This is a genomic window from Anaerocolumna sp. AGMB13025 (assembly GCF_029689925.1).
Lineage (GTDB): Bacteria > Bacillota > Clostridia > Lachnospirales > Lachnospiraceae > Anaerocolumna.
The window spans coordinates 3,253,187-3,368,529 of the sequence record NZ_CP121445.1 but is presented as its reverse complement, the minus strand read 5'-3'; the positions used below and the strand labels follow the sequence as shown (position 1 = coordinate 3,368,529).

The window sequence follows — 115,343 nt, the reverse complement described above, 5'->3', positions numbered from 1 at the left end:
AAAATATCTGCCATTTATTCACATCCTTTTCCTTCTTACATTATAACGTATTTTTTTATAATTGCACCTAAATTTTAATAAGGTTATTAATATGCCGGGTAAATAACATGGTCAGACATAAGCCCTGCCTCACAGGTAATACAATCCCTAACTGCCGGCTGTCTGTTCGGAAGAACTTCATACGGAAACATTAATCTGGTTGTAATTTTGTAAGGAATCAGCCATAAAATTGATAACTGTGATTTCTTTAGCATCTGGGTTCTTCCGGCAGCGTTCTGAACTCTAATCCCTATAAGAAATAATACAGGATAGTTATAAGGAATTTATAAGGAATTAAAAAACCTTCTTCGTATATCCTAAGGAATCCGCTTCCATGTGTTGCCATAATCAATCCAAAGTATTATAATAATCACTAAATTGGCGATTCTAATAAGCTGCCAGGTAACTAGAAAGGATGTATCATTAATGAGTGAATCAACCATACAATTATATAATCAGGACAGTCATTTAAAAACTTTTAAGGGAGTTGTTTTAACCTGCATAGAGCAGACAGACGAAACCCTTGCTTCTGGCAGAAGCTATATTGTAACCTTAGATGCTACTGCCTTCTTCCCGGAAGGGGGTGGACAACCTTCTGATAAGGGAACCCTTGAGGATGCGATGGTTTTAGATGTGAAAGAGGATGATGGAATCATCTACCACACTGTTACAGCTCCTCTTACCGTTGGCAGCACAGTGACTGGTCATATAGACTGGGATAGACGATTTGATTTAATGCAGCATCATACGGCCGAACATATTATTTCCGGTATCATTCATAATTCTTATGGCTGGGACAACGTTGGGTTTCATATGGGAAGTGATGCAATAACCGTTGATTTTAATGGCAGTTTATCAGAAGAAGAGATCCGTATCGTTGAACGTAAGGCAAATCAAGCAGTATATGAAAATATTCCTATAATGGCAACTGTTCCGGATCCCGAAGAATTAAAAACCTTAAATTACAGAAGTAAGAAAGAACTGACCGGAGATATCCGTATTGTAACAATTCCAGGCTATGACAGCTGTGCCTGCTGTGCACCACACGTAGCACTGACTGGTGAAATAGGAGGGATTAAGATAATATCCAGCCAGAAATATAAAGGCGGGGTCAGAATCAGTATGCTTTGCGGAACCAGAGCCTTACTAGATTACAACAAAAAAGAAAAAAGCGTTACAGAAATATCTGTATTATTGTCTGCAAAACCCGACGAAGTGAAGGATGCCGTTAAGACCTTGAAAGCTGAAAATCTTTCTTTAAAAGGTCAATTAGTAAACTTACAGAATCAAATTTTAACCTATAAGGCTGCTTTCATAACAGAGGGTTCCAGGGATATTTGCATATTTGATAATGAAATCGGACCAAATTCTTTAAGGACTTATGGGAATCTGCTGATTGAACGCATTACCGGTATCTGTTCCATATTTACATCAACAGATGGCAAAGAGTATAAATATCTCCTTGCTTCTAAAGTTTTAGATGTGCGGCCTCTTGGCAAGAGCCTGAATGAGACTTTTAATGGAAAAGGCGGCGGTTCCAAAGAAATGGTACAGGGAACAGTGACTGGGGATGCGGATATCATTAAAAAATTCATTACTGATTTTCAAATCTGATTATGATATTCGTTTTAAGATTCTTATTTCATACCTATTGAGATTAGTATGAAATTTAAGTTTATCAATGAGTTTATTAATTGAAACTTACTTACGATTTTATATAAATAATTTAGTCTGTTTGTAATAAAAACGTTATGAATTAGTCAAGTATCCAAGAACTGTTCTGGTATTATTTCTATCGTTGTTAAGAAGTAATTAATATACTAAATTAAGGATGGGTAAGTGAATTTGTAATTATATTTGTAGTAGAATTAGTGAATTTCAAAAGAAGGAGGACATCCCTAAATAAAAGCTGATAGGGATATCCTCCTTATTAATATCATAATTTTAATAGGTATTATTTTGAATTAAGATTATTATTAACAAAATAAGACTTCACCCATAAAGTTATTAAAGGCTTCAAACTATAGGTCAGTTCTTAGGTTATAGCGGTTGCAGCTTATGTTTAATCATCAATTTCCTTCATAGCCTTAACAAGCTCAACAAATTCACTTTTATATTCATCCCCTGCTATATTAAGGGTATCTAATTGGTTTAATATCCTGTTATAAGAGGACGTCCCCTTCCATTTACTGTCCCGAAGGAGCATGCCAAAAGAAGCGACAGCACTTGCAAAGGTAAGATTATCAGACATTTGCTTCTTATAGGTACGATCATTTACCGTTGCCGTCATACGTTCACTCTTATCTTGATCCGGTTCTTTATACCTGATATTAATGGTCAGCCAATCCTTGCTGTTTGAAAGGGTTTCATTGGACTGATAAATCAGATTTGTCTCCGGTACTTCCTGGGCAGAATCTACAGGAATCAGTTCATAAAGAGCAGTTACCCGGTGACCAGCACCGATTTCACCTGCATCTTTGGTATCATCATCGAAATCCTCCGTATTTAATCTTCGGTTTTCATATCCAATCAGACGATAGCCTTTTATTTTAGACGGATTAAATTCCAACTGAAGCTTCACATCTTTTGCCACGGTAAACAAAGTGCCTCCCATTTCATCTACCAGGACTTTCTTAGCCTCCAAAGTTGAATCAATATAAGAATAATTGCCATTGCCGTTATCTGCAAGAGCTTCCATTTTGTTATCTTTAATATTCTCAGTACCAAAACCTAAGACCGATAAAAAAACGCCTTTTTCTCTCTTTTTCTCAATTAATCTGGTAAGAGCACCTTCGCTTGTAATACCAACATTTAAATCTCCGTCGGTTGCCAGTATAACACGGTTATTACCACCTTTAATAAAATAATCCTCTGCCAGCTCATAAGCGGTTTCAATTCCTGCTGCGCCTGCTGTGCTTCCGCCGGCGGTCAGGTTTTCAATTGCAGAAGAAATTTTTCTGGTTTCATCCCCTCTGGCGCCTTCTAAAACAATGGAGTCCTCACCTGCATAAGTTACAATAGAGATTCTGTCATTCTCATTGAGGTTTTCTGTCAGCATCAGGAATGCTTTCTGCACCAGGGGCAGTTTATCAGGCTCATCCATGGAGCCGGATACATCTAACAAAAAGACAATGTTTGAACTTGGGCGTTCTCTTAAATCTATATCCTTTGCCTGAAGACCTACTAATAAGAGCTTGGCATCTTTATTCCAAGGGCAGTCGGATAATTCAGTATTGATAGAAAAAGGTTCCCCAAAAACAGGCTTGGTATAATCATAATTAAAATAATTAATCATTTCTTCAAGTCTGACCGCATCCGGTTCCACTCTTCTGTTTTCTTTAATCATTCTTCTTATATTACTGTAAGAAGCCGTATCCACATCAATAGAGAAAGTCGATAACGGGTTGTTTTTAACGGCTACGAAATTATTCTCCACGATGGCATTATATTCTTCCATATTAAACTCATTGGATTCCTGCTCCTGAAGGAGTTTTTTATTCTCGATGCCGTATGCTTCATCGGACAATTCTGGTAATCCTTCCATAGCCTTTGATGTTCCTGTTGAACTATCTGCCGCTGCCTCGGTACCATCGTTAAGGGGAGCCGTATTATCTGGCAGTTCCGCTCCGACGACTGGTTCTGAATTGGTGTAATTTGACTTAGCATTAGAGCCGCTGGTATCGGTGGTAGTGGTATTAAAATCTGTCTTAGAACTTTTGGAACACCCTGAAAAGCTGGTTATTATAAAAACTATAACCAGGAATAACGATAAATTTCTGTGAATCATCTTTCTCATAAATTCTCCTCTCTTTACTGCTAATTTGATTTACATCTATTAGACGAATAAATCTGATTAACAGTTCCATATTGTGGAAGAAAAGATATTTATAATTATTATTTCATACTTCGCAGTTATTTTTGTCTTGGTATACTTGATAAAATCAGCAAGGAAGGTGATTAAGAAAGCATGATTATGCTATGTTTCATAAGCTTAGGATTCTGAGCCTGGAATTCACTAATGACTTTTTCATGTGGTAAAGCAAGACTTAAAAAGCACAAACTCCTCGCTATGCTCGTCAAACAGTGTGCATTTTGAGTCTGAACCACCTGAAAAAGTCATAAGTAAATGATCAGACTCAGAATAAAGCGATTATGAAACATAGCATAATCATGCTTTCAATTCAGCTTTAGGGCTGATTTTATCTAGTGTTTTTAAGTTTATTAACTGCAATAAACTATATATCCGTTAAATCAAAAACCTTAGCATCCACGTATTGAAGCAAGGCTTCTGGAGAAATGACGATCTGACATCCTCTGACACCGGCACTTACTGCTATTTCATCAAATAATTCAGCAGTTTCATCGATAAAAGTCGGATATTTCTTTTTCATACCAACAGGAGAACAGCCGCCACGTATATAACCAGTAAGCCCAAGTAAATCTTTAACATGGATCATTTCGACCTTTTTATCACCAACTGCAGCGGCAGCTTTTTTTAAGTTCAATTCCTGATTCACTGGAATGCAAAATACAAGGATTCCTTTCTTGTCACCTTTTGCCACCAAGGTCTTAAAAACCTGCTCGGCTGGGATCCCCACCTGCTCCGCCACATGAACTCCGGAAAGATCCGATTCATCCACCTCATATTCTTTGGTTGAAAATGTGATGTTAGCTTGTTCCAACAACCGCATTACATTTGTTTTTATCATACTGTATCACCGGTCCTATCTCTATCTTGTAATTAAACCTGTTCGTACAATGGTTTTCTTACTTTCTTTCTGGTTACTTCTACAAGATTTAAGGCAGTCATATCCACCAGGGTAGTTTTTATGGGATCTTTTCTAAAGAGTTCTTCTAATCCTTTCATCAGACCTTCCTTATATTCTTGTTGCTCCATATCAATAAAATCAATGATAATAATACCCGAAAGATTCCGCAGCCGAATTTGTTTTGCTATTTCTGCAGCTGCTTCCATATTAATCTTATAGAAAGTGTCCTGTACTTTTTTCTTGCCGTTTATTGCTTTGCCAGTGTTAACATCAATAACCGTTAAGGCTTCCGTTGGCTGAATAATAATAGTACCTCCGGACTTTAACCAGACTTTATCCCTCATGGCAGTCTCTAATTTGGTTCGGATGCTGTAAAGATTACTAAGAGTAATCAGTTTATCTTCGTAAAACTTTAGTTTGCTTAAATCTTCTTTTTGATAATTTATTAAGTACTCCTGTATTTTATCAAAGATTTCACGGTCATCCGTTAAAATCTCATCTATTTTATCCGCAAAACCATCCCTGATATCACAGATAAAACCAGGTGGTGTCTGATATATCAGGGAAAAAGTTGATTTATGAATCCCATATTCCCGTAGTTCATTATATTGCTTTGTAAGAGACTGTACTTCCTCTTCCAACCGTTCCCGGTCAATGTTTACAGCATTGGTTCTGACAATAAAACCATACGAATCCTGTTTAAAGGCTTTCATAACTTCTTTTAAGCGTTTTCGCTCCCCATCTTCTGAAATTTTTGCGGAAACACCAAGGGATGATTTACCGTGAATCAAGACCGTATATTTTCCTGTGAAATTCAGATTTGTTGTAACTACAGGAGCCTTGGTTTTCACATCTTCTTTGGCAATCTGCACCAATAATTCATCGCCAACTAAAATCCGGTCTTGTTTTTTGGCATTGACATAAATCGGATTCGGGTTTTCCTCCAGCGCCAGATAGCACATCCGACCGCCGGCAATCTCTACAAATGCAGCGCTGATATTCTTTACAATGTTTTTTACTTTACCAACATAGATATTCCCAAGGATACTCTGTTCAGAAGTTTTGTCCAGATTGACCTGGAGCATTTCATTGCCTTCATATATGGCTGAAACAATCCGGTTATCCAGTTTGGTTATGATTAATTTATGATTCATGGCTCTTCCCACCGTAATTCATTTAATTTTTGTATCTGTAACTATAACATTTGATTAGGATTAGTCAACACTGCCTAATGGTACCAACACCCGGTTTTCCTCATTGCTAACATCGGCATAAACTTCAAGTCTGTGAACCTGATAAGCAAATTCCCGGTATTCGATTCCTGCAAATTGGCAGAAGGCTTCCATAACCAGTTCCGGTTTTAGATTATTAACACTTCCGGTTGCAAGCTGCATATATACTGTAATTCCATTGATATAGGAATCGGCTACACTGTCTTTGATACCAGAAACAGAAGTCTCTTTATTAAATTCAGAACTCTCTTTATAAAATTCAGAACTCTCCTCCCTAAGTTCTGAATTCCTGATGGTCTCCTGAAATTCCTTCTCACCAAAAGCGATATGATAAATCAGGGGTTTAATATCCACTTCATTTTCACTCTTTTTGGATTTCTTGGTTACAACAAGGGTTTTCTGATTATAAAAGTCCTGAAACTTCTCCTCAAAAACCATCTTATCCATATAGTCATAGCCATCTTTTACAGAAACTAAGTAATCGGCTCCGGCAACACTGGACATGGCATTTTTGCTGTTATCGGATAATTGCTTAAAATCCACGACCTGGATGAAATCATTCATAGCTTCGTTAATCTTATCGATCATGACTTTAGGTGCCTCACAGCTAAGGAGTGAGACATCTAAATATTCCCCATCACTAGTCAGCCCCACCCCTAAAGGTGCAGCAAAGGACATTAACTGATGAGGGCTGAAACCTTTGGAATACTCCACATCAATATCTGCACGGCGGAAGGCTTTTTGAAAATACCTCATAACATCCAGATGTCCTATGAATTTTAAAGGACCTGATTTTGTAAATTTCATACGTACTTTCATCTTAAATTACCTCCTGTCCTCTCTCTTCATAGCAAACACCGCCGTGAAAAACCTTGGCTCCGCAATCTGCACAGGCTTTTCTGCAATTTGGGGTAACCTTTTCACTAATTCCACGATTGTATTCTCTCCAAAGGAATTCTTTTGTAACACCTACATCAATAAAATCCCAGGGAAAGATTTCCTCCCGCGCTCTTTCCCGACTGGTATAAAATTCGATATCCAGGTTATTTTCTTGAAAAACCTTTAACCAGGTTTCATATTTGAAGTATTCGGACCAGGAATCATACAGACACCCCGCTTTATAGGCATCGTAAATAACCTTCGAAAGCTTTCTGTCCCCTCTTGCAAATACTCCCTCTAAAATACTCACTTCCGCTTCATGCCAGTTATACTTAATACTTTTTTTGTTTAACTGTTCATTGATTTTTCCGCGGAGGTAACGCTGTTTCGTCAGATATTCCTCAGGCTTGTCCATTCTTGCCCACTGAAACGGAGTAAAGGGCTTTGGTACAAAATAGGAAGTACTGGCGACAATGCTCACTTTACCATTTCTCTGATCCTTTGGAATTGTATAATATTCCCTGGCAATTTTATCGGAAAGAATTGCAATACCTTCAATATCTTCCTCCGTTTCTGTAGGAAGTCCTAGCATAAAATATAATTTAACCCGGTTCCAGCCGCTGTTAAAGGCAGACATCGCACCAGTCAATATATTTTCTTCCGAGAGACCTTTATTAATGACATCCCGAAGTCTTTGGGAACCGGCCTCCGGCGCAAAGGTCAGACTGCTTTTTCTCACATCCTGCACCTTGCTCATAACATCCAGAGCAAAAGCATCAATCCGAAGGGAAGGTAGAGAGATATTGACCCCTTTAGAGCTGAATTCTTCAATCAGATAATAAACCAATTCCTGTAGGGCTGAGTAATCACTGGAGCTTAAAGAACTTAAGGATATCTCTTCATGACCGGTGGCTTTTAACATCTGATATGCATAATCCTTTAAGAATTCAGCATCTCTTTCCCTGATTGGGCGGTAAATCATACCTGCCTGACAGAAACGGCAGCCTCTGATACAACCTCTTTGGATTTCCAATACAACTCTGTCCTGGGTTACCTTTATATAAGGAACCAGGGGTTTTTTCGGATAAAAGGTATCGCTTAAGTTCATTTCTACCTGTTTTTTTATTTTATCCTTGGCATGTTCATTATTTTTTGTAAATGATTTCAGGGTATTGTCTTCGTTATATTCTGCTTCATAAAAGGACGGTACGTAGATACCTTCAATTTCAGCTATTTTTTCCAGGAATTCTCTTCTGGTTCCACCCTTACTTTTATTATCCTTATAGGCGTCTAAAATCTGGTCATACACCGTCTCTCCTTCACCAATGTAAAAGAAATCAAAGAAATCTGCAATAGGTTCTGGATTATAAGAACAGGGTCCGCCTCCAAGGATGATAGGATCCTCTTCTGTCCTGTCTTTTGCATAAATTGGTATCTGGGATAACTCAAGAATTTGCAGGATGTTCGTATAACACATCTCATATTGAAGGGTAATACCCAAAAAGTCAAAATCCTTAATTGGATCCTGGGATTCCAATGCGAATAAAGGAATCTGTTTTTCTCTTAACACCTTATCAAGATCCACCCAGGGCGAATATACTCTTTCGCAATACGTATCTTCCCTGCGGTTAAACATATCATATAATATCTGAATTCCCAGATGGGACATACCAATCTCGTACACGTCAGGAAAACACATACAAAAGCGTATATCAATCTTGTCCAGCTCCTTCATAACCATATTGATTTCGTTACCAATGTATCTGGCCGGTTTATCAATGGTCATAAGGATTTCATCGGAAAGTGCCAATCTTTTCATTTTTTACACCCATTGCATATCGCAAGTTTACTTGCGATACTGCCACAAATATAACTGGTTGAAAGAATCATAATGTGGCATCCTTTCTATTCTTTTAATTTCTTTCAACCTTTACACCCATTGCATATCGCAAGTTTACTTGCGATACTGCCACAAATAAAATAGGATAAAGAATCTTATTGTGGCGTCCTTTCTTTTCTTCTTTTCTTTTTTACACGGATATAAAATCTCTAAAAAACACATTGGTTAACATAATATTATTATGTGAATCAATGTGTTTATTTCAAAAATAATATCATACCCGGTTAAAGTTCCAATTAAATCGCCATTTATTATTATAACTTATAATAAAGGAAATTACAATTTATTATTTACTATCCGTTTTTACAATCTTTTCGTATAAGGAAACAAAAAAATGCTCCGCTTCATCAATGGTTTGATTAGAGGAAACCAGCTCTTTAATATAGTTACTGTCAAATGTTTTTATTTTAACATCAAATTTGTCAATAATAAAAATAGTTAAAAACAATAACATTGCACAGATAACACGGATTAACAGAGACTTTATAGTAACAGGGGCCATTTTAATACCAGTATCCGCAAAATCAGACTTATGGTAATCTTCCGCCTTATCCCAGGTCTTCATTTTATCTGTATTTATATATCCTTTATTTTTATTACCTCCATGATTTCTATTGCTGCCATTGGGGCTTAAGTTTCTTGTACAGCTTTCCCTGGCAAGCCTGATATACTCGTCTCTGGATACAGCCTGTAAATGCTCTTGATTGTCCATATTTACCCCCTTTTGCTTTTCGCGAATGCTTTTCACAAATTTCTACCGCAATTCGTCTCATAAATATACTTGCGATACTGCCACATAATAAATTTTGAAAGAATCGTGTTGTGGCATACTATCAGTTATATTTTCTTTCAACCTGCCCGACATGTTACTTTTTTAAAGCGGTCCTGGCAATATGTAGATATCCTCTAAAAATGTTGCTTTTCTATATAGCTTAAGCTTTCACTTCCAAACGGATAAATCTTCCGCTATTTAGAACCGCCATTTATTTTTACTTCTGATATTAAAATATATTCCATACTTGTTCAATTTTATACCAATTTCCTTTTACTTCTTGCTATATTATTCTGCTTCTGCTATAGTAAGAAAGTCAAAAAATACTGATAGCAGAGTAGGATTTTGTGCGTTAAGTGTCACCGGAACGGGGAGTTGTCCGGTGAACGAAAAGTTATCTTGCGGTACAAAATTCGCATCCCGCTGCTACATGATAGGCATTTACCTTCTCGTAGTGGCAATATTTTGCGACATTAAAAACGAAAAAGGAGGTAGATTATGCAAATTTTGTTCTATTCATTTACAGAATCAGCAAAGGAATTAAAAAAGGTACTTACCTTGGCTGTCACTGCCATACTAACAGCTATGAATACGGTTTTAGGACTGTTTACCATTATGATAGGTGAATTTATTAAGATCGGCTTCTCTTTTTTAGCAATTGGAACAGCCGGAATGGTGTATGGACCCGTTGTTGGCGGGCTTTTAGGCGGTATGGGTGATATTTTAAATTATCTGATTAAACCAACCGGACCTTTTTTCCCGGGTTTTACCTTGAATGCCATACTGACTGGCATCATTTATGGGCTTTATCTTTACAAAAAGCCATTAAGTTTAAGAAGAGTCTTTTGGGCAAAACTAACTGTTGTTATCCTGGTAGATTTAATTCTGACGACCCAGTGGCTGTCTGTTTTATACGGAAAAGGTTTTTTAGTTTTATTGCCTATGCGTACATTAAAAGCTATTATTATGCTCCCCATAGAAACCGGAATTCTTTATCTTGTATTAAACCGGGTAGCAGCGGTCTTTTCAATGAAACTTACTACTGCATCTGCGAAACAGTAACCTGGCAGTATAAATGAAATTCTTTGATTCCTGACGTTTAGGATCATAAGTATCCAGCCTCTTTGGGTAAAACTCCTTTTAATAGAAGTGAACCAAAAGAGACTGGATATAATTTTATAACCTGCATATAGTACCAGCACCGGTTCTTTGTCACTATTCTCCTTCCCGGGTTTGCCCTGAGCTGTGGGGATTTGCTATTAAAAAGTTGAAAAATAGGAAAATATCATTTATAATAAAAAATAACTTATTGAAGGAGGAAATATACAATGTCAACCAATGTATATGATATTTTATTGGAACGTGGATTTATCGAACAAACAACCCACGAACAAGAAATCAGAGAATTATTAGGGAAGGAAAAAGTTACCTTTTATATAGGTTTTGATGCTACGGCCGACAGTTTGACAGCAGGTCATTTCTTGACCGTAATGGCAATGATGCATATGCAGAAAGCAGGGCACAGACCCATTGCCCTCCTTGGCGGCGGGACAACCATGATAGGTGATCCTACCGGTAAATCCGATATGAGAACCATTATGACCAAAGAGACCATCCAGCACAATGCGGATTGCTTCCATAAGCAGCTCGCCAAATTTATTGACTTTGATAATGATAATGCTATTATTGCCAATAATGCGGACTGGCTGTTAAATCTAAATTATGTGGAATTCTTAAGGGAAGTCGGAGTACATTTCTCCGTTAACAAGATGCTTACCGCAGAATGTTATAAACAAAGAATGGAAAAAGGGTTAACTTTCTTCGAATTCAACTATATGATTATGCAATCTTATGATTTCTTAAAATTAAACCAGCTCTACGGCTGTTCTTTACAACTTGGCGGTAATGACCAGTGGTCCAACATTTTAGGCGGCGTTGATTTAATCCGCAGAAAGGAACAAAAACCAGCATTTGGTTTAACTTTTAAACTCCTTACCACCAGTGAAGGTATTAAGATGGGCAAATCCATGAAGGGTGCTGTTTGGCTGGATCCAAATAAAACCTCTCCTTATGAATTCTATCAGTACTGGAGAAATATTGAAGACGTTAAAGTGGAGGAATGCTTAGGTCTTCTAACCTTCCTGCCTATGGATGAAGTACGCAGATTAGGTGCTTTAAAAGATGCTGAAATCAACCATGCCAAAGATGTATTAGCTTTTGAAATCACCAAAATTGTACATGGGGAAGAAGAAGCAACGAAAGCGTTAGAGGCTTCCAAGGCATTATTTGGCGGTGGTATGAAATCAGAAGATATTCCCACTACTACTTATACACAGGAACAATTTACAGCAGGTATTGACCTAATCACCTTATTAGTTGATAGTAAAATGGCAGTGTCCCGCTCCGATGCCAGAAGAACCATCGTTCAGGGCGGTGTAACCGTAAATGATGTTAAGATTACGGAGTTTGATAAAGTATTTACAGACAATGATTTTGATTCGGACGGAGCATTACTGGTAAGAAAAGGTAAAAAAGCATATCATTGTTTTAAAGTAAATAAATAAACCTTGAATAGGAGTGATTAAAATGCCTTGGTGTCCTAATTGTAAAGAGGAATACGTAGATGGTATAACAGTCTGTGCAGACTGTGGAACGGAATTGGTTGAAAGTTTACCGGAGGCACCGGAGTTTAAGACTTTCATGGAAACAGAGAAAGAATTATTCGCCAAAAAATTTGTAGAGTTTTTGCATTACTCTGATATTAAAACCGCCAGTTATGAATTTGATGAAGAAAAACAGCAATGGGTGGTCATTATTGAAGAAAAATTGGAAAAACAGGTAACAAAACTTTATAAAGCTTTCTATTCCGTTGAATCGGAACATGCACTCTCCTCTTTTCAGGGGAAAACCTCAAACAAGAAAAATGATGAAGCTGTGGAATCTGAAAATGATGAAACAGAAGCTGAGGATTACTTTAATGAAGAAGAGGCTGAGGAATATTTTAACGATGATTCCTTCGGAGATGAGAAGGAGGATGCTTCATTGTCTGAGAAGGAAACGATTGATAGTGATCGTTTTGATATCGACAATTCTGATATGGATAGTACCGATATTGATTACAAAACCATGTTCAGTGAAGAAGAACTTCAGGATATTGTTAAAAGCAAACAACCAAAACCGGTTATTCCTACTGCTTATGTAAAAAAAGAGGAACAGTACAAGGATTTAAAATCCTCCGCTTCTACGTTTATCATGGTATCCCTGTTAGGACTTGCAATCGTGGTATTGAATCTGGTTGGTATTATTCATATATTTAACGGACCAATGCCCTATATCGTTATGACTCTCCTGCTTTTGGCCTTTTTATATATAGGAATCACCTCCTATACAAAATCTAAAAAGGTACAAAAGGAAATTGAAGGTGAAAATAACGTAACAGAAACCATCAATAACTGGCTGGCTCAAAACGTAACCGCAGAACAATTAGACGATTTAACAGACCCTAATGAAACAGCCGAAATCCGTTTCTTCCATAAGCTCGAAAAGATGAAAGAAATGATAACTGAAAAGTTTGGTGAACTGGATGATTCTTATTTGGATCTATTGGTTGAGGAATATTATAACGAGAATTTTGAGAAATAATTTAGTGTGATAGTTTCACTGTAATTCTTGTGTGGCTTTCAAGTTTTTGATGGGTTGGTATTTGCTTAGAAATTAAGATATCAGTACTTATACTATTATGTATAAGAAAAAAATGAATTCTGTGTATAATAAACATTACATGGGATTCATTTTTTTAGTTCTAAAACCCTTATAATTCGCAGCAAATGTCACTGTCGATAATGTGTTTGAAATTAAACCGATTACTGAGCTTTAATAGTAATAGTTGAAGAGTCTATATTCTATAACAATTCGGATGACAAGATTCCACTAAGTATTAGTATAGGCGTAACAGTTTATAAACGTTTTAAAGAACCTTATATTTAAAACTGAATATATTACTAATATGGAGAATGTCGAAATAAAGTAAATCACGTCGATGTATCCATATTAATTCAGAGGATTATTCGAATTATCCAAATTATACTGAGGGAATAGTCCTTTGTGAAAGGATGGTTATAATGTCCATTGCCAATTTAATTGTGAACGGTAGTTTTGAGACAGCAACATTTCCTCCTTGGATCGCTTACGCAGCAACTATTACCTCACAGTTTACCCATAGTGGTATTTTCGCCGCAGAACTGACAGGCGGACCATCGAATTCAAACATTACACAATTAATACCTGTAGTTCCTGGGCAGCAATATGAGTTCCTGGTTTCACTTTCAAAAGTAAATTCCAATCCTAGTCCGGGTATATCTATAAGTATTGCATTTTTTAACGGAAGCTTTTCATACCTTGGGCAAGGACTCACTATGATTATTCCGGTAAATTCACTACCGGACATCAGTGGAAAAGATTGGACAGAAATATATGCAACAACAGAACCCGCTCCTCCTGGTACGGTACAGGCCATTATATTTATTGGTACAATTCCTCAGATAGGTACCTCCAATGTGATTGTTGATGATGCCGCTCTGTTAGTAGCAGAAGGAGGTCAAATCGGACCTACTGGACCTACGGGACCTACTGGACCTACGGGACCTACTGGACCTACGGGACCTACGGGACCTACTGGTCCAATTGGGAACACCGGACCGACAGGACCTGCTGGCTCAATTGGAGATACCGGACCTACGGGACCTATTGGCTTAAATGGCGACACTGGACCTACGGGACCTATTGGCTTAAATGGCGACACTGGACCTACCGGACCGACTGGCTCAATTGGAGATACTGGACCGACGGGACCGACTGGCTCAATTGGAGATACTGGACCTACCGGACCTACTGGCTCAATTGGAGATACCGGACCGACGGGACCTGCTGGCTCAATTGGAGATACCGGACCGACGGGACCGACTGGTTCAATTGGAGATACCGGACCTACCGGACCGACTGGTTCAATTGGAGATACCGGACCTACCGGACCTACTGGCTTAAATGGCGACACTGGACCTACGGGACCGACTGGTTCAATTGGAGATACCGGACCTACCGGACCTATTGGCTTAAATGGCGACACTGGACCGACCGGACCGACGGGCTTAATTGGAGATACCGGACCGACGGGACCTGCTGGCTCAATTGGAGATACCGGACCTACCGGACCTACTGGTTCAATTGGCGACACTGGACCGACCGGACCTACTGGCTCAATTGGAGATACCGGGCCTACTGGACCTATTGGCTTAATTGGAGATACCGGACCGACCGGACCTACTGGTTCAATTGGCGACACTGGACCTACCGGACCTACTGGCTCAATTGGAGATACCGGACCGACAGGACCTATTGGCTTAAATGGCGACATTGGACCTACCGGACCGACCGGCTCAATTGGAAATACCGGACCGACGGGACCTGCTGGCTTAATTGGAGATACTGGACCGACCGGACCTACTGGCTCAATTGGAGATACCGGACCGACGGGACCTATTGGCTTAATTGGAGATACTGGACCTACCGGACCTACTGGCTCAATTGGAGATACCGGACCTACTGGACCTATTGGCTTAAATGGCGACACTGGACCGACCGGCTCAATTGGAAATACCGGACCGACGGGACCTGCTGGCTTAATTGGAGATACTGGACCGACCGGACCTACTGGCTCAATTGGAGATACCGGACCGACGGGACCTATTGGCTTAATTGGTGATACCGGACCTACCGGACCTACTGGTTCAATTGGAGATACCGGACCGACAGGACCTATTGGCTTAAATGGCGACACTGGACCGACGGGACCGACCGGCTCAATTGGAGATACCGGACCGACGGGACCTGCTGGCTCAATTGGAGATACTGGACCGACTGGACCTACTGGATCAATTGGAGATACCGGACCTACTGGTCCTGGTGTTTTTGAATGGGGAGAATATATATTTTGGGCAGATTCTAACGCACCAGGTCCTGGTGAGGGAACACCTTCTGATCCTTACAATTCGTTGCAAGCTGCTATAACAGCAGCAACCAACAGTCCACAAGCAGTAACTTATGGCATGCGGGCACGCTTAATTATACTAATTGCTGCTAACTCCTCCTTTAATGAGGATATTGTCATCCCACCGGCCAGACATGTACAACTGATGGGACTTGGTCCCTGGGAACTGGGGGATGCCTCCCTTGCCAATTTTGCTTCATCCGTACCACGCAATGTCACTATCCAGACCAATGGAGCGGCTGAAGATGTATACCTCGTTCAAGGTCCGGCATTTGTTGCAAGACCTGTAACGGTAATCGGTACTTTGAATAACGGAATGTCTGGAAGTACCCATACTAACTATACCGATGGTGCTATAATCAGCGGTAATGTCAATTTCCTAAATACCGATCCGGTTGATCCATTTACCACCATTGAATTTCAGTTGTTAAATGCAAGGGTAGTAGGTAATATACAGCAGGACCCTGTCGATCCCCATATGGGCATCCTCAACATGTATCACTATCACAGTCGCAGCAATGTAATTAACCACAATGGTCTGCGGATACAGAGAATGTTTGACAGCCGGTCAGATGGAACAGTGAACGCTGCCGCATATTCCAATATTATGAACTCTCTTATTAGCGGCAACATGAATATTCCACAGGCATCGTCTGATGTACCGCCCACTGGGATTTTCAATAGCCAGTTCGGTACTATTACTTGGACCGGTCCATTAACGTTAGACGCTGCCTCTAATTATTATTTCGTTAACAGTGGATCTTCCTTAACCGGTACTAAAACTATTTTAAACAGTCTTATGTAATAAAGGAGCCCCTCAAAATAGGGCTCCTTTCATATACAACCTCAAAAAGCTTTGTCATTATTAGCAAAACACTGGTACAATAGGTTCTGGTAGAATTCTTTTTCTCATTATAGTCAATAAGAAATCTTATTCTGTATGAAGGTTCCATTATCTAAATCATCAAATGCCTTGTCTAATTCTTCTTTCGTGTTCATAACAATAGGTCCGCCCCAGGCAATCGGTTCATTAAGCCTTGTAGAACTTATAAATAAAACTTGGGCGTTTTTATCCGTAGCTTTTATCTCTACAGAGTCTCCTGTGGTAAGTTTAACCGCTGTCTTTTCCTCTATCAGCTCTCCACCGATATATGCCTCTCCTAAGAGGGTAAAAGCCATAACAGAGCGTTCATTCTCTGTATTTAAGATAATTGATGCATTCTGGTCAAGGTGCAAATCATAATAATCCAAAGGCAGATACTTGCTCTGATATCCTTTTCTGCCCTCATACTCTCCGGCCAGCAGTCTTAGCTTGACGTTTTCAAGACTGATTTCCTCAATATCTGATTTCTTGATACTATGATATGCCGGAGAAGTCATCTTATCTTTAGCGGGAAGATTAAGCCAAAGCTGTACACCAAGTAATCTGTCGGAGGGGGGGAGTTTTTCTTCGTGTAAAATTCCAGAACCCGCGGTCATCCATTGAACCTCTCCATCAGTAATGGTTTCCTGGTTTCCCAGACTGTCCTTATGGGTCATAGATCCCCGGAATACATAACTGACTGTCTCTATACCTCTGTGCGGATGCATTGGAAATCCAGCAGTGTAATCATCAGGATTTATACTATCAAAAGAATCAAGCATTAAAATTGGATCGTATTCCTGTACCGTCCCAATGCCTAAAACTCTGACTAAATTTACCCCGGCTCCATCCTGTGTTTTAAAACCGCGGACTTTTTGTTTTATTTTTCTTTCCATATGCCAGTCTCCTCGTCAATGTATTGCTTTTCAATGTATTACTTATCAATGTATTACTTATCAATGTAATTACTAGTATATGATAACTCCATAATTATAAACATGCAACAGTACTTTTTAAGGATAAGTAAACTTCTTAGTACAAAGTGTCAGTTAACAGATATGTTATCACCAGACCTTAGTGCTGACGCACCTAACATCAGTGACACGTTCCTCTTAAATCTAATTGCTCCCGTCCTTGTAAAAAGAAATAAGGATGGGAGCAATATAAATACAGTTATATGTAAATTCTCAGAATTAATTTAGCCATATTGCGGTGATTTTTGCTGCGTCAGATAATTATCTCAACACGCAATACTATTTATCTATTAGCATCATTATCTGTAGTATCATTATCTGTTAGTATCGTTATCTACTAGTATCGTTATTAGCATCCTTACTTATTAGCGTCATCAATTAATGCCTGCCAGGAGTCTGAAACTTGTTCTATCTTCTCTGCGGGGGTACTGCCTAATGCATAGGTATCCCAAATAATTGTACCCAGATCCAGTCCAAAAACGAAATCAGAGTAATCTGTATTCACAATTGCTGAATCAAACATCATTGTAAGTGTTTCATCAACGGCTCTTTCATCACGGAATTTGGTATAATATCCGTCTTTCCAGGAATCCTTATCATCTTCGTAGCCAGGTGTTGGATTGGTCCAAAGATTATAAGCAAAAGCAATTTTTTCTGCGGTTTCTTTATCATAGCAGGAAGGTATAACAGCAATGTTATCTCCAAAATAAACTTCATACCCCTGGGCCTTAGGACCTTTCGGGCATAGCACAAATCCCCAGTCATCTTCCATATCTGCCCAGGTACCGGTTCGGTATACTTCCCCAAACTGCATGGCTACCTTGGCATCATGAAAAGCGGAAATAAACCAGTCCCAGTTAGAATCGGCAGGTGTAGGCATCTCATAATTCTTTTGTATTAAACTAACTGCCCATTGTAAACCTTCGAGGAATTTCGGATCCTTCGTTCCGTTAATAAACTTGCCGCTGCTGTCCTTGTCAATATAACGTGCATCATTACTGGTAACTGCTCCTCTAAAAAAGTCGGATGAAAAGTTGGCCATGGCGTAACTATCCATTTTACCATCATTATTACTGTCAATGGTAAGAGCTTTACATAATTCCTCGAACTTACTCCAGGTCCATTCACCACTTGCCTGTAAATCATAAGGAAGCTCTGGATTCAGTCCGGCCTCTTCAAATAATCTCTTATTCCAAAATACACCCAGCTTTGGTTCCGGTTTACCGGCTGCCATCCCATATACACTATTGCCATAGGTTAAGGCGTCTAATACGGAAGTATTCCATTTGCTCTCTGTAAAGTCAAAGTTATCAAGAGAAGCCAAATCATAAATTAATCCATTTGCCAAGGGTTGGGCCACCCAGCCTCTTGCCAGGATAAACACCTGGGCAGCAGGGTCTTCTGCCATGGTAGAGGTAGTGAAGGTCTCCTGCATGGTTCCCCACTCGGCTACTGCCACTTGTTTCATCTTAAAATTGTACTTTTTCTGAATTTCTTCCCGATAAGCCTGGGTTGCTTCTTCCTGTGCAGTGGTAGGTGCAGACGGCTCAGCGGATGACCACCAGTCTCCAATCGTTATTTCCATTCCACCTAAATCCATAGCCGGTTCTTCTTTGGTAACCTCCTCGGCAGAGGTTTCAGTGTCAACCTTCTCTGTAACAGTATTAGCATTGCTGCTGCCGGTTTCACTTGTCCCCTTTTGCTTACATGCGGTGAACATTGACATGCATAAAGTAATAACTAACATTACTGCTGCCCATTTAACTTTCTTTTTCATCATACTATAATCCTCCTTAAATACATTATATAGTAAAGTGATTTTCACTTTCCTAACTCATATTGGGTTGATTCTCATTACTTTTATTGGTTGATTCTCATTACTTTTTTTGCTAAAAAATCAACTGCTGTTATCTTTCTCACTTTTTGTTACTTTAACTGCAAAGCTGTTTCTTTTTCACAGTTCCAGTCAATTACATCTTTAAACCAGTCTGGCTTAGGCTTTCAACGAAGCCTCGTTGAGCTACAATATAAATGATCAATAAGGGAATAATAGCCATTATCATACCGGTTGAAATCATCATCTGTCCGTAAGCGATGGAGGGTTTACTGCCTACACCGTTTATAACGGTTAAATACTCTGCCAGCAAACTTGTAATTGCTGGTAGTTTATTAGCTAATAGTGCGGTTTTACCAAGAAACATTTTAGAATAGAAGGAATCCGTCCACTGCCACACAAAAGCAAAAAGGAAACAGGAAGTCAGAATTGGTCTTGCATCCGGTAGCATGATACGAAGGAAGGTTGAAAAATTACCACAGCCATCCACATATGCCGCCTCTTCTAACTCCTTTGGAACACCCCTGAAATATTGTCTGATTAAGAAAATATATAATCCGCTTTTTAACCCCATACAAGTCAGGCATAGTAACATATAAGGAATTATGGAATTCTGCAGATTAATAGTACTTCCTGTCACTAATTTGAACAATCCGAATACATCAAAAAAACGAAAATTCAGATAAAGGGATGACATAATAGTCTGCGGCGGTATTATAATTACTAATAAGACACAGGCAAACCAAACGTTTTTAAATGGGAATTTAAATCTGGCAAATCCGTAGCCCACAATGGTACATGAGATGACCTGTAATATACTGGATAAGGTTGATATTCCAATGGAATTAAACAAGGCCTTCCAAAAACTGATCAGGCTGTTAACCAGTTTATAATTGCCCAGGGTGAAATTTCTGGGTAATACGATAATCGTAGGATCATATAAATCTTTCTCCTGCATAAAACTTAGTGATATCTTATTAAATAACGGTTGTAATATTAAAAAGCACAAACCGAATAAAAGTACGGCTCTAAGAATCTGGTATATCTTACGGGATATAATTTTTTTCAGAAGATAGCCGCCTGATTTTCTGTTTCTGATAATTATTTCCTTCCATTTATCTTTCATATTCATCCTATTCATAATAGTACACCCACCTTGAGCTTATTGCGCTAAATACCACTATTATCAGGACAACTGCCGCAAAGTAAATCCAAGCCATGGCGGAACTGAAACCATAATCCATTTTCTGTATCATGTTTTCACTTATTTTGGTCATTACCTCACTGTCCGTTTTCATAAAGAAATCGACGATGGTATAAATTACATTAACAAGAATAACCGAACTTACCATAGGTAAGGTAATCTTCCAGAAACTCTCCCAGGCAGTACAGCCTTCAATGGTAGCCGCTTCGTACATACTTTTTGATATAGTCTGTAAACCGGACAGGAATATAATAATCTGGATACCGGAGGCTATTACTACATCATAGACATTATTAACAATGTCAAATACCACAGTTAAGAACCGTTTTCCAAATCCGCTGTTAGATAAGATTTCTTCCAGAACGGTAGTGATATTAGCAGTCTGCGTATTATTGCTTATATATTCCTGCATTCCGGATAACAGGCTGTTGTTATATTCCAAACCTACCAGCACACCGGAAGAAAGAATAACGGGAAGAAAAAATATGGCACGGACCAAGCCTCTTCCTTTAAAGGATTGATTTAATAATAAAGCCATAAAAAAGCTAACGATTAAGGTAGTTGGCACCTGAACTGCCATTTTAGTCAGTTCCGTTGTTAGCAGCCTTGTAAATTCAGGGTCTACTAAAAAGGCCTTTTTCAAATTACTAAGTCCTGTGTATTCCAGTAAAAAACCACCGTTACCGATGCCCACCACAACATTGCTAAAGACCATCTGGAGAGATTCAAAAAGAGGTATAACCATAAAAGCAATAAAGCCAATGATAAATGGCAATATGAACAGATATCCGGAAAAGGCTTTTCGGGTTTGTAAATCTTTGTGTTTTTTCTTAACCATACAGTTTACCTCCTTTCAACCAAGTAATCTCGGGCAGGTACCTTAATTGTACCATCTGTATACTCGGTATTATTGTAATTGACATATACACGGGTTCCATCTTCATATGTAGTAATATACACGCCCTCTGCAAGAGGTTGGTGTTTGGTTATATACTGATTAAAACAGAATCCCAGTTCCTTTTCGTACCGTTGGTATATGGACATGGCATTTTCTTTCCACCTGTCATAATCTGCCCCAAAAAGATAGGTATAATTTGAATTCTGTAACTTGGTAGCGGCCTCCTTCATAAAAGTAAAAGATAACCCTGCACCATATTCAGCACTTTTTAAAAGTAACTGTTGATAATCACCGGACAGATTAAGTGAGGAACCTGTATAATCGATAAGACCATGAAGGGCTATTGCATAAAAAGGAACCATATAATCAATAATCTGATATTGTTCACCTGTTAAATCCATATCACTTATAAAGCTGGCATATGGTAAAGTATAAGCGTTTCCACCGTTTACCATAATCTTTGTGCCTTTTGCTGCTATATTTGCTAAAGCATCGATTTGGAGCTTCATGGATTTTTCCCGGGTAGTCAGATTCTTTGGGTTATAATCGGCATTCAGCCGGAACCCTATATCGGAAAATGCTACATTTATCTTATAATTTGCTGCATAATCCCCTATCGTCCGCATGTATCTGGCAGTTAACTGGGGTTTTAATAAATAATAAGGATCTTTCTCGTCTTCAAGGCCAAAATAGACAGGAGAAAAATCGTATAATTTAGCCACCTCACGGCTTGCGAATTTGGCACCCTGTCTATTAGGACTAAAGTTGTCAAATAAACCGTTATCATAGGCATAGCTGGCCATTCCCTCCAGATATACCGGAACGTTTAATTCCGTGGCAGCCTTTAAAAAGGACTGAAAATCCCCTTTGCTCCCCAATACCTTGAGAGCTTTTACTGGTTCAGGTATAGTCTGCTTGATTCCTCCGTTCATCCATCCATTGTACCGTAGGGAAAGGTTCTTCATACCGGAGGTTTTTAATTGCTGTAATATCTGAGTGGCTTCTTTATAATCAGTAAGCGCTACAGGAACTGATACCGGATAACCCAGGCGTTGTTTTATCTGGTCAACTGCTCCGATTAACGTAATATTGACAGGTATCCCTATCTCTTCTTTTTTGGTCAGTTCAGGATGCTTCTTAATAAGATAATCTCTGTAAGCAGCAGCCATATCGGAATAACTATCTGTAGTAAGGAATCGGTATCTTTGACGGATATCACCCTCTGGTTTTTGGGCTTCATATACGATTACAGACTTATCTGTTTTGGCGGATACATTTAAGGAAGCATAGTGTATAGTTGTATAAGAAACATCTGCGTAATTATAATTATGGTTTCTTCCGCTGACATCTGCCTCAATCGAAGCAAGAGTCTGATAATCCTCCAGCATACACAGCATAGAACTTCCATTCCTAGCGATACCAAATACCGGCAGGGAAGTTCTGTTCTCCGATATCAGGGAATCTCTAGGGACGGCACTGTCAATTCCATAGATTTCAGTAAAATAACTGTTTTGTGTTTTCTTACCATTGTTAAAATTTATAATACCGCCGTTCCCCTCCGGAACCAGAATAAATCCCTCATCCTCCGTGCTTCCAGCACCAAGATATGGCAAAACCTTAACCTTCGTCAAAGGATAATTCTTTTTCCACTCCATACTTTCAAAAGGGAGGCTTACCACTAAATCACCATCTTCTAAACGATATTCAACAGAAATATTAAAATATGGTTTTTCTGTAGTATTAGTACCAGAATATCTTGCCGCATCCACTTCGTAATCTTCTCTGGTATAGCCGGCTTTTTCAAAGAGTTTTTCAATATTCTTTTTTAGATATTCCTGTGTTCCTTCTCTTAATACAAAGACGTTTTCCTTCTCAAGGTCTGGATAGGCAGCTAGCAATTTTCCAGGATCATCCGTTGCCCGAAGGTTATTAATGTCAATTTTTCGGTAATAAGTATTAATTTTTTTCTGGGAGGAACTATCCATCTTATCTGTGAATTCCTTCATTCGGGATTCCGGTGCTGCTTCCGGTAACAGATATGCTTTTTGGACATCACCGACGGTATAGTTAACGCGTATGTAATCGTCTCCATGTTCAATTGTATAGAATTTCTTTTGGATACTATAAGAGAAATTATCCAAAATTGTAGTAATGCCTGTTTCGTTGGTATACTCTATAATAAAAGTAGATTGCAGGTATTTTATATTTTGTGCATTTGCAGTGGTATCCTTAGCACCATCGAAAGGATTTGAGTCCCATACAGAATTGTTCACTTTATTAAGCAACTGAAAGTATGTATTGTTCCCATCCAGAGTAAGTTTTAATTTATCATCCTCCAGAGTGTATGACTTATTTTCTTCTGCATAGGAATGGGTATCCATGGCTTTGTCTTCTGGTGCTGTTGCGGAGCAGGCCAAAAGGGTGAAAGCCGAAAATAAAGCTAAGCCTATTATTGTTAAGCGTTTCATATTCAGCCCCCTAATCAGTAAAATCGGAATAGTATTTCTTTATATAAAGAAATAAAGTACGCCGCTGCATCGGTTACCAAACTGAAGAACAATAAAAAGATAAATATCATCAAAATCATACCCAGTACGGTAACTGCTATTGTAATTAGTGCTTTTCCCAGGGAGTAATCATGTATCATCATTACAGCGCTGATAATTAATATACCGCACCAGATTTCAGAAAAAGTATTGATATAATAATAAAAAGCCCCTTCTTCCATGGTCATAAGATTACTGATAAATATCATGGGAAACTGAATCAGAACATAGGGGGTTAAGGCATATCCTATGCCCATATGGATTTGTTTCATCGTACCTTTTCCATCAAACAAAGTGGTTAAAGCCCAATTTGCCACACAGGATAAAACAATGGGAATTAAAAACCCAAGTATAATACGCGCAATATTAACATACTCCCAAATAACCTTCATAAATAAAAAGCTGGTATACTGTAAACGCATTACATTCGTAAACAACGCCAGTATTATAATAATATTCGCAGCGGCTATAGAACCTCGTTTTTCATGCGTCAGATCCCAAAAGCCATCTAAAGGATGAGTCGATACATAAAGGGAATAACGCAAGGTTTTTCCTATATGTGAATAGTCAATTCTTTTTAAGGTTCCGGCTATATTCATTCTTCCTCCACCTCTCTTTTCACTTTTTTAATAAACCCGATGAAAGAAGGAAGTATAATGATTATGAAGAATCCCCCCACAATCCATCTGATATTACGTTCAATCCATTCCTTCCGATAATATTGAAACGCTTTTGAATAATTTTCTTCATCATACTTTAATTTAAAATACTCCATTGCTTTCTTATATTCTCCCTGTCTTAACAAAGAGCGACCGATACCTATATAAGCAAGGTCATAATTACCGTTCTGGGTTAATACCTCTTCCCAATAGTCAGCGGATTTATCATAATTACCTAATTTGTACTCACTTAAGGCATCACTGATTAATTGACCGTATTGGGTAAGACCCATAACGGTAATACTTACACTGGCAGAATCCAATATGAGCAAATCACTTTCCTGGTGTTCAAGGGCGGTTGGATAAAGAAAGCAGCCCTTTTTGTTACCCAGACTTCCAAAGGCATATAAAAGGTTACCCTGATAATCATAGCCAAATATACGTCCTCTCGTTCGGTCAATAGCAAAATAAGTATCATTATCAAGTGCTGTCACATCGATAAATTTGGAGGCGCCGGATACACCTGCGGCATTACCCCAGCTAAGGTCACCGATTGGAGGAAATTCACCGTTTTTAACTAAAATATCCGTACCCATGGAATTCAGTTTTCGGATTGGCTTCGCTTTATCCTCCCTTAATTCATTTTCTTTAAATGCAGAAGTGGTACAATAGATAAATTCATCCGGATCCAGCGACAGGTTATTATATTCCGTAGGCACGAACTGCTCCATCTGTTCTCTTTGTTTTTTCGTAGCAAGCAGTTTCCAGAAATAATCAATAATATTGAACTTTACTTCATTGGCACCAATAAAACCGGAAAATTCACCGTTATTTTTGTATTCTACAAAACCTTTATTGTAATTCTTTACAAGTACAATCGCTCTGCCGGATCGGTCAACCACTACTTTAACCGGCTGGAAACTAGAGGTCTGATCCACCGTTTCGTCTACTGGACGTATCAGCTCTTTTACCAGTTTATAATCCGGGGTTAAATGTACTACCCGTTGATTTCCTGTATCACAGATATAAAAATCACCTTTTTCCGTTACAAAGATATCCTGAGGACCGGAGAATGTGTTAACTGAGGATTCACTGGTAAATTCAGTCAGGATATCCACTACCTGATAAATACCCTCTTTTTTTTCTATCATGACGATCCGGTTATTTCCCGTGTCACAGACATAAATGAAATTATTTCTAACAAATAATCCCTGAGGATCGGAAAAATCGCTAATCCCAAGAGCTGCGCCTGTAATCATCTCCTTCGTCTCATAAGCATCCGGAGATTCCCTTTCAAGCCCCCACCAATCATAGGTATAGGTATATTTTGTAGTTTCCGCTGATACTGTTATTGGTGGGAACAACAGTAGTACCATAAAGCAGAATAGAACTGCTGCAGCACTATTTCTCTTCATAGTCTCCTCCTTAATCCTTAATACCAGAACTTGCCATTGTTTCAATTACATTGCTTTCCACAACAATAAAAGTGGTTATGGGCACAATCATCATGACCAAGGTTACCGCTGCCCCAACACCTGCCCTTGCGATACCGCCGCTTACAATCTGCTGCAAGGCATATGGAAGGGTTTTTAAATCCTCGGAATATATAAAATTAGAGGCTCTCACATTCCACAAGGCCTGTATAGAAAGAATCATAAGTGTCAGCCAGGCAGGGCGTACCATAGGCATTACGATGGTTGAGAATATACTCCATTCTTTTGCCCCGTCAATTTTAGCAGCTTCAAGTAAAGCATCCGGAATGCCTTCCATATACTGCTTCATCAAAAACAACCCCATAGGTGATGCAAAGGCCGGTATAATTACCGCCCAGGGTGTATCCACCAGGCCAATTTTAGACATCACCAGATAGTTAGGGATTGCAGTAACATATCCGTTAAACATGAGTGCGGTTACAACGATTCCAAAGAAAGTCTTACTCCCCGGGAACCGGTATTTGGCAAGTACATAAGCTCCCATGGCGGCTATAATAATATGTCCCGCCGTACCTAATATGGTAATAAATACCGTATTAAACAGATATCTGGAAAATGGCACCCAGGATTTACTCATAATAACAAAGAGATCCTGAAAATTATCAAAGGTAGGATTTTGTACAAACAGCCTGGGTGGATATACAAAAATTTCATTAAGAGGTTTAAAGGCACTGTTAATGGCATAAACCAAAGGGAAGGCCATAAACAGCCCGAAGAAGATCAGCATTAAATAAATGCCGAAATCCCCGCCTCTGGAGCGATTGGGTTTTCTTCGTTTTATATGTTTTTTAGATTTCATAGCTCTCTTCTCCATTTATCTGATTTAAGTTCCTACTCTCCTGAGCATAGCCTGAATTATTTTATTACAAAGAATCATTACCATAAATAATAAGGTTGCAATGGCGGATGCATACCCCATTTCAAACCGGATGGAACCATAATCGATAAGGTGGGTAACTACAGTCTGGGTTGCATAATCGGTACTTGGAAAACCGGTAAGGGCTACCGGTACATCCGCAATACCAAAGGATTGGGTAATTGTCATAACCGCACCAAACATAAGCATGGGTTTCATACTGGGAAGTGTAATATACCATAGTTCCTGCCAGCGGTTTTTCACTCCGTCAATATAACCCGCTTCATACTGAGCTTTATCAACTCCTTGTAAACCGGCTACAAATGCCAGGAAGCCGGTTCCAAGACTCATCCAGAGACTTACGATTATTACAACCATCAGCATATACTTAGGATTGGTCAGCCAAAGTATCGGTGCACCAATAAATCCAAACTTCATTAAAAAGGCATTAATATAGCCATAGGCATCACCGGAAAACATAATAGCCCAGATTAAAAATACCTGTCCGGATATGGTAGGGGCATAAAAAATTACAATGGCGAAGGCCCTTAAATATCTTGGCAGCTCGTTAATGAACCAGGCAAACAAAAAAGCTGCCATATAGCCCACGGGACCGGTAATTGCTGCTAAAAGAAAGGTGTTTTTGACAGCGGTTAAGAATACATCATCAGCCAGCAGCAGGTTTATATAATTCTGGAGTCCGATAAATCTTGGTGGTTCCAATATGTTGTAATATGTAAAGCTTAAAATCAGAGAAGTGACAACGGGTACAACATAAAACAACACAAATAGTATGGCGTAAGGTGCTAAGAACAAATAATATGTCTTAGCTTTTTTAGCCTGTTTCCATGTGATAACCATATCTTTTCTTTTCTTCCTGATATACTTCTTTATAAAGGTTCTCATTCTTATACCCATTGCATACCGCAAGATTAGCGATACTGCCACAAATAAAAGTGGCATCCTTTCATTCCAAAAATTTTAGAACTTCTGTAAATCTGAATATATCAATCTTGTTTTTCATCCAAACCGAATTCCACACGCTTTTTTTCTATCTCTAAATCAATGGTTGCAGCATAATCAAGAAGAGTTTCTCTGGGATCTTCATTCCTGTTTAATACTTTCCTTATGGCATTGGTTATATGTCTTTGCGTATAATAACCTCCTGCAACCTCTCTTAATCCAACAGTCCAGTCCCATTGTTCTTTTAACACTTTAAGCTGCTCTTTACTCCAGGAAAGCTGTTCAAAAGCATTCATATTTGCCGTGGCATAACGGGCAGACGCACCCATGACACTTTCCATCTCCTGTCCAAAGCGTACCTGGGTCTGGGTACTAACCCACCATTTCATGAAATCCCAGGAATTATTTCTGGTAGTATCATCCTTAGCTTTTAACATCAGGGTACAAAGACCAGAAGTGTGACAGGAACGGTCTATCGTTCCATCTTTTTTTCGGGTACCAGGTATAACGGTAAAATCCCACAATCCACGAATCTCAGGGGCAAAAACTACTAAGGTATTAAAAGTACTGTAATCAGCAATGCCAAGGGGCATCTGACCCGAGCGGAAGAGATTGGGAAAATCATAAATTGTCGGTAATTTATACTGTGTAAACAACTTAGTCATGGACTCAAAGGCCTTGGAACCATATTCCGAATCGATGACGGTCCGTTTTCCAGCCTCATCATAAACCGTACCTCCATTTTGATAGAGCATGGCGAACAAACTGGATAAATCCGGATTTGATACATTGTTCAGGGTACGTTCCGTTGAGGGAATGGCAACCGACATGTTATTCTGTTGGATTATAGGCAGTATGGCTATAAGATCCTCCCAGGTATCTGGCACCTCAATTTTAAGTTCCTCTAAAATATCCTTTCTATAAAACATAACATTAAAGTTCTGGGTCTCCGGCAGTGCGTAAATTCCTCCCTCAAACTGATAAGGTGTATAAGCACTTGCTTTAAAATTCTTTAACACCTCCTTACAATCTGGAAATTGAGTAAGATCTTCCACTGCATTACGGAGGGCATAATTTACCGGCTCTCCCTGCCCTGCTGAGATAACAACATCCGGACCTTTTCCGGCAATAATCGCGTTAAGCAGGGTGCCAGCTTCGACAAGCTTTACATTGACCTTTATACCTGTGGAAGGTGTATAGGTATCATCAATCATGGATTTTAAAATGGTACTCTGATCACGTCCCGATAAAATCCATACCTGAATAGCTTCATCCCTGTCGTAAACATCGCCCACAGCATTATAGTCCGTAGTAAAGGAGGCTGCAAAAGACTTAATTTCATGCAAGGCACTCTTTATTAAGGTATCCTTAACAATATCCGGGTCTTCGTTCACACCTGTGACAGTCAGGTAATCGATATCCAGAGGAGCTTCGGAAAGATTTAGGATACTGGTTCCTATGGCACTGATATTATCCTTGAAATTTGTAAATCTACCGGGTATCTTGGAAGGGTTTTTAACAAAGGTTTCTAACTGGCCGGCCAGGGTTTGTATGGCGGCAATCTGATTTGTCTTCTCACCGGAATAAGCTACGATTTCATCAATTATTTTATAAAGACGTTTCCTTTCCAAATCCATCGATTCGATAATCTCCGGATACACCTTTTCTATCTTATAGTCTCTGTACTTATCCGGTGTGGTACCGGTAAGTACCAGGATTTTTCTATAAATACTGTTAAGCCGGTAAACACTGTCTTGCATCTCATTTAAAATATTGCCCATATCCCCAAGTGTAACCTCCATTCTCAAGGTGTGTTCCCCTCGTGTCAGATAGAATTTATATGGTATATCTTCTTCATTGGAAAACCTGTTTGAGATCCATTCATTGCTGTAGCGGAATGGAATCTGTTCCATTTCCTTAAAAGGGACTACTCCATCAATATAAATGGTACGGTTGGATACAAAGCCCCGGTTATAATTCTGTCTGGCTTTTACACTCAGATTGTAATAACCGTCCTCCGGTATACTAAAGTTCCATTCAATCCATTGTCCGGATATTCTCCAGGCATTTCCTCCAATCATATTTAACCGGATTTTCGATACACTGTAAGGCACTGTTGTGGGTGAAGAACGGTCATATAAGGGATAAAGGGAGGGTGAAGAACGCAGGGTCGATTCTTCTCCTTGTATCACCTGTTTATAATGTAAGGCTGTATCGGATAGTGTAGCCTGCGGTATATCTTTTAAGTATTCTTCATAGGACTTATCCTGGGTTACAGCCCGAAGGGTTATGGATTTTATAACCATTGGTTCATTAACAGATTCTAGCCCAATAGTATTGGGTCCTTTTTCAAAATAAAAAGTATAAGGTTTTGTAAAATACCCCAGATTATCTTTAAAATATTCGCCCGTCCAGGCTGGTTCATCAATCTGGCTGGGTTTGATATCATTCCCCTGGTTATCGGTTTTAATAACCTCTGAATTTTTCCACAACCGGGTAAAACTTATGGTGTCGGCACCCAGAAATGGTATTTTGCCATTAATATAAAATTTTCTTTCGATATCTACTCCTCTTGATTTCACAGGGAAATACCGTATGTAAACCTGATACATACCGGCAGCCGGGACATTAACCTGCCACTGAGCAAAGGAGTCTTCATAGGTATAGAGGACCTCTTCTTCTCCTTCATATTCTTCTAAAAGCTTTATATCATTGCTTCCAGTGTATTTTGCTATATCCACCTCGATATTTTCGGTAGGAAATAAGGAGTCCTTATGGGCTTCTAAATATTTGGTATAGGTATTCTCCCGTCCGATTCCCCCAACTTCTTTGTCCAAATCTGCAGTCCCGGCATATTTTTCATTAAAACTATCTGTCTGATTTCTGGGAATACTACATAGGATTACAGTAAAAATACAAATCAATAGTATTCCTGATACCATTTTAAATTTCCTGCTCATAATTACCTCTCCTGTTTTTGAATAAGGGAAGACCAAAGGTTTCTTAAGAAACCAGGTTCTTGTATAAATGACATTGTGCCTATTCAACATTATATCTATTAAACTTTGTAACTTTTGAATATTGTATTTCTATTGAAATGTTGTAACTAATAAGCTTTGTATCTATTGAAAAATGAATAATAGGATTTTAGAAGCTTTCTACTAATTTATAACATACCTTAAAACGACAATCTTCTTTCTGATTGCTCAAAACCATGCCAATTAATGCTATCTCTACTTCCCCACCGCATTTTTTACTGTAATTTGTTGAATGCAGCTGGAATTATACATGTTTCGATACTCGGTAGGAGTACATTTCTTTATCTCTCTGAAATTCCGGTTAAAAGCAGACAGACTGTTAAAACCGCTTCTCATAGCAATCTGAACGATAGAGAGATTCGGGTCAGTCAGTAACCTTTCCGCATACATAATACGTCTTTTCACAAGATACTCATAATATGTGACTCCGGAAAATTTGCAAAAGAGACGAAAAAAATGATATTTGCTGAAGCCTGCCATGGTAGCTACCTCATCAATCGTCAGGTTCTCTGTACAATGTTCGTTTATGTACTGGCATATGTGCAAAAATTTGTCTATGTATTGATGTTGTTTATTTTTAACAACACTCTTATCTAATTTGTCCAAATTCAAACAATTTCTGCCGGCAATAACAAAGAAGTTCTTCAAGAGAGCTTCAATGGATATCATGTAAAAAGGAGGACGGTTTATATATTCATCTGCTACTTGCTTTAACATACTTACTAAGTGCTGGTGATACTCAGCCTTGTCAGTCTGACGGCTAAGTATACAAGGATAAAATCCTCCGCTAATAGAATCAATTCCCACCAATCCGTTTAGTAAAGAATTATCGCATTGTACGATAAGCCGTTTACCCGATGGAGGAGCAAATAATTCATGCATTTCTCCGGATGGAATCATTATAATATCGCCGGGATTAAGAATATATTGCTCCTTGTCTACTACGACTGTGTACATACCTTCTAAGGGCATAATAAGTTCTACATCCATGTGCCAATGTATGGGATAGTCCTCATATTCCCTGTTGATGTAAAGCCGAACTGGCATATTGTCCGGATGATATACAGTTTCCCTGGTACCTGTTAATTTTTCTATCATAAATGCCTCCTCATATAACTATAGATGAATAGATTAAGAAGTACCTGATAAAAAGGGATGGTTATTATGCTTAAAACTATAGCTTATATCGCAACTTTTTGGACGATACCTTCCCAATTAATTCAATAGTATCTTCTTTTTTGCTCCTCAATCTTGTGAATTTTCCCCATTGATTACCATATGTTTACCATTATTTTTCTGCAATTATTTAATTACTAAATGTTTCGATAAAATGCCGTATCCTCCTTAATATATTATATTTTTGTACAATTTCAATAATAAAAAGCTGTTTTTTACAGCTCTTTCTATTTATTTATAACACATAAACCTATAATTAAGCTCCCTGTTGATTGCTAAAAAGCATGCCATTTATTGCTATTTTAAACTTAATAAATTTTATTCAGCAGGATAGTTTAATACGGGAACAAAGATGTTGTGATGATTTGCAGAAGCAGCATAAAGTTAATATGGATTCTCTCCATATTACAAGAAATTAGATTTTGAAATGCAAAATATTAAGCTATGAGACAGCCTGTTTATAAATATAAACCCCGGATAAAATTTAATCTTTGAATTATATATCTTTGAATAGATGTCAGTTTTTAATAAGATAAGACTTATATTTTAATGAATAAGGTAATGAGAATTAAGGTATGAAGAATAATATATTTTTAAAAAAGTATGAAGAATAAATAAATAATAAGGTACTAAAATAAGGATTAATATTAAAAATAAGGTATTAAAAATAAGATACTAAAATTAAGGTACTAAAATTAAGGTACTAAAATTAAGGTATTAAAAGTAAGGTATTAAAAGTAAGGTATTAAAATTAAGATATTAAGAAATATGGAATATAGAAATAAGAAGGTATCAAGAGATAAGGTATTAAAAATTAAGGTTTAAGAAATAAGATAAGACATAAGATAGTAAGACATAAAACAGTAAGACATAGGTCTTTGCAAATTTTAAACCGTTACAAACATTATCTTAATGAATTCATTTACAGGAAATATTGGAGTTTACAATCAGTACAATCCTGCGGTCTCAGGCAGTGTCTGGACCTACAGAATTGTTCTGATAAAGATTATACTGGTATAACCGCTGGTTATTATTGATATTTAATATGTGAATTTTACTACAAATGTCCGTACATTAAACTATAGAACTTTATACTATCCAAATATATCCTCTAATTCCTCTTTTGTCAAGGTATTAATAAAAACTTCCTGGGATTGTATGACTGAGTCGGAAAGATTTCTTTTCTTTTGCTGTAGTTTATATATTTTTTCTTCAATCGTTCCTTTTGTAATTAACTTAATGACATGTACGGAGTTAATCTGTCCAATACGATATGCCCGGTCGGTAGCCTGCTCTTCTACTGCCGGATTCCACCAGGGATCATAATGGATGACCGTATCAGCTCCTACCAGATTAAGACCGGTACCGCCCGCTTTTAAGGATATAAGAAATACCTCCCCTTCCCCTTGATTAAAGCGTTTGACATAATCGTTTCTGTCATGGACCTTTGTTGAACCTTCCAAATAAAAACTGGAAACATTCTGGTCCTTTAACTCTTTTTCTATAATAGCAAGCATGGAAGTAAACTGTGAAAATACTAAAATCCTGTGACCATTCGCGATGGCATCCGATATTATCTCTAACAGGAGTTCCAGTTTTCCACTGCCTCCGGTATAATTATCGATGAAAGTACCCGGGTGACAGCAGATTTGGCGAAGTCTGGTCAAAACAGCAAGAATTTTAAGTTTGCTCTTTTCTAATCCGTTTTCTTTTATTTCGTTATCAAGTTCATTCTTGGCATTTTCCACATAGGATAGATAAACCTTCTTCTGTTCTTCTTCCATATCCGTAAGCATTTTAGTTTCAACTTTATCCGGTAATTCCTGCAGTACATCTTTTTTCATACGCCTTAAAATAAAGGGTAAAATACGCCTGTTTAAATCCTCTAAAACGCCCTCCTCCAATCTCATAATTGGTTTTTCATACTGGTTTACGAACTTACTGTGGCTGAATAGGTAATCCGGCATAATAAAATCAAAGATAGACCATAATTCGGATAAAGAGTTTTCAATCGGTGTACCCGTCAGTGCAAAACGATGTTCTGCCTCTAATAGTTTCACGGATTTTGCATTAAGGGAATCAGCATTCTTTATATACTGGGCTTCATCGATAAAAACCGTGTGAAACTGTAATTTTTGATAAAGATTAATGTCCCTGCGCATTAAGGGATATGAAGTTATCAGGATATCCACCTGATTATCAGCTTCTATTAATTCCTGACGCTCCTTGGGATTGCCGGTTACTACTGAGGAGGTTAAAAAGGGAGCAAAATTTTCAAGCTCATCCTGCCAGTTGTAAATCAAGGAAGAGGGACAGACAATTAAAAACCTGGCAGCTGCCAGCATTTCCTTTATTGCGGCAATATAAACGATTGTCTGCAAGGTTTTACCAAGACCCATGTCATCCGCTAAAATACCGCCAAGGTTATTATCTGATAAAGTTCGAAGCCATTTATAGCCGGACACCTGATATCCCCGCAGTTCTGCCTGAATCCCCTCCGGCAGATTATACTCCGTTTCGCCAGGATTTAAAATCTTTTCAACAAGTTCTTTAAAATCCTCGTTCTTTTCTACTTCGAGGTGTTTTTCATTAAAAACATTATTCAAATACAAGGCGGTATTTTTGGATAATCCAATGGTATCCGCATTTAATTCTTTGCCGGATATGCCAAGATAGCTTAAGATATCCCATACTTCTTTGATATTATCAGCTTCAAGATCGATAAAACTGCCGTTTTTCAAACGGTAATATTTCTTCTTCATTCGATAGGATTTAAATAAATCTTTTAATTCCTCTCTTGGTACATCTTCATAGTTTAAATCCATTTCCAGCAAATTAACACCGTTACTTACCCGCAAACCGGCCTTGAAACTGCCAGGTGACTTGATATTTATTTTTTTAAAAGCTTCGGAATAATATAATTCACAGGTTTGTGATAACTCGTGGATTCCACCTGTCAGGAATTCATATATATCATCTTCATTACGCATGACAAAGCTATGCTGTTTAGGACTGAACCCATGTTTTTCCAGATAATCAATATAATAATCTTCTTTCTGGGGCTGTCTGACAATTATAAAATTATCGGAGGACGGGTTTTCAAATGCATTAAATTCGTGTTCTCCATATCGGTAACGGAGTTCGGCATGTATATAGCTTTTCACTTTGTCCAGATAGACTAAAGCCTTTAATTCCGATGTTATAAAACGGTCCTGAAGCTCTTTTGGTACTGTCAGTTCCATGGTTTCACTAATTTTAGGCAATACAACTTCTAAAAACTTACTTTTATTGATACCCTTAAAGATCAAGGGTTCTTTCCGACCGCCTAAATTATTATAAAAAGGCAGGTAATTTCCTAAAAATCGTTTGGTAGGCTTATAGATACAGCCGTTCAGATAGAGTAATTCTCCGGAATCAGTAATAGGAATCACACTGTATTTACCATGATAATCCATAACGATGCCATCATCAATTAAGGATAAATCATATTCAATTTTAGGATTATCTGCTTTATAAATTACATCCTCATATTCTTTACCATATAATTCCAGATCAAAAGTACCCTCTTCTAGAATATCCAATAGCCGTAATAACATATTTTTGGTCAGAACAATATTGGCTTTGGAAAACAGCTTGGAATAAAACAATTTATCAATGGCTTCCTGAATCTCATAGATCTGAAGAATATAATCCAGGATTTTCTTAGATTGCCTGTCAAATTTACTTTCCCCATGGATATATTTAAATTCTTTGCCTAGTAATATGTTTTCTTTATTATAAAAGTCTGTTAAAAACTTTTTGATTGATTGGATTTTATAGTAATGATGATTTCCCACTCTCAGAGCAATTACCGCAGAACCGGTCTCTGCTCGTAAGATTGCCGGTATCGATATACTTACTTTTATATGATATGTTTCGCCCTGGGTTAAGGTATCTTCCTGATTGCCAAAGTATCCCAGGATCTGGTATACGGTTTTTTCTGCCGGATTATCTGGTTCCTCCATAAGAGATCGTTCAACATAATTCAATACAAAGAAAAGTGCAGTAATAACATGCTTACAAGCACCTTCTTCTTTTAAATGTTCAGAGCAATTACATTTATGATCAAAAGAACCATCTTCAAAGACCTGAATTGTAACCATATATTCAAAATTATCCTTAACTGTAATACGATATTGCTGTTTTGCATTGGACCAGGTTGCATTAACCACATGATTCTGTTTATAATCCTGCAGTCCTCTTGAATATACTGTATCACTTGCAGCCAAATTTCTTATTCCCATTCTGGATAATCGTATCATTTCGCAGACTCCTTTTACTTGTCCATTCTTTGCATCCTAATATTATACCACATTTTCAGAATAATTGTTATGCTTATTCTGAATTTTTACAAAGAAATTCAAAGTATAAAGGTATTTTCCTATTTAGACAGCAGCATTTAAGGTCGTTTCTTTTCGGAACATAACCCGAAGACCAGAAACCAAGCAGGTAATTATCCCCAATAACGGTATAATAATTTCAATATAAGTTCCTTTTCCAGTCAATATGATATAGATACCCCAGATAAAAAAGGGTAATGCCAGGCAGGCAAAAAGAGTACCACCGATAAGTTTTCGAAATTTACTTTTTCTGATGGATTTTAATATTCCTTTCATAAAATATCCCCCTAAATTGTTTCCTATATATAAGACGATTGAAACTTAAAAAAAGTTTCATAATTGGTAAGATTTTTTTAAGAAATTTTATAAAAATTTAAAAAAGGTATTAATTGATAGAACATATGTCCGGCATTTAACTGAATTCGATATCGTTTCGCTTCCATTTGATAATTCAAAAGTACGTTTAACAGGTATTTTATATTGTACATCTTAATATATTTTCTTAAGTTTTTTATAAAGTTTTTTCTAAAGTTTTTTTCTAAAGCATAATAAAAACATTTCATTAAATTATTTTATAAAATAAGGAATCAAAAGAGAAGTTTTTGACTTTAGAGGTTGAGAGAAACTTTGATATCGGAAGTCTCATACGAAATGCCGATACAGATCTTTTGTTTAAGTCTGTACCGGCATTATTAAAATTCTTCAAAAAAATTATCTTTAATCCAGAAGTACCTCCAACTCATCCATCGGCATGGGTTTATAAAAGAAATATCCCTGAACCATATCGCAATGATTTTCTTTCAAAAACCTGGCCTGATCCATAGTTTCAACACCTTCTGAAATTACTTTAAGTCCCAAGCCCTTTGCCAGATTTATTATATTGGTAATTACAATTTTATCCTTATCATCCATAATGTTATACATAAAAAATTCTTTATCCAGCTTTAGGATATCGATTGGCAGGGTCTTTAAAAGATTCAAGGAGGAAAAACCGGAGCCAAAATCGTCAATGGAAATTAAAAAACCCTTTTCACGAAGACTGTTAATGAAACGCTTTAACCGATCCAGTCCCTTTAGAAAGATACTTTCGGTAATTTCTATTTCAATTAGTTCGGTAGGAAGCTGATATTTATCGATTAGAAACTCAAGTTTTTGGATAAATAGTTCATCATCAATATGAAGCCTGGATACGTTAACAGAAACAACAATTTTATGCTTCCCCATATCAAGCCACCGTCTTAGCATTTTAAAAGCCTCTTCATATACATAAAAATCAAGTTCCACAATAAATCCGTTTTTCTCAAAAACAGGAATGAACTCGGCAGGATTCATAAGCTCTCCGCTTTCGGTCTTCCATCTGACTAATGCTTCTGCACCAATAATTCTTAAGGTACGCAGTTCAATCTTTGGCTGCATATACACAATGAATTCATGATTCCTAAGTGCTTCATGCATATGGTTTTCAATCATCTTTTCTTTGGTAACGGCTTTATGTAAATTATCATCATAGACGGAATAGGTACTCTTATGAAAACCCTTTAACCTTTTTCGGGCTGTATTAGCCTTATCTATTGCCACACTAAGTATGTTATCTTCGCAGGTCATAAAATAGATACCACTGATGATAATCGGATTAACTTTGGGATAATGTAACTTATATTCCTGATGGATGGAATGATAAATTACTTTAATCCGCTCCATTATCTCGGTTTTACTCTTATATATAAGCAGAATAACGAAAATATCTCCGCTAATCCGGCAGAATAATTCATCCTGTGATAAGTAGTTTGATAAACTGTCTGCATAGAATTTCAGGATCTCATTACCGGTGGAATAACCCCATTCATCATTAATATATTTAAATTTGTCAAAGTCGGAATATATAATTGCATATTGCAGATCTTTTGAACTTGCTATTAATTTCATAGCTTCTGCTTCAAACTTTGGGAGGGTTAATAAGCCAGTGAGATTATCTTTTGACTTAACCCGTTCTATGAATCCGGTTACGTCAGAAGAGCAAATCAGATTCATCTTTTGCCCGCCTGGTAAATCAACAGTGGAAGCAGTAGTACTTAACCAGGCTCCTAATTTTTGATTATATGCCTCGACAGAATACCGGGTATCTGAATTATTCAGACCGTTTAACGGACAGGTATCACAAGGTGTATCTCGTCCAAAAATCGCATGGTAGCATAATTCTCCAAGTTTGACTTGAGGAAACATTTTCTCTGTATATTCACTGACATAAAGCAACTCATAAGTACCCGCCTTAATAGCATAATTACTAAGTTTTTGGTTATTTAACATAGCCTGGGTGAAAAATATTTCCTTATTCAGTTCTTCCTTGCTTCTTAGTTGTAATATATAATTACTGATTATCCTGGTAACAAACATTAAGGTATCTAATACCGATTTTTCCCAGGCGCGGCTCTTACTACAATCCTCATAATTAACGGTTCCGATAAACTGTCCTGCATCATAGATTGCACATTGCACCAAAGCCTTAATGCCTGCCTGATTGTAAAAATGAAGCAACCCCGGTTTAGCATCTAATTTTGATATATCTTCAAAGTAGAAAATTTTACTATCTGTAAAAAGTTGATTATATTGCTCTCTTAAGTCGACAGAAGGTATAATTTCTATCACCGGAGAAGTTCCGGTATTAAGCCACTCAAAACTGATTCTGGGTTTTTGGTTGGAGGTTTCATCTTCAAAAATTGTGATCCTTGACAAATCATAAAACTTCCCAATCTCTGTAAATATCTTATGAATGGAAATTTCAACCTCGTTATCTTCACTTAGGATATCAAAAGTATAATTTAACAGTCGCTTTTCTGCCCCAAAAATATCTTCATAGTTGATATATTTCTTCTTTTTTTTATTACCCTTTTGCTCTATTTCACCTTTATAAACTGCTGTATTCAGTTCAGAATCGTATATAATAAATTTATCCTTACCGCTGTTTTTGGCTTCATAGAGTGCAATATCTGCTTTTTGAAATAATTCTTCATAAGTAAATCCGTCTTTTGGAAATACAGAGATCCCTATACTGACAGTTAACTTGCCATTATCTTTTAATCCGGGCATATTTCCCCTGACCATATCACATATAGATTCAGCCGTATGAATGACCTGCTCCTGACGGATTCCACTCTTTTGAATAACCACAAATCCGTCACCGTCAATTCTTCCGACAATAGCTTTTGCATCAAACAGTTCGGATAAATGACCCGCAAATGTTTCAAGTACTATATCACCATAAATATGTCCGTGAACCTCATTGATTTTTTTTAGATTGTCAATATCAATTAAAAAAAAGGAGTAATTATCAATAAGCTCTGATTCTAAGCTCAATTTAAGGCAATTATCTAACTTTTCAATTACTGTTGCTTTGTTGTATAATTGGGTTTGACTATCCTTTTCCCTATTAATTACCGGATTTCGTATCCCGGAGTCACTATTTCTTTCTTTTAACTCATTCAGAAGCTTACCGTTGTCTTTTTCTTTATACGTCATAACCAAGTAATAGTCTCCTTTTATTTGCTTATTGTTATTGATATAGACATATTATTTTTATTTAAAGATAGAAAGATAAATTTTCCCAAATATTAGAGTTAATTCTATGTAATTTTTGTACAAATTACTATTTTCTCTATTATATTACAATTATTATAATATATCAATCATCAAAAGCGGAAATGCCCATTTTTACACTATCTTCTACATAACAGATACTGCCCTTATGCTGTTTTCCCTTTTTCTTAAGTCTGGCCAGTTCTTCCGTTAATTCATTTGAGGAATAGTACGCTCTATTTTTATTAGAAACTACGGATATGGTCAGAGAAGCCAGCGGATATTCTTCAACTATTCCGTGACGATTGGTGGATATAATATAACCTCTCTTTCGGTCTTCCTCCGTATACATCAACAGTGCTTCTTTCTCAAAATCTTTAATGATATAAGAAGGCAATACTTCCCAGTTATAATTATCGGATATCATAATGAAATCATCACCGCCCACGTGACCTACAAAAATACTGTCATCTTTATAGTTCAATATAATATTTGACAGGATTTTTATTACTTTATCTCCGTTTTCAATTCCGTAAACATCGTTGTATGCTTTGAAATTATCAATATCTATGTAAAAAATACTGTATTCACTCTTAAACGTGATACATTGGGTAATTTCCTGTTCGATAATTAAATTACCGGGAAGTCCGCTTAAAGGATTTAGATTCTTAGCATTGGCAACATCAATTTCCGTGGTTTTTTGCAGCAAATCTTTAACTGTTACAGTTCCGTAATATCTGCCTTCTTTTGTAACAACAATCATATCATAGATTTTGCTGTTTTCCCTCTCCATAGCAAGGTAAGATACCGTATTGATTGGTGTATGATAATCGACTTCTAAGTATTCCTTATCCATTATATCGGCTATTTCTTTTCTTTGGTAAAGACTAAACCCATATCTTCCGCTTACTTTTAATATCAGATTTTCTCTTGTTATGATTCCCAGTACCCGGTCATTTTTTATAATACACATCCCATATACATCGGCATTAGACTTAAAATCGTCAAATACATGTTCTACCTTTGTAGAAGGGGCAATAGTTTTAGTATTTTTTGTAATATTTTCGATATATAAACTGGATAGTTTTACACCCAGATTATTATTCTTCTTTTGGTTCATATCAACTATGTAACGGATAAGTTCCGTATCGATATCCCTCATAACTTCATCCGGCTTTTGGATATAATAGCCTTGACCATACTGTACACCCAGATTGATCAAGGCTTTGAGTTCATCTTTAGTCTCAATTCCTTCTGCAATTAGATTAATATTGGTAACTTTTGAAAATTCAATCAGAGATTTTACAAGTACATATTTAAAGCTGTCCTTATCAATACCCCGAATCAGCTTCATATCCAATTTCAGGTAGTGGGGATGAATATCACTGATGAGATTTAATCCAGAATAACCTGCACCTGCATCATCAATGGCAATTTTAAAATGCTGCTTTTTATAATGATCCACCACCCCCTGAAAACTATCCATATCATGGATGGCCTCCCGTTCGGTTATTTCAAATATAATGTTCTCTGGTATAATATTGTATTTATTTATATAATCTATCGTAAATCCGTCCCGGAATTTTTTGTCATGCATTACTCTGGGGTTTACATTAACAAATAATTTTTTATCATAGGGCGGTTTCATCTGAATAAATGCTGCTTCCAGGGATTTTACCCGGCAAAGCAATTCAAGATCCCATAAACGGTTGCATTCCCCCGCCAGGTGAAAAAGTTCCTCTGTATTGCTGATAATTGATTTGCAGGTAATTCTGCTTAAAGCCTCATGACCCAAAATCTGTCCGTCCCTTAAGGATATAATAGGTTGAAAAACGGATTTAATCTGATTTTTCTCAATAATGTAATCTAATTCATTCTTAATAATATCTGATCTAGAATCTGACATTATAATTCCTCCATCTTATGTTAAGCAGTTATCTTCCTAAAACATAAAGAGTAAGTCGTTTAAGGCTTTTATCTTTTTTATCATTATATAAAATTTGTGTAAATTACAGAATATACTACTGTTAAAAGCACGTAAATTGTTAAGAAGCCTTAAAGTATAAGGACTTTGTGGAACAGTAGTTTTTCTAAAAATACCAAATATTAGAGGAAGAAATTACTTTCCATTTATTATTTTAAGAACAATCAAATTACATATCATTTTAATTATCTTCTGGATATGTTACTACTTTTATTTTAGATAATACAAAAGACTGCATCCGATTCAAGCCGGCAGCAGTCTTTTGAATCTATATAGATGGTCTTATATAGCTCCATATGTACAAAACATTGGTTGAAGCTAATTTATCGAAACATTTTTAATACCTTTGCGTTATATCTTTACATTGAATTTACTTAAAGTGGAGCCAGGTATTAATAATTTTTTCAATACAGAATTTAAAATCAATCTTTTCTACAGCCATTTTTGTTTTTATAGGAATTTCTTTGATGAAATCTTTACCGACGTAATACTTGGCGCTGCCTACAACAGAATCAGCTTTTACCGGAGCGGCTATTGCCTTTGGAACCTTATATACTATATTTACTTTCTCATTTTTACCCATTAATATCGGAATATCCCCTTCATAATAAAGGTCCACTAAAGGGCTCTTGCCATCCTCCACATAAACAGGTGCGAACACTTTATCCTTATCAAAAATCTGTCGTAATTCAAAATTATCCTTGCCATAATTCATAAGTTCCAACGTGTCGGACCATTTATACGTTTTATGGGGGGGCCAGCCACAGGCTAATACCGCAGATACAAAAGTACGGTTATCCTTTTTCGCGGCTCCTACAAAACAATAACCGGCTTTCCCGGTAAAACCGGTTTTTACGCCAATGGCACCGTCATACATATACAAAAATCGATCTTTATTACTGACTGCAAAAGCTCTGCCGGTTTTTAATTCCTTAAACTGCCAGAGGGCAGTATTGGTTATATCAATAAAGTCTTTATTTTTAATTGCATAACTTGCTATTTTAGCTAATTCTACAGCTGTAGTATAATGATCCGGGGCATCCAATCCGTTGGGAGTCACAAAGTTAGTATGCTCACATCCCAGCTCTTTTGCCTTTTTATTCATCATTTCGGCAAACCCTTTTACAGATCCCCCTACATGTTCTGCAATGGCCACCGCCACATCATTATGGGATTCCAACATTAAGGAATACAACAGATCTTTTAATATGTATTGCTCCCCTTCCCGGATGTTAAGCTGTACATCAGGCATAGTAGAAGCGTATTTGGAGACGGTCACCACCTCGTCCGGTTTTGCATTTTCCAGGGCTACGATACAGGTCATGATTTTTGTAGTACTTGCCATGGGCATTTCCTTGTAGCCGTCTTTTTCATATAAAACACGACCGCTGTCGGCATCAATAAGGGCCGCCGATTGGGCGAACAGTTTTAAGTTTTTGCCGGTTTCTGATTCAGGGGAGTCTTGAATCGATTGCTCTTGTTTTTTTAATTCCTGATCCGCTTTGGCGCCAGAAGTATTGTCCGCCTTTGATTGATACACGTCTCCAGGGTTTAATTTATCTGCAATTCCATTAAAATAAAAGGTTGACGTGAAATAAAGAATAAGGAAAGAAACAGCAATACCTAGAATTTTCTTTTTCAACTCTTATCATCCTACATTTTTACTTACTATAAAGTTTATTGAAATTCAAAAATAATATGCTTATATTTATTCAATGTTTGAACAAAACTACAGCGATTATTTATTTTCTTTATCCGGTACTTTAGATAGCGATATGGTTAGAAACTAATAGATTATCATGCTTGATTTTCAGATAAAAAATCCGTGCCCTGACGGATCTCAAGCTCCCAGGGCACCTGCTTTTAGATTTCATGAGGCAATTCTCATTTTATTTTATAATAGTATTGAGTTCTCCGCAGAAGTTTGTCTGAAGAATTTTAAGAATATCCCCATAGGAATCGGTGATGCTAAGAATCCAGATAAGTTTCGTATAAACGGCTTCCGTTGTCATATCATAGGCGGATAGCATTCCAATCTTATTCGCTTTTATGCCAACTTCATAGGTATCTAAATTAACTCCGTCATAGACGCACTGGGTTGCCATTATAATAGGTATCCCCTGCTTAATCAACGCTTCTAGTTTTTCCATCAGTTTAGAATCTGCTACCGGCATACCGCCAAGACCGTAACCTTCTATTATTACTCCTTGATATCGTTCTGCCTGGATAAAATCTATAATTCCCGCATCGATGCCAGGTACCATTTTAAGTACAAAGATTTTTGGGATATTTCCTGCCCTTCTCTGTGTGTCTGGGAGATATTCACTCATGGATTCATTCTCTTTTATTTTTTTATAATCTGAAGTCATAAATACTTTCTTATCCTTTATGACTCCCACATAGGGATAATTACAGCTGATATAAGCATCTATATTAAGAGAACTTCGTTTATAGGCTCTGGTTCCATTGATTATTTTATCATGGAATACAACAAAAACACCGGACAACCTGTCATCACCGGCAGTTATTACCGCATCGATTAAATTACTCACACCGTCACTGCCCTCATACACAATCGGCAGCTGGGAACCGGTTAATACAATGGATTTATCGATTCCGTGGAATAGATAAGATAACATGGCAGCACTGTAAGACATGGTATCCGTACCATGTAATATGACTATGCCGTCATACTTATTGATATGTCTGCGGATGGAATCTTCAACGATATACCAGTCACTGGGGATGATATTACTGCTGTCCTTATTAAAAATAGGTTCAATCGTAACCTCATAGTCACCTGCAAGGCTTAATATATTTTCGTATAAAATAGTAATAATACTATCATTATCAGGTTTTAAACCATCTAAAGTCTGCAGGCTGACAATCGTCCCTCCTGTTGTAAGAACTAATATGCGTTTCAAAATGCTTCCTCCACTTTTATGTATTCATAGAAAATAATACGTTTTCCCTATTATATGACATGGCACATGAATTTGCAACGTAAAATGACGCTTGCATGCATATTAAAAACAGGATAAATATTCGTCTCTAAGTTCTCCCAAAACACTGATCCATATTTATCCTGTTACAATTTATATTAATATTTGATTAAAGGAAGGTTTTTCTGTGTCTAAATAATCTGACATATATTACGGCTGACAGAGCTGCCAGTACCATAATCACTCCTGCAGTTATCACTTTTGCAGAGGGAACCCGGTGCTGTATGCTGTTACCGGCTTTCACTATTCTTACAGATTTTCCGTGAATATCGGCTTCTCCATTATGTTCCTTACAGGTTCTATAAAAGGTGCCGGTAATTTCAACGGTATCCCCCTTCCACTTATAACTTCCGTAATATTTTATTTTATCTGCTTCACTTTTATTTAACCACACTCCGATAGCATTGGTGCCATCATTGACATTAACCCATGTATAATCCCCTCTGTCCATTCTGTCTCCAATAGCTTCTCCCCGGATAGTTACTTGACTTTCGTTAAGCTCTTTTGCTTTTTCTATAAGCTCATTTATACTTATATTATCCTCCGCATAAACTTTTATGGAACACAGGAACGCAAGAACTATGACAATAATTAACGATTTACAGTAGTTAAGCATATTTTTTTAATACCTCCTATTGCATATCCTATTAAAGCAAATACCGAAAGGAATTCAAGCCGTCCTAAATACATCGCTACGATATAATATAGCTTCAGAATCAAAGGCATGGAGGGTGTGGTAACACCTATGGACAGACCTACATTTCCCGAGACAGAGGCTGATTCAAATGCAGCACTAGACAGTGGATACCCCAGATAAGCACCTAATAATGTTCCAACTGTAAACATTACCATATAACAGCAGATAATAATTGCAGAGGAACGAACTACACCATCTTCCAGTATGTAATCTTTAATGTGATGATATTTAAACACTTTTAAACTTCTTTCAGAGGATAATAGTTTTCTCACATCCATAATTAATCCCTTGAACACAATGCCTACCCTTAACCCTTTAAAACCACCTGCTGTAGAACAGGCAGAACCGCCGATCATCATAACAATTACCATTATGAGTACGCCAAAGTCACCCCATTCCAAAGCAAACTGTCTGGCATAAACAGAACCAAATCCAGTAGTCGTATGGGCTGACAATACGTTAAATACAACTCTTCTGTAACCGGACATAATATCCGGATAAACATGTAATTTAGCCAAACCCGCAAGAGCAAAGATACAGGCTAAAAATGAAGTAACAAAAAAGCTTTGGGTTTCTATATTCTTTACGATTTCTTTTCGTTTCCCCTGCCACAACGCATAATGCAGACCGAAATTAAAGGAACCCAGAATAAAAATTACCATGGCAACGGTTTCATAAGCACCGCTATGATAATACATGATATTTTGTGTCATTGGCGCAAAACCCCCAGTACTCCAGGAAGATTCAAAAATATACAAAGCATGTAAAAATGCAGAAACCGGTTTTAAGCCAATTATAAGACCAACGATCCATAAGGCAAGTGTTCCGATGGCAAGATATACCATGCTGATTTTCCAAATTTGTCTTGCTGTACCTTTCACATTAGGAACAAGTTCAATGTCCTTTCCTTCTCCTACATACATTTTATAAGCTCCTCCGGTTTCCTTAACCAGAAATGTAAGTGTAAGAACAACCATTCCCTGCCCCCCGAGGAAGGTTAAAATATGCCGCCACATATTTAAGGCATTGGATAAATGGTCCAAATCCTGGGTAAGCACCAATCCAGTGGTAGTAAATCCACTCATAACGTCAAAGCAGGCATCCGTAAAGGATAGAATATGTCCGCTTAAGTAATAAGGAACCGCACATAATATGGTAAGAAGAATCCAGGAAAGAGCTGCCACTGTAAAACCATGTTTCCATTGTACATTGGATTTATTTTCTTTTGACTGCATACCGATCATTATTAAAATCAAGCCCACGAGGATTGCCAATGCCATACTGATTGCAAAATCAAAAAACGGGTCCCATTCCTGGAATAGCAAAGCGGTTATAAGCGGAATAATCATGACAGCAGAGATACAAAGTACGATGTAACCTGTATAATAACAGATTATTTCAAGGCTATAAACCTTATTTTTCAACCGGTTCATCTGGTTACCTCATAATTACAGCGGCAACAGCGAGCGTTAAAAGTACATATCCCGTTACTGCAATCACTTCAGTAATTATTCCTTTTATCTCATTTTTCTTGATTTCCATAGTCTCATTCCCCCGCCGTATAATTCATTTATTAAAACTGACAATACTGATTTATTAGTAATTATCAAAACTTTATCGCTGTCAAACAACTCAGTATCTCCTCTTGGATAAATAACCTTATCTCCTCTTAAAACAGATACAAATACACATTCTTCCGGCAGTACCAGATCCTTGATCATTTTATCACGCCATAAACAATTATCTCTGATTATAATTTCGGTAAGTACCATAGAGCCCCGTTCAAAGGTATTTAAAATCCTGTAATCTTCTTTATCCAGTTCATATTCAATCAGATTAGCAATAACTTCCGTACTGCATACCGTATTGTCGATTCCAAGTGTTTTAAACATACTTATATTCTTTGGATTATTAACCCGGGCAATGGTTTTTTTTGTTTGGAAACTTATTTTTGCTATCTGGCAAATGACCAGATTTTCTTCATCAAGCCCTGTTACCGCTGCTACAATTTCTGCTTCTTCGATTCCGGCATCCTTTAATACCTCTATATCAGTTCCATCCCCCCAGATAACTCCGGAACTAATGTCTTCCGCAATTTTTAAGCAGGTCTCTTTGTCCCGCTCAATTAAGATAACATCATGACTCCTCTCTATTAATGTTTTAAATAGATTATAGCCTATTTTTCCACCTCCGACGATTATTGACCTCATAGTATAATCTCCCTGCTGAATGAATTAATCAGCTTTTCTTTATCTTTTTTGTGTATAGCACATATCATACGATCCCCGCTGTGAATTACCTCATCCTTCTTAGGAATACCGCTGATACCGAACTTGGTAAGTACCGAAATTACACAGAAATATCTTATTTCAATTTCCTCAACCGTCATTCCCTTTTCTTTATTTATTAAAACATCAATGATTTCATAGTTACTGTCTATGGTTGAAACTACATTCAGATTCTCTATAAAAAGTTTGCTTTTTAATACTTCTATTTCGGAACGTATCGGATTAATTGTCTTTATATTTAATTTGTCATATATATAGTTTTTACCTGGATTATTTATTCGTGCGATAATCTTTTTCACACTGTAAATTTTATCAGCTATTAAAGAGACAGTAATATTAATATTATCGTCATTTGTTACGGCTAACAGGGTATCTGTCTGCTCAATTCCTGCTTCCAACAGCTTATCCTTGTCATATTCGATTCCTTTAATCCGCTGTCCGTTAAACCCGCTCCCAAGCTCACTTAATCTATCACTGTTCCTGTCAATAATACTGACATCATGTCCTTCATCAGCCAATTCCCTTGCAAGATTGCTGCCCAGTCTTCCGCAGCCGATAATAATTATATACATATTTGTTTTACCCTTTCATTCATATGCTTAAACCTATGCTAACAGAAAGACTATAAATATGGTATTAATATAAATCCATAGGTATAAATATTGTATAAATATTGCAGGATTCAGCCGTAAAGTATTTACCAGAAACCCTTAACGTGGTATAAATGGTAGTAGAAGAAATAACCTTAATCCCCAAACCTTGAAAGGATATAACATGTACCGATCCCGTTCTGATAAAGCGAATAATAAATCCGTAATAAAGCAAATAGTAATCACAATTATACTTAATCTGTCTACTACTCTTTTATCTTTGTTAATCCGGCATATTGGTTTTACAGAGGTTAATATCGTAGTTATTTATATACTATCCGTTCTAATCACTTCTCAGTATACGAATGGCTATGCATATGGAGTAGCTGCATCTGTTGCATCCATGCTGTTCTTTAATTTCTTTTTTACTGAGCCGCTTTATAGTTTTAAGGTCTATGATAACGCTTATTTATTTACATTTATGATAATGCTTTTATCAGCCATCTTTACCAGTACTCTAACCAGTAAACTGATTAAGTCAAAGGAATTGTCCAGAGAGCAGGAAACTCAGGCCAAAATCTTGTACCGTATCACCAGTTCACTTGCCAAAACAAGTGATGTAACGGAAGTCGCTGCTGTTTCAGCCCAGTGTCTGTCTAATATGTATGAATGTGATGTGAATTGCATTTTTATCAATATTAAAGAAAATGAAGCCAAACTATTAATTGTTGAAAAAGATGTTCGCGGATACGATACAAAAGAAATCCTGTTTAAAGATATAAAAGATTTTTTATTAAAGTATTATTCTCTTCCAATTAAAGTCCGCAATAAAGTTATATGTTTTATATGTCTGCCAAAAGACCTGGAACAAACCGATAATAAAAGCCGTTTCCTTTTGGATTCTATTCTTATGCAGATTACAATAGCTATGGAACGGGAATTTATAAAACGGGAAGAAGAAACTGCTAAGTCGGAAACGGAACGGGAACGCTTTAAGAGTAATCTTCTTCGTGCCATATCCCATGATTTAAGAACTCCCCTGACCAGAATAACAGGTTCCTCGGAAATGCTGCTCCATAATTTAGTGGAGGATGATAACAAAAAGTTTGTGTTGGATATTTATGAAGATTCCATCTGGCTTACCCGTTTAGTTGAAAATATTTTAAGTCTGACAAAAATTCAGGAAGGAAGGCTTTCTGTTAACCTGCAATTTGAAGCTGCAGAAGAAATCGTTGCAGAAGCCATCGAACGCGCTGCCAAATATTCACCGGAGCATAAAATTTCAACAGCCCTGCCCGAAGAGGTAATCTTTATTCCTATGGACGGAAAATTAATTGTACAAGTGCTGATTAACTTAATCAGCAATGCAATCGAGCATACCACTCCTTCCAATGAGATTATTGTAACCGTAAAGCCTGAACATAAAAAAATCTGGTTCGAAGTATCCGATAACGGAACCGGAATCAAAGAAGAAGATCTAAATAAAATATTTGATATGTATTTTGTTTCAAACAATACAAGAACCGACGGGAAACAGGGAATGGGATTAGGACTTGCCATCTGTAAGGCCATTATTAATTTTCACGGCGGTGAAATATATGCTCTTAATAATACGTTAGGCGGTGCAACATTCCGCTTTTATTTAAATCAGCAGGGGGGATTGAAATGAGTCAATTATTTTTAATTGTCGAAGATGATAAACAGATACGGAATTTTATAAACTTTTCTCTGAAATCCCAGGATTATAGTTGCCTCGAAGCATCGACCGGAAAATCTGCCATGAATATAATTGCTACGGAAAAACTGTCAGCCATCATACTGGACTTAGGATTACCGGATATGGACGGCATTGATATTATTAAGCAGGTACGTGGTTTTTCCGAAATTCCGATTATAGTTGTATCAGCCCGTGACCAGGACAATGAAAAAGTCGAAGCCCTGGACGCAGGGGCAGACGATTACCTTACTAAACCCTTCAGCATTAAGGAACTGCTTGCCAGGATAAGGGTAATCTTCCGTCATAATGCTGTTAAAACAGCTGAAAAGCCTATGATTTTTAAAGTTTCTGATTTAGAAATTGATTTAGAAAAGCACAAAGTGACCCTAGAAGGCAGGGATATTCATTTTACCCCAATGGAATACAATGTCCTGACCCTTTTAGTCAAAAATGCAGGCAAGGTACTGACCCATAAATATATCTTAAAGGAAATCTGGGGTACCTATCTGGACAGCGATATGCAGACGTTAAGGGTATTTATGGCTAATATCCGGAGAAAACTCGAGAAAAATCCGGCAAAACCCCGTTATATTTTTACTGAAGTGGGTATTGGCTACCGTTTTGCTGATGAATAAATGAGTATTTCTTTATACAACGTTTATATCAATGTAATGATATTAATACTGTCTTTATGCAGCTCCAACTATAATAATTATAAGGAACTATTATAACTCAGATTATGATAGATAGGAGCTTATTATGAGTATATTCAAAAAACCGAACAAAGAACGTATAATTATTGTAGGGTGCAGCAGTTTTGGTTCTGCACTGTTAGAGATGTTTTCAGAACAAAATAAAAGTATTATTATTATTGATAAAAAGGAATCAGCCTTTTTAAAACTCTCTCCAAACTATAAAGGCTTTTGTATGGAAGGTGATGCAACGGACATTGACATGCTCGACCTTGCCGGTGCTAATGAAGCGGATATGCTGGTTGCCGCAACGAATGATGATAATTCAAATATAATGATCGCCCAGATTGCCAAACAGATATTTAAAATAAAGAAAGTAATTGCCAGGATTAATGACACTAACAAGCAGTCCTCCTATAGCAATATGGATATTATAACCATAAGTCCAATCATTTTATCTTTAAATGAATTTAAAAAAATTGCATTAGACAAGGAGTAAAGTAAAAAATGAAACTGTTATTAGTAAACGGTAAACAAATATTGAATCCTTTAATAAAGTCCTTGCATTTAAAAGGACATGATATTACGATTATTAATGAAGATGCCCAGATTTGCAGAACGCTGGCAAATACATTTGAAGTGATCAGTGTCCAGGGAGATGGAACCAACTCATCCATTTTAAAAGATGCCAAAGCTAAAAATATGGATATGGTCATTGCACTTAGTGATAATGATGCTACAAATCTTATTGTCTGTGAAATTGTAAAAAATTCCTTCTCCGTAAAAAAAACCTATGCGTTGGTGAATGATTTCAGAAACATAGTACTATTCAATGAATTAGGTGTTGATAAGTGCGTAAGTACCGCACAAATTATAGAAACTATAATAGAACAGGAATCCTTGGTTGAACATATAGACAGTTATATCCCTTTTGAGAATAACAAGGTTTCGGTCTATGAACTGCTATTGGAGGATTCCTCACCGGTATTAAACAAAAAGCTTTGGGAAATCAATTTTCCAAGTGGTAGTATTATCGGATGCATCATCCGAACGGAACAAATCATAGTTCCTCAAGGAAATACAGAATTAAAATCCGGAGATAAACTTATCGTAATTTCATCAGCAGATGCAATAAAGCGAACAAAGCTTATATTATCCGGAAATGAAATGCTGCAAAATCAGTAAACAGTTTGCTTTTATTGAAAAGTGGATTATGGATTATAATTCTTGTTTAATATTAAAGAATTATAATCCAAATTTTTTCCTGGCTACATAATATTTTGGTGTATAAAAACCTATGAATTTTTCATATGCTCTTCAATTCCCATAATAGTTTCCTCGCACCACCGGATGGTAGCTTGCGCTGAACTTATTCCATGTCTTAAGGGAGCCAGAAAATATGGATAATATGGCTGCTCTCTTGCTTTTTCGTTATTTTTATAAGAATCTTCAATCGCCTTATACTCCTTAAGTTCATCCTGCTTTCTTTCCTTAACCTCCGTAAGCAGTTTAATTATTTTATCTGTCTCAATAAAGTTACCATAAAATAATTTTAACAGTAATTCCGATCTGACCGGCTGGTATTCAACGGGCTGAATCATCCAGTTATAAAATTCCTTCCTGCCTTGTTCCGTAATGCCGTATACTTTTCTCCTGTCATCGGCTTCTTTGTTCTCCTGTTCAATCAAGCCTTCTTTCTCTAATTGTGCAAGTACCGGATAGATGTGTCCGAAATTCTCATTCCAGAAATGGGATATACTTTGATCACAGAACTTTTTAATATCGTAACCAGAGCCAGGCATAACACTTAAAACTCCGAGAATCGCATACCTTGTCTTATTTTTTATCATGAAAAACCTCCTATATATCACAGTGATATAATATATTATATTCCTCACTTCTCTTCTGTCAAGCTTGTCTTTGATAATATACGTTGATAATATATTTATTAGTTTTCCGCATATAGTTAGTTTCCTTTGTAATGAGATAGTTTACTTTGTAATAAGCTTAGTTACTTTGAAATAAACTAGTTTCCTTTGTAATAAGTTAGTTTCCTTTGTAATAAACTAGTTTCCTCAGAGATAAGTTAGTTACCTCTGTAATAAGTTAGTTTCAGAAATTAATCTGATTTCTCTTATTATATAAAGTTTTAAATCCAAACTGAAGTGAACAGAATACAGTTAGACAAACGGCAGTACAGATTGCAATCATAATTGCTATTTGGTACATAATCGCTGTTGTGGGTACCGTGCCTGAAAGAATCTGTCCCGTCATCATTCCTGGAAGTGAAACGATCCCCATTCCCAGCATATTGTTTAGAGTAGGTAGCAAAGCAGTTTCAAGGGAATTATTTACAAAAGGCAGTAATACTTTTTTTGGGGTCACCCCAAGGTTTAATAAGGCATCGATTCTATTTCTTTCTTTTTTGATGTTCTCTGTAAATGTTTTTAATCCTAAAGTAATTCCAGTCATGGAATTGCCGATAATCATACCGGCAAGGGGTATGGTATATTGGGGATTAAAAATATTCTCTCCCACTACGGCAATTACGAAAAAGCACAGTACCGATACGCCGGATAAAGTCATGGAAACTGCAACTGCTATCTTAAAAGTTTTGTTAATATCTTTACTTTTTGATAAAACCCTCCGTATAGAATAACCGACCATGATTACAATATAAAGTACTACAAATGCCGGATGAGGGTTACCAAAAATATAGGTCAGTATAAGTCCTGCCAATACCAACTGAACCGTCATCCGTAAACTTGCTAACAGTAAAAGTCTGGTCTGGTTAATTTTTGACTTTTTCATAATAAATAGAACAATCAGCAACAGCAGATAAATCATACTGAACTGTATAATGTTTAGTTGTACGGCTCCTTTCATTGATTCTCCCTCTTTTCTAGTGTAATTACTTTTTCAGCAAAGGAATTCGTTAATTCCTGATCATGACTTACTATTATAGTCGTTATCCTGTTTTCTTTGCAAAATCCAAGCACATTATGTATCACATTGTGACCATTCTGCTGATCTAAAGCAGAAGTCGGTTCATCTAGCATAAGTACTTCAGGCAAAAATGATAAAAAGATTGCAGTATATACTCGTTGCCGCTCCCCTCCTGACATGGTTAAACAATCCTTCTCCAAAGGCAGGTCCAGACAGCAGATTTCTAAAAATTCCTTTATCTTTTGATCCGTAGGAACAGGCATATCCCTGTACTTATAAAACTCAGTAAAATTTCCTTTTATACTGTCATCGAACAGGTATACCAACTGACTTATCAGCAAAATCTCTTTTCTTAATTTTATGGTATCCAAGGTCATTACATCCTGGTCTTTATACCATATACTTCCTTCACTGGGTGGTAAGGTACTATTAAATAGTCTTAATAAGGTGGATTTACCCGTGCCGCTTTTACCAACTATAAAATTAGTATGATTTTCATATATTTTAATATCCTGATACTTAATCAGGTTATGATAGCTTAATGATTTAGTTTCTAAAATTATCTTATCCATATATTCTCCTTCGATTTATTATTAAATAGTATCGATTTCATATTTAATTATAAACAACGCTGCATGATGTTTCAAATACTTTCAATTAAATTCTATTATTGAACAAAATAATTTTAATCTTTTAATACTCTGAAAAACCAGAAACGCCCATATTAAGGAATTCCAAAGAATTACATAACCATTTCATAAGTAATTCTTAAGACTTAATAAGAGTAACTTAAAATACATTACTACTTTATTTGGTATAATCAATGAGGAACTACAAAATAATAAGATTGTTTAAAATTATACGTTGAAAAGAAAAACTTTTTCAACATCCTGATTAAAGGTGCGCTATTAAGCGCACAGATGGGAGTACGTTGAAAAGAAAAACTTTTTCAACATCCTGATTAAAGGTGCGCTATTAAGCGCACAGATGGGAGTTTATTATTATGAAAAAAATTATAGCGGTTTTATTTGGTGGGTGCTCTACGGAGTATGAGGTTTCACTGCAATCTGCTTATGCGGTAATCACTCATATGAATACAGAGCTGTATGACATTATTATGATCGGTATTACAAAGGAGGGCAGCTGGTTTCGTTTTCAAGGGGATACCCAAAAGATATTAGATAATACCTGGTTCTTAGATGAATCCTGTGTTCCTGCCATGATTTCACCTAACCGGACCGATCATGGAATTATTGAATTTCAAGGGACGAAAACCTGTCTAACCCGAATCCATGGGGCATTCCCGGTACTTCACGGCAAAAATGGTGAAGACGGTACTGTCCAGGGTCTTATAGAACTGGCAGGAATCCCGTTAATTGGCTGCGATACCATAAGTTCTGCCTTATGCATGGACAAGGATTATGCCCATAAAATAGTATCTCTTGCGGGTATTAAAACCCCTCTCTCCGTTGTTCTATATAAGGGGACAAAAACACCGGAACTCTTCGAACTGACTAAGACTTTGACCTATCCGGTATTTGTAAAACCTGTAAAATCCGGTTCCTCCTTTGGCATTACAAAAGTTGCGGATCAGGAACATTTAGCAGAAGCGGTATCTACGGCTTTTCTCCATGATAATAAAGTAGTTATAGAAGAAACCATTGAGGGGTTCGAAGTGGGTTGCGCGGTTTTAGGCAATGAGGAGCCTATTATTGGTGAAGTGGATGAAATTGAATTAACCCAGGGTTTTTTTGATTTCACAGAGAAATATACCTTAACGACTTCCCGTATCCATATGCCTGCAAGAATCAGGAAAGAAACGGAAGACCAAATAAAGGCTTCTGCCCTTATCATTTACAAAGCGCTAGGCTGCCGGGGTTTTGCGCGGGTTGATATGTTTTTAACTCCTAAGGAGGAAATCGTATTTAATGAAGTAAATACCATACCAGGGTTTACCGCTCACAGCAGATACCCCAATATGTTAAAAGGCATCGGTCTATCCTTTGAAGATATTCTGGACAGGCTGATTAAACTTTCACTTGGGGAATAAACATTGCTAATCTGGGAAATTAGGATTTATGGCTGTATGAATAGGTGTAAGGAGTGAATGAAAAAAAATGTAAGAAAGGAATGCCGGTATTATCAACGGCAACCACAGTTAATGTGATAAGGACGTTTTATATGAGAACATTAGATTTAAATACAGCCAGTATATACAGCGGTAATTTGATACTTGTTAACAGAGAGAATCCCATTTCCAAAAGAGATAATAATTATGGAGCTGCCTTAGTTTCTGTGAATTATAACTATCCGGATATTCTGCTGGATTATGTAGCTGCGAAGGAACTATCTCAAATATTAAATAGTTTGGATTGTAATAATGGGATTTTACCCGTCAGTGGTTTTCGTACCAGAGAAGAACAAAAACAGATTTACTCTTCTTCCCTTATTGATAACGGGAAGGAATTTACAGAGAAATATGTAGCACTTCCGGACCGCAGTGAACACCAAACCGGATTAGCCATTGACCTGGCAGAGAATAATGGGGAGTATGATTTTATCCGTCCTCATTTTCCATATACCGGAATCTGTATGGAGTTTCGCAAAAAAGCAATCCACTATGGTTTTATTGAGCGCTACCCAAAAGGTAAAGAAGCAATAACCGGTATTGCCCAGGAACCCTGGCATTTTAGATATGTCGGTTATCCTCATTCGGAAATCATGAATTTAAAGAACCTGTCGTTAGAGGAGTATATCCAGTATTTAAAAAACTTTCCTTATAACGGCAAGCATTTAAAATTCTTTAATAACGAATATACTTATGAGATTTTTTATATAAGCCTATTACAGCTTGAGAACCTGTCAATTGAATTGCCTCAGGATATTCCCTATCAGATATCGGGAAATAATATAGATGGATTTATAATTACGTTAAGAAAGATCAAATAAATTTCATTCTAATAAATATGCATATAATACTTTGATTAAAAAAATAAAAAAATTTGTATAGAAAGGAAGACATTGCAAATGTTCAAGGATGTCCATAATTGATTCTTTCAAAGGTTGAAAGAATATTTACTTTTTTGAAAGATGATATAATTGATTCTTTCAAAGGTTGAAAGAAAATTTACTTTTTTGAAAGATTGAAAATAATTGATTCTTTCAACCGGTTATTTTAGGGCAGTATTGCGTATGAACTAGCGATATACAATGGGTGGAAACATGAATAAAAACGACAATGCCCTTACCGGGCAGAAAATTATTGGCAGTAAAAATTATGACGGGCTGGATTTTTTTCGGATAATTGCAGCTTTTCTGATTGTGGCGATACATACCTCTCCCTTAATGACCTTTAATCCCACCGCAGATTTTATAGTAACAAGGATAATTGCAAGAATTGCAGTACCGTTCTTTTTTATGGTAACAGGTTTCTTTCTTTTGTCTGGTTTTATGAAAAAAGGGGATATGGCTCCCATAAAAAAATTTCTTATCAAAACCGCTAATTTGTACGGTATTGCAATTTTAATCTACCTCCCTATTAACCTATATGCCGGATACTTTAATCAAAAAGGTGTCGCCACAGTTATTAAGGATCTTCTGGTGAATGGTACTTTTTATCATCTGTGGTATCTTCCGGCGGTAATTCTAGGTGTGATTGTAACCGTAACGCTAACGAAGTACTTCAAAGAACAAACTGTTATTATCCTTTCCATCGTTCTTTACATTTTGGGATTATTAGGAGATAGTTATTATGGTCTAACGGCAGAGGTGCCTTGGTTAAAAACCATTTACGATACTCTCTTCAAACTCTTTGATTACACCAGAAACGGCATATTCTATGCTCCTGTCTTTCTGATAATGGGAGCTTTCCTTGGAAGTAAACGGCAGGAGTTAACCTTGACACAAAGTATAAAGGGCTTATTGTTTTTTAGTATACTTCTATTAGCAGAAGGCTTGACTTTGCATCATTATGGTTATCAGCGGCATGACAGCATGTATATATTTTTGATTCCATGTATGTACTATTTGTTCCAGAGTCTTTTATCCTTTCGAGGCAGCCGCTATCAATATCTTCGCACTTTATCCATGGTTGTATATATCATACATCCACTCGCAATTATTATAGTTAGAGGGGCAGCCAAAGTGTTTGGGATAGAGAGCTTCTTCATTTATAACAGTCTGCTTCACTACCTTGCAGTTTGTATCCTCTCTCTCTTGTTTGGTCTTAGTTACGTTTTCGTCATCCGCTATTTTAAGAAAATGAGATTGGGAATAAAGGAGACTCCGGATACCAAAGGCCGTGCCTGGATTGAAATTAACTTGGAAAATCTGCGGGGGAATACAGAAGCGTTGCAAGCAGTATTGCCAAAGGACTGTACTCTTATGGCTGTGGTTAAGGCCAATGCTTACGGTCATGGAGATATTCATATTGCGAAAGAATTAAACCGCATTGGCATTCATTCCTTTGCCGTTGCTACTCTTACAGAAGGTGTCAACTTGCGAAGAAACGGTGTAAAAGGAGAAATCCTGATTTTTGGATATACCCATCCTCAGGACTTTAAATATCTGGTCAAATATGATTTAATCCAGACAGTGGTTGACTATGATTATGCACAGACCTTAAACCGCTTTGGCCAGACTATTAAGGTTCATATTAAAATTGATACCGGTATGCATCGTCTGGGGGAAAATTATACGAATCTTACTAATCTGGAAGGTATCTTTCAGCTTGCTAACCTAATGATTGAAGGCACTTATACCCACTTAAGCGTATCCGATGGGAGGACTTTAGAGGATATAGAATTTACCAAAGGACAGATCAATCATTTTTATAAAACCGTCCGCAGACTAAATGACTTAGGATATGATCCTGGAAAACTCCATATTCAAAGCAGCTATGGTGTATTGAATTATCCAGAGCTTCACTGTGACTACGCCAGAGTTGGTATTGCACTTTATGGTGTATTAAGCTCTGATCAGGATACTACCAGAGTACTGGTTAATCTAAAACCAGTTCTGTCCGTGAAAGCACGAATTGTAATGACCAAAATCCTTGATAAGGGAGAAGCCGTCAGCTATGGACGGACCTTTACCGCCAGGGAGGACCGGAATATTGCTGTGGTAACCATAGGATATGCCGATGGAATTCCAAGAAATATGGAAGAAGGGCAGGTTTTAGTAAAAGGCTTTAAAGCCCCCATTATCGGCCGGATCTGTATGGATCAGCTTATGATTGATATAACTGATATTCCGCAAATTGAACCAGATGATATTGTAACGGTTATCGGCAGGGAAGGCAGTGCTTTCATCGGTGCGGAGGAAGTGGCAGAAAAATCCGGTACAATAACAAATGAACTGCTTACAAGGCTGGGCAACCGTTTAAATAGAATTTATATAGAATAATTATCCTGAACCCTTATTACGTAAACTTGATAAGGATTTAGGAACTGGATTCAGGGGACTTCTTCCGTTATAGAATTTAGGAACTCAGACCGCCGTTTTAGAATACAAGAATTTAAACCACTGTTTTAATGATTACTTGGTAAACTCAGTTACTGGCAGAAGACAGATTGAGTTTATCAAGTTTTTTTTTATTATACAGACGAGGAAAGATTTCTGAATTTTACTCGTCTGTATAATAAAAAAGACTCCGTGCAGGAGACGCATTCGCTTTAAGAGGAAGTTGTCACTAGTTTGACAGCGCGTCAGCGCTAGAGTCTGGCGAGCCAGACTCTTTGTTCTGAATTGCAGTTCGTACGCTGTCCCCTACCAGAGCTGCTAAGAGATTTTTTCTACTAAGCTTCATACATTTTTCATGGCAACGGAAAGCATTAATTTAATACGGTTTAGCTGATTTACATGAGATATACCAGGATCGTAATCGATAGGCATAATATTCGCCATGGGATACTTTTCTTTCAGCGGCTTAAACATTCCTCTGCCGGTGATGTGGTTTGGCAGACAGGCTAGAGGCTGGACACAAAGTATATTATTAATGCCGCTTTCGATGCATTCAATCATTTCAGCCGTTATAAGCCAGCCCTCACCGGTCTGGTTGCCTAGTGATAGTACGGAAGATGCCATAGCCGCCAGTTTATTAATTGGGGTTGGGGGTGAAAACCGCTTACTTTTTGCCAGTTCCTCCTTCATAACCTTTCGGTAATGGTCCAGATACACCATACTGAAATCACATACATTTTTCTTCATACGTTTGCCGCCCAGATATTTATACTTAAAATCAGAGTTATACAGGCAATAGAGCAGGAAATCCAGAAGATCCGGCAGTACCACTTCAGCCCCTCCTTCTTCCAGGGAGGATATGATTCCGTTATTGGCCATAGGATGGTATTTAGCAAGTATTTCACCTACGATAGCGACTTTTGGTTTCTTTATATCCTTAACCTCCAGCTGGTCAAATTCTTTGATAATGGTTCTAATATTCCGGTCAAACTCTTTTTTACTGCCATTCCTTACATTGATCTTAGCTGTTTCATTCCATTTCTGGTAAAGATTTTGTGCGGTACCAGGTACTACTTCATAGGGTCTTGTACCATATAGGACACGCATAAATAAATCTCCGTAAATAAGTGCCATAATGGATTTATTAAGAAATCCCAAAGTAACCTTAAAGCCTGGTTGTTCCCCAAGACCTACTGCATTTAAAGAAATTAAAGGTACCTGCTCAAAGCCTGCCTGCTTAAGACCCAGTTTTAAAAAGGCCATATAATTCGTTGCCCTGCATCCGCCGCCGGTTTGGGATATCAGGACAGAGGTATTGTCGGTATCGTATTTACCGGATTTTAATGCATGAACAATCTGTCCGATAATAAGGATTGCCGGATAACAGGCATCATTATTGACATATTTTAAGCCTTCATCTACGGCTGCCTGGTCAATGCCCGGTAAAATCTCCAGCTGGTAATCACTGGCTATGGCTGCCTCTTTGATTAATTCAAAATGCATCGGCGAAAGCTGAGGAACTAAAATCGTATGAGTCTTCCGCTTCTCCTTCGTAAAAACAGGTGTTGAATAGTTAATTTCTTCTTTTACCGGTTCATATTTCCTTCTCTCCCGTTCCTCCATGGCAGCTTTTAAGGAACGGATCCGGATTTTTGCAGCACCCAGGTTATTTCCTTCATCTATTTTTAACATCGTATAGATTTTCCCGTTAGCCCCAAGTATTTCAGCTATCTGATCTGAAGTAACGGAATCCAGACCACAGCCAAAGGAATTGAGCTGGATTAATTCAAGGTTTGGTTCCTCAGCGGTCTTTTGCGCCGCACGATATAATCTGGAGTTGTAGGTCCACTGATCCACTACTCTTAGTTTATTCTTAAGAGGTGCCAGGTGGTCGATACTATCCTCAGTCAGAACTGCCATGTCAAAGGAATTAATTAGACCTGGTATACCATGATTGACTTCCGGATCAATATGATACGGTTTTCCGCATAGAACAATTCCTTTTTTATTGTGTTTCTTAAGGAATTCTATTGCCTCTTCCCCTTTTTGCTTTAAGTCCTGTTTATAGTCCTCTAGCTCAGCTCTGGCTGCACTCACTGCCCTTTTTGCTTCTTCTGAGGTAACCTGGTACTCTGAAAATACCTCTGTAATTCGTTTCACCAGTTTCTTATCATCATTCATGGATAAAAAAGGGGCGATGAATTTAACTGGTCTTAACTGGTCAATATTATTTTTTATTACCTCTGTATAGGAGATAACAATTGGGCAGTTAAAATGATTATCTACATCCTCATATTCTTTCTTTTCGTATACAATAGAAGGATAAAAGATAGCCGGTATACCTCTCTCAATCAAGTTGATTATGTGTCCATGGCAAAGTTTTGCCGGATAGCACACCGATTCGGAAGGAATGGTACCCAGTCCTTTTTCATACATTTTTTTACCGGAAGGAGCTGATAACTCAACCCGAAAACCAAGTTCTGTCAAAAGAGTAAACCAAAAAGGATAATTATCAAACATGTTAAGAGCCCTTGGGATACCGATTACTCCTCTCCTGGCTTTTGAAAGACTTATGGGAGTATAGGCAAAGGTTTTATTATATTTATAGTCATATAGATTCGGCAGTTTATAGGAAGGTTCCGTCTTATCCTCCGTCAGTCCCAGTCCACGTTCACACCGGTTACCAGATATAAAAGCTTCTTTGTCAGAAAATCTATTTATCGTCAGGAGGCAATGATTCCCGCACTTATCACAGCGTTTTAAAGAGGTTTTAACTTGAAATCTTTGTAATTCGCTGTCCGATAGTATTTTTGATACCTGGCCTTCTAAAAGCTTATAACTTCCCGCTTCTTTTGCAATAAGCGCCGCACCGAAGGCCCCCATCAGCCCTGCTATATCCGGACGTACCACTTCTCTTCCGGAAATCAGCTCAAAACACCGCAAGAGAGCATCATTATGAAAGGTCCCCCCTTGGACAATCATTTTTTTGCCCATATCTTTTTCATCCCGGATTTTTATAACTTTAAATAGAGCATTCTTTATGACGGAATAAGACAGTCCGGCAGACAAATCCGCAATATCAGCCCCTTCCTTTTGTGCCTGTTTTACTTTTGAATTCATAAATACAGTACACTTTGTCCCAAGATCCACTGGACTTTTGGCAAACAACGCTTCGTATGCAAATTTGTCAACCGGAAGATTCAAAGATTTTGCAAATCCTTCGATAAAGGAACCGCAGCCGGAGGAACAGGCTTCATTTAGAAGAATACTGTCAATGGTACCGTTTTTAATACGAAGGCACTTCATATCCTGACCACCGATATCCAGAATGAAATCAACTCCCGGCAGAAAATATTCAGCGGCTTTATAATGGGCGATGGTTTCAATTTCACCCAAATCCATATGAAGAGCAGCTTTCATTAAACTTTCGCCATAGCCTGTTACCGTACTTTTAACGATTTTGACTCCAACTGGAAGTTTACTATACAAATCCTTTAGTATGAAAACGGCCTTTTTGACCGGGTCCCCTTCATTACTCCCATAGTAACTATAAAGCAGTTCCCCATCCTCGCCGATTAATACTGCTTTTGTTGTAGTGGAACCGGCGTCAATACCAAGATACGTATTACCGCTATAAGCAGCCAGTTCTGCTCTTTTCATGACAGCCTTATTATGCCGCTCTGTAAATTCTTTATATTCCTTCTGAGTATGAAAAAGGGGCTGCAACTTTCTGACATCTTCATCCTTAATATCGGTGATACCCTCTACCCTTTCAATCATGATTTTCAGGTTATACCGGGCAGACTCATTCAGATGTCCCTTCATGGTATTAATTTCTAACTTGCAATTATCTGTGATACGACTAACAGTCTTGGTATTGTGACCCGTTAAAAGAGCCGCACCGATAGCAGGATAAAGAATCCCATTCTCTGGTATAATTATTTCGTCCGCCTTTAGATTTAGGCTTATAATAAATCTTTCTCTCAGTTCTGATAAAAAATACAGAGGTCCACCTAAGAAGGCTACCTTACCCTGTATCGGTTTCCCACAGGCAAGACCACCTATGGTCTGATTGACTACTGCCTGTAAAATAGAGGCGGCAATATCTTCCTTACCGGCCCCGTCATTTAAAAGAGGCTGAATGTCAGTTTTGGCAAATACTCCACATCTGGAGGCAATGGGATAAATAACTTTATGTTTTTTCGCATATTCGTTTAAGCCGGCCGCATCGGTATTCAGCAGAACCGCCATCTGGTCAATGAAAGCACCGGTTCCTCCGGCACAACTGTTATTCATACGTTGTTCCGGTATCTCTTTTAAATAAGTAATTTTAGCATCTTCCCCGCCAAGTTCAATCACTACTTCCGTCTCTGGTGCCATGGTTTTTACTGCTTTGGTGCAGGCAATTACTTCCTGTTCAAAATTAAGGTTCAGCCAGTTGGCTACGGATAAACCACCTGAACCGGTAATGTTAATATCACAGGGGATATCCCCAAGTTTTTGGTAACAGGTGCTCATTGTATCAATGATCGTACTTTTTATATCTGATAAGTGTCTTTTGTAGTCACTGTAAATTAAACGGTTATCTGTATCCAGAACTGCTATTTTTACTGTTGTGGAACCAATATCCAAACCTATTTTGTAATTCATTCGATTCTGTTTCTCCTATACTTAATCCATTTATGAGTGATGCAAAACGGTGAATAAAACTTATGTCTATCCGCATATATGCTGTATCTCATACTTATTAATTATGTACAGGAAAAACCGAATCATTCAGTATAGGTAAAAGAATGTGCGTTGCATAATCAATGAAAAATTCGCAGCACTAAGAGCTGCGAACTTATAATTAATTATTTAATGACTGTACCTGATTGCTTTTTAGGCTTCTGATATAATAAAACATATATTGTTGTACTATCCCTGCAAAACCAGTATAGGGTTCCAGACTGAATTCATTCCGGTAGATATCTTTTAATATTCTGGCTATCCATACATCAATGGGAAATGCTTCAATATGATGCAGCCCATATAAGCTGACACAGTTGGCAACCTTAATACCCACACCGGATAAATTCATTAACTGAACCATTGCATCGTCGTAACTTAATTGTTTCAGACCCTCTAAATCAATCTCCCCATTTGTAACAGCCTGGGAGGTTTTTCGTATATACTCATCCCGATAGCCTAAACCCGCTTCTCTTAAATCCGGTCTATATGCAGCCGCCAGCTTTTTTGGTGTAGGGAAGGTATAATATTCTTTACCGCCGCATTCATAACTTATTCTGCGTTCCCCGTATTTATAGCAAAGCTGTTCAATACACTGTTTTATTGCCGGTATATTCTTACGTTGGGATATTATAAAACTAATCAGGGTTTCAAATATATCCTGTTTTAATATTCTAAGTCCATTGCCGTAACGGACCGCATTCTTTAAGAAATCATCACTGCCTTCTGAAAGGTTTGATACTATTTTGTTATAATTGTAATCCATATCGAAATATTCCTGCCAGATTTCCTGGAATTCCTCTTCACTACAGGTTAATCCAATGCGTTTTTCATCGATTTGGACAAGTTCTAAATATTTTCCAAAAGCAATTAAACTGTACCGGTTATCTCTTATCTCGTTCATCCGAAAGCATTGACCGGATTCTGCGATATGCTTTAAATTAAAATTATTGGATTGTAGAATCAATGTAGTATATCCTTTCTAATGCCTGTTTAAATAATGGCTTTATGACATCTTTTTTAATATGATGATTACGGGTAACCTATATTATGTTTATTTTGTATTGCATAAAACTCTATCAGTCTAACACCTAATTAACCTATGATATTAGATGATTGCAATTTAAAGATAACAGCCACCAAGCAATATCAGACTTTAAACTTTTTAACCATGCCTTCCAGCTCTTTGGATATTTCTTTTTCCGTGTCAATTAACTGTGTCATGTTATTTACCAGTCCATATACCATTTCTACCTTGGATAGGATACTGCTGCTGTTTAGGGCGGTGCTCTGTGAAGATACGGCAATATCTTGTATTGCCTCTGAAACCTCATGAATAATTTTATCTATATTGTTTGTCATACCGGATATTACACTTACCGTGGACTGGATGTCATACGCATCCTGACCGTATTGACCGGCAACCTGAACAAAGGTTTTATAATCTGGTGTAACCCGGTCTTTAATAAAGCTCAGGAGTTGGTTGGAATTATTAATCATGGTTTCAAATGCTTCCATAACCTTTGTATTGGTATGTTTAATCTCTTCAATTGCTCTGGTTGTCTGGGCCGCCAGACTTCCGATTTCTTTTGCGACTACTCCAAAACCTTTTCCGTGTTCCCCGGCTCTTGCGGCTTCTATGGAAGCATTCAGTGAAAGTAAATTGACCTGTTCTGCTATCTGGGAGATTACCTCTGCCATGTTTCCGACAGATTCTACTATTTTAGCATCCTCCATGCCTTTTCTTAATAAAACCTCATTGGAGGCTGCCAGTTTTGTGGCTTCTTCATAGGATACCTGGCTAAGTTTCTCCACCTCGTCAGCCCTTGATTTAATGGCAAGTGCCATTTCATTGCTTTTATAAGCTTCCTGACTTAAGATACTGATGGAAGAGTTGACTTCTTCCACCGAAGCGTTTATTTCTTCCGTAGTTGCACTGGAACTCATCATGGATTCATTAATATCATGAATGGATCCCTTAATCCTTTCAAAATTTGAGGAAAGTTCTCCCGAGGTCTGGGTCAGTTCTTCACTCGTCTGATTGATTTTTACGGAATCTTCCGAAATAGCGGTTATAACACTCCTGTTTTCCAAAAGCATTTTATTCAAGGCCAGACCAAGCTGTCCGATTTCATCTTTTGATTTAAAATGAATTTCTTCGGTGGTAAAGTCCCCATTTGATAGGCTTAAGGCAAATTGATTTGCCCGGTTAATTCCTTTTGTAATATTATTGACCAGCAGGATAATTACGGCGGCAGCGATTAAAATGGCAATCCCTGAAATGATAACCAATTTAATGAATAAAATATTAACCGGCTGATTTACTTCCCTTTCCGGTATCTGAATCATAACCTTCCAACCTAGTTTATCCACACTGCTATAGTATACCTCATACCTCCCATTTTCGGTTTTAAAACTACCCTTACCCTTATCAGTGGCCAACACCTTATTACCAAGTGCTGCTATGGATTTATTCTCGTTATCGGTAATTTTTTCATTTAGTACTTTTTCCGGATTTTCATTTGTAATGTATAAACCGTCCCCGGTAAGCAATACCGCACTTCCACCATCACCCACTTTAATAGCATGAATCAGCTCCTGAATAGAGGTGATATCAATATCCACGGTAATCACACCAATAAATTTATCGGAGTCATCAAACATAGGAACGGTACAAGAGGTCATGGTTGCCTTCAAGGTATCATCATAATAAAGGGTTGAAAACACTGGTTCTTTTGAGCCTGTCATAGCATTCTTATACCAGTCATAGGAAAAGTAATCATATTCTGCATTGCTGTAATCATAAGTAGTAACTGCTTTGTCTCCTTCTTTATATACATAGGGACCAATATATTTTTCGTTTTTATCATAGGTATATGGTTCGAACCAGATACCGCTCCCAAGAATTAAATCACTGTCAAATATCATATTATCAAGCATAGCTTCATACCCGGCAAGTTTTGTGGTACTATATGTAGTTTCAACGCTTCTTGCTATCTGGGAAGCCATGGTTTCGATTTTCTGGAGTTTCAGTTGGATACTGTTCACTTGTGCTTTTAATTCGGCATCCATATTCTGATTAATCTGGTTTTGTATAATATCCTTACTGCTTAAATAACCTACCAGGGTTAAAGTAACCATGGAACATAAGATTACGATTAATAAGATTACTAGCATTTTCGTACTGATTTTTTTGAATACCATACTGCATTCCTCCCTTTATACTTTTGGCAGAGTTATTTTGTCTTTTTATGTTTGTTTTTGTCTGCCTGAGTTAAAGAAATTATACTACGTATCTTTCTATTTGTCACTTAGACTTATGTAAACTTTTTGCTAAGAAACCTGCTTTTTATCAAATTCTGGTAAACTTAGTGAAGAAAACTAAGATATCCGTCTTCCCAATAATAATAAAACAAACCGGAAACGAAGTTAACCGCCACTTCGCTTCCGGTCCATAGATTTTTTGCTTAGACACCCTCTAAAATCCTTACAATATTTGTTAATGATTCTTGAAATTCTTGCTCTGAGGAATTTTTAAATATCAATAAATCATCTGACACCTTCGGGTCATCCAGTGCAGTTGGTATATTAAAATTACAACCCGCGATATATTCCTCCCAATGTGTCAGCTTCCAGGTGTCTCTGTCAGAATTTCTTGCAATCATTCTCTGTCTGCATACCTCCACCAAAGTTTCGACCCAGATTACTGCAAGAGTAGCATCTTTTTCTTTCAACTTACTTTTTAGTGAGTCGATATAGGCTTTATCCCTGATTTCCCTGGTAAATGGAGCATTGATCAGTACTATATCATCATAGTCCAGTGCCTCTAATGCCAATGCAACAATTGCCTCATATTCATAATTTCTTATATTCTCTTCAAAAAATTGAGAACTTCTGTTATATTCCTGTCCCGCAACCATAAAAATCTGTTTGGATAAACAGATTAAGGTATCCTTATCAAGATATACCACATGTTTTAACGCTTTGGCCAGCTGTTTGGATACATAGGTTTTGCCACAGGCAGGCGGAGAGGTTACCAGAATTAGCTTTTTCATCTACAATACCTCCAGATTTAACTTCATGACCCTATTCTACTAAAAGTGTGCAGATTAATCAAGAGACAATATACTATTTCACAATTAGGTCTTCTTCCAGATCTTGTTCACAGCCAATCAAAGCAGCAGTAAAGGAAACAACCTGCCTTGCTATGGACACATTCTAAAAGATAGCGATCTCTTAAAAAATAGCAATACTGGTTATTAAAATAATGATAAATATTATGATACAAAGGAAGAATAAAACTTTAGCAATGGTTTTTGACGTTCTGGCAACACCGGTAAAACCAAATATACCTGCAACCACAGAAATGATTAAAAATATTATTGCCCATTTTAACATAACTTTCATCTCCTTAATCTGAAATTCTTTCATCTGTTTAAGAGTATTCTTGACAGTTTATCAGAGATTTATTTATGAAAAAATCAAAAGGCACCTATCCTGTACAAACCTACTTAGTTCCCGAAGCACTGCCCACATAAAGAACGCCCAGCGTTTTTGGACCACAATGGCTGGATATTACCCCGCCGGCTCTGGTTATATGTATTTCATGAAAGATATTAAGCTTCTTAATATAATCATAAATCAGAGTAATAATACCCTCATCACAACCGGAATGGGTAATAAAAACCCGTTCTTTATCGGCTTTTTTCAGTTCTTCCAGCATATCAGCTACATAGTTTAATAATACTTTTCTCGTATTGCCCCGGTACTTTTTCCCTACCCCCATCTTTCCGTTTTTAACAACTATCATTGGCTTTAGTAAAAAGGTATTGCCAATTAATGCTGTCACAGAAGAACATCTTCCGCCCCGGTACAAATAGGTTAAGGTATCAACGACAAAACTGGCTTTTACCAGTTCCTGCATGGTACCTGTAATATAGGATACAATATAATTGGCTGTCTTGCCCTCCATAGCCATGGAAGCCGCCTTTAAAACCTGCAAACCGATGCCGGTAGATAAATTTTTTGAATTGATAATATGTATGGCATCATAATCCAGTATTTCCGAGGCCAGTCGGACTACATTACAGGTTGAGGACATTTCTTCCGATATTCCGATATATATGATTTCCTGATGCTGTTCTATCAAAGGTTTTAAAATATCTATAACCTCATTAAGCAGTGGTGCTGCTGTTTTAGGCGTACTGTTTTCTTTTTCCGACCATTCATATATTTCTTTCGGGGATATATTAATCCCATCCTGATAAGTATCCTCACCCATGATAACGCATAAAGGTATCATCGTGATCTGATATCTTTCCAAAAGCTCCTCATTCAAATCACAGGTACTGTCTGCAATAATTTTTATCGATTCCATAATACCCCTCCTGGCTTCTATTCCTACAATTTTAACATGTTATCCTAGCGTATGATTAAATGATAACACTTTTATTAGCCCTGTCAAGTATAGAAAAGAACAGTCAGTAATCCTATCTATTTGCGGGACAGTCACAAAAAGCGCAGGCGTACCTGGGATACGTCAGGGCTTATTCGTGACTGTCCATAAACTTTTACTGCATTTTAAAATCAACTTCTACGTTATAATTAAGGTCCTTAAGGAACTGATCTTCCTTGTTGGCATAGGAAAGCCATAATTTTCTGTTATCATAACTGGTCATACGATACAGATTCATAAAATCAATTCCAGCACCTTTGGTAATCTTATCAAGATTGGCAGTAATTCTTGCTTTTATGATCTGATTACAACGCTGCTTTATCGCTTCTACTACAGCAGCCTTTGCCTGATTTGAGACAAGACCTTTTTCCATTAATCCTTTCTCAATGATTCCGATACCCTCTAATTTTACGGCAAGTATTGGCTTATTATTCACACTTGTAAACTGAAGGGTTCTTGTTACATTATTTATTTTCACAACATATTCCGAAGCTGCTTCGCTTTTTCCTTCCTTTAAATCCTCCGACGGATTTTCAGTAAGAAAAATCTTGACATTCTTACCATGAGCATTGGCAATGTCGATATAATCTGATTCCTCTTTGTTAACTTCATAGGCAAGCTGATTATGATAAAACATCCCAAGCCCAACGGTTTCTAGGGTCTGTTTCCTGGGTTTTAAAACCGGCATACTGACTACCGGATTTTCTTCATTCATAGCAAAGACCAGGTCTCCGACAGTAACCACCTTTTTGCCGCTGCTTTTTAGATTAATGCGGTAAAGCCGGTCTAAATAATCACCAATGCCACCTTCAAGTTCTTTGTTTAAGGAGATAACCTCCTTCGCAGTTGTATCAGAGGTAAATATTAAGGTACTTCTGCCTATTTCGTACTTATCTTCTACATACGTTAAAAATTGAGCCAGCTGCTTCGGGTTTTTGGCCAGTTCCCTGCCTATGATAATGGCCTTTAAATGGCTGAAATCCAGCCTTTTATTATATTGCAGATCATATAAGTCTTCAATCTGCCAGCAATCAAACCCTTTTAATTCCAGTATCAATTTTTCGGGATTCTCACTGCCCTGTTGGGTTAATGCCTTTAAGTCCGGTAAAACATAATATACCGTCAGCTCATCCCCCTTTATATCGATGCCCATGGCCTGTATAAAATTTCGATCCTCAATTTCTGTCATATCGCTGCAGGCAGTAAGGGTAATAACAGAAGTCAGGGTAGTTAATAATAAGAGAGTCTTTATTACCGGTTTTATCGGTTTTACCGATTTTATTTTTCTCACCTTACCAATCAATACGATAATCACCGGTATTAAAATGGATTGAGGCATTCCAATATATTTCATGTAGAACTCAAAGTAGTAGAAAAACTGTTCCGTCTCTATAGGAATAACAGAAGCGCCAAACAAGATCAGAATAAATGGTACCAGCAGATAATTTTGATAAGTTATACGGAATATAAATCTGCCGATGTAACTCATATAATAAAAGAAGGCACTGATAATCGAAAAAATACTCAGCATCCAGATGCCAAGTACAATCGCATCCTGTCTCTGAATAAATCCTCCCGGCAGTTTTATAACTTGAATCATATTTACCATGGACCAGAGTTTTTGCTTGGTTTCTACTTTTCCCAGAATTCCTAAGGTCACGATAAATAAAAGAATGTCGAGAATTCCCACTATAATTACTGCCCTGGATACATAGTGCAGTACCCGTTTGCCTTTTTTTATATCCTCTTTTTTTATTTTAATAAGGGGTACACAAAACAAAAGTACCTCTAGAACACTAAAGGTTAAAAATACATTATAACCACTTAAGAATATATGACCCGGCTTTTCTGTAAATAATGGCATAAGGTTAGAAAATTGTATTTTATTAAGACCTAATATTAAAAAGATAAAAATAGGAACGATTACTGCAAAATATAAGACTTCTGCAATTCTTGCCCTTACTTCAAATCCTTTCGATGCGGCATAAGCAGATACGACCAGCAGTGTTAAGACGATAATCCTGGGGTCAGTATCCTCCAATAGGGTTTCATTTATTACTTCCCCGAACAAACGGGCAGCAAATACACAACAGACCGCTAATTTGGCCATATACAATAAACCGATTACAAGGGTTAAGATACTGCCAAGACTGCTCTTACAATAATCCAGATAATTTCCGCCGGCAGCCTTTGACAGGGATAATAAAATCCAGGCATAGATTAAGGCATATAAAACAGCAAGAATTATGGCAATTAATCCATCCTTCCCGGCTGTTGCAGTCGCAATCCTTGGTATAATCAAACCAGATATGCTAAATAAATCAAAGACCAATAGCCTTGTTAATTGTCTTAGGGAGATTTTTTCGTTTTCTGAAAACATATATTAGTATGCCTTTCTATAAAAATTAAATCTAATACTTAATTCGAGTGCTAAATTGAATCGTAGTAACGACCTTAAAGACACAGAATGGGACTATAAACCATTTCATTCAAAATACAAAATTGACCTTTTGACACTCGCACTATACTTATTCTCTAATCTTTAATAATCTGGTAATGCCTTCTTAAGCTGTATCCTTATGCATTATACCTTCTAACCCTTACCAATCAATTTCAATAAATCTTTCTATTTTAATTTTGTACCCATATTCTTGTTTCATACAGATATTATTTTATTCATCCTTATTTTTCACAAGTCTGACACGCTCATCTTTTTTAGCAAAAATCGGACGCCGTTTCAAGGTTCTTAAAGGTGCTCTGATAATGGCATCTTTCGTATCGGTGCCTTCATTAATTCCGGAGGCTGCAAAGGGTACCATATAAGGCATTCCAAAACTTTTTAATCCACCCAGATGGATCATTAGCAGCATAATTCCTAAGATAAAACCGTACAGTCCTAAAAATGCGGATAAAATAATGATTACATATCTGACAATCCGAAATGCCGAAGAAAATGGTTCACTTGGAACCATAAAAGCGGCTATGGCAGTCAGGGCTATAACAATAACTACGATGGGACTGACTAAATTGGCATTTACCGCGGCATCCCCGATAATTAAACCTCCCACAATGCTAAGGGTTCCCCCCATAGGACCTGGAAGCCTGACTCCGGCTTCTAAAAGGATTTCAAAAGCAATCTCCATCATAATAACTTCAAAAAGTACGGAAAAAGGTACTCCATTCCTCGCTGCAGCAAAGGAAAGAGCCATAGCCGAAGTCAGGACTTCTGCATTGTAATTAATAACGGCAATGTATAAACCGGGAAAGGCCATGGCTATAAAAGCGCCTATATACCTCAATATCCTGGTAAAGGTAGCCACTTCCCATCTGCTGTAGGAATCATCCGATGCCTGAAAAAAGGAATTTAAAGTAGTTGGAACGATTAATGCTATAGGGGAATTATCAACAACGATAACTACCCTGCCTTCTAAGATCGCAGAAGCTGCCTTATCCGGCCGTTCTGTTGATTGAAATTCCGGAAAGGGGGAGTATACATTCCGTTCCGAAAGCTGTTCTAACATGCCGCTGTCAAAAATACCGTCTACTACAAATTCTTTCAGCCTTTTTTCAACCTCTCCTACGATTTCCGGTTTTGCCACATCTTCCAGATAACAGATTGCTACATCCGTATGGGATCTGATACCGACCTTAAGCTGCTTAATTTTAAAATTGGTATCTTTGATCCTGCGCCGCAGCAGTACTCTGTTAATATAAAAGGCTTCACTAAAGCTTTCTTTGGAGCCTCGGATTGCTACTTCATTTTCACTAGTGGGGACCCCTCGGTTTGGCATACCTCTAACCGATACTTTTAAAGCCTTATCCGAACCGTCTATCAGTACAACCGTATCCCCAGAGAGAACATCCTCTACCAATTCATTCATGGTAATGACTTCGGACAAATCAAGGGTTTTAAGTCCCTTGTCCTTAATGTATTCAAACTGATCCTCCTCCGGCATGTCTACGATGCTTGAGAGAAGCTCATGTATGGTAACCTGCTCTAACAGCTCCTTATTGATCATATTGTCAATATATAAGAAAAAGATATCTACCTTATTCACTTCCCCAACGGTTAATTTCCGCTTTATGACATCTGCACAGTCTGTAAATAAAGCACTAATGGCATCTATGTTTTCACTCAGTTTTTTCGAGAGTTCTGCTGTTATTCTATTTTGTTCATCATGTAAAAGACTCATGGAGACCTCCTCGTGTGTATAAAATTAAAAATCTCTTTCATATTATATCCAGTTTGTCCTATTTTATTTGAAAATAAAAAATACTTATCTTTTATATCCGTAAGATATAAAAAATAAGTATTTTCTTCATATGGTTAAGTTTTGCAAATCCTTAAATATCCAGCTTTAATTGTATTTCTTCTTCTGCCTCCAGTTTAAAATCTTCGATTTTCTCAGGATTAACTACCGGTAAATCCTCTAATGACTGAATTCCGAAGCTCCGAAGGAAGTCTTCTGTTGTACCAAATAGAATTGGCCTTCCCGGGGCATCCATCCTTCCGACTTCACACACAAGATTATACTCGATTAATTTATTAACGGCATGATCCGATTTAACACCGCGGATCGCTTCAATTTCTATTTTTGTGATGGGCTGTTTATATGCAATAATAGACAGAGTTTCTAGTAAAACCTCCGTTAGGACATGCTTTTTGGGAACATGGGCTATTTTTATAATAGCTTCGTACAATTCTGCTTTGGTACACAACTGGAAGGCTCCGTCAAGTTCAATGATATTAATTCCCCTGTTCTCTTCCTCATATTGATCCATCATATTATGTATTATTTTTCTGGTGGTATCCATATCATGTTCGACGGCGGCAGCGATCCGTTCTAATTCCACCGCCTCCCCCATGGTAAATAATATGGCTTCAATCGCCGCTTCCAGTTTCTTTATCTCCATAATTCCTCCAATAACAACTTCTTTCTTAATCAGACCCTAATTTAAGACTAATATATCATCTACTTCTGTAATCTTATCCACGGTAAAGGTTATAATAATATCATCAAATACAGTATGCTGTGTAATAACAATCTGCCCGACTTTTATGAGTTCTAAAACGCCAAGAAATGTTACAATAACCTCCATTTTCCCAGACTGAGCCTGTAAAAGTTTACGGAAACTAAACGTTTTATGTGCAATACCGTATTGTTGGATTGCAAGTATTTTTTCAGAAAGATTACTTTCTTCTTTTTCTATTTTACCAAATTTACTACGGATGGGATCAATTTTATCAACCTGCTTTTTAACAACTGATTCGAATATTTTATGTAATTTCGCTAAGGTCAAATCAGATAACAAGCCTGCCGTATCAATTTCTTCTTTGTAATCCGCTATTTCCTTTGGGATAGTGGCTTCTTTAAATAGAATTTTGGCAGCGTCTAGTTCCCGGTCCTTTAAATCCAGGGAGATATATTTGTACATCTTATATTCCAGTAAGCGTTCAACCAGTTCCTGTCTTGGATCTTGTTCCTCTTCTTCACGGGTTTCATCTTTTGGCAGCAGCATCTTAGATTTGATATTAATCAAAGTAGCCGCCATAACGAGAAATTCACTCATAATATCAAGATTTTTTGTTTCCATCAGCTGGATATATTCCAAATATTGTTCGGTTATGATGGCAATGGGTATGTCATGGATATTTACTTTATTTTTATCGATCAGATGCAGCAGAAGGTCTAAAGGTCCTTCAAAAGCTTCTAATTTAACCGGTATACTCATAGCTTGTCCTTCCCTTTTACTGATAATCTAAAATACGGAATTCCTCTTAAAAAACAAGGTCATAATTGCTGTTATAAAAACAAGGTCATAATTGCTGTACTGAAACTGGTTATAAACTGAAACATAATAACCAGTAAAAGCACCATTTTGATAAAATAGTCGTTCCGGATAATTAAAAAGTACTTAGACGGAGATATTCCGGCTATACATAGACCCATATCAAACGTTGAAACCGGAAATAGGTTAACAATAAACATACTGAGGCTGATTAAGGCTATATATACCAGGATGAACTGAAGTACTAACGAAACAATACTTATTGTTTCTGAATAATTTAAGTTGGAATTAATGCCGATTCCAAACCGAAGAACCGCCATACTGACTAAGAACATCACGAATAAACTTATCATACCGGTTATACCAAGTATCAGGTTGGTTCTCTTATCTTTAATGCGATACATATAAGGTTTTGAAAATCCGGCCTGATTGGTTATACATAAGATCAACCCTATGGGATCAACATAATGGTGAAGTTTATAGATATTTCTTTTCTTTTTGGGGTCTTGATTTGGATTTAATCTATTATAAATATAAGCCTTGGGGAATTCATGGAGTATCATTACAATTCCTCCGGCTATGAAAGCGGCTATCAGCCTGATTAGCTGTATTTTCATGAAACACCTCATTATTTTTAATCTTTTTTGTAGCTTGCCTGAATTCAGCTTTTCTTACTGTCACAGCTATTAAGAGTAATAACCATTAACTCAGGCCGGTTATTGACCCGCAGCTTTATGGTATGCAGTCCCAGCCCTCTTGAAACTAACATTACCGTATCTTGATTTTTAAACATTCCTGCATCATATTTTGGCATAAATTTATATTGGGGGGAGATAAAACCTCCAAGTCCTGGCAGTCTTATAATTCCACCATGAAGATGACCGGAAACAATGAGGTTGGCACCCCATTCCTCATATAGTTTAAAATAAACCGGGTTATGTGCAATCAATATATTATACCATTTATTTTCCGGAATTCCTACTAAATTTTGAATATATTCCAGGGTCATTTCGGGCTGCTTTAATTTCTTAAAATAATCCATCCCTATAACAAGACCCGTAACGGCAATCTCTTTTCCCTGTCTTACTATGGTAATGCGTTCATTTTCAAGAAACCTGACTCCCAGTTTCGTAAGCCTGCTTTTATATTCTGCATAATTCTTAAACCGGTTGGTACCGTCTGGCAGCAGTCTCTGTTCATGATTCCCAAGTCCATAATAGATCGGATAATCCTTCGCCAAAACAGAGAGCAGATTATAAGGAATTTCTAGATGCTCCGGTTCACTGCTTACTACCATATCTCCTGCCACCAGAATATAATCTGGATTTGCTGCTTTCACTTTATCGATTAACTTTTTATTATCCTTACCAAATTTATTATTATGAAGGTCCGCTAACATAACCAGCCGGACACCGTCAAATTCCTCTGGAATGCGTTCTGAACGAATGGTATATTGAGTAATTTCAAGATGTTTATTTTCATAACATATATAGATTATGAATAAAACTAAAATTACAATTGTGATTAGATTGCCTGTCATGTATACCTCCATTCCTTATATTCTGAATCTATTTCAAAAGTTGTATTGGTAACCTAAACTAGTTTATTTCAGCATTATATATTTCAATATTATCCATATATTAACAAATCCACAGAAAAAGTCCATTATAAATTATAACACAGACTTTTCCTGTGGTCTATAGTAAGTAAAATTCATTATGAAATTAACTACCCGAGAGCAACTAACATAACAGCCTGTTTTGGCTTTCATTCTCCGGTTTATGTGGCTTTCATTCGTTTTACCCTCAATAATCTCGCCGCATTTACAATCTGTGAGCGGCAGACGCCATAAGGTCTTGATTAACCGTCATTACAAAATCAACTCATTTAAAGCCTTTAAAAAGTAATCTTTGAATTTCGCTTTTGCAATATTTTCTGAGGCTACGATATCCACTGTTCCTATCTTATTACCACCTAATTTATAGGTAACTTCACCTACTTTATCATTTTCCTTAACTGGTGCCGTAACATTATCATATATAGCTATTTCCTTAGTAATATCGTCAGGATTAACACCTTTTAAGCATAAATAAGAAAATTCATCCTTAACCTTATATCCTACTGTGGCAGCAACACCTTTTTTTACCTCTAAAGGTTCACCCTGTAAATCTTTATTGGCATCCCTGTAAATACTGCAGTTTGCAAATCCATAATCCAGCAGTTTGGAAGCCTCAAAAAAACGTACCTTTGTCTCAGGAGCAGCCATAATTACTGCAATTAAATCCATTCCGTTGCGTTTAGCAGTAGCGGATAGACAATATTTTGCCAGGCTGGTGGAACCAGTTTTTAATCCGGTTATACCGTTATAGTGCTTAATCAGTTTATTGGTATTGGTTAAGCCAAATTCACTCTGTCCCTTTTTGGTTGTATGAGTAATAGAATCCATCCAGGTAGTTGAATAATTACTGATTTCCGGATGTTTTGTAATAAGTTCCCTTGACATAAGTGCCACATCATAAGCTGTGGAATAATGATTATCTACATCCAAACCGCAGCAATTTACAAAATGGGTATTAAGCATTCCAAGCTCTTTTGCTCTGGCATTCATTCGTGCAACAAATTCTTCCTCTGAACCGGCAATCTTTTCTGCCATGGCTACGGAAGCATCATTGGCACTTGCTATGCTGATACATTTAAGCATCGTATCCACTGTCTGAGTCTCAAAAGGCTCTAAATAGACCTGGGAGCCGCCCATAGAAGCTGCATGTTCACTTACGGAAACTTCATCCGTCAGTTTTATCTTTCCACTATCGATTGCTTCAAAGATTAGCAGTAATGTCATAATTTTAGTTATACTGGCCGGTTTCAGTTTTTCATCTTTATTCTTCTCATAAATAATTGACCCGGTAGAACCTTCAATTAACACTGCCGATGTGGAGGTAATGTTCATTTGGTTATCCTCCGGCGCTGCATATACTTTTACACAGAACAGAGTATTCATCAGTAAAATAACACTTACAAAAAGCGCTCCAAACCTCTTCATCTATACCTCACGTCCAAATTATATATTACTATTGTAAGCAAGGACAATGAATTTTAGACCAACTTTTACTCGCTTCTTAATGCATCAATGGGATTTAATTTAGCAGCTTTGTTAGCCGGCATAAAACCGAATCCAATTCCAATCGCTGCTGATACCCCAAAGGCCATAATAATGGATCCTGTTGTAGGGCTGGCTGTTAAACCAAAGGCGTTGCCAAGAGTAACGGTTGCAACCCAGCCCAGTAAGATACCGATGATACCGCCGATGGTACTAATCGTTGCTGCTTCAATTACAAACTGACTTAATATATCCCGCTTCTTAGCCCCTAAGGATTTACGGATACCAATTTCCTTAGTACGTTCCACTACCGATACCAGCATAATATTCATGATTCCGATTCCGGCAACCAACAAGGAAATGCCAGCAATTCCTCCAAGTATGGAAGATAGCATACCAGTCATTTCATTTACCTGGTCAAGAAGTTCTGCCATGGTAGATATGTTATATAAATCTTCATTTTTCATAATGCCATACAGATAATTATCAATGAGTTTCTTTCCAGCCTCCACCGTATCAGCATCTTTCGTTGTAAAGGTATAGCTGGATATATTAGAGTTCTTAGCCAGTCTGGCTGCATTGGTATACGGGATATAAATGCAGTCATCAGAGGATCCCTGAGTAGAATCTGCTTTTTCTTCCAAGATACCAATTATTGTATACGGTTGTCCGTTAATCTTAAGGGTATCGCCTGGTGCTGCAATACCATCAAATAACTCATTAACAATATACGTTCCGATAACACATCCCTGATAACGGTTTTTTATATCAGCATATTGAATAAACCGCCCGCTTTGTACTTTCAGGTTATTAATTGTAATAAAATCTTCACCTACACCTGCAACCGAACTGGAGGATGAATTGGTTCCTTTTTTTACGGTATACCTGCCGTTTACCTGGGGCGTAACTGCCTGGATTACGGAATTGTTTTCTTTTACAAAGCTGTATATATCGTCAACATCCACATGCCTAGTATCCGTATTGGTTACTGACAAAGATATGGTGTTGGTCCCAAGATCAGCAAAGGTAGATACAACATAATTCGTTACACCCTGCATAAGACCTACTAATGTTATAACAGAAGTTACACCAATAATCATTCCCAGCATAGTAAGAAAGGAACGCATTTTACTGCCGATAATACTTCTTCCTGCTAATTTAAATGCTTGGATTAGTTTCATGTCTGGCTCCTTCTATATTCATCTACCGGTCCGTCGAAAACAATCTGACCATCATGTATTTTTACTACACGCTTAGCCTCCTCTGCCACCGCCCGGTCATGAGTAATCAAAACTACCGTATTCCCTTCATCATTCAGCTTTCTTAGGAAGTCAAGAACTTCACGGCTGGTTTTAGAATCAAGAGCACCTGTCGGTTCATCTGCAAGGATAAGGGAAGGATTGCCGGCTAAAGCCCTGGCGATGGAACCCCTTTGCTGTTGTCCGCCGGAGAGCTGATTTGGCATGTTATTCCATTTATCCTGTATTCCGACACGCTCTAATGCTTCTAATGCCATCTGCTTTCTTTTGGACTTCCCGATACCGGCATACAATAACGGTAATTCTACATTCTCAAGCAACGTCTGTTTGGCTAAGAGGTTATATTGCTGAAAAATAAAACCGATGGTCCTGTTCCTTACTTCTGCCAGTTCGTCATCCTTCATAGTGCTGACATCCTGACCCTTTAAGATATACTGACCCTTCGTTGGTACGTCAAGCGCTCCGATTATATTCATAATGGTTGATTTTCCGCTGCCGGATTTACCGACTATGGCAACAAATTCGCCATGATATATTTTTAAATTAATCCCGTTATTGGCACGTACCTCCGTGCTGCCCATCTGATAGATTTTATAGATATCAATCAAATTAATAAGAGGCGTTTTTTCATCTTCTATTTTTAGCTCATCCAATTTAAGACACCTCCTGTTACGGTCTTACGGTAACATTACCGCCTCGATTACCTTGACGCGTGCTGCCGCCTTGAGGATAACCGCCGCCTTGTTCAAAGCCACCCTGTCCTGAACCATACTGTCCGGGAATCATAACTGCACTGTTATTTGAACTGCGAACAATATATACTTCTTCATTTCCGGTTAATCCGCTCTTAACTTCAATATAGTTTCCATCGGATAATCCGGTTTCAACCTTTACCTCTTTAAAACCAACCGGTATATTTCCTACTGCTTCTTTCACTGACGGATCTTTTACAAGTACCATATCACCACGCATTAACGCATCGCTAGGAACCGCAAGAACACCTGCTGCTTCATTAATTATAATCTCTCCGGTTACATTCATACCAGGCAATAAGTCACCTACCTCATCAATTCTAACCGTAACGGGATATTGAGTAACACCTTCATTCGTAGTACTTTCCAGACTTATATTGGTAACCTCGCCATTAAAAGTAACTCCCTCCAGGGCATCGGCAGTAATATTAACCTTTTGTCCCACCTTTACTTTTCTAATATCCAATTCGTCGATCTGCATCTTAAAGGTCATAGCCGACAAATCATAAATCGTACAAAGCTTTGAGGTGGAATCCCTGCTGATAGTATCGCCTTTTAAAACATCTTTGCTTACTACCTGACCGGATATGGGTGCAGTGATGCTGTAGTCAGTTTTCTCATCGATTACGTCGCTTAAGGAATCTTTTGCGTCTTCGATTTTGTTATCGGCATCCTCCATGCTATTCTTTGCATTGTCAACCGCATCACTAGCAGAGTCTACTGCCTTTTGGTAAGAATCCAGCTGGTCTTTATAGGTATCGCTTTCTAAAATAATTACCGTTTTTCCAGAAGCTATTTTGTCACCTTCTTCAATTGTTAAAGTACCTATTTTACCACTTTTATCAGCTGTAAGCGTACTTTCCTCCAAAACATTAAAACTTCCCTGCTCACTGCTGTAAATATCGCCAACGGATGCTGTAGCAGTAGTTTCTTTGGTGATACCACCCGGATTTTTGACTTCTATGGTAACCATCTTTACAACACGGTTTCCGCTTAAGACCTCTTCAATATTGCTGACTTTTGTTACTTTACCCTCTATCGTTTCATTACTGTCTGTTATTTCAACTTCCGCTTTTTTGCCGATTAAGGAAGAGGTTACATCAAAGGAGTTAAAGGGAACCTCTAATAACATGGAGCTGTTATCATAAATATCAGCAATCTGGCTGCCGGGCTGTACCGAATCTCCTTTTTTAACATATAACTTCTTAACGATTCCTGCTTTATCCGATTTAATAGTCAGATCACTATATTCTTTCTCTGCATCATTGTAGTCGGCTACGGCGTCGTTATATTTATCCACGGCTTTATCATAATTCTTTTTCGCTGTCTTGTACGAATCCTCTGCTCTTTTTACAGAGGTTTCAGAAGTATTGATCTTGCTGTCAACATCGTCCGTAGTGATCTGGTATAATACATCGCCATCCTTTACCTGATCTCCTTCTTCAAAATCAGCAGTTATTACTTCGCCTTCCACCAGGGTTTTCACATCGTAGGTATTTAAAGGCTCTATGGTACCAGAGGAGGATAAGATGCTTTTAATATCTCTCTTTTCTACCTTAACCGTCTGTGATGACGCCTGAGCATCGTTTTCATTTAATCCCTTTTTCCCTCGGCTGTATACAAAGCCAACCACTACTACAAGGACCACCGCAATAATGATTCCTCTTATGGCTTTCTTTCTTTTCGATTTCCTGGTATTAATTATTTGTCCTGTACTGGGAGGATTATCTGACTTCTTTTTAAAAATTTTACCCATTATTTATGCTCCTTATCAGTTGATGTTTTCTGCTACAATAACTCTGACCCTGCCGCCTAAACCAATTGTCCTGTCATAGTAAGCCGTTAATTTATATTTCTTTAAGTCAGATACCTTACTTAAGGTGGTTGCACTATATTTTCCAACATTGTAATAAAATACTGCCACATTATCTGCCATCGGATATTTCTGAATGGAATCCTGTACAGTGGTGGTTCCGATTGATTTTACTGTAATACCGGTAAGGTCCATGGTATCTTTAATTTGAGTGGAGTTTGAAGGATCAAAGATAAATCCTTTTGGACCTTTCTCTGCAATGTAAAAATTCGCTACTGCTGATTTAACTGTACCGTCTAGGGTATATTCATAACTCATACTGTCCGTTCCCATCTGACTAGTACTATTCGTTAAAATACCATATTTGAATACATCTCCGCTTACATTATTAAGGATTAGCTTGGATATATTACCTGAACTATTTGTTTCGTAATAATATACAGAGGAACCGCTTAAGGTCGTACCGGAAAGCCTTTTGGGATTTACCTTTACATAATTCCCGCTAAAATAATCTATTACTTTAACATTTGCCGCCAGATTATTATTACCTAATTTCGTTCCATCCTCCGAGAAGGTGCAATTAGCAAAAGCGGAACTTCCCTGATTCAGTAGCTTTATTGTTCCCACACCATTTTCATAGGTTACACGAATTACATCCCCTATGTTATAAATAGTTGCTGCGATATCATAATCCTGTACATATTCGTTGCCGCCTGCATCTACAAAAGTTACATAATTTGCAGCAACCATATCATCCTTCGTGTTATTAACCACATGTTCACCGGTACCAATTACAATACCGGTAATGTTGGTATTATATTCATTAATTGTAAGTACATCAACAACGGAATCATCTTTACCTAATATCAGGGTTACCGTATCTCCTACGTCTACTTTGCCAAGAGAAGAAAATGCAACTGACATATCATTGGTTCCAAGTTTATACTCTTTTTGTCCTACCATAACTGATGTTGGTACCAGACGGTCAGGCAAGATTGATTGTATCGTTCCGGTAACCTTGTTGTCATATGCCCAGATTGATTTTAAATCCTTTGAATAATAAATCACATCATTCTCCTGAATATCTGATATGGTACCTAATGTTCCATCCTTATAAAACGTAGCGGTTCCGAGTAAAAACGGGATTTCATCCTTCCAATCGCCGTCAGCCAAAATTGGTCCTTCCATGTTGTTATTCACCAGGGATAGATAATCAACTTCACCTTTGGCATCAATCTTATAACCCAGGGTCTCTGCATAAACCTTACCATCTTTTGTGGTTGCTGTTAATGTATTGTAGAATAAGTTCATCAGGTCTTTTCTGGTCATTGCCTGATTTTTTGTTTTTGTAATATTTTTATCCAGCTCCTTCGAATCATATAATGCCATTTGGGCTGCGGATATGCTGCCGGTAAAATCACTGTTGGTATATCCTAAAAGTTTTAATACCCCATTTACAGCTTCCATCAAGGTAACACTTTGGGCAGGTTTAAAACTGCCGTTCATGTATCCGGACATCCATCCCTGATTAATGGCGGTTTGTATGTACCCCGCAGCCCAGTAAGTTTTTGGTACGTCCTGGAACAAGGAAACATTACTTTTTGACGTTACTTTTCCCTTATTCCCTGACATATTAACTAACATCTGGGCGTATTGGGCCCTATTAATTTTCTGGGTTTGGGAAGTGCTGACTCCTTTGTCTGTTTTCATAACACCTAAGGCATCAATTACTTTCGAGGCATTATTACCAGTAGCGGCCTCCACCGGTTTTACGGGAGCTGCAACCGTTACAAGTACCATAACAACTGCAAGTAATAGAGTTAATATTCTTTTTTGCATCTTTATGTCTCCTTTACGTATTAATAAACCTTCATTTTTTACTTTCCATTTTATTCTATTTAAAAAACGTGAATATTCTGTGAACTCAATGTGAAAGTATTAGTAAAACACTGATTTTTTTGTTAAGAATAAATTAAATTTTAAAAAAAATGCTTTATATTCTATTTATAATTATACATTTCAGTAATATAATTACTTCTTATATCACTAAGACTATAATCAAACAAAATATAAAGCATTGCACTGACCTACCTTACTATAACACTACATGTTAATGTCTTGCCTCTTATCTTGCCGTATATTTTTGCGCTCCCTTTTGAAACAGCCGTCACCTTCCCAAAACGGTTAACCCTGACCACGGAAGAATTACTGCTATACCATCTGACTCCGAACCAGGCTCCTTTTATATCCAGTCTGCTGCTATGACCGGTCCTTAAGGTTAATTTACGTTTATTTATATCAACTACACGTATCCTGCATTTTAGAATTTCCTTTTGATATCTGACTCTGATAATCGTAGTACCTACCCGGTAGGCAGTAACTTTACCAAATATATTTACATCTGCTACCTTAATATCCGTAGAGGAAAAGCTTAGTCTTTTATTTATATTTGACAAAGACAGCTTATATTCCTCTCCCTTTATTAAGGTAACATCTTCATCACTTAACCGCTTTGTAAAAGGAGTATAGATATTGTTGTGATAATAAATGGAGGTATGAGGTACGATCAGGTACCATAACAAAGCCAGAAAAGCAATATAGTAAAAAATAGAAAACACGCCACGGAACTTAAATAATTGATTGATTTTATTTTTTTTCAATTCCTATTACCATAATTTACGTTTACTATATTCTATTAAAGCTTCAAAGTTCCTATGCTTTATCTGATGCAGACCGTGTATCACTTTATTCCACACTCTTTAAAGATTCCACCATATCAATTTTACGCAATTTATAAAACATGACATAGTTAACAAAAACAGAAAATCCAAAGGTCAGAAGGATGCTGTATACAAAGCTGATAGATTTGATGGTTCTTCCAAACATAATATTATCTATCTCCGTAGTAAGTATAACCAGCCGATGCAGCGCAATACCCATAATAATCCCGGCCAGAGCACCGATTACAGTCAGCATAATATTTTCGCGGTAAACATAAGCTGCAACTTCCATATCCTGAAAACCTAATACTTTTAAGGTAGCGAGTTCTCTTTTCCGCTCTGTGATATTAATATTATTCAAATTATATAGTACAATGAAAGCCAACAATCCCGCTGCTATGATCAGAACATAGACTACAAGGTTTAAGCTGTTTAACATGTCATTGATTTGCTTTTGGAAATCTGAGGTAAAAGATATTGCTGTAACATTATTATAATTTAATAAATCCGAAGCAAAGTTTTTTTCATCGATACTGATAGTATCCGACTGTTTAAGATAAATCCTGTTATAATCCGGTGCTTTACCATACAATTTTTCATATAAGCCCGGAGTCATGAAAATATAATGAAGCAGATAGTTTTCCACAATATCCGTTACTTTGGCCTCAACCCGTTTGGTATCTCCGTCTTTGATTAAAATAGTATCTCCTACGGAAAGGTTTAGCAAACTAGCCAGCTTTTCCGTTATAATGATGCCATCCTCCTTTAGTACTGCTGGTTTATGGCTGATACGGTTACGGAATACAATATAATCCGCAATGGTTTTGGTATCCTTTGGTACAATAAGAGAAGTACTTTTAGTTAATTTATCATTACCTGCATCTACTGTTATATCGAGGACAGTAGCTGCATCAGCTATTCTGCTATCTTTCTTTAAGTCCCAAAGAAGCTCATCTTTTTCCTTATCGGTAATATCCTCCTTAACCGTTACGATAGCATCCTGATGCCAGATATCAACATACTGGATATCAGACATGGCACCGATGGAGTCCTTTAAACCAAAGCCTACCAATAATAATGACATACAGCCCCCAATTCCAAATACTGTCATAAAGAAACGTTTTTTATAACGCAGCAGGTTTCGGACAGTTGCCTTTGATGTAAAATTAAGGTGTTTCCAAACCCAGGGAATCCTTTCTAAAATAACCCGTTTCCCAAGTTTTGGCGCCGCCGGTCTCATTAATTTTGCCGGTGTTGACATAAGCTCCTTATAACAGGAGAAGAAAGCTGCTAAAGTGGTACAAGCTACCGCAATAAGGGCAGAGGTAGCACCATAATATATGTTATACGGAGTCAGTACCTTAGGAAGACTTTTATACAGTATAGCATAAGCAGTTATAATTACTTTAGGCAGTATCTGTTCTCCGATTAAAACTCCGATAATACTGCCAATTAAGCTTGCCAGGAGGGAGTACCAGATATATTTTCCGGCGATAGCCCTTTTACTGTAACCAAGTGCTTTTAAAGTACCAATCTGTGTTCTTTGTTCTTCCACCATACGGGTCATGGTAGTCAGACTTACCAATGCTGCTACGAGAAAGAAAATAACCGGAAATACTTTACCGATATTACCGATGCGTTCTGAATCCTGACCGTACTCAACATAGGTCTGGATACTGTTACGGTCAAGTACATACCATTTCGGATAATCCACATCTGCTAATTTATCCTCCGCATCCTTTATCTTTTGTTTTGCCTCGGCTATTTCCTTGTTCGCTGTCTTAACGCCTTCCTTATAATCATTTTCTTTCTCCTTAAGAGTAGTTTTCGCTTTGTTTAATTCTTTCTCCTTGTCTTTCAACAGTGTTTCATTTTTTTCTATTTCTTTTTCTGCCTTACTAATTTCCTTCCAACCCGAAGCAAGTTCTTTTTTGCCTTTTTCGATTTCTTTGCGTTTTTCTACTATTGTAGACTCCGCTGTTTTAACTTTCTGCTCTTCTTTGGTTAACGCTTTGTCAGCCGCATTTAACTGTTTCTGCTTTTGATCCAGAGTAGTTTTGGCGGCATCCAGTTCTTTTTTTGAATTATCCAGTTTCACTCTGCCGGTTTGTAATTCCCCCTGCTGTTTTAACAGACTTTCCTCGGTAGCAAGAAGCTGCTGCCATTGTTGTGGCTGTGAGTCTTTTACCGGTTCCAAAGCTGCTTTTTGCTGCTTAAGATCAGCAAGAGCCTTAGTTAATGCCGTTTCATTTTTCACAAGTTCATTATTACCGGTATTCCAGCTGTCCATGGATGTCTTCCATTCTTTATAACCTGAGGCAAGGGAAGCCGCACCTGTATTATATTCCTGGCGTCTATTGATAAGTTCCTCTCTGCCGCTGTTTAATTCAGCTTCTGAGGTATTCAGCTTTTCTTCCCCGGTCTTAAGATCAGCTTCTGAGGTCCTTAATTTCTCTTTATTTTTGGTTAGTTCGACCTTACCGTTTTCTAACTCTTCTTTCCCATCAGCAAGTTTACTTTCACCATCTTTTATTTTATTTTTGCCATCTTCAATTTTCTTTGCAGCATCTGTCAGTTTTTTATCGGTGTCAGCTTCACTCTCCGCCAGTTTTGCTTTGGCATCCTCAATTTCTTTCTGAGGATCCTTTAAAATCTCGTCATATCTTGCTTTCGTCCGTATATCCGCAATCGCCTTAACATTATCAACCACCGCGGATACGGTATCCTCATATTCATCGGTATAGCTGGTCAACTCCCTGGCACCTTGAACAGACGCATAGATTTCTGTATATGCCTCCATGGAAAATGCTGCGCCTGGCACTAGGATAAAGCTGTTGATTTTGCCGTTCCCAATTGAACTGTTACCACGTTCAAAGGATAAATAACTGGATGAATTACCTACGCCAACAATTGTGAATTTACTGACGTTAAGACTTTTATCAAGTTCCTCCTTTGTTCCGGAGCAAAATTCTATCGTATCACCGATTTTATATCCGGTATCCTCAAGAAACTGCGGATCAACCAGGCATTCATCTGTTTCTTTGGGAAGCCTGCCGTTAATTACGTTGATTTTGTTTAACCTTTCTGTTAAGGACATTACCTTTATAACCAATTCCGCATCTTTTGTAGTACACAAAACATCAACAGAATAAGCGGGTTCGGTATCCTCAATGCCCTTAACCCTGCCAATTGCCGCTGCATCATCCGCTGTTAAGCCCATGGTACTGATAACCCGGACATCCATCATACCGGTGTCGTCGTAATATTTGTCGGCAGATAACTTCATATCCGGTTTCGAAGCCCGGATACCGGAGTAAAAGGCGACTCCAAGGGCGACAATCAATAAAATGGACAGAAATCTGGCGATGCTTTTCTTAACTTCAATTTTAAAATCCTGTACTAAAGCTTTCTTTTTCATCACAACTCCTATTATTACCACTCAATTGTTTCTACAGAAACCGGATTATCATTTATCATTACCTTACTAACTTTTCCATTTTTGATTTTTATTACACGGTCAGCCATGGGAGCAATCGCTGAGTTATGGGTGATTACGATTACAGTCATACCGCTTTCCCTGCAGGTATCCTGGAGCAGTTTAAGAATTGCCTTTCCGGTGTTATAGTCTAGTGCCCCTGTGGGTTCGTCACACAGCAGGAGTTTAGGATTTTTCGCAAGAGCCCTTGCAATGGATACTCTTTGCTGTTCTCCTCCGGATAACTGGGCAGGAAAATTCTTAAGTCTGTCACCAAGTCCAACCTGGTTTAACACGTTTTCAGCACTCAGGGGTTCTTTGCAGATTTGCAGTGCAAGCTCTACATTCTCCAACGCAGTCAGGTTTTGGACAAGATTATAGAATTGAAAGACAAATCCAATGTCTTCCCTTCGATACTGGGTCAGTTGTTTTGCATTAAAGTTACTGATATCAACCCCGTCAACCACAATATGTCCTTCACTGCTGGTATCCATTCCCCCAAGAATATTAAGTACCGTTGTTTTACCTGCTCCGCTGGGACCGACTATTACTACAAACTCTCCTTTTTCAATCTGAAATTCAATTCCGTCAACCGCATGAATGGTAACTTCCCCCATACGGTAGGTCTTTTTTACATCTGCTAATTCTACAAATGACATGCCAAAACTACTCCTCTTCTACACTGTTCTTCCTCTGATTCTTTGGATAGAATTATACTACGTATAAATTTTGATTACTATACAAAGTAATGTTAAATTTTGAGAAAAATTCTAAAATTTTTATTATGACAGGTTTTCTATTCTTTGGAATTTTTTAGAAGAATCTATGGTAAACTGAAACAATACAAATTGACACATCAAGTCTATAAAATATACGAAAAAGGCTGCGCATAATTTATTTCCCAAGTTTAACTATATGGGAATCTGCAGCAGCCTTACGATTTATTACAGGTCTTTTCCAATATTAATAATTGTTTCTGTAATGAGTACTTTAAATAAAGGTGAAACACACTCAGCTGTTGCCTGTACTTCCTCATGGGTCAGGGTTTGTTCCGTCATACCGGCACACAGATTGGATATACAGGAAATTCCGCAGATTTTCATACCCATATGATTAGCAGCCACTGCTTCACAGGCCGTACTCATTCCAACTGCATCGGCTCCTAAGATTCTGCACATTTTCACCTCATGGGGTGTTTCATAATTCGGTCCGGTCAGTTGAAGATAAATACCTTCCTGAAGAGGTATATTTAAATTTTCTGCAGTACTGCGGATAATATCTTGTAACCTAAGATCATAAACATGGCTCATATCCGGAAAACGTAATCCTAACTCCTCCATATTCTCCCCAATTAACGGTGATGGTACAAAATTTGATATATGGTCGGTAATCATCATGAAATCACCGCTTTTATAAAAATAATTGACACCTCCGGCCGCATTAGTCAGAAATAAAACCTCTGCCCCCATTAGCTTCATAAGTCTTATAGGCAGTACCACCTCTGAAATCTGGTATCCTTCATAATAATGAATCCTTCCCTGCATAATCACTACCGGCACCCTGTCTATATATCCAAATACAAATCTTCCCTTATGGCCTGTTACTGTAGAAACCGGAAAACCTTCAATTTCGCTGTAATCCAGCACCGCTGTGATCTGAATGCTGTCCGCATAATCTCCCAGTCCGGACCCTAATACCAGGGCAATCTTTGGTTTAAAATTAATCTTTTCCTTAAAACTTTCATAACACCTGCTTAGCTTATCATAAACTGGATTCATGTTAATCTCCTCTTTTATTCAAATTAGTTCCATATCTTAAATCATCTGCCACAGACGGTTTACTGCCTCAAATCAGAGTGAGAAAAAGCGTATTTCTCACTCCCTCCCTTGAACGTTTTGTTTTGCAGAGGGAGTTTTAAATTCAATCAGCTCCTGTTAATCATCATCGTATTAGTGCATTCAAAGTATCATATGCTTATTTATTTAATAAGTGCTAACGGGATTAAAGACATAATAATCTGAACCTATGGAGTGTTCTAGGCAATCATATTTAAGGCGTTATACAGCATAAGGTAATTTTCATCAACTCATAAAAACAGGTTACCATTTAACAATTTTATAATAAGTTTTTGCTGTTATCCCATAGACAAGGATATAAGCCAGTATAAAGATCAGGCAGGTAACAGCCAAACAAAGGGTTGTTAACATAGTATTATATAAGTAGAATGCCTGCAAAAGCTTTATTATCATGTGTCTGGCCATCGTTACATGAAGTAGTGCGCCAAAAAGCGGCAGGAAAAACACAATTAATATCTGCTTATTAATGGTCCGCTTCACTTCTAGGTCATCCATTCCGACTTTCTGTAAAATTATAAATCGTTCCTTATCATCATAACCTTCTGAAATTTGTTTAAAATATATAATTAACACCGTAGCCACTAAAAATAAAACCGTAAAAAAGATTCCAAGGAAAAGGAGTCCGCCATATATTCCATACCCTTCTTCTCTTGAGGTATATATGGATTGAAAGCCGATTACATTTTTAATTTTAAGGCTTTCTACTCTTATGTCCTTGGCATAAACCGTCAGGTCACTCTTATTCCCCTCCAGGCTGAGTACTTTTATCCGCTTGTTTTCAGTCTGATTCTTATCAGCATTTAATAAATCAAGAAGTTTAAATCCCTCCTCCTTATCTGATACAACGAAAAAATAAGTAGAATCTTCTTCACTGTTTTTACCTGCAACAAACCTCGTATCCGGCACCAGGGCTTTCACTTTGTATCTCCCGGCTATTACAGTATTAATGTGTTCTTTGTTTGGTTCATGACCTGTCAGCACCAGGATTTCATTCTTTTGAAGGATTTCTTCCCTGCCACAGATTTCATTATACTCCTTTAGGGTTATAACCTTAATACTGCGCATATGTTCGATGATTTCAGTGGAACCAGAATTTATATCTTTGGGCTTAACAGGCAGGAAAGTTCCGTCTTTAAGCAGCAGAGAGGTAATTATGGAATCATAACTGTAGTCATTCGTAATAGTAACCTTATTCTGATCTGTCAGCTTGGTAATCAACTCATTAAGTTGTTTTTCCTGACCTGGGGTTACCTCACCTCTCATCTGTATTTCCATATCATTGGGATTTAATTGTTTTAACATATCCTCCTGACCTAAGTAAAGAGCCGTACAAGTAGATACCGTTACTAAAACCATGGTAGCTAAAATGCAAATTGATGCGAGTCCCGCTGCATTCTGCTTCATACGGTGAAACAATCCTGATATGGCAATGAAATTATTTGACTTATAATATATCTTTTTTTTATTCTTTAATATAGTTAAAATAACTAAACTTCCCGCTTCAAAAAGTAAAAAGGTTGCTGCTATTACAGCCAATACGGCTAACATAAACTGCACCAGCGCTGTTAAAGCACTATTGACTGTTGCCGCCGAATAATAAGCCCACCCCAGTAAAACGGTTCCCAGGAAGGTTTTTGCCAGAATGAACCTCGCTTTTTTTTCGCCCATACGGTCCCCTTTTAATAAATCTATGGGATTAGCCAGGCTTACCTGCAGCAGATTAAAAATGGAAGTCACAATAAATATACCCAAAAATAACATAACCGTGTAAGCAAATGCTTTGGGGGGTAAAATAAATCTGCTGTGGGCAGATACTTTCAGGGAATAAAAAATAATAAGAAAAATTAATTTGCCAAAGATAATACCAAATAGGATTCCCAGTATGACAGAACCCATACTGATTATGAAATTCTCCCATAAAATAACCTTACCTACATGACGCTTTTCCAATCCCAGTATGCCGTATAGACCAAATTCTTTTTTTCGGCGTTTAATCAAAAAACTGTTAATATACAGCATAAAAATCACGGTCATCACATTCATGATTACCATACCGATACTAAACATCATCTGCAGATTTCGGCCTGCCGGAACATCTGCAATCCCTTTGGAATACATAATGGTAACCACCATAAAATAAATACTTACAAAAGCCGTAGAAGCAATGCCAAAGGGCAGATACATTCTTTTATCTCTCTTTATATTTGTAAGTGCCATTTGAAAAAAGAAATTCTTATCCAATGTCAACACCTCCCTCTGATAAGACAGAGAGATTGGATACAATTTTATCAAAGAATTCCCTATTGGTATCCTTGCCGCGGTACAACTGGCTGAACAATTCCCCATCTTTAATAAATAATACTCTGGAGGCATGGCTGGCAGCCATGGAGCTGTGAGTCACCATCATTATGGTCTGACCATTCTGATGCAGTTCTTCAAACAAGCTTAACACCTTGGCAGAGGCTTTCGAGTCCAATGCACCGGTAGGTTCATCTGCAAGAATTAGTTTTGGCTCTGTTATAACTGCTCTTGCCATAGCAGTTCTCTGCTTTTCACCACCGGATACTTCATAAGGAAATTTATGAAGCAGGTGCTCAAGTCCAAGCCGCAGAGCTAAGGGTTTTAATTTGTTTTCCATTGTATCAATATTCTCACCGGATAAGACCAGAGGCAGTAAAATATTATCCTTAACGGAAAACGTATCTAACAGGTTGAAATCCTGAAATACAAAGCCAAGATTTTTCCTTCTGAAGGCGGATAATTCCCTATCCTTGATTTCTTTTAAACTTTTACCTTCTAATATAATGTCTCCTCCCGTTGCCTTATCAAGGGAGGCAATAATATTTAATAATGTTGTTTTGCCGGAGCCCGACGCTCCCATAATTGCGACAAATTCTCCTTTTGAAATTTCAAAGGAAACACTTTTTAATGCAGTAAACTGCTGCCCTCCCAAGCGGGTATTGTATACTTTTTTCAAATTTTTAACTTGTAATAATTCCATCGGTATATCCTTCCTTTCTTTTATAATACCATTCCATTTTAAAATCCTAAAACACATAACAGCATTATAAAAAAAACTGGAATGCCCTGCCATAGAACTACATTACATTTTACCTTTTTAAACTTACAATAATGTCACATTGCATTATTCTAAGAACATATCCCTCTTAGGAAATGTTAATACTACAATCGTACCCACTCCTGTCTCTGAACTGACGGAGACCTTTAAGGACAGAGAATCCGCAACCTTTTTTACCAGGTACAATCCAATTCCACTAGCCTTTTTGTCCAGTCTTCCATTATATCCGGTGTACCCTTTTTCAAAGATCCGTTCCATATCCTCTGCCCGAATACCAATTCCCGTATCCTCAATAACCAAGGCATCCTCCTTAAGATAGATGCGAACTCCACCAAGGTTCGTATATTTTACAGCGTTGGATAATAATTGTTCAAGAATAAAAGAAAGCCATTTACTGTCGGTTAAAACCTTAACGCAGCAATCCCCAATGTCAATGGACAGCTTTTTATAGATAAATAAAGTGGCATACTTTTTAACACTGGCATATACGATATCTTTTAGGGGATATTCTCTGATAACCAAATCAGAAGAAAGCTGTCCTATTTTTATATACTGCAGGGCCATTTCTACATATTGTTCGATTTTAAATAACTCCTGATCAATAATATTAGTATCAGCTATTTCCCTGCTTTGCAATGCTAATCGCATGGCTGAAATGGGGGTTTTAATCTGATGCACCCACATGGTATAATATTCCATCTGTTCTGAGTGAGCATTCTCCATCCCAAGAGCATTATCTTTTAATAATTGGTAAAGAGTTTCAATCATGATCTGATATTTTTCCTCAATCATATTCTCTGCCAGGGGCATGTCCTGATTATTACCGGTTAACTCATCAACCAGAAGGTCTAACCTATGGATTTTACTACGGTAATAATATCCATCTATGAAAAGCCATACCAGAAAAAAGAAAGTAAATATGATACAGCTGTAAATAATGGATTCCATTGGAAACCGGTACAAAAAGTGGATAAAAGGGAAAAAGATAACAACACTCAGAAATAAGAAAAAGTATGATTTTCTGTACTTGACATATCTCTTAATCATGAACTAGATACCCCATTCCCTTTTTTGTAAGGATAAAATCGAAAAGCCCTTTATCCTCCAGCTTTTTTCTAAGACGGTTCACATTAACCGTCAGGGTATTGTCATCAATAAAACTGTCACTGTCCCATAAACTTTTCATAATTTCTTCCCGGGACACGATTTCATTCTTTTTTTCCATCAGGAGCCTGATAATTTTAAACTCATTTTTTGTAAGTTCGATCTTTGTATTTTGGTAGCTTAAGGAGGTATCGTTTAAGTTAAGCAGTACACCATTTACTTCCAGGGTATGTAGTTCCTGATAATAAGCATAGGTTCTTCTTAAGACCGCTTGTATTTTGGCGATTACTATGTCAAGTGAAAACGGCTTTGTGATGTAATCATCCCCTCCCATATTCATAGCCATAACGATATCCAGATTCTCAGAGTGGGAAGACAAAAATATAATAGGGACGTTAGATATCTTTCTTAGCTCGCTGCACCAGTAATAGCCATTATAAAAGGGTAACGATATATCCAAGAGGATCAGATGGGGCTTTTTTGTCTGGTATTCCTCCAATATATGATTAAAATCCGAAACATAACTGGAATCAAACCCCCACTTTTTTATATTTTCATTTAAAAGAGAGGCAATCGTGATATCATCCTCTACGATTAATATTTGATACATAGTAACCTCCAGGCAATCAATTATCTTTTCTATACTGAATTATAACCACAATATCCCATAATATCAAATAAAAAATTGCAGATTGCCAGTCTTACTGCTGACCCTATAAATTAAAACGTAGCTTTGACTCAGCTGTACTGCAAACAGCCCTTTTCCATTCCCCTGGAAAATATATATAATGAAAATATTTTATAAAATCTTTATGATTGTAATTGACAATAATATACACTTGATGTATTATTGTATTAAGCAGTTAATACAGTAATACAATTACTATCAAGAAAGGAGCAGTAACATGCAATGGGATATTAATTCAGAACGTCCTGTTTATATCCAACTCATCGAGCAGATACAGGCAGGAATCATCTCGGGTTACTTTAAACCAGGTGATAAGCTTCCTTCTGTCAGGGATTTAGCTTCCGAAGCTGCTGTAAATCCAAATACCATGCAAAAAGCATTGACAGAACTTGAGCGGACCGAACTAATCTACACCAATAGAACCAGCGGAAAATATATAACCTCCGACGAACTCATGATAAAAAAACTCAAAAGCCAGTCGGCCAAGCAGCAGATACTGGATTTTCTGGAAAGGATGAAACAGTTAGGGTTTGATACGAAAGACATACTTACATTAATCACAGAGACTGTTAAGGATACCGAAAAAAATCCATAGTAAACATTAGTAAAGAAATTTTAGTTATAAACTATTTGAAAACTAACTTTAATAATTTTTTATTTAAACACTTTGATTTCCTATATAAATAGAAATTGAAAGAAAATATAAGGAAAGGAATGCCATTAAACCTTCTTTCAATTATAATGGCAGTATCATACTGTCGGCGGTATGAGCGGTATGATACTTACGGTAAAAAATATGAATACCCTATTGGAATGTAACACAATAATCAAGAAATATTCCGACTTTTATGCCCTTAATGAAGTCAGCCTTACTTTGGAACGAGGACGTATTGTAGGTCTTCTAGGTCCAAATGGAAGCGGAAAAACAACTTTACTAAAATTAATTAACGGTCTTTTAGTGCCGGATTCCGGATCAATTACCATTGCAGGTTTTACTCCGGGAACAGAAAGCAAAAAGATAATATCTTATCTTCCTGAACGGACTTATCTTGCCGAATGGATGACTGTAAAGGAAACAATTCAATTCTTTCAGGATTTCTATGCAGATTTTGATTCAAGTAAGGCTTATGATATGCTCTCCCGACTTCAGATTGATTCGAAAAAACGCCTTAAAGCCATGTCAAAAGGTACGAAAGAAAAAGTCCAGCTGATTCTAGTCATGAGCAGAAAGGCGGACCTTTATTGCCTAGATGAACCTATAGGCGGTGTAGACCCAGCCTCCAGAGACTATATACTAAATACAATCATATCAAATTATAATGAGAATGCAACAGTCCTAATCTCCACTCATCTTATCGCGGATATCGAGAATGTACTGGATGAAGTAATATTTATCAAAGACGGCAAAATCACTCTGCATTCACCGGTAGATGAGGTACGTACCAAAGAAGGTAAATCCATCGATTCTTTATTCAGGGAGGTATTTAAATGTTAAGCAGATTATTAAAACATGAATTAAAAGCTACTTCCAGGATGTTAGTTCCCCTGTATTTAATTTTATTCTGTATCACTATATTAGACCGGATCATGCTGTACTTTTTAACTGATAGCATCATAATGAAAGTTGTTTCCAGTATACTGACTCTCGGATTTATAACTATTAATATTGCAATCCTGATAGTAACTACCGTGTTAATGGTAACCAGGTTTTATAAGAATCTTATGACGGATGAAGGTTATTTGATGTTTACCCTTCCAGTTAAAGTAAACCAGTTGATTACCTCAAAACTTATCATAGCTATATTCTGGACCGTTATCAGTTTTGCTGCCCTATTCGTATCTACCTATATTGCATTTGCTACTCCGGAACGGATGGACTTTGTATTGCAGAATATACGGGAGAGCTTTAGTGAGTTACAAAATGCCTTTGGAGGCAGTGTTGTTATACTGACCATCGAAATGATTCTCCTGATTATCACCTGTTTTATCGCCAATATATTAATGTTTTATGTATCGATAGCAATCGGACAGCTTTTCAATGGCCGGAAGCTGGTGGGTTCCTTTATCGCTTACATTGGCATCTATACGGCAATCCAAATAATTTTGTTAATCATTGTAGGGTTCAGTGCTCTTATTAATCTGGCGGATCCATATTCTGAAGGCAGTCTAGTCATTCTGCTGCCTGTAATGGTACTATTATTAGCAATCAGCTGTGTCGTATTTTATGGAGCTACAAACCATATTCTTAGTAAGCGGCTGAATTTAGAATAAATAGAGTGCTATAAGATCAGAAAGACTAAGAAGATATGAAATTATTTATCATACTCTCTTAGTCTTTATTTTATAAATTATCGTAAACGTCTGTTTTCAAACCGTGCATGGGTCTGCAGACAGAAAGCAAATTCCATAATCCTCTCTTCTATATCACCCTCATCCAAAGTACAATCAATGGAAACTGCCATATCATTTAAAATCTTATCATTGATAAATTTCTTTTTATGCATTAAAATTGCAAGCTTTTCTTCATAACTGCCGGCTTCTAAGAATGCCAGCAATACCGGATTGATACTGCCGCTTTCTTCCTCTGGTGTCGACTGCTCTGTCAGATCAGCTGATAAGTTTTCCTCTGACCTAACCGCCATTGGTTCCGGATGTTTGGAATTAATTATATCAACGGTTGGTATTGGTGCTTTAGGAACATCTGTCAGGGTATTAGATTCCTCTTCCCTATCCTTCCCTTTATATTCAGTTGCATCAAAACTTCCTGTCTGAGGACTATTCTTATCTTCCCGAAGTTCAACCTGTTCAAACCTGTATTTTTGCATGGCTTCCGGATACTTAACAGTATCCACTTCTTCCAAAAACATATCAAGAGGTCTGACATAGGTTTTAAAATTACCGTACAATGCCTGATATACAACCATCTGTTCTCTGGTTTCTGAATGAGTGGCTACGGTAATTATCTGATACAATTTATTTTTAAAATGTCTGTATATCTGACCTGGCTTTGGTATTCTATTCTGATCCAAATTATATCCTCCCTTGTCTGGTGGTATATGTCCTTACAATAATCCTATGAATATTTAACGGTTAGAATTCTGCTCTAAATATTTTTATTTCTGCTAAATATTTACCCACTAGAGTCTTTCGTATACTTCATTATATAATTTAATAGCAAAATATTCAACCAGAACTACCAAGAACCTACATGTTATTAGAAAAATAGTGAAAGGATACCAGGACAGAGTCTTAATCTTTGGGTAAGGTTAACTTGACACTTTATTTGCATAATGTTATATTACAAGTAAGGTTAACATTACATTATAGTTTTATGAATGATAATAGAAAGGTATGGTCAGTATGAAGAACAGAATCCGGGAATTCAGGGAAGCCCTTGGTTTAACCCAGGGACAGTTAGGAGCTTTAGTGGGAGTATCGAGACAGGCTATTATTGCTATTGAAACTGAGAAGTTTGAGCCTTCTATATGGCTGGCTTATGATATTTCCAAAGTTTTTAAAAGTACCATTGAAGAGGTTTTTATATTCGGGGAAAGCGAACACAAATCCAGATCAAAGCAAAGCAGAGGTGAATTAGCATGGCATTAAGACAGATTCGATTAAAGGACGATCCCATATTACGAAAAACAAGTAAGCCAGTGGTACAGGTTGATGATAAGATAAGACTTTTATTGGAGGATATGGCCGAAACGATGTATCATTCCAAAATTGGTGGCGGACTAGCCGCACCTCAGGTAGGTATCTTAAAACGACTGGTTGTCATTGACATGGGGCAGGGTCTGCTTAAGCTTATCAATCCCGAAATAATTGAGCAGGAAGGAATACAGACGGTAGTGGAGGGCTGTTTGAGCATACCAAATACCTGGGGTAAATTACAAAGACCTGCCAGGGTAAAAATCCAGGCCTTGAATGAAAATGGTGAAAAAATTACTCTTACCGGCATTGGTGATCTGGCAAAATGCTTCTGCCATGAAATCGATCATTTAAATGGTATATTATTTACAGATTTTGTTACAGAGTATATTTCGATTTAATTTGATTGACTTAAAGGACAAAAAAGTTTAAAATATTTCAATATGCTAAAGCAAAAGAGTGAAAGGAGTATTGACATGAGTTTTATATTCGAAAAAAAGGTTATCTCTCCCACTGAATTAATCAATCTATATCCGATGCCGGAAAAAGATGCCTTGGTAAAAAAAGAAAGAGACAGGCAGATTAAAGAGGTTTTTACCGGCGATTCCGATAAATTTTTAGTCATCATAGGTCCCTGCTCCGCCGATAACGAAGACTCTGTCTGCGATTATATCAACCGGCTCGCCAAAGTTCAGGATAAGGTAAAAGATAAAATTATAATTATTCCAAGGATTTATACCAATAAACCAAGAACCACCGGTGAAGGCTATAAAGGTATCGTTCATCAGCCCGACCCGGAAAAGGAACCGGACTTACAGGAAGGTCTTATCGCCATGAGGAAGATGCATCTGCGTGCCATAGCAGAAACCGGTCTGACTGCAGCGGATGAAATGCTTTACCCGGAAAATTGGCCATATGTGGAAGATATCTTATCTTATGTAGCCGTTGGAGCCCGTTCTGTTGAGGATCAGCAGCATCGTTTGACCATCAGCGGTATGGATTGCCCTGCCGGTATGAAGAATCCTACCAGCGGTGATTTTTCAGTTATGCTAAATTCCTGTGTGGCAGCCCAGGCCCGCCACACCTTCTTATACCGTGCTTATGAGGTACATACTACTGGTAATCCTCTGGCGCACACGATTTTAAGAGGCGCAGTGAATAAACACGGTCAATCCATTCCGAATTATCATTATGAAGATTTGGTATTACTGCTTGATATGTACAACCAGAGAGACCTTGCTAATCCTGCTGCAATAATAGATGCCAATCATGCTAATTCCAATAAATTATATTCTGAACAGCCAAGAATTGTCCGTGAAGTACTTCACAGCCGTTCGGTTAATGCAGAGATTGCCAAATTAGTAAAAGGTGTCATGATAGAAAGCTATATTGAGCCAGGTAATCAAAAGGTATCCGAACACATCTACGGAAAATCCATTACGGATGCCTGCCTGGGCTGGGAAGAATCCGAGAAACTTATTTATACCATTGCTGATCATATATAAATAAATCAATAACTTAATATAGCCACAATAGACACATGCAAAGTCTGCGCTATTAAAATTTAAGGGTTATGGTAACCGTTCTCAAGAACCAGTATACCATAACCCCTTTATGCTGCCAGAAACCAGAAGGCTTCAAACTCTTATGTTGTCAAAATTTTGACCTCAATTCTTAGTGCTGCCATATTCTTTTCAGGCGTCCCCTTGGGTTTCTGAAAATTTGTACTGTCCTGCCTTTGTACTGTCATGGTCTTTGTATAGTCATGTCTATATATACTGTCAGGCTCTTGGATGGGCCTGAGCATAGACATCCCTGACCTTTTTGCTCCGGTTCTGCAAATAGACCTGGGTAGTCGTTACATCGGCATGCCCCAGTAATTCCTGAATACTTTGAAGATCTGCACCGTTTTCAATCATATGAACAGCAAAGGAATTTCTTAAAATCTGAGGTGTAATATCAGTTTCAATACCTGCAGTCTTACCATAACTTTTTATGATTTTCCAAAAACCCTGTCTGCTCATAGGTTCTCCGGATAAATTGGTAAAACAGATGCTGGTATTGATTTTGCCCACAAGTTCAGTCCTGGCTTTTTGGATATAAATTTCCAGCGCCTGCTTTGCCATATTTCCAAATGGAATAAATCTCTCTTTGCTGCTGTTGCAGCATCTTAAAAATCTGTTTTTTAAATTAATATCTTCCAACTTAATGGAAATCAGTTCAGAAACCCGGATACCCGTTGCGTATAACAGTTCCAGCATGGCTTTATCCCGTAAGCCTTTTACCGTATCCGTATCCGGCTGTTCCAGCAGTCCGTTTACCTGATCTAAGGATAACGTATGGGGCGGTTTCTTTTCTACCTTCGGAGCATGCATCCGTTCCGTGGGATCCTCTTTTAATTGACCTTTTTTAATCAGATATAAAATAAATGCCTTAATAGATGCAATATTTCTGGATACCGTAGCTGGTGACATACCCTCTCGTTCCATATTCAATATATAGGAATTTAAGCTTGTTTCACTTATCTTCCCTGTCTCGGTAATATTCTGGTTATCCAAATGCCTTATCAGTTTTAATAAATCATTCTGATATGACATAACCGTATTAATGGACGCCTTTTTTACCTCCGACATATAAGTAATAAAATCCTGCAATGCCGTCTTCATGTAACTCAATCTCCTTCATCTTTGCAAAATAAACCCCATCTCTATGTATTGATTAAATTATTTTTTCCTATTGCTATAATTATAGTTTGTACCAATCACAAATGCAAACTCTATTTTAAAATTCTGATATAAATTTCTGGAAATTAGAACAGTAACAGTATTTTTCTCAAGATAAAGGAGGATACATACGTTTCCAATAAGGCTCCAATCAGTAGAATAAGAGCCAGACCGGTAATCACCAGCAATTGTTTAGCAATCCGCTCTGCTCTCCCCTTTTTTCCGGTCTTTTCATAATACATGCTCCTGCATAGCCAGTACCCTGTCCTCAGACACATAAAAGCAACTGGTATGTAAAGCAGATAATGAGGGAAGGTATAACCAAATATGAGCAAAATACCTTTAAAGTGATATTTCATTAAAATTACCGTTAGGAAAAACCCACCTTGAAAACCACTATATACAATGCACAAAGCCATATAAGGTATGCCCACAGCCGTGGCACAAACAACCCAGAACAAGACGAAATCCCGGTAAACATTCCACAGTACATACCTTAAAAGTACCGGATAATTAATTGTCGTATCTCTGATTCTATATAAATAATCTGTATTAATTAAATCCATTGAATTCCAGTAAAAGCCTTTAAATAACCTGGCAAATAAAAAGCCTAGCAGAACACCGACTCCCAAGATAATTAATCCGAGCTTTAACTCTCCAAGTTTTCTTAACTGTAATCGTAGATAACGCATAAAAATCCCTCCGGTTTAACTTTAAGTAAAGGTAGACTTGTTCACTAACTGTTACACTAACATATGTTTTGAACACAAAAATAATGCCGATAAGATAAAATATCGGCACTATCAAAGGATTTCATATAAAATATTAAAACGAAACACAGCCTATTAAGCATAGTATTTAAACCAGGTATTTTTATAAACCCATTTTAGTTTTAAACGCTAAAAGAGCAGATATCGTCTTTGCATCATCAATCGTTCCGTTTAAAATCATCTGCACTAATTCCTCCAGGGAATAGCGCTCGATGGTAACAAATTCGTCCTCATCCAGATTCTGCTTAGAGGGAATTAAATCACTGGTATAATAAATACCAATCTTCTCATTACAAAAAGCCACTGTAGTATATAAATCCAGCAGATGTTCTATTTTTTCAGACCGATAACCTGTTTCCTCTTCTAGTTCCCTGGCAGCACAGGTTCTCATATCTTCATTCTTATTAAGTCCGCCTGCCGGTATTTCAAGAGAATATTTTTCAATCGCATTCCGGTACTGCCGGACCATAATAATCTTACCGTCTTTATCCACCGGAATAATAGCTGCCGCACCTTTATGGCTGATAAAGTCCCAGTCTGCGGTTTTACCGTTTGGAAGACCCATGGTATCGGTATATAGATCGATAATATGACCTTTATGTACCAGTGATCGATTGATTCTTTTATATTCACTCATAACAGCTCCCCTTGCTTCCTTTCATTCTATTATTTCTTTAACGATACCGCTTTTTCATAACAGGCATCCGTTGCCTTAATAATAGCATTGCGGAAACCGTATTCCTCCAGAGCCGCTACCCCAGCTATGGTAGTACCCCCTGGTGAACATACCTGGTCTTTTAATTTACCAGGATGTTCACCGGTTTCTAAAACCATTTTGGCAGCTCCTAGTACAGTCTGAGAAACTAAAGTATATGCTTTATCTCTTGGAATGCCGTACTTTACCACACTGTCCGCTAATGCTTCAATAAAAAGATACACATAAGCCGGGGAACTTCCGTTGGCACAGACTACCGCATTCATTAAGTTTTCATCAAATAACTGATAGTTACCAAAGGATGAAAAGAGCGCATCTATTACTTCTTTTTCCTCCTCGGAATAAGTATCTTTAGAATAACATACCCCTGACATACCTTCTTTTACCAGAGCAGGAGTATTGGGCATGGCACGAACCACCCGGACTGTTTCGCCTAGAAAAGCTTTTACATTATCGATGGTAACACCTGCCGCAATGGAGATAACCACTTGATCTGTTGTTACTGCCTCTTTTATTTCCTTTAAAACAATGTCGTAAAACTGAGGTTTAACCGCAAGTACAATATATTTACATGTGTCTGCAATGGCTTTGTTTTCAGTTACAAACTCAAGTCCCGTTTCCTGTTTTACAAATTCACATCTTTCCTTACCGGCATCGGTAAATATGACCTGTTCCGTACCAAAAGCCTTTACGGCACCCCGTATCATGGGATAACCCATATTACCGGCACCTATAAATCCCATCATTGCCATTGTTTCATCCTCCTCATTACGAACCTTCTCTTTTCTTCACATAAAATCGGTATATCTTCTATATATCTTCTATATATCTTCTGTATATCTTATAGTGCCTTTACAAATTTCTCCAGGCGATCCATACCTTTTTTAATCTGTTCCTGGCTTATCGCATAGGACAAACGGATGTGGTCGTCAAAACCGAAGTCACCGCAGGGTACCACAGCTATATTATAATCAGTAATTAAGATTTCAGCAAGTTTTTCTGTTGTAGCAATTTGAACGCCTTTATATTCCTTCTCAAGAACCTTGCTGCAATCTACAAACAGATAAAATGCTCCCTGAGGAGTTATTGCATCAATATGAGGCATTGCTCCAATTCTTTCTACCATATATATTCTTCTTTTATTAAATTCATTCGCCATTGCTGCTACCGTATCCTGAGGACCATTTAACGCTTCTGTTGCTGCCTTTTGTGCGATAGAGTTGGGGTTTGAGGTCTGATGGCTTTGTACGCTTCCCATTAATTTAGCGATTTCTGCACTGGAACCGGTATATCCGATTCTCCAGCCTGTCATGGCATAGCTTTTTGCAACACCGCTGCAGGTAATGGTTCTTATGTAGATTTCTTCATTAAGGGATGCGATACTTACATGTTCAAAATCCCCATAAATCAGATTCTCGTACATTTCATCTGCTACCACATAAATATCCTTTTCTACCACTACCTTAGCTATGGCTTCCAATTCCTCACGGGTATAAATTACACCGGTAGGATTGCTGGGTGAATTTAAGATAAGGGCTTTGGTTTTATTGGTACAGGCAGCCGCAACCTGCTCTGCTGTAATTTTATAAGCCCTCTCTTTACTAGCTTTTATATATACAGGAACACCATCGGCCAGCTTAACGATTTCAGGATAACTCAGCCAGTAAGGAGCAGGAATAATAACTTCATCACCCGGATTTAAAATAGCTTCAAAAACATTCGTTAAAGAATGCTTTCCCCCGTTGCTGATAACAATTTGATTGGGTTTATAACTAAGCTTGTTAAAGGCTTCGAATTTTTTACAAACTGCCTGCTTTAATTCCAAGGTACCGGATGCATCAGTATATTTTGTAAATCCATCATGAATTGCCTTAATTGCAGCTTCGTTAATATTATCAGGGGTATCAAAATCGGGTTCTCCCGCCCCAAATCCGACCACGTCGATTCCCTGGGCCATTAATTCCTTTGCTTTTGCAGTGATTGCAAGGGTTGATGAAGGCTTTACTGCCTGTGCTTTTTTTGATAGTTCTAATGACATCGTTATCCTCCTTATAAGCGTTCCCAAATTTCATTCTTTTCCCGGAATCCGCTGTCTTACAATTGGTTTATTGTATACAAATATACACCTTTAGAAAGTTTCCTAAGTATTGTATTATATCTGGTTATAGATTGCAAGCAAAAATTAATAAAAAATCAAAATTTATGTAAATCTGACAAAAACATATGTGTTTATAGTAAAGACATTTGCGTTTATTACAGATTAAATTCGGTTATGGCATTGTATAAGGATTCCTGTTCTGAAGCTAACATGAATGAGCCTTCTGGATATCCAGGTAAGTCTGGCAGACCAAGGAGTCCGGCTAGACTGAGCAGTCTTTATAGTATGTGCGTCTTTATTGTCTGTGCAGCGGAAAACCTCTTAATGAGTTTTTTGTGCTTTTTTATAAGGTTTATTTAAAGTTGGACTTTACAAGGCATAAAAAAAGCGAAATCTTTATAAATTTCTCTATAAAGATTTCGCTGTAAAATTAATAAAATATACTATTTCGCATAATCAGTAACTCTGGATTCTCTGATTACATTGACTTTGATCTGACCCGGATATTCTAATTCCGACTCAATCTGTTTTGATATGTCACGTGCAAGTAATATCATATCGGCATCCGTGATTTGTTCCGGAACTACCATAATGCGGACTTCACGACCTGCCTGTATTGCAAATGACTTATCTACCCCTTTAAAGCCGTTTGAGATATCTTCTAACTGTTTCAATCTGTTTGTGTATGTTTCTAACGTTTCTCTTCTTGCACCAGGTCTTGCGGCTGAAATTGTATCAGCAGCCTGTACAATACATGCAATTAATGACTCAGGTTCAACGTCACCGTGATGTGACTCAACCGCATTAATAACGATTGGCGATTCTTTATGCTTTCTGCATAAATCAACACCAATCTGAATATGTGAGCCTTCCATCTCATGGTCAACAGATTTTCCAATATCATGTAGTAAGCCAGCCCTTTTTGCCATTCGGATATCAACACCGATTTCTCCGGCAAGTAATCCGGATAAATGGGCAACTTCTATCGAATGCTTCAAAGCATTTTGTCCATAGCTTGTTCTAAACTTCATTTTACCAAGTAAACGTACAAGTTCAGGATGAATACCGTGAACACCAACTTCAAGAGTAGCGGCTTCACCTTCTTCACGAATCATGACTTCAACTTCTTTTTGAGCTTTCTCAACCATCTCTTCTATTCTAGCGGGATGGATTCTTCCATCCACAATCAGTTTTTCAAGAGCGATTCTTGCTACCTCTCTTCTGATTGGATCAAAACCGGATAAGATAACAGCTTCCGGTGTATCGTCGATAATTAAATCAACACCGGTCAAGGTTTCTAACGTACGTATGTTACGTCCTTCTCTACCTATAATTCTGCCCTTCATCTCATCATTGGGAAGTTGTACAACGGATATGGTTGTTTCAGCCACATGGTCTGCAGCGCATTTTTGAATTGCGGTAACAACATAGTCCTTTGCCTTTTTGTCTGCTTCTTCTTTTGCCTTGCTTTCAAGTTCTTTTACTAACATTGCGGTTTCATGTTTTACTTCGTCTTCAACAGTTTTTAAAAGATATTCTTTTGCTTGTTCGGAGGTAAGTCCAGAAATTTTTTCTAACTCCTGCAATTGTCTGCCGTGAAGTTCTTCCGCTTCACCCCTGACTCTGTCAAGTTCAGCTTCTTTCGCTGCAAGCTTAGATTCCTTCTTCTCAAGTGCTTCCGTCTTCCTGTCTAAAGTTTCTTCTTTAGAAAGAACACGTTTCTCATAACGCTGCACTTCTGCTCTTCTTTCCTTAGTTTCCTTCTCTAACTCATTCTTAGTCTTTAACGACTCTTCCTTTGCTTCGAGTAAGGCTTCTCTCTTCTTAGTTTCAGCTGTTTTTAAAGCTTCATCTATGATTTCTCTTGCTTTTTCTTCTGCAGAACCTATCTTCGCCTCTACGACTTTAATACGATAAGCTGTCGCAATTTTCCAAACAAGAAGAGCAACTATAACTGAGGTAACTAAAATAGTAATACCTATTTTTAGTATTTCTTGCACAGGAGCACCTCCTTATTTAATTTTCATTGTACAAAGATACAACACTTAAATTTTATACTGTTTTGTCCAGTATGTCAAGTATAGTTACTAAATTTTTATGCATTATGTCACAATATAACGAAAATAATCGTAATTATTTTGAATTATTATACTAATCGCACTGTTAATACAACTTATCCATTCATTAAAAATCTGTTGTTTTTTGAATCAAAATATAAACCAATTACCAGGAAGAAGGAACATTCATAGTTTTTAAAATCTTTATAAAAACCACAACAATTAGTAGGCCACCTCTCCAATATAATAAAATCCCTTACATTCTGTTAATTTAACAGGAATAAGTGAACCAATCATATCCGGTGTACCGGTAAAATGAACCAATATATTATTGCTTAACCTTCCGGTCAGTAACGTGTTATTCTGTTCATTTACTTCCTCCACCAAAACTTCCTTAATTTCACCTTCATGTCTGGCAGTAAGCTCCCCTGAGATTTCCTGGATTACCTTTAGCAGGCGGTCAAACCGCTCTTTGGCAACAGCCTCATCCACCTGGTCCTCCATCTGGGCGGCAGGGGTACCGGAACGTTTGGAATAAAGAAAGGTATAAGCACTGTCATACCGTACTTTCTTTACTACCTCAAGGGTCTCTAAAAAGTCCTCTTCCGTCTCTCCCGGGAAACCTACAATTATATCGGTAGTCAAAGATATATCCGGCATTGCGGTTTTTATCCGGTCTACTAAAGATAAATAATCCTCCTTGGTATATCTGCGGTTCATAATCTTTAAGACGTTACTGCTGCCGGACTGTACCGGAAGATGTAGATGACTGCAGATTTTTTTAGAAGCTTTCATAACTTCAATTAAGGAATCGGATAAGTCCTTCGGATGAGAAGTCATAAAACGAATCCGTTTCAGACCTTCGATTTTTTCAATTTCTTTTAAAAGTTCTGCAAAAGATATGGGATTGTTAAGGGTTTTTCCATAGGAATTGACATTCTGACCAAGGAGCATGATTTCAACTACACCATCGGCGGTTAACTCCTTGATTTCCTTAATAATATCCTCCGGATTACGGCTTCTTTCCCTTCCTCTTACATAGGGCACAATGCAATAACTGCAAAAATTATTGCAGCCATACATTATGTTGACTCCGGCCTTGAATTTAAACTTCCTTTCACTAGGAAGATCTTCCACAATCTGATCGGTATCTTTCCATATATCAATAATCATACCTTTGGATGTTAATCTGGAATATATTAATTCTGCCAATTTAAAAATATTATGTGTTCCAAAAATGATATCAACAAACCGATAGCTCTTTCTTATTTTTTCAACTACTGCGTCCTCTTGCATCATACAGCCGCATAAAGCAATCATCATATTAGGATTTTTCCGTTTTAAGCTATTTAAGTAACCAAGTCGCCCATATACACGGGTATTGGCATTCTCCCTTACGGTACAAGTATTATAGGCTACGAAATCCGCTTCCTCCGTATCAGTTTCATGAAATCCGACTTTCTCTAATATACCGGCTAACTTTTCGGAATCCTTGGCATTCATCTGACAGCCAAAGGTCTGGGTAATGTAGGTTAGTGGTCTACCGGCTTCTTTTTCCTTTTCCCTGACCCATTCCCTGCACATAGCCATAAAATAATACTGGCGTTCCGGTTCTTTTACCGGTTCCTTACCGTTTATATCAACTTTATCTAAATCAATATCCGTATAAATCATCTTTAATCTCTACTTTCTTATAAAATTATGACAGTAAGATTATATATGAATTACAGGAAAATTTCAACACGCAATATTTTACCGGTAAGTTCTTATACCATATTCTATCAGTAAAACTGAGTATATTTATGTAAGCTTTACACGAATTTTCTTTACACAACGTATTCAATTATACCAGGCTAATGTTTTTTATCCCGATGGAATTTAGAATTATTATATTCGTTTTTCTCTATTAAAACAGTTTCAATATCGATATCATATTGATAACACATTATAAATATCCGTATGATAACATCGGCTAATTCAGAAGGGATACCTTTTGGTTCGCTGTCCTCCCTGTAATAGGTATAACAGGGATGGTAACCTTCATTAAACTCATTCAGGGCTTCTGATAATTCCTTATGGCATAAGGCGATAAGTTCAAAAAAAGTTTTGTCCCCACGCCTAAAATAACCACATTTTAAAGCATTATCACCGACTTCTTTGATAAAATCCTTTATATTTAGATTATCATGGAGCTTTGTGTTATCTTTTGCAGTACTTTCAAATGTCAGTTTCCCATTCGTATACAGAGTTAATACCCATCTGCCTAAATCCTTTAATGCACTGTTAAATGATTCTGCGGTTCCAGAATTAAGATTATTTTGTTCCATGCATTTTTTTATCAACCTTTGTAATTTTGTCATTTAATCATCTCCTGTATCAGTTAAGATAAAAATAATTTGAACCTTGTATCCATTAATTCCTTTACTATGGTTTATAACTCCATTATTAAATTATTTGCTTACTGGCAATACCCTTCTCCTTTATGTACAATTAATTTCCCCCAATGTCCATATTAAGAATATGTCCTAACGCCTTCTGCCGCCGAGTATGGAAGGCAAAACTATTAATTTTCTTGTATGTAATTACCAATCCTGTCATCCCTAACTTTTCAGTTCTTAAAAAATCAAAGGGATATGTGTACCGGATAAAAACACGATTGTTTCACCCTGATGCACATATCCCAAAAAGTATCTTAATCCTAAAAAGTTCTACCTCTGGATTAATAAATGTTAATTTCTTACCGAATCTGCCCGTTACCGAATATAATGTATTTCGTGGAAGTCAAGGCGGTCAGGCCCATTGGTCCTCTGGCATGAAGTTTCTGGGTACTGATACCGATTTCAGCTCCAAAGCCGAATTCGCCGCCATCTGTAAACCGTGTTGAAGCATTGACATACACAGCTGCTGCATCGATTTCATTTAAAAACTTCATAGCATGATCATAATCTTTGGTGATAATGGACTCGGAATGTTTTGTATTGTAATAATTAATATGTGCAATGGCTTCCTCAATGGTATCGACAATTTTTAAGGAAATAAACCGGTCTAAATATTCTTTGCCGTAATCCTCTTCTTTTGCCGGTTCCATCTTATCACAAATTGCCAGAGCTCTTTCGTCTGCGCGGAAGATAATCTGTTTTTCGGTTAATCTTTCATAGATCAAAGGAAGGAATTCCTCTGCAATTTTACTGTGTACTACTAATGATTCACAAGCATTGCATACTCCCAGACGCTGGGTCTTGGCGTTATCAATGATATTAAGAGCCATTTCAAAATCCGCAGCTTCATCGACATATACGTGACAGTTTCCGGTTCCGGTCTCAATTACCGGTATGGTGCTGTTCTCGATTACCGTACGGATTAGTCCTGCTCCACCCCGTGGAATCAATAAATCAATGTACTGATTTAACTGCATCATTTCTTTTGCCGTTTCTCTGCTGGTATCTTCAATTAACTGCAGAGCATCTTCCGTCAGACCAACCTGTTTCAGCGCTTTTCTAATTACAGCAACAATAGCCGTATTGGAATGAAGGGCATCACTGCCGCCCCGTAATATAACGGCATTTCCAGTTTTAAAGCAAAGACCGAAGGCATCTGCTGTAACATTAGGACGGGATTCGTAGATGATACCAATTACACCAATTGGAACGCGTTTCTGACCGATGACCAGACCATTAGGACGTGTATTCATGGATATCACTTCACCAACCGGATCATTTAAATCCACAAGATCTAGTAGTCCTTTTGCCATACCTTTTATGCGGTCGTGATTTAACCGAAGACGGTCTATTAAAGATTCTGCCATACCATTTTCAACTGCCTTTGCAATGTCTTGTTCATTGGCTGTTAGCAGCTTTGCTTCATTGGCAAGTAATGCCTCGGCAGCAGCCTTAAGACCTTCATTTTTGCGTGTCACACCCAGTGTATTCAATACCGTGGCGGCTGTTTTGGACCTGGCACCCAGCTCATTAAGATACTTCATCGTAATCCACCTTCCTTATAATTATTGATAAATTATATAAATTTGATTTGTAAACTTAAATTATTTAATCAAACCGCTTTGGGTTATTATGTGATCTACCTTTATATCATGTTCCTCTGCAGGGAGTTTAGGAAGAATCTGAAAATCATAAGCCAAAGCTGTTTTTATCCAGGAGAAATCCTTGTATTTTCCAAAAAATGCGTCGTAATACCCTTTTCCATAACCAATACGGTTACCAAGGAGGTCAAATGCCAGCCCTGGCACTATAATTAGATTCTCATTTCCTTTTTTGGGTACAGCTTCTTCGTTTCTCGTATCCGGCTCGAGGATTCCAAGAACTCCGGGTTTTAAATTCTTAAGAGAACTGATATAGTAAAACTTCATTCCGTCACCGGTTATTTTAGGTACAGCAATTCTTTTCCTCCCTGACAAAGCCTCCTCAATAAAAGCTGATGTTATGACTTCCTGATTAAAGGAAATATAACAAAAAACTTCGCTGGCCCTTTGGTATTCCCTTTGCTCTGTTAGCTTCTTAATAATTAGGTTGCTGTAAGTCTCCCGTTCCTGAAAGGATAATCTGCTTTTCTGTTCTCTGATATTTTTGCGGATTTCCTGCTTTATCATTACTGTAAATCCTTTTTCTTAAGTTCCGTTACGGTACCATCCGGATTTAATAAGGAAATCTGGTTTAAGGTACCCCGGAGATTCTTTCGTATCGCATTAATATATTCGCTTCTTAAATCAGCCTGTTCCTGCTTTTCTTCGCCTGTCAGACCCCCGTTCTGGGATTTCTTATATAATTCATTGATTCTTGCTAACTTATTGTCATCCATTTTTCTTTACCTCTCTTACCATAAGCTGTTTTATTCATCTGTTTATAACAGTTTTTAGACCTGACCCAAAGTGATTACGGATACTGTCTGGTACGGATATAATCCAACAATACAAAATTTTCATCTTTATGGGCTTTGAACAAGGTTCCCACATTCCTGCCTTCCATAATTTCATTAATTATGTAAATGTCTTCTCCGTTGGCAATAATCATATCAGCACCTGAGTCCGTAGCAATTCTTGCCGCGGAAATCTTGGTAGTCATGCCGCCGGTTCCAACAGACGTCGAGGAATCCTTACCCATCTTAGCCAGTTTCTCATCTATTACCTCTACATAATCAATAAAAACAGCTTCTATATTCTTACGAGGATCATCCGTATATAAACCGTCAATATCTGACAAAAGTATTAACAGGTCTGCATCAACCAAAGCAGCTACCAAAGCAGATAAGGTATCATTATCGCCGAATTCAATCTCGTCGGTGGAAACCGTATCATTCTCATTAACAATAGGTATAACACCCATGGTCAGCAATTCTTCAAAGGTATTTCTGGCATTCTCTCTGCTGATATCATTAATCATAGTATATTTTGTCATAAGGATTTGTGCCGGGACCTGATTGTATTCTGCAAATAATTTCTGGTATACCATCATCAGCCTGGCCTGGCCCACAGCCGCACAGGCCTGCTTAGCAGCCTTATCCTTTGGTTTTTCCTTTAATCCAAGGGTTTCCCGTCCTACCGCTATTGCTCCGGAGGATACCAGTATAACATCCTTGCCCTGGTTTCTGAGATCCGTTAATACCCGTACCAGTTTTTCCATTTTAGAAAGATTCAGACTACCGGTACTTTCATGTGTCAGGGAAGATGAACCTATTTTAATGACAATCCGTTTTTTATCTTTAATGGCATCTCTGTTAAAAGACATATGTGCTCCTCTCGTATCACGAAATCAATACTTATATTATGAACCTTGCTGCGTATCTCGATTACACATACCAAGCCGGTTTTATAGTTACTCTTTGATATTTATTCTTTTAATCTTCTTTCTATCTTCCTCTTTTAAGCTTCTTCTTATAATCTTCTTCTTGTAAACTTCTTCTTTTAAGCTTTTTCTTTTAAGCTTCTTCTTTTAAGCTTCTTCTTTTAAGCTTCCACATTAAATCTCCTTCTTTTTCTATCATCCTCTTTTCCTGTCAATTTACATCTTGTATCGTTTCGCAATTGCTTCGAATACCTTTATACCGTCTATTGCCGCAGAGGTTATACCCCCTGCATAACCCGCCCCTTCTCCACAGGGATAGACACCGGATATACTGGCTTCAAACCTTTCATCCCGTTCTATTCTAAGGGGTGAGGAAGTCCTGGTTTCAACTCCTGACAAAACCGCCTCATCATCGCAAAAACCAGGTATGATTCGGTCAAAGGCCTGGACTCCTTCGATGATAGAATCGGTTACATACTCAGGAAGGCACTGTCTTAGATTAGAGAGCTTGTAATTTCCTTTTATATTAGGTTTAATATGCCCTATTGTAACACTCTCCCGGTTCCTTAACAAGTCTCCAAATAACTGGACCGGTATAAGACCACGACCGGTTTCATAGGCTTTTCGTTCCCAGATACGCTGAAATTCAATACCTGCTAACACTTCCGGAATACCTTCCTGTTTTGGAAAGTCCTTCGGTGTTACCGTTACAATTAAGGCACTGTTGGCATTGGCTTCATTCCTGGCATGGTTGCTCATACCGTTTACTGCAATTCCTCCTAGTTCCGAAGAGGAATTTACGACAAAGCCTCCTGGACACATGCAAAAGGAATAAATACTTCTGCCGGTTTTGGCATTAAAGGTAAGTTTATAATCCGCAGCCGGTAACTGGCTGTGGGCCTCCCCATATTGATTTTGGTTAATCAGAAGCTGGGGATGTTCTATCCTTACCCCGATAGCAAATGATTTCGGTGATAACTGAAAACCCTTTTTGTATAGTAATAAAAAGGTATCTCTGGCACTGTGTCCCACTGCCGTTACTAAAACACTACAGGGGATGAACTCTTTGCCGTTAACCTCTATTCCAGCCAATTTACCCTTTTGAAGGGTGAGATCGGTCAGACAGGTATTAAATCTCACTTCACCGCCCAGAGAAATAATTTCTTCCCTTATGCCCTGAACAACAGACCTTAAACAATCGGTTCCGATATGAGGCTTATTAAGATATAATATCTCCTCTGGGGCACCGTGTTCTGCAAATACTTCTAATACCTTATGATTTCTGCCCAATTCATCTTTTACCAGAGTATTTAACTTACCGTCGGAAAAAGTTCCTGCGCCTCCTTCACCAAATTGTACATTGGAATTTACATCCAATTCATTACTGACCCAATAGTGTTCCACTGCCTTAACACGCCGGTTTATTTCATCTCCACGCTCAATAATAATGGGATGGTACCCGTTTCGTGCCAGCATAAGCCCGCAGAACAAACCTGCCGGACCGGAGCCTGCAATGACCGGACGGTGTTTCAGTGTTTCCTCCCCACTGGGTATGAATTCATACTTAGGGCGTTGTCCCAGGGTAATGTTGGGGCTTTTAACCCGTTTCATTACCTTTAATTCCTCCTTAAGGGTAACTAAAACATTATAAACATAAAATGGCGTATTCTTTTTTCTCGCATCGATGGATTTCTTGGTAATAGAAAAATTTAAGATTTCCTGTGGGGAAACCTTCAATTGTTTTGCTATTAGCTTACTTAAATCGTCCTGGGTGTGATTTATATTTAATTTAAGCTGTGTTATTTGAATCATAATTTACACCCATTGCATATCCCAGGCTGGTCTGGGATACTGCCACAAATAAGAATGTGTGAAAGATGCTCAGTGTGGCAACCTTTCTCATAATAAATTTCTTTCATACTTTAACCTTGCATATCGCAAGCTCAGATGCGATACTGCCATTAAAAAGATAGTTTGTTAAATCCTTTTACGGCATCCTTTCAGTTTATTGTTTTTCTTCCATTTCGTATATTCTGTGAAACCTATTTCATGATACCACAGTTCATTCCAGCCACCGCTCCGGTGGTCCAGGCCCATTGAAGATTGTAACCGCCGCAGGTCCCGTCTATATCAATTATTTCACCTGTAAAATAAAGTCCTTTTACTAATTTGGATTCTAAGGTCCGGTCATTAATTTCTGCTGTATCAACGCCTCCCGCAGTAACTTGTGCCTGGTCAAAGGTT

At 37.5% G+C, this 115,343-nt stretch carries 90 protein-coding genes and 1 riboswitch (2 of these 91 running past the window's edge); of the genes, 18 read left to right on the top strand and 72 right to left on the bottom strand.

From position 1 onward, the window contains the following. A protein-coding gene (locus QA584_RS13710; protein ID WP_278275058.1) for a response regulator transcription factor crosses the window boundary here: on the bottom strand, positions 1–14 show its 5' end (the start). It extends 646 nt beyond the left edge of the window; 14 of the gene's 660 nt are visible here — the first part of the coding sequence; the start codon lies at positions 12–14; its stop codon lies off the left edge, out of view. A 72-nt stretch (positions 15–86) separates the two neighbouring features. Next, a complete protein-coding gene (locus QA584_RS13705; protein WP_278275057.1) occupies positions 87–254 on the bottom strand; it encodes a hypothetical protein in 168 nt (55 codons plus the stop codon). Between the two features lie 211 nt (positions 255–465). Between QA584_RS13705 and QA584_RS13700 the strand changes: the two genes are divergently transcribed. Next, a complete protein-coding gene (locus QA584_RS13700) occupies positions 466–1,653 on the top strand; it encodes an alanyl-tRNA editing protein (RefSeq protein WP_278275056.1) in 1,188 nt (395 codons plus the stop codon). Between the two features lie 448 nt (positions 1,654–2,101). On the opposite strand, the gene QA584_RS13695 is transcribed toward QA584_RS13700, so the two are convergent. From QA584_RS13695 to QA584_RS13670, 6 genes are all read right to left on the bottom strand, one after another. Continuing rightward, the gene (locus tag QA584_RS13695) at positions 2,102–3,835 is read right to left on the bottom strand and encodes a vWA domain-containing protein (protein WP_278275055.1); all 1,734 of its coding nucleotides are present in this window, start codon (positions 3,833–3,835) and stop codon (positions 2,102–2,104) included. A 439-nt stretch (positions 3,836–4,274) separates the two neighbouring features. Then, on the bottom strand, positions 4,275–4,748 hold the full coding sequence (gene ybaK, locus QA584_RS13690; protein WP_278275054.1) for a Cys-tRNA(Pro) deacylase: 474 nt from the start codon (positions 4,746–4,748) through the stop codon (positions 4,275–4,277). A 32-nt stretch (positions 4,749–4,780) separates the two neighbouring features. Next, a complete protein-coding gene (locus QA584_RS13685; protein ID WP_278275053.1) occupies positions 4,781–5,962 on the bottom strand; it encodes a ribonuclease E/G in 1,182 nt (393 codons plus the stop codon). Positions 5,963–6,022: 60 nt separating this feature from the next. Continuing rightward, positions 6,023–6,859, bottom strand: a complete 837-nt coding sequence (locus tag QA584_RS13680) for a TIGR03936 family radical SAM-associated protein (protein WP_278275052.1) — start codon at positions 6,857–6,859, stop codon at positions 6,023–6,025. Position 6,860: 1 nt separating this feature from the next. After that, a complete protein-coding gene (locus tag QA584_RS13675) occupies positions 6,861–8,738 on the bottom strand; it encodes a TIGR03960 family B12-binding radical SAM protein (protein ID WP_278275051.1) in 1,878 nt (625 codons plus the stop codon). A gap of 367 nt (positions 8,739–9,105) precedes the next feature. Then, positions 9,106–9,531: a hypothetical protein gene (locus tag QA584_RS13670; protein ID WP_278275050.1), complete on the bottom strand. Its 426-nt coding sequence runs from the start codon at positions 9,529–9,531 to the stop codon at positions 9,106–9,108. A 391-nt stretch (positions 9,532–9,922) separates the two neighbouring features. Next, a riboswitch (THF riboswitch) is annotated at positions 9,923–10,019 on the top strand. A 70-nt stretch (positions 10,020–10,089) separates the two neighbouring features. Between QA584_RS13670 and QA584_RS13665 the strand changes: the two genes are divergently transcribed. From QA584_RS13665 to QA584_RS28855, 4 genes are all read left to right on the top strand, one after another. Then, positions 10,090–10,653 (top strand): folate family ECF transporter S component, encoded by a 564-nt coding sequence (locus QA584_RS13665; RefSeq protein WP_278275049.1) that lies wholly within the window; start codon positions 10,090–10,092, stop codon positions 10,651–10,653. Between the two features lie 266 nt (positions 10,654–10,919). After that, complete coding sequence (gene tyrS / locus QA584_RS13660) at positions 10,920–12,155, top strand: tyrosine--tRNA ligase (RefSeq protein WP_278275048.1); 1,236 nt, start codon at positions 10,920–10,922, stop codon at positions 12,153–12,155. A gap of 22 nt (positions 12,156–12,177) precedes the next feature. Continuing rightward, a complete protein-coding gene (locus tag QA584_RS13655; protein ID WP_278275047.1) occupies positions 12,178–13,233 on the top strand; it encodes a hypothetical protein in 1,056 nt (351 codons plus the stop codon). Positions 13,234–13,712: 479 nt separating this feature from the next. After that, positions 13,713–16,442, top strand: coding sequence for an NTTRR-F1 domain (locus tag QA584_RS28855; protein ID WP_331487930.1), 2,730 nt, complete (start codon positions 13,713–13,715; stop codon positions 16,440–16,442). Between the two features lie 113 nt (positions 16,443–16,555). On the opposite strand, the gene QA584_RS13640 is transcribed toward QA584_RS28855, so the two are convergent. The 21 genes from QA584_RS13640 to QA584_RS13540 all read right to left on the bottom strand — a co-directional run bounded on the left by QA584_RS13640 (position 16,556) and on the right by QA584_RS13540 (position 48,635). Next, complete coding sequence (locus QA584_RS13640; RefSeq protein WP_278275046.1) at positions 16,556–17,395, bottom strand: pirin family protein; 840 nt, start codon at positions 17,393–17,395, stop codon at positions 16,556–16,558. Between the two features lie 436 nt (positions 17,396–17,831). Beyond that, the gene (locus tag QA584_RS13635) at positions 17,832–19,253 is read right to left on the bottom strand and encodes an ABC transporter substrate-binding protein (RefSeq protein ID WP_278275045.1); all 1,422 of its coding nucleotides are present in this window, start codon (positions 19,251–19,253) and stop codon (positions 17,832–17,834) included. A gap of 190 nt (positions 19,254–19,443) precedes the next feature. Then, positions 19,444–20,448 carry a carbohydrate ABC transporter permease gene (locus tag QA584_RS13630; RefSeq protein WP_278275044.1) on the bottom strand — a complete coding sequence of 335 codons (1,005 nt, stop codon included), beginning with the start codon at positions 20,446–20,448 and terminating at the stop codon, positions 19,444–19,446. Continuing rightward, positions 20,441–21,349: a carbohydrate ABC transporter permease gene (locus QA584_RS13625; protein ID WP_278275043.1), complete on the bottom strand. Its 909-nt coding sequence runs from the start codon at positions 21,347–21,349 to the stop codon at positions 20,441–20,443. The genes QA584_RS13630 and QA584_RS13625 overlap by 8 nt, the downstream gene beginning before the upstream one ends. A 5-nt stretch (positions 21,350–21,354) precedes the next feature. Then, positions 21,355–23,877: a DUF5696 domain-containing protein gene (locus QA584_RS13620; RefSeq protein ID WP_278275042.1), complete on the bottom strand. Its 2,523-nt coding sequence runs from the start codon at positions 23,875–23,877 to the stop codon at positions 21,355–21,357. A 14-nt stretch (positions 23,878–23,891) separates the two neighbouring features. Continuing rightward, complete coding sequence (locus QA584_RS13615; RefSeq protein WP_278275041.1) at positions 23,892–24,554, bottom strand: YIP1 family protein; 663 nt, start codon at positions 24,552–24,554, stop codon at positions 23,892–23,894. After that, the gene (locus QA584_RS13610) at positions 24,551–26,029 is read right to left on the bottom strand and encodes a hypothetical protein (RefSeq protein ID WP_278275040.1); all 1,479 of its coding nucleotides are present in this window, start codon (positions 26,027–26,029) and stop codon (positions 24,551–24,553) included. Before QA584_RS13610 ends, QA584_RS13615 begins: the two co-directional genes overlap by 4 nt. Before the next feature lie 10 nt (positions 26,030–26,039). Next, positions 26,040–26,906: a carbohydrate ABC transporter permease gene (locus tag QA584_RS13605; RefSeq protein WP_278275039.1), complete on the bottom strand. Its 867-nt coding sequence runs from the start codon at positions 26,904–26,906 to the stop codon at positions 26,040–26,042. 24 nt (positions 26,907–26,930) lie between these two features. Next, positions 26,931–27,869: a carbohydrate ABC transporter permease gene (locus tag QA584_RS13600; protein WP_278275038.1), complete on the bottom strand. Its 939-nt coding sequence runs from the start codon at positions 27,867–27,869 to the stop codon at positions 26,931–26,933. A gap of 101 nt (positions 27,870–27,970) precedes the next feature. Beyond that, positions 27,971–30,886 carry an extracellular solute-binding protein gene (locus tag QA584_RS13595; RefSeq protein ID WP_278275037.1) on the bottom strand — a complete coding sequence of 972 codons (2,916 nt, stop codon included), beginning with the start codon at positions 30,884–30,886 and terminating at the stop codon, positions 27,971–27,973. Between the two features lie 273 nt (positions 30,887–31,159). Then, positions 31,160–32,062: an AraC family transcriptional regulator gene (locus QA584_RS13590; protein WP_278275036.1), complete on the bottom strand. Its 903-nt coding sequence runs from the start codon at positions 32,060–32,062 to the stop codon at positions 31,160–31,162. A 1,172-nt stretch (positions 32,063–33,234) separates the two neighbouring features. After that, on the bottom strand, positions 33,235–36,441 hold the full coding sequence (locus QA584_RS13585) for a DEAD/DEAH box helicase (protein WP_278275035.1): 3,207 nt from the start codon (positions 36,439–36,441) through the stop codon (positions 33,235–33,237). 123 nt (positions 36,442–36,564) lie between these two features. Then, positions 36,565–36,795: a hypothetical protein gene (locus QA584_RS13580; protein ID WP_278275034.1), complete on the bottom strand. Its 231-nt coding sequence runs from the start codon at positions 36,793–36,795 to the stop codon at positions 36,565–36,567. Between the two features lie 441 nt (positions 36,796–37,236). Continuing rightward, complete coding sequence (locus tag QA584_RS13575) at positions 37,237–40,035, bottom strand: bifunctional diguanylate cyclase/phosphodiesterase (protein WP_278275172.1); 2,799 nt, start codon at positions 40,033–40,035, stop codon at positions 37,237–37,239. Between the two features lie 163 nt (positions 40,036–40,198). After that, positions 40,199–41,998: a GGDEF domain-containing protein gene (locus QA584_RS13570; RefSeq protein ID WP_278275033.1), complete on the bottom strand. Its 1,800-nt coding sequence runs from the start codon at positions 41,996–41,998 to the stop codon at positions 40,199–40,201. 448 nt (positions 41,999–42,446) lie between these two features. Next, positions 42,447–43,718 carry a D-alanyl-D-alanine carboxypeptidase family protein gene (locus QA584_RS13565; protein ID WP_278275032.1) on the bottom strand — a complete coding sequence of 424 codons (1,272 nt, stop codon included), beginning with the start codon at positions 43,716–43,718 and terminating at the stop codon, positions 42,447–42,449. A gap of 247 nt (positions 43,719–43,965) precedes the next feature. Continuing rightward, on the bottom strand, positions 43,966–45,000 hold the full coding sequence (locus QA584_RS13560) for an asparaginase (protein WP_278275031.1): 1,035 nt from the start codon (positions 44,998–45,000) through the stop codon (positions 43,966–43,968). Positions 45,001–45,187: 187 nt separating this feature from the next. After that, on the bottom strand, positions 45,188–45,694 hold the full coding sequence (locus QA584_RS13555) for a hypothetical protein (protein ID WP_278275030.1): 507 nt from the start codon (positions 45,692–45,694) through the stop codon (positions 45,188–45,190). After that, a complete protein-coding gene (locus tag QA584_RS13550; protein ID WP_278275029.1) occupies positions 45,670–47,208 on the bottom strand; it encodes a TrkH family potassium uptake protein in 1,539 nt (512 codons plus the stop codon). The genes QA584_RS13555 and QA584_RS13550 overlap by 25 nt, the downstream gene beginning before the upstream one ends. An 84-nt stretch (positions 47,209–47,292) precedes the next feature. Next, positions 47,293–47,985 (bottom strand): potassium channel family protein, encoded by a 693-nt coding sequence (locus tag QA584_RS13545; protein ID WP_278275028.1) that lies wholly within the window; start codon positions 47,983–47,985, stop codon positions 47,293–47,295. After that, positions 47,982–48,635 carry a potassium channel family protein gene (locus tag QA584_RS13540; protein WP_278275027.1) on the bottom strand — a complete coding sequence of 218 codons (654 nt, stop codon included), beginning with the start codon at positions 48,633–48,635 and terminating at the stop codon, positions 47,982–47,984. The genes QA584_RS13545 and QA584_RS13540 overlap by 4 nt, the downstream gene beginning before the upstream one ends. Before the next feature lie 202 nt (positions 48,636–48,837). On the opposite strand from QA584_RS13540, the gene QA584_RS13535 reads away from it, so the two are divergent. The 4 genes from QA584_RS13535 (at position 48,838) to QA584_RS13520 (ending at position 52,247) form a co-directional block, all read left to right on the top strand. Then, entirely contained in the window at positions 48,838–50,322 is a 1,485-nt protein-coding gene (locus QA584_RS13535; protein ID WP_278275026.1) for a DUF4118 domain-containing protein, read from the top strand. Beyond that, complete coding sequence (locus QA584_RS13530; RefSeq protein ID WP_278275025.1) at positions 50,319–51,005, top strand: response regulator; 687 nt, start codon at positions 50,319–50,321, stop codon at positions 51,003–51,005. Before QA584_RS13535 ends, QA584_RS13530 begins: the two co-directional genes overlap by 4 nt. 124 nt (positions 51,006–51,129) lie before the next feature. Beyond that, entirely contained in the window at positions 51,130–51,561 is a 432-nt protein-coding gene (locus QA584_RS13525) for a potassium channel family protein (protein WP_278275024.1), read from the top strand. Positions 51,562–51,569: 8 nt separating this feature from the next. After that, the gene (locus tag QA584_RS13520; protein ID WP_278275023.1) at positions 51,570–52,247 is read left to right on the top strand and encodes a potassium channel family protein; all 678 of its coding nucleotides are present in this window, start codon (positions 51,570–51,572) and stop codon (positions 52,245–52,247) included. A 110-nt stretch (positions 52,248–52,357) separates the two neighbouring features. Here QA584_RS13520 and QA584_RS13515 read toward each other — a convergent pair whose 3' ends face one another. From QA584_RS13515 to QA584_RS13505, 3 genes are all read right to left on the bottom strand, one after another. After that, entirely contained in the window at positions 52,358–52,912 is a 555-nt protein-coding gene (locus QA584_RS13515; RefSeq protein ID WP_278275022.1) for a PadR family transcriptional regulator, read from the bottom strand. A 262-nt stretch (positions 52,913–53,174) separates the two neighbouring features. Then, positions 53,175–53,948, bottom strand: a complete 774-nt coding sequence (locus QA584_RS13510; RefSeq protein ID WP_278275021.1) for an ABC transporter permease — start codon at positions 53,946–53,948, stop codon at positions 53,175–53,177. Continuing rightward, a complete protein-coding gene (locus tag QA584_RS13505; protein WP_278275020.1) occupies positions 53,945–54,580 on the bottom strand; it encodes an ABC transporter ATP-binding protein in 636 nt (211 codons plus the stop codon). The genes QA584_RS13510 and QA584_RS13505 overlap by 4 nt, the downstream gene beginning before the upstream one ends. 428 nt (positions 54,581–55,008) lie before the next feature. Here QA584_RS13505 and vanG point away from each other — a divergent pair, with 428 nt between their 5' ends. The 3 genes from vanG to vanT all read left to right on the top strand — a co-directional run bounded on the left by vanG (position 55,009) and on the right by vanT (position 59,411). Then, a complete protein-coding gene (vanG, locus tag QA584_RS13500) occupies positions 55,009–56,058 on the top strand; it encodes a D-alanine--D-serine ligase VanG (protein WP_278275171.1) in 1,050 nt (349 codons plus the stop codon). Between the two features lie 53 nt (positions 56,059–56,111). Next, positions 56,112–56,957, top strand: a complete 846-nt coding sequence (locus QA584_RS13495) for a D-alanyl-D-alanine carboxypeptidase family protein (protein WP_278275019.1) — start codon at positions 56,112–56,114, stop codon at positions 56,955–56,957. A gap of 273 nt (positions 56,958–57,230) precedes the next feature. Then, complete coding sequence (gene vanT, locus QA584_RS13490; protein WP_278275018.1) at positions 57,231–59,411, top strand: serine racemase VanT catalytic subunit; 2,181 nt, start codon at positions 57,231–57,233, stop codon at positions 59,409–59,411. A gap of 399 nt (positions 59,412–59,810) precedes the next feature. Here vanT and QA584_RS13485 read toward each other — a convergent pair whose 3' ends face one another. The 25 genes from QA584_RS13485 to QA584_RS13365 form a co-directional block, all read right to left on the bottom strand. Further along, complete coding sequence (locus QA584_RS13485) at positions 59,811–64,118, bottom strand: 2-hydroxyacyl-CoA dehydratase (protein ID WP_278275017.1); 4,308 nt, start codon at positions 64,116–64,118, stop codon at positions 59,811–59,813. A 199-nt stretch (positions 64,119–64,317) separates the two neighbouring features. Beyond that, positions 64,318–65,163: a DNA-3-methyladenine glycosylase family protein gene (locus QA584_RS13480; RefSeq protein WP_278275016.1), complete on the bottom strand. Its 846-nt coding sequence runs from the start codon at positions 65,161–65,163 to the stop codon at positions 64,318–64,320. A gap of 182 nt (positions 65,164–65,345) precedes the next feature. Continuing rightward, entirely contained in the window at positions 65,346–67,400 is a 2,055-nt protein-coding gene (locus QA584_RS13475; RefSeq protein WP_278275015.1) for a methyl-accepting chemotaxis protein, read from the bottom strand. 263 nt (positions 67,401–67,663) lie between these two features. Then, positions 67,664–68,251, bottom strand: a complete 588-nt coding sequence (locus tag QA584_RS13470; protein WP_278275014.1) for an AAA family ATPase — start codon at positions 68,249–68,251, stop codon at positions 67,664–67,666. Positions 68,252–68,432: 181 nt separating this feature from the next. Then, on the bottom strand, positions 68,433–68,594 hold the full coding sequence (locus QA584_RS13465) for a DUF1328 domain-containing protein (protein ID WP_278275013.1): 162 nt from the start codon (positions 68,592–68,594) through the stop codon (positions 68,433–68,435). A gap of 109 nt (positions 68,595–68,703) precedes the next feature. Further along, positions 68,704–69,573 (bottom strand): DegV family protein, encoded by an 870-nt coding sequence (locus tag QA584_RS13460; RefSeq protein WP_278275012.1) that lies wholly within the window; start codon positions 69,571–69,573, stop codon positions 68,704–68,706. A gap of 193 nt (positions 69,574–69,766) precedes the next feature. Continuing rightward, a complete protein-coding gene (locus QA584_RS13455) occupies positions 69,767–72,031 on the bottom strand; it encodes a GerAB/ArcD/ProY family transporter (protein WP_278275011.1) in 2,265 nt (754 codons plus the stop codon). A gap of 292 nt (positions 72,032–72,323) precedes the next feature. Continuing rightward, complete coding sequence (locus tag QA584_RS13450) at positions 72,324–73,844, bottom strand: spore germination protein (protein WP_278275010.1); 1,521 nt, start codon at positions 73,842–73,844, stop codon at positions 72,324–72,326. A gap of 151 nt (positions 73,845–73,995) precedes the next feature. Continuing rightward, positions 73,996–74,565: an SMC-Scp complex subunit ScpB gene (gene scpB / locus QA584_RS13445; protein ID WP_278275009.1), complete on the bottom strand. Its 570-nt coding sequence runs from the start codon at positions 74,563–74,565 to the stop codon at positions 73,996–73,998. A 36-nt stretch (positions 74,566–74,601) separates the two neighbouring features. Continuing rightward, the gene (locus QA584_RS13440) at positions 74,602–75,384 is read right to left on the bottom strand and encodes a segregation and condensation protein A (protein WP_278275008.1); all 783 of its coding nucleotides are present in this window, start codon (positions 75,382–75,384) and stop codon (positions 74,602–74,604) included. A gap of 71 nt (positions 75,385–75,455) precedes the next feature. Then, positions 75,456–76,058, bottom strand: coding sequence for a hypothetical protein (locus QA584_RS13435; RefSeq protein WP_278275007.1), 603 nt, complete (start codon positions 76,056–76,058; stop codon positions 75,456–75,458). A gap of 44 nt (positions 76,059–76,102) precedes the next feature. After that, positions 76,103–76,981, bottom strand: a complete 879-nt coding sequence (locus tag QA584_RS13430; protein WP_278275006.1) for a metallophosphoesterase — start codon at positions 76,979–76,981, stop codon at positions 76,103–76,105. A 330-nt stretch (positions 76,982–77,311) separates the two neighbouring features. Next, positions 77,312–78,484 (bottom strand): D-alanyl-D-alanine carboxypeptidase family protein, encoded by a 1,173-nt coding sequence (locus tag QA584_RS13425; protein ID WP_278275005.1) that lies wholly within the window; start codon positions 78,482–78,484, stop codon positions 77,312–77,314. Positions 78,485–78,549: 65 nt separating this feature from the next. Continuing rightward, positions 78,550–79,722 carry an ABC transporter permease gene (locus QA584_RS13420; RefSeq protein ID WP_278275004.1) on the bottom strand — a complete coding sequence of 391 codons (1,173 nt, stop codon included), beginning with the start codon at positions 79,720–79,722 and terminating at the stop codon, positions 78,550–78,552. Next, positions 79,719–80,381 carry an ABC transporter ATP-binding protein gene (locus QA584_RS13415; protein WP_278275170.1) on the bottom strand — a complete coding sequence of 221 codons (663 nt, stop codon included), beginning with the start codon at positions 80,379–80,381 and terminating at the stop codon, positions 79,719–79,721. The genes QA584_RS13420 and QA584_RS13415 overlap by 4 nt, the downstream gene beginning before the upstream one ends. Before the next feature lie 88 nt (positions 80,382–80,469). Continuing rightward, positions 80,470–82,308 carry an efflux RND transporter periplasmic adaptor subunit gene (locus QA584_RS13410; protein ID WP_278275003.1) on the bottom strand — a complete coding sequence of 613 codons (1,839 nt, stop codon included), beginning with the start codon at positions 82,306–82,308 and terminating at the stop codon, positions 80,470–80,472. 15 nt (positions 82,309–82,323) lie between these two features. Then, a complete protein-coding gene (locus tag QA584_RS13405; RefSeq protein WP_278275002.1) occupies positions 82,324–84,204 on the bottom strand; it encodes an S-layer homology domain-containing protein in 1,881 nt (626 codons plus the stop codon). Positions 84,205–84,452: 248 nt separating this feature from the next. Next, a complete protein-coding gene (locus tag QA584_RS13400; protein ID WP_278275001.1) occupies positions 84,453–85,025 on the bottom strand; it encodes an Ig-like domain-containing protein in 573 nt (190 codons plus the stop codon). Positions 85,026–85,110: 85 nt separating this feature from the next. Beyond that, entirely contained in the window at positions 85,111–88,503 is a 3,393-nt protein-coding gene (locus QA584_RS13395) for an FtsX-like permease family protein (RefSeq protein WP_278275000.1), read from the bottom strand. Between the two features lie 14 nt (positions 88,504–88,517). After that, entirely contained in the window at positions 88,518–89,219 is a 702-nt protein-coding gene (locus tag QA584_RS13390) for an ABC transporter ATP-binding protein (RefSeq protein WP_278274999.1), read from the bottom strand. Between the two features lie 285 nt (positions 89,220–89,504). Then, positions 89,505–90,338: a purine-nucleoside phosphorylase gene (locus QA584_RS13385; protein WP_278274998.1), complete on the bottom strand. Its 834-nt coding sequence runs from the start codon at positions 90,336–90,338 to the stop codon at positions 89,505–89,507. Between the two features lie 321 nt (positions 90,339–90,659). Then, positions 90,660–92,657, bottom strand: a complete 1,998-nt coding sequence (locus QA584_RS13380; RefSeq protein WP_278274997.1) for an ABC transporter permease — start codon at positions 92,655–92,657, stop codon at positions 90,660–90,662. Further along, entirely contained in the window at positions 92,650–93,417 is a 768-nt protein-coding gene (locus QA584_RS13375; protein ID WP_278274996.1) for an ABC transporter ATP-binding protein, read from the bottom strand. Before QA584_RS13375 ends, QA584_RS13380 begins: the two co-directional genes overlap by 8 nt. 144 nt (positions 93,418–93,561) lie before the next feature. After that, positions 93,562–94,542, bottom strand: coding sequence for a sensor histidine kinase (locus QA584_RS13370; protein WP_278274995.1), 981 nt, complete (start codon positions 94,540–94,542; stop codon positions 93,562–93,564). Continuing rightward, positions 94,535–95,209 (bottom strand): response regulator transcription factor, encoded by a 675-nt coding sequence (locus QA584_RS13365; RefSeq protein ID WP_278274994.1) that lies wholly within the window; start codon positions 95,207–95,209, stop codon positions 94,535–94,537. The genes QA584_RS13370 and QA584_RS13365 overlap by 8 nt, the downstream gene beginning before the upstream one ends. 295 nt (positions 95,210–95,504) lie before the next feature. Between QA584_RS13365 and QA584_RS13360 the strand changes: the two genes are divergently transcribed. From QA584_RS13360 to QA584_RS13350, 3 genes are all read left to right on the top strand, one after another. Beyond that, positions 95,505–95,882 carry a GntR family transcriptional regulator gene (locus QA584_RS13360; RefSeq protein WP_278274993.1) on the top strand — a complete coding sequence of 126 codons (378 nt, stop codon included), beginning with the start codon at positions 95,505–95,507 and terminating at the stop codon, positions 95,880–95,882. Positions 95,883–96,083: 201 nt separating this feature from the next. Further along, positions 96,084–96,782 (top strand): ABC transporter ATP-binding protein, encoded by a 699-nt coding sequence (locus QA584_RS13355; RefSeq protein WP_278275169.1) that lies wholly within the window; start codon positions 96,084–96,086, stop codon positions 96,780–96,782. Further along, positions 96,776–97,558: a hypothetical protein gene (locus QA584_RS13350; protein WP_278274992.1), complete on the top strand. Its 783-nt coding sequence runs from the start codon at positions 96,776–96,778 to the stop codon at positions 97,556–97,558. Before QA584_RS13355 ends, QA584_RS13350 begins: the two co-directional genes overlap by 7 nt. Positions 97,559–97,635: 77 nt before the next feature. On the opposite strand, the gene QA584_RS13345 is transcribed toward QA584_RS13350, so the two are convergent. Further along, positions 97,636–98,316 (bottom strand): DUF1653 domain-containing protein, encoded by a 681-nt coding sequence (locus QA584_RS13345; protein ID WP_278274991.1) that lies wholly within the window; start codon positions 98,314–98,316, stop codon positions 97,636–97,638. A gap of 331 nt (positions 98,317–98,647) precedes the next feature. Here QA584_RS13345 and QA584_RS13340 point away from each other — a divergent pair, with 331 nt between their 5' ends. The 3 genes from QA584_RS13340 to QA584_RS13330 all read left to right on the top strand — a co-directional run bounded on the left by QA584_RS13340 (position 98,648) and on the right by QA584_RS13330 (position 100,443). After that, positions 98,648–98,893, top strand: coding sequence for a helix-turn-helix transcriptional regulator (locus QA584_RS13340; RefSeq protein WP_278274990.1), 246 nt, complete (start codon positions 98,648–98,650; stop codon positions 98,891–98,893). Next, positions 98,884–99,339 carry a peptide deformylase gene (def, locus tag QA584_RS13335; RefSeq protein WP_278274989.1) on the top strand — a complete coding sequence of 152 codons (456 nt, stop codon included), beginning with the start codon at positions 98,884–98,886 and terminating at the stop codon, positions 99,337–99,339. Before QA584_RS13340 ends, def begins: the two co-directional genes overlap by 10 nt. Positions 99,340–99,414: 75 nt before the next feature. Beyond that, complete coding sequence (locus tag QA584_RS13330; RefSeq protein WP_278274988.1) at positions 99,415–100,443, top strand: 3-deoxy-7-phosphoheptulonate synthase; 1,029 nt, start codon at positions 99,415–99,417, stop codon at positions 100,441–100,443. A gap of 276 nt (positions 100,444–100,719) precedes the next feature. On the opposite strand, the gene QA584_RS13325 is transcribed toward QA584_RS13330, so the two are convergent. The 14 genes from QA584_RS13325 to QA584_RS13260 all read right to left on the bottom strand — a co-directional run. Next, positions 100,720–101,604 carry a tyrosine recombinase gene (locus QA584_RS13325; RefSeq protein ID WP_278274987.1) on the bottom strand — a complete coding sequence of 295 codons (885 nt, stop codon included), beginning with the start codon at positions 101,602–101,604 and terminating at the stop codon, positions 100,720–100,722. 143 nt (positions 101,605–101,747) lie between these two features. After that, positions 101,748–102,353 (bottom strand): stage II sporulation protein M, encoded by a 606-nt coding sequence (locus QA584_RS13320; RefSeq protein WP_278274986.1) that lies wholly within the window; start codon positions 102,351–102,353, stop codon positions 101,748–101,750. A gap of 181 nt (positions 102,354–102,534) precedes the next feature. After that, complete coding sequence (locus QA584_RS13315) at positions 102,535–103,068, bottom strand: NUDIX hydrolase (RefSeq protein ID WP_278274985.1); 534 nt, start codon at positions 103,066–103,068, stop codon at positions 102,535–102,537. 29 nt (positions 103,069–103,097) lie between these two features. Further along, positions 103,098–103,898 (bottom strand): pyrroline-5-carboxylate reductase, encoded by an 801-nt coding sequence (proC, locus tag QA584_RS13310; RefSeq protein WP_278274984.1) that lies wholly within the window; start codon positions 103,896–103,898, stop codon positions 103,098–103,100. Positions 103,899–103,987: 89 nt separating this feature from the next. Further along, positions 103,988–105,184 carry a pyridoxal phosphate-dependent aminotransferase gene (locus QA584_RS13305; RefSeq protein ID WP_278274983.1) on the bottom strand — a complete coding sequence of 399 codons (1,197 nt, stop codon included), beginning with the start codon at positions 105,182–105,184 and terminating at the stop codon, positions 103,988–103,990. A gap of 503 nt (positions 105,185–105,687) precedes the next feature. Then, complete coding sequence (rny, locus tag QA584_RS13300; RefSeq protein ID WP_442870360.1) at positions 105,688–107,220, bottom strand: ribonuclease Y; 1,533 nt, start codon at positions 107,218–107,220, stop codon at positions 105,688–105,690. A gap of 303 nt (positions 107,221–107,523) precedes the next feature. Next, the gene (gene miaB / locus QA584_RS13295; RefSeq protein WP_278274982.1) at positions 107,524–108,975 is read right to left on the bottom strand and encodes a tRNA (N6-isopentenyl adenosine(37)-C2)-methylthiotransferase MiaB; all 1,452 of its coding nucleotides are present in this window, start codon (positions 108,973–108,975) and stop codon (positions 107,524–107,526) included. Positions 108,976–109,154: 179 nt separating this feature from the next. Then, entirely contained in the window at positions 109,155–109,661 is a 507-nt protein-coding gene (locus QA584_RS13290; RefSeq protein WP_278274981.1) for a hypothetical protein, read from the bottom strand. A 377-nt stretch (positions 109,662–110,038) separates the two neighbouring features. Then, positions 110,039–111,283 (bottom strand): glutamate-5-semialdehyde dehydrogenase, encoded by a 1,245-nt coding sequence (locus QA584_RS13285; protein WP_278274980.1) that lies wholly within the window; start codon positions 111,281–111,283, stop codon positions 110,039–110,041. 60 nt (positions 111,284–111,343) lie between these two features. Continuing rightward, the gene (locus QA584_RS13280) at positions 111,344–111,907 is read right to left on the bottom strand and encodes a 5-formyltetrahydrofolate cyclo-ligase (RefSeq protein ID WP_278274979.1); all 564 of its coding nucleotides are present in this window, start codon (positions 111,905–111,907) and stop codon (positions 111,344–111,346) included. Next, the gene (locus tag QA584_RS13275) at positions 111,907–112,116 is read right to left on the bottom strand and encodes a DUF896 domain-containing protein (RefSeq protein ID WP_278274978.1); all 210 of its coding nucleotides are present in this window, start codon (positions 112,114–112,116) and stop codon (positions 111,907–111,909) included. Before QA584_RS13275 ends, QA584_RS13280 begins: the two co-directional genes overlap by 1 nt. Before the next feature lie 74 nt (positions 112,117–112,190). After that, positions 112,191–113,042: a glutamate 5-kinase gene (gene proB / locus QA584_RS13270; protein ID WP_278274977.1), complete on the bottom strand. Its 852-nt coding sequence runs from the start codon at positions 113,040–113,042 to the stop codon at positions 112,191–112,193. A 273-nt stretch (positions 113,043–113,315) separates the two neighbouring features. After that, the gene (locus QA584_RS13265; RefSeq protein ID WP_278274976.1) at positions 113,316–114,911 is read right to left on the bottom strand and encodes an NAD(P)/FAD-dependent oxidoreductase; all 1,596 of its coding nucleotides are present in this window, start codon (positions 114,909–114,911) and stop codon (positions 113,316–113,318) included. A 230-nt stretch (positions 114,912–115,141) separates the two neighbouring features. Beyond that, a protein-coding gene (locus QA584_RS13260) for an NAD(P)/FAD-dependent oxidoreductase (protein ID WP_278274975.1) crosses the window boundary here: on the bottom strand, positions 115,142–115,343 show its final stretch. Its footprint extends 1,022 nt past the window's final position; 202 of the gene's 1,224 nt are visible here — the last part of the coding sequence; its start codon lies beyond the right edge, outside the window; it ends in the stop codon at positions 115,142–115,144.

Excerpts from the sequence above, each read along its gene's own strand:
- vanT (WP_278275018.1), top strand. The coding sequence starts at position 57,231 with ATGAATAAAAACGACAATGCCCTTACCGGGCAGAAAATTATTGGCAGT.
- QA584_RS13440 (WP_278275008.1), bottom strand. The coding sequence starts at position 75,384 with ATGAGTATACCGGTTAAATTAGAAGCTTTTGAAGGACCTTTAGACCTT.
- QA584_RS13395 (WP_278275000.1), bottom strand. The coding sequence starts at position 88,503 with ATGAAAAAGAAAGCTTTAGTACAGGATTTTAAAATTGAAGTTAAGAAA.
- miaB (WP_278274982.1), bottom strand. The coding sequence starts at position 108,975 with ATGATTTATACGGATATTGATTTAGATAAAGTTGATATAAACGGTAAG.
- QA584_RS13605 (WP_278275039.1), bottom strand. The coding sequence starts at position 26,906 with ATGAAATCTAAAAAACATATAAAACGAAGAAAACCCAATCGCTCCAGA.
- QA584_RS13320 (WP_278274986.1), bottom strand. The coding sequence starts at position 102,353 with ATGCGTTATCTACGATTACAGTTAAGAAAACTTGGAGAGTTAAAGCTC.
- QA584_RS13290 (WP_278274981.1), bottom strand. The coding sequence starts at position 109,661 with ATGACAAAATTACAAAGGTTGATAAAAAAATGCATGGAACAAAATAAT.
- QA584_RS13635 (WP_278275045.1), bottom strand. The coding sequence starts at position 19,253 with ATGATGAAAAAGAAAGTTAAATGGGCAGCAGTAATGTTAGTTATTACT.
- QA584_RS13640 (WP_278275046.1), bottom strand. The coding sequence starts at position 17,395 with ATGGAAAGAAAAATAAAACAAAAAGTCCGCGGTTTTAAAACACAGGAT.
- QA584_RS13410 (WP_278275003.1), bottom strand. The coding sequence starts at position 82,308 with ATGGGTAAAATTTTTAAAAAGAAGTCAGATAATCCTCCCAGTACAGGA.
- QA584_RS13570 (WP_278275033.1), bottom strand. The coding sequence starts at position 41,998 with ATGTCAGATTCTAGATCAGATATTATTAAGAATGAATTAGATTACATT.
- QA584_RS13520 (WP_278275023.1), top strand. The coding sequence starts at position 51,570 with ATGAAACTGTTATTAGTAAACGGTAAACAAATATTGAATCCTTTAATA.
- QA584_RS13595 (WP_278275037.1), bottom strand. The coding sequence starts at position 30,886 with ATGAGCAGGAAATTTAAAATGGTATCAGGAATACTATTGATTTGTATT.
- QA584_RS13555 (WP_278275030.1), bottom strand. The coding sequence starts at position 45,694 with ATGCTTAACTACTGTAAATCGTTAATTATTGTCATAGTTCTTGCGTTC.
- QA584_RS13525 (WP_278275024.1), top strand. The coding sequence starts at position 51,130 with ATGAGTATATTCAAAAAACCGAACAAAGAACGTATAATTATTGTAGGG.
- QA584_RS13585 (WP_278275035.1), bottom strand. The coding sequence starts at position 36,441 with ATGATACGATTATCCAGAATGGGAATAAGAAATTTGGCTGCAAGTGAT.
- QA584_RS13575 (WP_278275172.1), bottom strand. The coding sequence starts at position 40,035 with ATGACGTATAAAGAAAAAGACAACGGTAAGCTTCTGAATGAGTTAAAA.
- QA584_RS13465 (WP_278275013.1), bottom strand. The coding sequence starts at position 68,594 with ATGTTAAAATGGGCAATAATATTTTTAATCATTTCTGTGGTTGCAGGT.
- QA584_RS13700 (WP_278275056.1), top strand. The coding sequence starts at position 466 with ATGAGTGAATCAACCATACAATTATATAATCAGGACAGTCATTTAAAA.
- QA584_RS13675 (WP_278275051.1), bottom strand. The coding sequence starts at position 8,738 with ATGAAAAGATTGGCACTTTCCGATGAAATCCTTATGACCATTGATAAA.
- QA584_RS13485 (WP_278275017.1), bottom strand. The coding sequence starts at position 64,118 with ATGAATTACAAAATAGGTTTGGATATTGGTTCCACAACAGTAAAAATA.
- QA584_RS13350 (WP_278274992.1), top strand. The coding sequence starts at position 96,776 with ATGTTAAGCAGATTATTAAAACATGAATTAAAAGCTACTTCCAGGATG.
- QA584_RS13285 (WP_278274980.1), bottom strand. The coding sequence starts at position 111,283 with ATGAAGTATCTTAATGAGCTGGGTGCCAGGTCCAAAACAGCCGCCACG.
- QA584_RS13590 (WP_278275036.1), bottom strand. The coding sequence starts at position 32,062 with ATGATAGAAAAATTAACAGGTACCAGGGAAACTGTATATCATCCGGAC.
- QA584_RS13610 (WP_278275040.1), bottom strand. The coding sequence starts at position 26,029 with ATGAAGAGAAATAGTGCTGCAGCAGTTCTATTCTGCTTTATGGTACTA.
- QA584_RS13580 (WP_278275034.1), bottom strand. The coding sequence starts at position 36,795 with ATGAAAGGAATATTAAAATCCATCAGAAAAAGTAAATTTCGAAAACTT.
- QA584_RS13450 (WP_278275010.1), bottom strand. The coding sequence starts at position 73,844 with ATGAGTCTTTTACATGATGAACAAAATAGAATAACAGCAGAACTCTCG.
- ybaK (WP_278275054.1), bottom strand. The coding sequence starts at position 4,748 with ATGATAAAAACAAATGTAATGCGGTTGTTGGAACAAGCTAACATCACA.
- QA584_RS13685 (WP_278275053.1), bottom strand. The coding sequence starts at position 5,962 with ATGAATCATAAATTAATCATAACCAAACTGGATAACCGGATTGTTTCA.
- QA584_RS13425 (WP_278275005.1), bottom strand. The coding sequence starts at position 78,484 with ATGAAGAGGTTTGGAGCGCTTTTTGTAAGTGTTATTTTACTGATGAAT.
- QA584_RS13420 (WP_278275004.1), bottom strand. The coding sequence starts at position 79,722 with ATGAAACTAATCCAAGCATTTAAATTAGCAGGAAGAAGTATTATCGGC.
- QA584_RS13615 (WP_278275041.1), bottom strand. The coding sequence starts at position 24,554 with ATGAATATAGCCGGAACCTTAAAAAGAATTGACTATTCACATATAGGA.
- QA584_RS13600 (WP_278275038.1), bottom strand. The coding sequence starts at position 27,869 with ATGAGAACCTTTATAAAGAAGTATATCAGGAAGAAAAGAAAAGATATG.
- def (WP_278274989.1), top strand. The coding sequence starts at position 98,884 with ATGGCATTAAGACAGATTCGATTAAAGGACGATCCCATATTACGAAAA.
- QA584_RS13330 (WP_278274988.1), top strand. The coding sequence starts at position 99,415 with ATGAGTTTTATATTCGAAAAAAAGGTTATCTCTCCCACTGAATTAATC.
- QA584_RS13355 (WP_278275169.1), top strand. The coding sequence starts at position 96,084 with ATGAATACCCTATTGGAATGTAACACAATAATCAAGAAATATTCCGAC.
- QA584_RS13515 (WP_278275022.1), bottom strand. The coding sequence starts at position 52,912 with ATGATAAAAAATAAGACAAGGTATGCGATTCTCGGAGTTTTAAGTGTT.
- QA584_RS13280 (WP_278274979.1), bottom strand. The coding sequence starts at position 111,907 with ATGATAAAGCAGGAAATCCGCAAAAATATCAGAGAACAGAAAAGCAGA.
- QA584_RS13655 (WP_278275047.1), top strand. The coding sequence starts at position 12,178 with ATGCCTTGGTGTCCTAATTGTAAAGAGGAATACGTAGATGGTATAACA.
- QA584_RS13625 (WP_278275043.1), bottom strand. The coding sequence starts at position 21,349 with ATGGTTAAGAAAAAACACAAAGATTTACAAACCCGAAAAGCCTTTTCC.
- proC (WP_278274984.1), bottom strand. The coding sequence starts at position 103,898 with ATGGCAATGATGGGATTTATAGGTGCCGGTAATATGGGTTATCCCATG.
- QA584_RS13340 (WP_278274990.1), top strand. The coding sequence starts at position 98,648 with ATGAAGAACAGAATCCGGGAATTCAGGGAAGCCCTTGGTTTAACCCAG.
- scpB (WP_278275009.1), bottom strand. The coding sequence starts at position 74,565 with ATGGAGATAAAGAAACTGGAAGCGGCGATTGAAGCCATATTATTTACC.
- QA584_RS13535 (WP_278275026.1), top strand. The coding sequence starts at position 48,838 with ATGTACCGATCCCGTTCTGATAAAGCGAATAATAAATCCGTAATAAAG.
- QA584_RS13705 (WP_278275057.1), bottom strand. The coding sequence starts at position 254 with ATGCTAAAGAAATCACAGTTATCAATTTTATGGCTGATTCCTTACAAA.
- QA584_RS13460 (WP_278275012.1), bottom strand. The coding sequence starts at position 69,573 with ATGGAATCGATAAAAATTATTGCAGACAGTACCTGTGATTTGAATGAG.
- QA584_RS28855 (WP_331487930.1), top strand. The coding sequence starts at position 13,713 with ATGTCCATTGCCAATTTAATTGTGAACGGTAGTTTTGAGACAGCAACA.
- QA584_RS13370 (WP_278274995.1), bottom strand. The coding sequence starts at position 94,542 with ATGATTAAGAGATATGTCAAGTACAGAAAATCATACTTTTTCTTATTT.
- QA584_RS13475 (WP_278275015.1), bottom strand. The coding sequence starts at position 67,400 with ATGGTATTCAAAAAAATCAGTACGAAAATGCTAGTAATCTTATTAATC.
- QA584_RS13435 (WP_278275007.1), bottom strand. The coding sequence starts at position 76,058 with ATGAAAATACAGCTAATCAGGCTGATAGCCGCTTTCATAGCCGGAGGA.
- QA584_RS13265 (WP_278274976.1), bottom strand. The coding sequence starts at position 114,911 with ATGATTCAAATAACACAGCTTAAATTAAATATAAATCACACCCAGGAC.
- QA584_RS13385 (WP_278274998.1), bottom strand. The coding sequence starts at position 90,338 with ATGAATCCAGTTTATGATAAGCTAAGCAGGTGTTATGAAAGTTTTAAG.
- QA584_RS13365 (WP_278274994.1), bottom strand. The coding sequence starts at position 95,209 with ATGTATCAAATATTAATCGTAGAGGATGATATCACGATTGCCTCTCTT.
- QA584_RS13375 (WP_278274996.1), bottom strand. The coding sequence starts at position 93,417 with ATGGAATTATTACAAGTTAAAAATTTGAAAAAAGTATACAATACCCGC.
- QA584_RS13545 (WP_278275028.1), bottom strand. The coding sequence starts at position 47,985 with ATGAGGTCAATAATCGTCGGAGGTGGAAAAATAGGCTATAATCTATTT.
- QA584_RS13415 (WP_278275170.1), bottom strand. The coding sequence starts at position 80,381 with ATGGGCAGCACGGAGGTACGTGCCAATAACGGGATTAATTTAAAAATA.
- QA584_RS13695 (WP_278275055.1), bottom strand. The coding sequence starts at position 3,835 with ATGAGAAAGATGATTCACAGAAATTTATCGTTATTCCTGGTTATAGTT.
- QA584_RS13670 (WP_278275050.1), bottom strand. The coding sequence starts at position 9,531 with ATGGACAATCAAGAGCATTTACAGGCTGTATCCAGAGACGAGTATATC.
- QA584_RS13510 (WP_278275021.1), bottom strand. The coding sequence starts at position 53,948 with ATGAAAGGAGCCGTACAACTAAACATTATACAGTTCAGTATGATTTAT.
- QA584_RS13275 (WP_278274978.1), bottom strand. The coding sequence starts at position 112,116 with ATGGATGACAATAAGTTAGCAAGAATCAATGAATTATATAAGAAATCC.
- QA584_RS13305 (WP_278274983.1), bottom strand. The coding sequence starts at position 105,184 with ATGTCATTAGAACTATCAAAAAAAGCACAGGCAGTAAAGCCTTCATCA.
- QA584_RS13620 (WP_278275042.1), bottom strand. The coding sequence starts at position 23,877 with ATGAAACGCTTAACAATAATAGGCTTAGCTTTATTTTCGGCTTTCACC.
- QA584_RS13470 (WP_278275014.1), bottom strand. The coding sequence starts at position 68,251 with ATGAAAAAGCTAATTCTGGTAACCTCTCCGCCTGCCTGTGGCAAAACC.
- QA584_RS13325 (WP_278274987.1), bottom strand. The coding sequence starts at position 101,604 with ATGAAGACGGCATTGCAGGATTTTATTACTTATATGTCGGAGGTAAAA.
- QA584_RS13455 (WP_278275011.1), bottom strand. The coding sequence starts at position 72,031 with ATGTTTTCAGAAAACGAAAAAATCTCCCTAAGACAATTAACAAGGCTA.
- QA584_RS13530 (WP_278275025.1), top strand. The coding sequence starts at position 50,319 with ATGAGTCAATTATTTTTAATTGTCGAAGATGATAAACAGATACGGAAT.
- QA584_RS13665 (WP_278275049.1), top strand. The coding sequence starts at position 10,090 with ATGCAAATTTTGTTCTATTCATTTACAGAATCAGCAAAGGAATTAAAA.
- QA584_RS13630 (WP_278275044.1), bottom strand. The coding sequence starts at position 20,448 with ATGAATAGGATGAATATGAAAGATAAATGGAAGGAAATAATTATCAGA.
- QA584_RS13390 (WP_278274999.1), bottom strand. The coding sequence starts at position 89,219 with ATGTCATTTGTAGAATTAGCAGATGTAAAAAAGACCTACCGTATGGGG.
- proB (WP_278274977.1), bottom strand. The coding sequence starts at position 113,042 with ATGTCTTTTAACAGAGATGCCATTAAAGATAAAAAACGGATTGTCATT.
- QA584_RS13540 (WP_278275027.1), bottom strand. The coding sequence starts at position 48,635 with ATGTATATAATTATTATCGGCTGCGGAAGACTGGGCAGCAATCTTGCA.
- tyrS (WP_278275048.1), top strand. The coding sequence starts at position 10,920 with ATGTCAACCAATGTATATGATATTTTATTGGAACGTGGATTTATCGAA.
- QA584_RS13315 (WP_278274985.1), bottom strand. The coding sequence starts at position 103,068 with ATGAGTGAATATAAAAGAATCAATCGATCACTGGTACATAAAGGTCAT.
- QA584_RS13550 (WP_278275029.1), bottom strand. The coding sequence starts at position 47,208 with ATGAACCGGTTGAAAAATAAGGTTTATAGCCTTGAAATAATCTGTTAT.
- QA584_RS13430 (WP_278275006.1), bottom strand. The coding sequence starts at position 76,981 with ATGACAGGCAATCTAATCACAATTGTAATTTTAGTTTTATTCATAATC.
- QA584_RS13680 (WP_278275052.1), bottom strand. The coding sequence starts at position 6,859 with ATGAAAGTACGTATGAAATTTACAAAATCAGGTCCTTTAAAATTCATA.
- QA584_RS13405 (WP_278275002.1), bottom strand. The coding sequence starts at position 84,204 with ATGCAAAAAAGAATATTAACTCTATTACTTGCAGTTGTTATGGTACTT.
- QA584_RS13505 (WP_278275020.1), bottom strand. The coding sequence starts at position 54,580 with ATGGATAAGATAATTTTAGAAACTAAATCATTAAGCTATCATAACCTG.
- QA584_RS13360 (WP_278274993.1), top strand. The coding sequence starts at position 95,505 with ATGCAATGGGATATTAATTCAGAACGTCCTGTTTATATCCAACTCATC.